Origin of the sequence: Rhodococcus sp. ARC_M12, from assembly GCF_022810385.1 — a bacterium.
In the GTDB taxonomy this organism is placed as follows: Bacteria; Actinomycetota; Actinomycetes; order Mycobacteriales; family Mycobacteriaceae; genus Rhodococcoides; species Rhodococcoides navarretei.
On sequence record NZ_JALGQI010000003.1, the window covers coordinates 56,952 to 172,294 of the forward strand.

Sequence of the window (115,343 nt, forward strand, 5' to 3'; positions counted from 1 at the left end):
GAGCTCACTGCACAGGAAGGGCCGGAATCGTTGGAGCTCAACGAGATCGGTCGAATCTCCGTGCGTGTGGCAGAACCCATCGTGGCAGACGACTACGCCGTCAACCGGCACACGGGCAGCTTCCTGCTGATCGATCCGGCCGGCGGCAACACGCTGGCTGCCGGGCTCGTGGGCAACGCCCTGGCTGCCGTCGAACTGGGGTCGGCAGTTCCGGCGTGAGCGCACTGATCGCGGTTGCTCACGGCAGCCGTGACCCGCGCTCGGGTGCGATGATCCACCGCGCCGTCGACGTCCTGCGTCGACGGCGTCCGGATCTGGAGGTGCGCGTCGCGTTTCTGGATCTCACCGAACCGGGCGTCGAGCAGGTCGTCGAACAATTGACCGCCGCCGGCCATGAACGCGTCGTCGCAGTCCCGATGTTGCTGGGCAAAGCTTTTCACGCGAAGGTCGATCTGCCCGCGCTGCTGGACTCAGCCCGAACGAGGCACCCACGGGTATCGATCGTGCAGGCCGACGTCCTCGGAGACGACACTCTCCTCATCGACGCAGTCCGTGACCGCATCACCGATACCGGTGCAGCGCTGAACGATCCGACGGTCGGAATCGCGCTTGCGGCGGTGGGCTCCTCGGTGGCACCGGCCAACCAGCGCACTCGTGTGATCGCGGAGAAGCTACAGGCCGGAACAGGCTGGGCCGGGGCGGTCACCTGCTTTGCGACATCGGTCTCCCCATCCCCCACCGATGCCGTCGCACAGCTGCGGTCGATGGGAGCCGACCGCATCGTCGTTGCACCTTGGTTCTTGGCCCCGGGATTGCTCACCGACAGGATCGAGGCGTCGGTGGCAGGCCTACCGAATGTGGTGCATGCCGAGGTCATCGGAGCACATCCGGCGCTGGCCGATCTGGTGTCGCGGCGCTACGACTCCGCAGTCTCAATGGGTCGTTCCGCAGGCTCCACTCCTGCGGCACGAGCCGTGGCGACGCAGGAGCCGAACGCGCTGCCGCACCGGTTCAACGAACCGGTGCGGCAGCAATCGCATCGGGATCGCTAGCGTCTGCAATTTTCGGCACCCGAGTCGCTCGCACGTAGACCGTCTCGCCCTCGCGAAGACCGAGTGCCTCACTGTCACCGCGGGTGATCTGCGCCGCGAACAATTCACCGGTGGCCGCGTTCTTCAATTCGACCTTCACCTCGAAGCCGAGGTGCACCACTCGCTCGACGACGGCACGCGTGACCCCGGCCGATTCGGCCGTCCCGCTGGCCTGAGCCTGCGCCAACGACGGGTCGCGTCCGACGCGAATGTCGTGCGGGCGCACGAGAAGTCCGTTCAGTTTCGCAACCTGGCCCAGGAACGACATCACGAAGTTGTTGGCCGGGCGATCGTAGAGATCTTCCGGGCTGCCGACCTGCTCGATACGGCCCTTGTTGAGGACCGCAATCCTGTCCGCGACGTCGAGCGCTTCCTCCTGATCGTGGGTCACCAGCACGGTCGTGACGTGCACCTCGTCGTGCAGTCGGCGGAGCCACGTCCGCAGATCGGCACGCACCTTGGCGTCGAGCGCACCGAAGGGCTCGTCGAGCAGCAGCACCTGCGGGTCGACGGCGAGGGCACGGGCCAACGCCATGCGCTGACGCTGTCCACCGGACAGCTGCGCCGGGTAGCGGCCCTGAAATCCGGCAAGCCCGACGATCTCGAGCAACTCGTCGACCTTCTTGGCGATCTCCGCCTTGGGACGCTTCCGAATCTGCAGGCCGAAGGCGACATTGTCGCGCACCGTCAGGTGTTTGAACGCGGCGTAGTGCTGGAAGACGAACCCGATCTCACGGCGCTGCGGGCTGACCCACGTCACGTCCTGGCCGGCGAGCACAACACGTCCGGAATCGAGTTGCTCCAGCCCGGCGATGGAGCGCAGCAGTGTCGACTTGCCCGAGCCACTCGGTCCCAACAGCGCCGTCAACGATCCCTTGGGAATGTCGATGCTGACATCGTCGAGGGCGGCGAAGTCGCCGTAGTGCTTGTTGGCACCGACGACGGAGATCTCGATCTCGGGGGGTGTCTCGGTCATTACTTCGTCCTCTTCTTGTCGAGGGCAGTCATCAACAGCAGCACGATGACGGCGATCCCCATCAGCAGTGTGGACGCGGCGTACGCGCCCTGTTGATTGAAGTCCTCGTACCGTGTGTTGACCAGCAGCGTGAGTGTCTGGGAGATGCCGGGCAGGTTGGTCGAGACCATGATCACGGCACCGAACTCGCCGAGCGATCGCGCGACGGTCAGTACCACCCCGTAGGTCAGACCCCATCGGATCGCCGGGAGGGTGATGCGCCAGAAGGTCTGCCACGACGACGCACCGAGCGTCGAGGCGGCCTCTTCCTGCTCTTCTCCGATTTCGTACAGCACCGGTTCGACCTCGCGTACGACGAACGGCAGGGTGACGAAAATCGTCGCGATGACCATACCGGGGAGCGCGAAGATGACCGTGAAACCGAGGCTTTCGACCCCGCCGAACCATCCGTCGGCTCCCCACAACAGGATCAGCGCGACGCCGGTGATGATGGGCGACACCGCGAAAGGCAGATCCACGATGGCTTCGAGCACACCCTTGCCACGGAACCGTCCGCGCACGAGCGCGAGGGCGGTGACCACACCGAACACGATGTTGATCGGAACCACGATCGCGACGATCAACAACGACAGCTGCAGTGCCGACTGCGCGGCCGGGGTGGTGATCTGTTCCCAGAACGTGACGATCCCGTCCTCGAACGTGCGGAACAGGATGGTGCCGAGCGGAAAGAGCACCAGAACGGCGAGGTACAGCAGAGCGACGGTACGCAGTGTCAGTTTGATCGGCAGTCCGATTTTCACGAGATCTGCTCCTCACGTCGGGCCAGTCGATTGCCCGCCACGCGAAGCACGAACAGCATCGCGAACGCGATCGCGAGCAGCACCACGGAGATCGCCGCGGCATCGGTGGTTCGGTCGTATTCGATGAGCTCACGGATGTACTGCGACGCGACCTGCGTGTCGTTGGGGATGTTGCCGCCGATGAGCACCACCGATCCGAATTCGCCGATGGCCCGAGCGAAGGCGAGGCCGCCACCGCTGAGAATCGCCGGCAGCAGCACGGGCAGGACGATGCGACGAAAGATGGTCCAGTTGTTCGCGCCGAGCGAAGCCGCGGCCTCCTCGACGTCCTTGTCGAGTTCGATCAGCACCGGCTGCACCGCGCGCACCACGAACGGCAGCGTGACGAACAGCAATGCGACTATCACCGCAGGCTTGGTTGCGTTGAACACCAACCCGATCGGACTCGCCGGACCGTAGAGCGACAGCAGCACCAGGCTGGCCACGATGGTCGGCAGTGCGAACGGTAGATCGATCAACGCATTGACGAAACGCTTGCCCGGAAACTCGTCACGCACCAGGACCCACGCGATCAGCGTGCCGAGAAAGAGGTTCACCACCGCTGCGGCGATGGACACCTGCAGTGTCACCTTGAACGTGGCCACTGCGCGTTCCTCGGTGACCGCGTTCCAGAAGCCGACGAAACCGTCGTCGAAGGACTGAACCGTCAATGCGGCCAACGGAAGCAGCACGATGACACTGAGCCACAACACGGCGACACCCAGGCCGAGTGGACCCACCGATCCCGGGCCGCGAAACTTCCGGCCTTCCCGCCCAGCACGAAATCGAGGCGTCGTGCTGGGCAGGGCACCCGACTGCGCCGGTGCCGGTTCACTGTTCGATACGGACATCTCTACCGAGTGCTCTCTTGGTAGATCGTGGCAATGGCACCGTTGTCTCCGAACAGGTCCGCGTCCACCTGGGTCCAACCGCCGAGATCGTCGATCGTGTACAGCTTTTCGGGGGTGAAGAACGTGTCGGAGTACTCCGACGCGATATCCGGGTTCGTCGGCCGGAAGCCGGACTCGGCCCAGATCCTCTGCCCCTCGTCGGAGTAGAGGAAATCGTTGAGAGCATTGGCGCGATCGAGATTGGCGCTGTCGTTGATCACTGCCACCGGATTGTCGATGCGGAACGTGACAGGAACGTCGATGTGCTCCACATCCTGTCCTTGTTCCTCGATCAGGAGCGCTTCGTTCTCGTAGCTGAGCAACGCGTCACCCTGCCCCTGCAGGAAGGCTTCGGTTGCAGCGCGGCCGGATTCGGGCTGCACCGGGAAGTGATCGGCGACGAGTGCGCGAACGAAGTCGAGACCGGCCTGCTTGTCTTGCCCGCCGTTGCTCTTCGCCGCGTAGGGCGCGAGCAGATTCCACTTGGCCGAACCGGAGCTGAGCGGGCTGGGGCTGATCACCTGAACGCCCGGCTCGAGCAAGTCGTCCCAGGTGCGAATGTTCTTGGGATTGCCCTCGCGCACGACGATGGTCACGACGGACCCGAACGGCACTCCGGCGTAGGCATTCCGGTTCCAGTCCTCGTCGACCTTGCCTGCGGTGACCAGTCTCGTGATATCCGGTTCGACCGAGAAGTTGACGATGTCTGCGGGTGCACCGTCGACGACCTTGCGCGACTGGTTGCCGGATGGGCCGTAGTCGGCGTTGATCGCCGTTCCGTCGCCGTCCTCGGTTGCCGCGAAGGCCGAACCGATTGCGTCCCAACCGTTCTTCGGGACGGCGTAGCTCACGAGGGTCAGCGCGGGCCCGCTCGCGGTGTCCGGCTCACCGCCGACGACGTCACTGGATCCACCGTTGCAAGCAGTGAGGACAAGGGCTCCCACAGCCGCGAACGTGGTCAGCAGGGAGCGAGAGCTGTGCCTCATCGAGAGAAGGCCTTTCATGACGGTATGCACTGTGTACGAGCCGGGCAGAGTCGAGACCCCCGAGTCGAACCGGGCCACTGCCGTGGCCGCGCGTCATCGCGGGACCATCGTGCGCGGCAAGAAGAACGTCGTGAACTGTCGCAGCGCGGTTGTGCGCGACGGCCACGATCGACGAACCGATTCGACGAAGGAAAGAATCAACAACAGTCGATGTCGGCGACTGCCAGCATGCCGACAGCAATCAACGCCAACTGGTGGCGGACGCAGTACTCGGCGGCAGAAGACACGGTCAGAAATCTAGCAGAGGATCCAGACGGACTCTAATTGGGCAGATGGGTGATCACGCGGTTGCTACCGAGTGAGCAACCAGGCGATGACAACCAGCACCAGCAGCGCGATGAGCGCCAACGTGACCCGAGACCGTGGCATTACTGTCCATCCTTCGTCGTAGTGGTGGCCGCACCCGTCGGCTCCGCGTCGCGGGCAGCTCGTGCATCACGCCCGAGCAGGTGCAGAACCACCGCGAGCACGCGATCGAACACCCGTGCCAGCAGGAATGCGGACGGCACGAGGACGAGCAGCACGACAACCGACTGCGGCACGAACGGCAAACCCGTCACCCACAGTTCGACGCCGTCCCACCAGCGTGCAATCGCATCCACTCTTGCAGCTTAAACCAGCCCGTGACGACCTCACGCCACGCCGAGCGAGGACCAGCCCGTGACGACCTCACGCCACGCCGAGCGAGGACCAGCAGTGGACGAGTGCCATCGATCGGTCGATGATTACGCCATGACGGCATACGAAGATGTTTCGCCAGTGCCCCCGGTGGCCGACGAGCCCGCCATGGGGTCGGGACACCCAGGTTTGGGCGGGGTCGAGGTTCAGGGAGCGTTGGGCAGCACCGACGCCCCGGTGTCCACCCTGACGTCCTACCGCAGCGCCTTTCCGCCGATCGACGACTACGCGTTCCTCTCGGACTGCGAAACGACCTGCCTGATCGCCCGCAACGGATCGGTCGAGTGGATGTGCGTGCCCCGACCGGACTCCCCCAGCATCTTCGGAGCGGTTCTCGATCGAAGCGCAGGGCACTTCCGCGTCGGCCCGTACGGTCAATCCGTACCCGCCGCGCGGCGATACCTGCCCGGCGGCCTGATCGTCGAGACGACCTGGCAGACCGAAACCGGCTGGCTGGTGGTTCGTGACGCACTCGTCATGGGCCCGTGGCACAACACCGATCAACGCTCCCGCACCCACAAGCGCGCACCGAGCGACTGGGATGCCGAGCACATCCTGCTGCGCACCATCAAGTGTGTCAGCGGCACAGTCGAACTGGAGATGAGCTGCGAGCCCGCCTTCGACTACCACCGCGCACCGGCGAAATGGGAGTACACCGGCAAGGTCTACGAGGAAACCACCGCCACCTGTGAGGCGAGTGCGGGCGGCGATCAGCCCACCCTGAAGCTGACCACCAACCTCCGGATCGGCATCGAGGGACGCGAAGCGCGTGCACGTACCCGAATGACGGAGGGCGACAACGTGTTCGTCGCTCTCTCGTGGTCGGACCTTCCTGCGCCCCAGACGTTCGACGAGGCTGCGGACAAGATGTGGCGGACGTCCGAATGCTGGCGGCAGTGGATCACGATCGGCCGGTTCCCCGATCACCCGTGGCGGGGCTACCTGCAGCGCAGCGCCCTGACACTCAAAGGCCTGACCTACGCGCCCACCGGAGCCCTACTGGCGGCGTCGACCACCTCCCTTCCGGAAACGCCGGGCGGAGAACGAAACTGGGACTACCGCTACACGTGGGTACGTGATTCGACGTTCGCACTGTGGGGCCTCTACACACTCGGACTGGACCGTGAGGCCAACGACTTCTTCGCATTCATGTCCGATGTGGCGACGACGGCGAACGGTGAAGTCAATCCGCTGCAGGTGATGTACGGAATCGGCGGCGAGAAGACCCTCGACGAAAGCGAGCTGCCGCACCTGTCCGGCTACGACGGCGCACGTCCGGTGCGTATCGGCAACGGAGCCTACGACCAAGAACAACACGACATCTGGGGCACGATGCTCGACTCGGTGTACCTGCACGTCAAGTCGCGGGAGCATGTTCCGGAATTCCTGTGGCCGCTGCTCAAGCGTCAGGTCGAGGAAGCGATCGCCAACTGGCGCAAACCGGACCGCGGCATCTGGGAAGTCCGCGGCGAACCGCAGCACTTCACATCCTCGAAGCTCATGTGTTGGGTTGCGCTCGATCGCGGTGCCAAGCTTGCCGACATCCATGGCGAGACGGAGTATTCGATCAAGTGGAACAAGATCGCGGACGAGATCAAGGCGGACATCCTCGAGAACGGCACCGACGAACGCGGAGTGCTCACCCAGCGCTACGGTGACCCGTCGCTCGACGCATCGCTGCTACTGGCACCTCTCCTGCGGTTCCTGCCTGCCGACGACGAACGCATCCGGGCGACGGTGCTCGCCATTGCCGACGAGTTGACCGAGGACGGATTGGTTCTGCGCTACCGAACCGACACCACGGACGACGGTTTGGCAGGCGAGGAGGGAACGTTCACGATCTGCTCGTTCTGGCTCGTCTCGGCGCTGGTGGAGATCGGCGAACTCCCGCGGGCCAAGCACCTGTGCGAACGACTTCTCGGCTATGCGAGCCCGCTCAAGCTCTACGCGGAGGAGATCGACCACCGCACCGGCCGTCACCTCGGCAACTTCCCGCAGGCGTTCACCCACCTCGCACTCATCAACGCCGTGGTGCACGTCATTCGCGCCGAGGAAGCTCAGGTGTCGGGGCACTTCCAGCCTGCGCACGCCAACCCCTGAGCGGGCAGGTTCAGCGGCCGAGTTGCCTCGCCCATGCGGCGATCAGCTCGGCCGCAGGCTTCGCCTGCACGCGGCGAAAGCCGGTGCCGGCCCACATCGACAGTCCCGAGGGGTCGCCTGCCGCCGCGGCCTTCGCACGCATCGGCGCGGTCAGATAGTGCAGATCGGGATACGCCAGCGGTGCCGCTTCGGAGTTCTCGCGCATGAATTCGTTCACCAGCCCGCGCGCAGGACGGCCGGAGAAGGCTTTGGTCACCGCAGTGTCGGAAGCGATGCCCAGTTGCTCCCGGTGCACGGGCTTGGTACCGGCCTCGGGAGTGTTCAGGAACGCTGTTCCGAGCTGCGCCGCATGCGCGAGACCCGAATCCAGCAGTGGCACGATGTCGCGTCCGTCCATCAGCCCGCCCGCGGCGATTCGGGGTAGATCGGAAACCTCTCGCACTGCGATCAGCAGTTCGGTCAGCGGCTCGTCGGGGGCCGAACCGTCGAAGGTGCCTCGATGCCCGCCCGCTTCGGGGCCCTGCACCACGAGCGCGTCCACACCGTTGGCGGTGGCCACCGATGCGTCCGACGCAGTGGCGACGGTAGCCCACACCTCGGTTCCCACGGCGTGCAACTGGGCGACCTCGTCCGCATCGAACGTCGCGAACGTACTCGACACCAGCGGTACCGGGTGCGCGAGCAGCCAGGCAAACTTCTCGGCGTAGAAGTCGTCCCGTCGCACCAACTCTCCCGGCTCCGCGTCGAAACGCTCGAACCAGGACGCCAGGTGCTCGGCATAGGCCTTCACGTCAGCCCCCGATGGTTCCTCGGGCAGGAAGAGATTGACGCCGAACAGCAGACCGCGCACCGAATCGATCTGCGTCGCAAAGGCTTCGGGAGTCGACAGCGCACCGGCGATCATGCCGAGCCCACCTGCCTCCGACACTGCGCGGGCGAGTTCGGGAGTACTCGGGCCACCTGCCATCGGCGCACCGACAACGGGAACACGCAGCTGCTTCAGAATCGGCGTCGTCACAGCTTCGAAATGTACTCGCCCGCCATGTGCGACAGGTTCCGGTGGGGACCGCGCCCCTACTGACAACTGCGCGCCCCTGCTCTGAGTCGGGCGGGGGCGCGCGGTCGACAGAAAGGGTGTGAGGTTGCTGCCGGCTCTGCTCTACTTCTTGGGCTTGTCCGACGAAGATTCCGACGACAACGCAGCGACGAAGGCTTCCTGCGGCACCTCGACGCGACCGATCGTCTTCATCCGCTTCTTGCCTTCCTTCTGCTTCTCGAGCAGCTTGCGCTTACGGCTGATGTCGCCGCCGTAGCACTTGGCCAGCACGTCCTTACGGATGGCGCGGATGTTCTCGCGGGCGATGATCCGAGATCCGATGGCGGCCTGAATCGGCACCTCGAACTGCTGACGCGGAATCAATTCCTTCAGCTTGGTCGTCATCTTGTTGCCGTAGGCCGCGGCATTGTCCTTGTGCACGATCGCCGAGAACGCATCGACGGCCTCACCTTGGAGCAAGATGTCGACTTTGACCAGCGCACCGGCCTGCTCGCCGATCTCCTCGTAATCGAGGCTGGCGTAGCCACGCGTCCGGGACTTCAGGATGTCGAAGAAGTCGAAGATGATCTCGGCCATCGGGATCGTGTAGCGCAGTTCCACGCGGGTCTCGGACAGGTAGTCCATGCCGCCGAGTTCGCCACGTCGTCCCTGGCACAGTTCCATGATGGAACCGATGAACTCGCTCGGCGAGATGATGGTGCACTTGACCATCGGCTCGAACACTTCCCGCGCTTTGCCCTCGGGCCAGTACGACGGGTTGGTGACGATGTGCTCGGCACCGTCTTCCATCTCGACGCGATAGACCACGTTGGGCGAGGTCGAGATCAGGTCCAGGTTGAACTCTCGCTCGAGCCGCTCGCGGGTGATCTCCATGTGCAGCAGCCCGAGGAAGCCGCAGCGGAAGCCGAATCCCAGCGCCACCGACGTTTCCGGCTCGTACGTCAGTGCCGCATCGTTGAGCTGCAGCTTCTCCAGGGCGTCACGCAGGTCGGGGTAATCCGAACCGTCGAGCGGGTAGAGGCCCGAGTACACCATCGGACGGGGTTCGCGGTAGCCGGTCAGCGGCTCGGTCGCGCCCTTCCGGAAGGTGGTGACGGTATCGCCGACCTTGGACTGGCGGACGTCCTTCACCCCGGTGATCAGGTATCCCACCTCGCCGACGCCGAGACCCTTGGTCGCCTTCGGATCGGGTGAGACGATGCCGACCTCGAGCAGCTCGTGCGTCGAGCCGGTCGACATCATCGTGACCTTCTCGCGCGGATTCAGCGCACCGTCGACGACTCGGACGTAGGTGACGACGCCGCGGTAGGTGTCGTAGACCGAGTCGAAGATCATCGCGCGGGCAGGGCCGTCCGGGTTGCCGACCGGGGCAGGCACCAGCTTGACGACCTCGTTGAGCAATTCCTCGACGCCCACTCCGGTCTTACCGGACACGCGCAGCACGTCGTCGGCCTCGCAGCCGATGATGTGGGCGATCTCGGCGGCGTAGCGGTCCGGGTCGGCGGCGGGCAAGTCGATCTTGTTGAGCACCGGGATGATGGTGAGCTCTTTGTCGAGAGCGAGGTACAGGTTCGCAAGGGTCTGCGCCTCGATGCCCTGGGCGGCGTCGACGAGCAGTACCGCTCCCTCGCAGGCCTCGAGGGCACGCGATACCTCGTAGGTGAAGTCGACGTGGCCGGGCGTGTCGATGAGGTGCAGGACGAATTCTTCACCGTCGACGACCCACGGGAGCCGCACGTTCTGTGCCTTGATGGTGATGCCGCGCTCGCGCTCGATGTCCATCCGATCCAGGTACTGAGCGCGCATCGACCGGTCGTCGACGACGCCCGTGAGCTGCAACATCCGGTCGGCCAGCGTCGACTTACCGTGGTCGATGTGGGCGATGATGCAGAAGTTCCTGATCCTGGACGGATCGGTGAACGTCGTGTCGGCGAAGCTGGGCACTCGTATCCTTCGGCTGGCGTGTTCGAAATGAGCGAACGGGTCTCCCTATCGTCCCACGCCGAGAACGGTGCGCCGTCCCCGGCTGTCCGACTCGGGTGTCATGTCGCCGCGGTTCGGGCGATGAGCAGCGGCGTCCGGATCGCTACACTCGCCGCATGGCTGGCAACTGGAGCAGATTCGGCAAAGAACTGGGCAAGATCGCGATGCGCGAGGGCCCTCGACTTCTGCGTCAGCTACAGAAGTCCGGTGCCCTGCAGAAGGGTAAGGACGCGATCAGCGGAACGGCCACTCGCACGTCCGCTCCGGCTCCTCGTCCCGGTCGTCCGGTGGCGTCGCAGACCAGGCCGACGGCCCAACGCGCCCGCACCATCGAGTACTCCCCCGACCTGGACGGCAAAGCCGATCCCGGCGAAATCGTCTGGACCTGGGTGACCTACGAAGAAGACGCCAGCCAGGGCAAGGATCGCCCGGTGTTGGTCATCGGGCGCGAGGGCAACGATTTGCTCGGCCTGATGCTCTCGAGCCAGAGCAGCCGCGACGGAGACCGCGACTGGCAGTCGATCGGGTCCGGATCCTGGGACGCCGAGGGTCGACCGAGCTGGATTCGTCTGGATCGAGTGCTCGACGTACCCGAGGACGGCATTCGCCGCGAGGGCGCAATTCTGAGCAAGCCCCAATTCGATTCCGTCGCAGACAGATTGCGCCGAGACTTCGGCTGGAACTGAGTCGTGCGCGTTGTGCGTGGCCACAGCTACGCACAACGCGCACGGCATCAGGCGAGGCGGGTGATCTCCACGACCACGTCGAGTGCCGTCGAACCGCCGCCGGAGAAGATGCCCTTGAGCGGTGGCACGTCGGCGTAGTCGCGGCCGAGTCCGACCGAAACGTGCTGCTCGTTGACGGCGATGGCGTTGGTCGGGTCGTAGCCCCACCACGCACCGGTCCAGGCCTCGATCCACGCGTGGCTCTGACCCTCGACCGTCGCACCGATCGCCGCTTGCTTCTTCGGGTGCAGGTAGCCCGAGACGTATCGGCTGGGGATGCCGACACTGCGCAGCATCAGCAGCGTCAGGTGGGCGTAGTCCTGGCAGACGCCCTTCTTCTCCGACCATGCTTCGACGGCCGAGGTGTGCACGCCGGTGGTTCCCGGCACGTAGGACATCTCCTGGTTGACCCAGTTGGCGATCTCCACCACCGATTCCTGCGGCGGTAGGCCCTTGGACAGCTTCTTCGCCACCGATGCGAGTTGCCTGTTCTTCGGCACGTATTCGGTGTTGTCGAGGACTTCGTTGAAGCGGTCGATGACCGGATCGCTCGCGAGTTCCTCCCAGGAGGCGTTCTCGTCCGGGTAGACGAAGGGATCGGTCTCGACCACCGACGATCCGGTGACCTCGAGCTCGGTGTGCGGTGCGTGCAGGTCGAACGCCGTCACTGCGGTGCCCCAGTAGTCGGTGTAGCGGTAGGAACGCGTCACCGGGTTGGTCTCGACTCGGTTCAGAATCACGTTCTGCCGATTGTCACTTCGCGGCGTCAACCGAGCCTCGTTGTACGACGACGTCACCGGTGCGTCGTACTGATAGCCCGTGGTGTGCACGACACGCATACGCCAGCTCACAGTTCACCTTCCAATTGATCTTCGAATGTTCCGGAACCGGCGTCGGTCCACGCCACCCACGGAGCGGCGTGGAAATACTGCTTGGAGATCGCATCACCGAGCTCACGGCAGGTTTCCTGCAGGGAGAGCAGGCGCTCCTGCAGATCGTCGAGAATTTCACCGGGACGGAGGAATTCGAGTTCGCTGCGAGCGCGACCGAGTAGACGCTGAGCCTCTGCGCGCGCACCGACTCGACTGTTGGGCTGATGGTCGAGCTGATCCAGCGAACGCTCCGCCTCGTTGAGCGCGTAGAACACCGATCGCGGAAAGAGCCTGTCCAACAACATGAATTCCAGAACTCGCTGTGCATCGAGCGCGCCGCGGTAGGTGCGCAGGTAGGTGTCGTGGGCACCGGCAGAGCGGAGCACGGTGACCCACGCCGGCGACGACGGCCGGTCACCGGCTCGCGAGAGCAACAACCGAACGATCATGTCGATGCGCTCGACCGACCGCCCGAGCAGGAGGAAGCGATAGCCGTCGTCGTGACTGAGGGTGGAGTCCGCGAGACCGGCGAACATCGCGGCCCGCTCCTCGATGTAGCTGAAGAACTCGGCCGGGCCGGTGCGCTTGGACGCCCTGATGCGCTCGTTCAGCCCGTTGTACGTGGTGTTCAAGCACTCCCACATCTCACTGGACGTGACTTCACGCGCACCGCGGGCGTTCTCGCGCGCGCTCGACAGTGAGTCCACGATCGAACCCAATCCGTCTCGGCTGAAGGCGACGACCTCGGTGAGCGACCACACGTCGAGCGAGACGTCCGGCTCGTGCTTGAATCCGAGCACTCGCAACAACACTCGCGAAGTGTGGTCGGGATCGACCGTGGCGTCTTCGAGAAGCTGGTGGACGGTGACGTCGAGAATGCGGGCCGTGTCGTCCGCCCTCTCGACGTACCGCCCGATCCAGTAGAGCGACTCTGCGTTGCGCGCGAGCATTTACTGTCCACCGCCGTTCGAGTCCGAGTTCGTTGCCTGCTGTTGTTGCTGCTGCTGCTGCTGATTCATCTGCTGGTCCATCGTCAGCTCCGGGCCCTGTTCGGCCATGGGCGACTCCGGCGGAACGCTGACGATCTCCTCACCCGCGAGTTCCTGCTCCTCCTGAGAGGTTCGGGTGGCCAGCACCCAGGTGTCCTTGCTGCCGCCGCCCTGGCTCGAGTTGACCACCAGGGATCCCTCCGGCAGCGCCACCCGGGTCAGGCCGCCGGGCAACACCCAGACGTCGTCACCGTCGTTGACGGCGAACGGCCGCAGGTCGACGTGGCGGGGTACCAATCGATCGCCGATCTTCGTGGGCACCGTCGAGAGCTGCACGACGGGTTGCGCGATCCAGCCGCGCGGATCTGCGCGGACCTTCTTGCTGATGGTCGCGAGTTCCTTCGGCGACGCGTCGGGGCCGAACACGATGCCGTAGCCGCCCGAGCCTTCCACCGGCTTGATGACCAGCTCGTCGATGCGGTCGAGCACCTCCTCGCACTCGTCCTCCAGCCAACAGCGGAACGTGTCGACGTTGGCCAGCAACGGCTTCTCACCCATGTAGTAGTCGATGATCGTCGGTACGTAGGTGTAGACGAGCTTGTCGTCGCCGACGCCGTTTCCTACGGCACTGGAGATGACGACGTTGCCTGCACGAGCGGCGTTGACCAGACCTGCTACTCCCAGCACCGAGTCGGGGCGGAACTGCATGGGGTCGAGATAGTCGTCATCGATGCGTCGGTAGATGACGTCGACCTGACGCTCGCCCTCGGTGGTGCGCATGTAGACGATGTTGTCTCGGCAGAACAGGTCTCGTCCTTCGACGAGCTCGACGCCCATCAGTCGCGCGAGCAACGAGTGCTCGAAGTACGCCGAGTTGGCCACGCCAGGAGTGAGAACCACCACAGTCGGGTCGGCCTCGTTCAGGGCTGCCGATGCGCGCAGTGCCCGGAGCAGGTGCGAGGCGTAATCGCCGACGGCGCGGACGCGGTGGCTCGCGAAGAGGTCGGGGAACACCCGGGCCATGGTGCGCCGGTTCTCCATAACGTAGGACACGCCCGACGGCGAGCGCAGGTTGTCCTCCAGCACTCGGAAGGTGCCCTGGGCGTCACGGACCAGGTCGATGCCGGCGACGTGGATGCGCACACCGTTGGGCGGCGTGATGCCGACCGCTTCGCGATGGAAATGCTCGCAGGAGGTCACCAGCCGCTTGGGAACCACGCCGTCGCGCAGGATCTCCTGATCGCCGTAGATGTCGGCGAGGAACATCTCGAGGGCCTTGACTCGCTGCTTGATGCCGCGCTCGAGCCGTGACCATTCGCCTGCCGCGATGACGCGGGGAACCTGGTCGAGCGGGAACGGGCGTTCCTGACCGGACAGGGAGAACGTGATGCCCTGGTCGATGAAGGCTCGTCCCAGCGCATCGGATCTCGCGTCCAGGTCCACTGCGTTCGCCGGGGCGAGCGCAGTGTGAATGCCCTTGTACGGACTTCGGGTGCGCCCGTCCGCGTCGAACATCTCGTCGAAGGCGAGACTGTACTTTCCGACGTCGGAATATCCTCCGAACACTCCGTCGACTTCGGGTTCGACACGATCCGCGGATTTGGTTTTGGTCGCTTTGGCCTTGGTGTTGGCAGGCGTTGCCGATCGCGGACTCATTCTGGCCATGTTGCTACAGAGACAGGAGTTAGGCGCGGTAGAAGCGTTAATTTCTTGAAACGCATCGTCGCCCCACTCCGGATTGGGTTCTGGCCGACCGTACTGGTATTCTCGATCTTCGGCGCAGGGCTCCATGCTCTGCAGCAGACTTCGGGCATTCCAGCATGGATCGCCCTGACCGGAATACCGACGAAGACAAGAAGGATTTTACGCGTGGCCAATATCAAGTCCCAGAAGAAGCGGATTCTCACCAACGAGCGTGCACGCCTGCGCAACCAGTCGGTGAAGTCCTCCCTTCGCACCGTCATCCGCTCGTTCCGCGAGGCACAGGCTGCGGGCGACAAGGACAAGGCTTCCGAGATTCTTCTCGATGCAGGCCGCAAGCTGGACAAGGCCGCCAGCAAGGGCGTCATCCACAAGAACCAGGCAGCCAACAAGAAGTCGGCACTGGCTCTCGCAGTCAACAAGCTCTGATACACCACTGAGCTCGATCGAGCCCGCTGCATCCGACAACGATGCAGCGGGCTTTTTCGTGCGCTCTGCACTCCGGCGACGCTACTTGCCGAGTGACGCGACCGCCGCCACCGCCTTTTCCACCGCGTAGTCGGCGTCCGCCGCTTGGCCTTTGACGTCGGCGTTCAGTTGCGCCACCACCCGCAGCGCCTGTGCGATGGATCGGCCGTTCCACCCACGTGCCTGACCCTGCGCCTTCTTGATCTTCCATGGCGGCACACCCAGCTCCCCCGCCATCCGGAACGGGTCGCCGCGACCGGCCGAACCCACGAGCGCAATGGTCCGGACGGCATCGGCCAACGCATCGGCGAGCAGCACGTGCGCCACGCCCCGGTGCATCGCCCAGCGCAGGGCCTCGAGAGCGCCTGCCCGGTCACCGATCACTGCTTTGTCTGCGACGTCGAACCCGGAGACCTCGGCCTTGCCCGAGTAGTACCGACGCACGGCCGGGAGGTCGACCTTGCCGCCGGTATCGGATACCAATTGTGAGCAGGCAGAGGCCAGTTCACGGAGCTCGTTGCCGACGGACTCGACCACGGCCTCGATCACCTCGGCGCTGACCCGCACGTCGGCCGCACGGAACTCACCGCGTACGAAGTCGATGCGCTCGGCAGGCTTGGTCAGCTTGGCGCACTCGTGCACCTGCGCACCACACTTCTGCAGGGCACCGACCATCGCCTTGGCCCGACCGCCGCCGGAGTGCATGACCACCACGACTGCTCCCTCGGGTGGATCGGTAGCAGCGTCGAGCACCAGTGCCGAGGCGTCCTTGCCCGCCTCTGCGGCGGCCTCGAGCACCACGACTCGGTCCTCGGCGAACAGCGACGGGCTGAGTAGTTCGGCGAGTTCCGGGGCGCTGGCGTCACCGGTGCGCAACCGCGTGACGGGCAGGTCCTCCCCCGGAATCGCGGCGTTCGCGCGGACCTGAGCCACGATCGCCGCAACCGCGCGATCCATCAGAAGTTCCTCGTCGCCGAGAACCAGATGCAGTGGAGCCACACTCGAAGTCACGACCATGATCGTGCCATGAGCGGCCGACAGTGCCGGCATCCGCTTCGTGCCGAGCGATCACCACAGCACGTGTGCCGTCCACGACGCGAGTGCCGCTATCGCCACCGCCGCGGCCAGCCACCTGAACACGGTGAAACGTAACGCCACCAACAGCGCGGCCGTTCCGAATGCTGCCAGTGCGGCGCCCCCGATGCCGTCGGGGACGACGACGCCCGCTACCGGCACCGACGCAGCCTCCTCTGCCACGGCGATCAACCACCACAGCGGCGCGGACGCCAGCTGTGCCGCCCATTCCGCGAGCGAACCGCTGACGCAGGCGATCACCGCCGTGACGATGCCCACCACCGTGATCGGTGCGACGACCGGTGCCACCAGCACGTTCGCTGCGATGCCCACCACGCTGAACGTTCCGGCCATGGCCGCGACCACCGGAGCGGTCACCGCGTGCGCCGCCGCGGCGACCGCCACCACCTCCGCGGCCGCCCTCGGCCAGCCGCGGGCCCGAAGCCAGTCGACCCAGACCGGAGCGACGAGCACGAGCGCGGCGGTGGCGAACACCGACAGCACGAATCCGACATCCACCGCCAGCCTCGGCCACCATGCAAGCAGACCCAACACCGCGCCGCACAGCGCTGGAACCGCCTGTCTGCGTCGGCCGGTGACCAACGCCAGCAAACCGATCGACCCCATCACTGCCGCCCGCACCACACTCGGCGACGGCCTGGCCACGATCACGAACGCCACGAGTACGACGAACGCCACCACGACCGTCGCGCGGGGGCCGAGTCCGATACCCCGCAACACCAACAGAACCGCGCCGATCACGATGGAAAAATTCGCACCCGATACAGCCGTCAGATGCGTCAGTCCGGCCGCCCGAAAGTTCTCGGCGACCGTCTCCTCCAACCGCGACACGTCCCCGACCACGAGACCGGGTAGCAGACCTGCGCGATCCGGTGGCATCGAATTCTGCGCCACCGCAGCCAGGTTCGACCGGAAGGTGCCGGCTGCAGCAGAGATCGCCCCTGGCTCGTCCACGGTGACGGGCGGACCCGAAGTACGGATCACAGCGACGCTCATGTCCGGCCGGATCGGCGTACCGAGCCTGCCCCGCACGGTGATCTCCTGGCCCGGTAGCAAGGCCGACCACTGTGCCTCCGGTGCCACGATCGACACTCGTCCGCCGACGTAGAGCGCCTCGCCGCCCACGTCGACTCGCGTCGTCTCGGCCTTCAGCATCACCATCGACGGACCTGGAGTCGGCAGTCGTCGCGGGTCCTCCTCCAATCGCACCGAGGCGGTGATCCACGCTCGGTTCTCGGCAGCGGCAGCCACGGGATGATCGGCCAGCGACCGCATCTGAAGCCAGATCGCTCCACCGAAACACAATGCCAGCACGATCACCGCGGCCGCACCGAACCGACTCGACCCCGACCAGGAGAGCCGAATCGACAACCGGTGCAGTGCAACTCCGACGAGCAGCACCACCGCAACGGCGGACGCAGTAGCAGCCAGGGCAGCACCGGGCCCACCGAGAATTCCGATCGCGGTGATCGACCAGCACACGGCGGCAGCCGGAACCAGCCGCACGTCGAACGGCAGACGATCCTCGGTCTGCGCCGCACCGGTCGACGCGGCAGCGGTGGTCATCCGACATGCACCAGGTCGCGGATCCTGGCCAGTCTGCCGGGCCCGATGCCGTCCACCTCGGACAGCTGTTCCACAGATGCGAAGCGGCCGTTGATCTCTCGCCAACTCACGATCGAGGCCGCGGTCACCGGACCTACTCCGGGCAACGCGTCCAGTTCTGCGACGGTCGCGGCGTTGAGGTCCACCGTCCCGCCCGACGTGGCACCTCCGACACCGGCCGGTGCACCGCCGCTACCGGCTATCGGTGTTCCGATCCCGGACGTCGTACTGCTGACCGGTGGAGCTGCCTCCGACGGAACGACGCCGACGACGATCTGATCACCGTCGGCCACACGCGCAGCCATGTTCAGCGCCAACAGATCGGCACCTTCGACTGCGCCGCCTGCCGCCGCCACCGCATCGGCGACGCGCGAACCCGGTTGCAGCCGAACCAATCCAGGGCGCGTCACGAGACCGACGACGCTGACCACGAGTTCGGTCTCGGCGCTCGACACAGGATCTAGCGCGTCCCCCGGATCTACCGTGCCATCGATACCCACCGTGTCGGTCGCGACGACAGCGAGCGGTGGTGCAGGTGCCGGTGTCGGTGCATCTCGAAACACCGCGAATGCCGCGACGAGCACGACGAAGACCCCGGCCGCCGCGAGTGCCAGTGCCCCCGGTTTTCCTGGGTCCACACGGGCAGCTCTCCACCGCTGTGGCAGCAAGGACGACCACGGCGTGCTGGTTCGCTGTGCTTCCGGCAACAGCCACCCCGGTTCCGTGGACCCGACGTCGGGTCGTCGGTCCTCGGGCACGACGCGAGCGCGGTCGGAATCATGTTGCCTGCGCACGGAGTTCAATCGCGCCACCGTGTGCGCCCGATCGTCGTTGCCGCCCATGCCGAAGGACGCTACTGCGCGCGCGAGGATCCGATCGGGAAGGACGCAGGCCAGGAATTGCCCTGTGCACAACCCGGATTCTGTGGATGAACCGTGCGATAGACGCGGCTATCGGCGTCCCGGAGCCACGACGACACCGACCGCGCCCGGACCCACGTGGGCACCGAGGACGGCACCGAAGGGATACACGTCGATGCTGGTCGACTGCGGAATTCGGGAGGCCAGCATCGCGGCGACGTCCTCCGCGCGGTCCGGGCACAGCATGTGGTGCACCGCGAGCACAACCCCCGAATCGTCACCAACCTCGGTGGCGGCCGCAACTGCCGCGTCGACCAGCTTGTTCAGCGCCTTGGACGAGGTCCGCGTCTTCTCCCGCAACACGAGCGTGCCGTCGCTGATGTGCAACACCGGCTTCATGGCCAGAGCCGTCCCGAGCAGCGCGGCGGCAGTACCGATTCGACCTCCGCGTCGTAGGTGGTCGAGTCGATCGACGACGATGAAGCATCTCGAGGTGGTCGACGCGGCGACGGCGTCGCCATAGACCTCGTTCAGTTCCGCTCCCCCGGCGGCCGTGGCGGCGGCAGCCAGCACCGCGAAGCCCAGTCCCATGCCTGCCGATGCGGAATCGACGACTCGGACGGCGGAGCCCACCTGCACGGCGGCCTGGCGCGCTGCCTCCCAGGTACTCGAGAGTCCACGAGAGATGTGCAGGGCCACCACGCCCGCGCCTCGACTACGTTCGAGAGCTGCGGCGTAGACCTCGGTGAGTTCTCCTGGAGAGGCCCCCGCAGTGGTCACCTGCTTGCCCGAGGCGGACTGATCGGGAATCTCGTCGACACCCTCGCGGTGGTCGACTCCGTCCACCAACACGTGCAGTGGCACCACCGCGATGCCTCGTTCGGCGGCGAGGGCGGCGGGCAAGCAGGACGAGGAGTCGGTGACGACGGTGACGGTCATGGCGTTCGAGTGACCGCCTCCGCGGCGACGGGTCGCAGCACCGCCAGCATCGCCTCCGCTACCGCGACATGGGCGTCCCAACCCCAATGGATACCGTCGGGATTCGCGTTCTCGGATTCGATGTTCGGCCGTACCGCGTCGGCCAGATCGACCATGGGAACGTTCGTCTCGGCGCTCCACGCGCGGAGCGCTCGCACAGCGGGTTCGCGACCCGAGTGCACCTTGCCGTAGGCGTCGCAGCGGTGCACCGACGGGTAGGTACCGATGACGGGGAGCTCCGGTCGCACGTAGGCCAGTGCGGCGCGGGTCTGTTCGAGATACTCGACGCTCAGCCGCGGCGGCAGGGCCACCGGCCAACCGAGATGAGACAGAACAGGTTGCACCACTTGATATCCCGCGCGAACCACGCGCCGGAGGGCAGGCGGTCTGATGTACCGGATCTGCTCCCGTAGGGCGGTGGGCAACGGAGACGGGAGTGAATCCATGCCGCCGATTCCGAGCACGACGGCACCGGCACGGGGAATCGCTGCCCACACTCGCGGATCCTGAGTCAGTGCCCACCACGCGTCGCGACTCGTCCAGCCGATGCGCGCAACCAACTCGACCGTCCAACCCAGCTCCGCTGCAACGAGATTGGGCCACAATCGCGGGTCGTCGACCGGTAGCCCACCCTCGGGTCCGTAGTAGCTCAACGAGTCCGCGAGCACGAGCAGCGCGGGGCGCGCCGTCGTCTCGTCAGAGGACGTCACTGGCCACCTGCGCCGAGGCGTTCCACACATCGAGTCGCCAGGACGGATTCTCGCCGGGTCCGTGCACACCGAGCTGCACCCAGCTGGTGTTGGCGAGGCCACCGAGCACCGGCCAGCGTTCGGTGGGCAGATCGAGCAGCGCGGCAGTCAGGGCCGCGATCAGACCACCGTGCGCGACGAGGACGAGTGGTCGCTGGTTGCCGTCGGCCCCCCACTCGGGAACGCCGGCCGCCAGTTCACGAACCAGCGGCACGCTGCGTCGGGCAACGTCGATGCGGCTCTCCCCACCGGGTGGGGCAATGGTGGCGTCGGCGCGCCAGGCCGGCCGTGCACCGGGCGCGATGTCGTCGACCTCGGTGTGGGTCAAGCCCTGCCACTGACCGAGATGGGTTTCGCGTAGGCGCTCGTCCACCGACACTTCAACACCCGACGCGTCTCCGAGTGCCGTTGCGGTGTCGAGGGCGCGCCGCAGATCCGACGAGACGATCTTGATCGGCTCACGCGTCGCCAGCTCGGCAGCGGCCGTCTTAGCCTGGCTGCGGCCGAGCTCGGACAGATCGGTGTCGAGCTGCCCCTGCATGCGGTCGGTGGCGTTGTACTCCGTCTGACCGTGCCGAAGCAGGATGAGGCGTCGGATCATTGCTCCGATTCCGGAGCCGGGTGCTGTCCGAGACCGGGAACCTCGATGGTCGGGCAGTCCTTCCACAGCCGCTCGAGTGCGTAGAAGTTGCGCTCCTCGTTGTGCTGGACGTGCACGACGATGTCGGAGTAGTCCAGCAGCGCCCAACGGCCTTCCCTTGTGCCCTCGCGACGGACCGGCTTGTGTCCGGCCTCACGCAGCTGATCCTCGATGTTCTCGACGATCGAGTTGACCTGACGCTCGTTGGGCGCGGAGGCGATCACGAAGCAATCGGTGATGTAGAGCTGATCGGAGACGTCGAGGATCACCACGTCGCTGGCCAGTTTGTCGTCGGCTGCGAGCGCGGCGATCCGCGCCATCTCGGCGGCTTCGGCTGTTGCAGTCACTTCGGTGTACTCCCACTCGTATGGCTCGGGTTTGCGGTCATTGCGCTGGTGACCGACCCTGCCGGTTGCTTCTTCTGGGGCGCTGGTTCCGACATGGTGACGGATCCGTCGAGACGCTGAGCGCCTCGTGGTCTGTAGAGATTTCTCTTCGAGATGTATTGCACGACGCCATCCGGTACGAGGTACCAGACCGGCCGATTCTCACCGGCTCGACGTCGACAGTCCGTCGACGATATCGCGAGTGCAGGTATTTCCATCAATGTGAGAGTGTCCGCGGGCAGCGACCGAAGGTGCTTGGCGAGATGTTCGACGCCGAGCTCGAACCCCGGACGCGAGACACCGACGAACTTGGCGAGCTCGAACAACTCCTCCCAGTTCTGCCACGTGAGGATCGATTCGAGTGCGTCCGCGCCGGTGATGAAGTACAGCTCGGCATTGGGATGCTGTGATCGCAGATCGCGCAGGGTGTCGACGGTATAGGTCGACTTCTCCCGGTCGACGTCCACTCGGCTGACCGAGAATCGGGGATTCGACGCCGTCGCGATCACGGTCATCAGGTAGCGGTCCTCGGCCGGGCTGACCGTTTTCCCTTCCTTCTGCCAGGGGTTTCCGGTGGGGACGAAGATGACCTCGTCCAGACCGAATTCGTTCGCCACTTCGCTGGCTGCGACGAGGTGCCCGTGGTGAATCGGGTCGAAGGTGCCGCCCATCACGCCCAAACGACGAACGGACTGCGCACCGGTGGTCTCGCCGGGATCGGATTCACGCTGCACAACCGCCGATTCTACGTCCGGGGCACCACCGGGCGTCACACCCCTCACACCGGCAGCAGACGCGAGACCACGGTGGCGAGTTGCTGAGCGGATCGGCACTCGTGCATGGCGATCACGTCGGCGTACACCTTGGCGGCCGAATCGCCGGAACCCCACTGCGATTTCGGTTCGGGATTGAGCCAGTACGCATGCTTGGCCACCGACACGATGTGCGCCAACGCAGGCAGCTTCGGATCGCGGTAGTTGGTGCGTGCGTCGCCGAGAATCAGCACCGAACTACGACTGGTGACCGCGTGCGCGTACTTCTCGTCGAACGTCGTGAGGGCATGGCCGTAGTCCGAGTGCCCGTCGTACGTCACGAGATCGGACTCGCGGACGATGCGGCTCATCGCGGCACCGAGATCGGACCCGGAATCGAAGAACCGCGTCACCTCGTCGGTGGAGTCGACGAACGCGAAGATCCGCACGCGCGAGAACTGCTCTCGCAGCGCGTGCACCAACAGCAACGTGAAGTTGCTGAAACCTGCCACCGAGCCCGAGACGTCGCACAGCACAACCAATTCGGGGCGGGCTCGACGCGGCTTGCGCTCGACCAGGTCGATCGGGATGCCGCCGGTGGACATCGACTTGCGCAGCGTGCGACGCAGATCGATGGAGCCGTGCCTGCTTCGACTGCGCCGCACTGCAAGTCGCGATGCCAACAGCCGGGCCAGCGGTGTGACGTTGCGTCGCAGCGCTGCCATCTCCGTGTCCGAGGCTCGCAGGAAATCGACCTCCTCCGCGAGCTTGGGGACCCCGTAGCTCGCTACCCGCTCCCGGCCCAGCTTTTCTGCCGACCGTCGCCTCGTCTCGCTCTCGACCATCGTGCGAAGGTCTGCGATACGTTGCGCTGCAGTCCGTTTGGCCACTTCCGATTCGTAGTCGTCGGTGGGACGATCGGGTGCATCGTCACTACGGCCGAGCAGGCCGTCGAGAATCTTGCGCAGCAACGTATCGGGCGCAACGTCGCGCAAGGCCTGGTATGCCGAGAACGAGGGCCCGTTGGAGGACTTGTACTGCCCGAGTTCCTCGACCATCTGCGCCGCCAGCATCTGGGTCAGCTCCGCGGCCTCGGCCGAGTCGTCCGAGAGCAGTTCCACCAACAACTCGCGAAGCGCATCGATGTCGACATCGCCCGCATCGGTGCGGGGCAGCGCAGTGTCGATCTGGCCCGAGTCCCTGGTGCCCGATGCCACCGGAAACCACAGGTCGAACAGGGCGTCGAACACTCCGCGATGCGTCGTACGGCGCAGCAGTGCGCAGGCCAGACCCTCGCGCACGGCCTCCCGATCGAGCAGATCGAGAACCGACAGGACGCGTCCGGCATCGACCGTCTCCGACGGCCCCACCGAAATTCCACGCCGACGCAGCGCCTCGACGAAACCGACGAGGTGACCGGGGATTCCGTGCGGGGCCTGCATGTCAGTTGAGCCGGAGTTCGGCTGCCGCGCGAACCTGGTCCGACTGATGCTTGAGGACCACACCGAGGGTGGAGCGAACCGCGTCGTCGTCGAGGGTGTCCATACCGAGAGCCAACAGGGTGCGTCCCCAGTCGATGGTCTCGGCCACCGAGGGCAACTTCTTGAGCTGCATCGCGCGCAGTACCCGCACGGTCTTGATCATCTGCTCGGCGATGGCCTCCGGCAGTTCGGGAACCCGGCTGGCGAGGATCCGGCGCTCGAGGTCGGCGTCGGGAAAATCGAGGTGCAGGAACAGGCAGCGACGCTTGAGGGCCTCGGACAGTTCACGAGTGGCGTTGGAGGTGAGCACCACGAACGGCGTCCGCTCGGCCACGATAGTGCCGAGCTCGGGAATGGTGATCGCGAAGTCGCTGAGTACCTCGAGCAGCAGTCCTTCGATCTCGACGTCGGCCTTGTCGGTCTCGTCGATGAGCAGAACCGTGGGATCGGTCCGGCGAATGGCCTGCAGTAGCGGGCGCGCCAGCAAGAACTCCTCGGAGAAGACATCCAGCTTGGTCGAGTCCCAATCGGCAGCGGTGCCGGACTGGATACGCAGGATCTGCTTGGCGTGGTTCCACTCGTACAGCGCACGGGCCTCGTCGACACCCTCGTAGCACTGCAGCCGCACCAGTTCTGCACCGGTCGTCTGTGCCACGGCCCGGGCCAGTTCGGTCTTGCCCACCCCCGCCGGACCTTCGATCAGCAGCGGCTTGCCGAGGCGATCGGCGAGAAATACCGAGGTGGCGGTGGCCTTGTCGGCCAGATAGCCCGTCTCGGCGAGACGCCTCTGGACGTCGTCCACGCTGGCGAACAGCGGGGGTGTCGTCGGTAGGGCACGATCCATGTCACAGCTCCTGGTGATCGGGTCTGGGCGATGCGGCGATGGGTGTCAGTCTCGGACGTGACCGTCGCCCCACACGGTCCATTTCGTCGAGGTCAATTCGGGCAATCCCATGGGTCCGCGCGCGTGCAGCTTCTGAGTCGAGATACCGATCTCGGCTCCGAAACCGAACTGCTCTCCGTCGGTGAACGCGGTGGAGGCGTTGACCATCACCGCGGCCGCGTCCACCCGCTGAGTGAACTCGCGCGCGGCACCGATGTCGGCGGCCACGATCGCCTCGGTGTGGCCGGTGCCGTACCGGTCGATGTGCTCGATCGCCTCGTCGATGCCGCCCACGACCTTCAGCGCGATGTCGAGCGAGAGGTACTCCTGCGACCAGTCCTCGTCATTTGCGGGAACGAGCCCGGGCAGGTCCCCGTGCACCGTGACGCTGTGCATCTGAAATGCCTGCAGCAGCCGCGGCACCAGGGTCTCGGCGATTGCGGCGTCGACCAGCACGGTTTCGGCGGCGTTGCAGACACTGACTCGACGAGTCTTGGCGTTGAGCACGATCTTCTCGGCCGTGTTCGGATCGGCTGAGGAGTGGATGTACACGTGGCAGTTTCCGACGCCGGTCTCGATGGTCGGGACCGTGGCATCGCGCACCACCGCGGCGATCAATCCTGCGCCACCCCGGGGAATCACGACATCGACCAACCCGCGTGCCTGGATCAGGTGGGTGACTGTTGCGCGGTCTGCACTGCCGAGCAACTGCACCGCGGCCTCGGGCAGGTCATGACTGCGCAACGCACCCTGCAGGGCATCGACGAGCGCGGTGTTGGACTGTGCGGCCGACGACGAACCGCGCAGCAGCACCGCGTTACCGGACTTGAACGCGAGACCGAACGCGTCGACGGTGACGTTGGGGCGTGCCTCGTAGACCATGCCCACCACGCCCAGTGGGACCCGCATCTGCCGGATCTCGAGCCCGTTGGGAAGCGTCGAACCGCGGATGATCTCGCCGATCGGATCGGGTAGCCCGGCCACCTGTCGCAGTCCCGCCGCGATGCCGTCGATCCGCGACGCCGTCAGTCGTAGCCGGTCCAGCAGCCCCTCGTCGGTACCCGCTGCCCGTGCGATCTCGATGTCGGCCGCATTCGCGGCCAGGACGGACTCGGCTGCGGCAACCACTGCGTCGGCAGCGGCGTGCAGCAGGGAGTCCTTCTGCGCGGTAGTCAGCAGCGCCAACGTACGCGAGGCGATCCGCGCCCGACGAGCGGCCGAGTGCACGTTCTCACGCTCGTCGACGGTCGTGGTCACCGATGCGGCCGAGACGGAAGCAGTCATGAACTACACACTAATGGGGGCCGGGAATGAGCCGCATCGCCGCGTCGTTGCAGCACAGCGTGGAGATCGCCGACGTCGCCGACGTCGATACCGACAGACCGGAGGAACGACCTGTGAGTGCCCTGTTCGAGCCACTGACATTGCGTGACGTCACCTTTCCCAACCGGGTGTGGATGGCACCGATGTGCCAGTACTCGGCCGACGACGCGGGCGACTATGTCGGTGTCGCGGGCGACTGGCATCGCACCCACCTGGTGAGCCGGGCGATCGGCGGTGCAGGCATGATCATCACCGAAGCGACTGCGGTCAGCCCCGAGGGCCGCATCAGCCCGTCCGACCTGGGCATCTGGAACGACCGTCAGGCCGATGCACTGGCGAAGATCGTCGCCGAGATCTCGTCTTTCGGTACCGTTCCCGGCATCCAGCTGGCACACGCGGGCCGCAAGGCCTCGACCGCGGCACCCTGGTTGGGTGGCAAATCTCTGCCGGCCGAGGATCCACGGAGCTGGGAGACCATCGGCCCGTCCGCAGTGGCATTCGGTGACTACTCGACCCCACGGGAGGCGACGGCCGAGGACATCGCGAAAATCGTCGACGACTTCCGAACCGCCGCGCAGCGCGCACTGAAGGCACGATTCCAGGTAGCCGAGATTCACGGTGCGCACGGTTACCTGTTGCACCAATTCCTCTCGCCCGCCAGCAACACTCGTACCGACGCGTACGGCGGAGACTTCGCGGGCCGCACGCGGCTGCTGCTCGAGGTGGTCGACGCGGTCCGTGAGGTGTGGCCGGAGAATCTTCCGGTGTTCGTTCGCCTGTCGGCAACCGATTGGCTCGACGAGCCCGAGAACAGTGCAAATGCGGCCGAATTGGAGGCCCCGAGCTGGACGTCGGATCAGACGGTGGCGTTGTCGCAGATCCTCACCGAACACGGAGTCGATCTGGTCGATACCTCCACCGGCGGCAACGTACACGCCAAAATTCCGGTCGGTCCCGGCTATCAGGTTCCGTTCGCGCGGCGCATCCAGAACGAGACGACGATGCCCGCCGCCGCGGTCGGCATGATCACCGAACCGAAGCAGGCCGAGGACATCGTCTCGCTCGGTGAGGCAACGGCTGTTCTACTGGCACGCGAATTGCTGCGTGACCCGTACTGGCCGCGACGCGCCGCGCGTGAACTCGGCGTCGAGATGCTCCCGGCCGTTGCGCCGCAGTACGAGCGGGCCTACTGAGAGTTCAGACCACGAACCCGAGCTTCTTGTCCACGACGTTGAGCAACGGTTCTCCCCGCGAGTACCGACGTGCGTTGTCGGCGAACACTTCTGCGAGTCGCTGCTTCCACCCGGAGGCATCGCCGCTCATGTGCGGGGTCACGATCACGTTCTCGGCCGTCCACAGCGGATGGTCGGCCGAGAGCGGCTCGGTCTCGAACACATCGAGCGCGGCACCTGCGATGTGCCCGCTGTCCAGGTGTGCCAGCAATGCGTCGGTTTCGAGCAACTCCCCCCGGCCCACGTTCACTATGCGCGAGCCGGGCTTCATCGCAGCCAGTACCGAATCGTCGACCATTCCCCTCGTCCGATCGGTCAGCGGGGCGACCAGCACCAGGTAGTCGGCCCGAGCTACCTCGGACACCAGATCGGCACTGGCATGGACGGTGCCGAAATCTCGGTCGCCCTCTCGTGCCGTGCGGCCCACTCCCGAGACCGACATTCCCACCGCTGTCAGCAAGCTCGCGATGGCGCGTCCGATCGCTCCGGTGCCCACGATCATTGCGTGGGAACCGTCGATACGCTCGGTCTCGCGGTGCTGCCAGACCTTCGAATGCTGCAGTGCGCGCGAACGTTCGGAGTCCTTGGCAAACGCCAGAATCTGCGCCAGCACGAACTCCGCGATCGGCCTGTCGAACACTCCCCGCGAATTGGTCACGATCACATCGGAATCGACCAGCTCGTCGAACATCAACGAGTCGACGCCTGCAGCCGCGATGTGAATCCATTTCAGCGAGCCGCAGCGCGGCCACGCTGATCGGACTGCGGGAGAAAAGAAGTCCCACAGCAGCAACGCATCGGCACCGTCGACAGCGTCATCGAGGGTCTCGGCGGTGGCGTACCGGATGTCGGCGACCTCCGCGACGGAGTCGAGTCCGTCGGGAAGGTCGCCGGCGTGCAGCACGACGAGGACCGGTGCCACTGCTACTTCTTGTATCCGACGAGCTCGACGCCCGACGCGGCCACCTCGTCGTCGTTGTCACCGGGGCACTGGGTTCCGCGAAGCGAGCGGCCTGCGGTTTCCGGCATCAACAGAATCGGAACGAAGGCGATGGCAGCCGCGATCATCATGTACCAACCCGGAATCAGATTGGACCCGGTTCGGTCGATCAGGAACGTCAGAATCAGTGGAGCCGTACCGCCGAAAAGCGCCGTCGAGACGTTGTATCCGATGGCGAACGCTCCGTAGCGCACCTGAGTGGGGAACAGCGCTGGCAGAGTCGACGACACACAGGAGCACATGATGACCAACAGCACTCCGAGACCGAGCAGGCCGATACTCTGGCCGATCAGTCCGGTGTTGATGATCAGCAGGAACAGCGGAACGCTGAACACGAAGTACCCGACGCAGGCCACCAGCAGCAACGGCTTTCGGCCCACCCGGTCGGACAGGGCACCGATCGGGTTGATGATCGCCATCATGACGATCATGATGGCCACGAGGGTGAAGTTGGACTGAGTCGTGCTGTGCCCCAACGTGTCGCTGAGGTACGAGGGCAAGAACGTCAGCACCGTGTAGTAGGCGATGTTCAGTAGCAGGACGAATCCCATCAGGATCAGGATGCGCTGCCAGTACGTCATGGTGGCCTTGAGCGAGGTGACGGCTCCGCCTGCACCCTCTTCCACCGTGCCGCCGTCTTCCTTCGCTTCGGCGAACACCGGAGAATCCTCCAGCCTGGTCCGCAGCCACAGCGCAACGATGCCCAACGGGAGAGTCACCAGGAACGGGATTCGCCAGCCCCAGGCCTCCATGGTCTCGTCACCGAGCCCGACGTTGAGCAGGGTGCACAGGGTGGCACCGCCCACGGTGCCGGCCAGGGTTCCGAATTCGAGGAACGATCCGAAGAATCCGCGGCGCTTGTCCGGCGCATATTCGGCCATGAACACTGCTGCGCCACCGTATTCACCACCGGTGGAGAAACCCTGAACCAATCGGCAGACGAGCAGTAGCAACGGTGCGGCGATGCCGATGGTGTCGAATGTCGGCAGCACACCGATCGTCGCCGTGGCCAACGTCATCATCGTGACGGTCAGTACGAGGACCTTCTGACGACCGATGCGGTCGCCGAGCGGGCCGAGCACGATGCCGCCGATGGGCCGAATGATGAACGACGCGGCCAACACGGCGAACGTGGAGAGCAGGTTCGCTCCCCCGTCGTCGGACGGGAAGAAATTCGCGGCGATATAGACGGCCAGGTAGCCGTACACCGCGTAGTCGAACCACTCGACGGCATTGCCGAGCGCGGACCCGCCGATGGCGCGGTGCAGGATCTTGGTCTCATCCGGGCTCAGAGTGTCGGTGCTCGGGGGATATCCGGTCGGCGATGCTGCCGACCCTGATTTTTCGGTCACGGTCGAAATACCTCTCGCTTTTGTGGACAAAGTGGAGCGTCGGTGTGGTACTTCGCAGCGTTCGACATTACGACGATAGGGAACATGTCTTTCGGCCAACCCCCTCCGGCAACGCTAAAGCCCTGGTAGCGCAGCAATTCTGGTAGCGATCAACGCGTACGCCCTTGCGCTGTCGGTCAATTGCTGCACGGCCACCGATTCGTCCGGCCGATGTGCCTGGTTTTCGATCTCCCCCGGACCGAGCACGACGGTGTCGATACCCATCTGCTGTGCCACGAAACCACCATCGCACGATGCGGTCCAAATGTCAGTGAAATTGGCAGGAGTGGAGCCCGCGGAACGACCATTCGGTACAAATCGGGCGTCGAGGACCGATTGCACTGCGGCGGTGACCAATCCGTGGTTCACGCTGGTCAGAAACCCCGGCATTTCCATCGAGATCGTGATGTCGACGTCGATTCCGGAGCCGGTCAGTTCCGCCGATTCGATGCGCGACCGCAGGTCGCCGACCACACCGGCAGCGCTCTCACCCGGCAGGAGCCGACGGTCGACGGCGAGCACACACCGGTCGGCAACCATCGAGGTGCCCGTGCCTCCCTCGATCGTCCCCACATTCCAGGTGGCCGGGCCCAGATCGGGGTCGGGGTTGGCATCCAACTCCGCCTGCGAGCCCTCGATGATCCCGATGATCCGCGCTGCGGCCGAGATGGCGTTGGCTCCGTTGCGCGGCTGCCCCGCATGCGCAGACCGGCCCCGAACTTCGATCTCGATATTCGCCGCACCTCGGCACCCGATGATCGTGACCAGGTCCGTCGGCTCTGCCACCACGCAGCAACTGTAATTTCGTTGCTCCGCCTCGGCGACGAACGCTCGGATACCGAGGCCGGTGTCCTCCTCGTCGACCAGACAGGCCAGAGTCATCGGATGCTCGTCCGCAAGCCCTGCACGATGCACTGCGGCCATCGCCGCCACCACCGCGGCCAGGCCGCCCTTCATATCGCAGGCCCCGCGACCGACGATGCGGCCATCCCTGACCACCGCGGAGAAGGGGTCCGTGGTCCAGCCCGTTCCTGCGGGAACCACGTCGGAATGACCGACGAACAGCACACCTGGTCGCTTGGCCGATCCGATCGACACGAAGACGTTGGGCCTGCCTGGAGCTACCTCGACAGTCCGAACGTCGAATCCCAGTGCCCGACAGTGTTCGGCAAGAACTTTCGCCGTCGCCTCTTCGGTGTCACCCGGATTCTCACCGCCCGCGTCGATCAATGACGCAGTCAGAGAAGCGATTTCCTGCGCGTCTATCGAATCGAGCAGGGTCCGTTCGGAACTCGTGACCGTCATCGAGTGGGGTCGGAGGCCAGCAGGTGCTTGGACTTCTCCACCGCCACAGCGAGCCTTCTGATTCCCTCGTCGATTCGTTCGGGAGTGGACGAGGCGAAACACAGCCGCAGCGAATCATGGAACTTACCGCCCACCGACAACGCCGGTCCGGGAATATAGGCCACTCCCTCGGCCAGCGCCGTCTCGAACAGGTCCTGCGTCGAGAAGTCGACATCGTTGCCGCGCAACGTCGCCCAGAGAAAGAACCCTCCCTCGGGATCCGTCGTCGACATCGACTCGCCGAAGTGCTTGTCGATGCTGTTCTGCATCGCGACCTTTCGGGGCAGGTACACCGACGCCAACGATCGAAGATGCTCGTCGAGCAGGCCGCGCCGGATGTACTCGGCCACCATTCGCTGACCGGGCAGATTGGTGCACGTGTCCATGGCCTGTTTGGCGTTGATGATCATGTGCCGAGCCTCGGGGGCGGCGTCCACCCAGCCCACTCGCAGGCCAGGAGCGATCATCTTGGAAAAGGTCCGTACCGAGAAGATCAACGGATCGTTCGGACTGAGCGCGCCGAAACTGGGAATCGGATCACCCGAGAATCGGAGCAGGCCGTACGGATCGTCGTCCAGAATCACCGAACCCCACTGGTGTGCAAGCTCGATGAGCAGCCGTCGACGTTCGAGCGACAGGGTGACCCCGGACGGGTTCTGGAAGTTGGGGATGACGTAGATCATCTTCGGTAGTCGACCTGCGCGCTCGACGAGCTCGGGCAACGCCTCGACGATGAGGCCGTCACTGTCCATCGGGGCTTCGAGAATGTCGCCTCCGTAGCTGAGCACGGTGGCGGTTCCGTTGGTGTACGTGGGACTTTCGACGATCACCAGGTCACCCGGATCGATGAACAACTTGCATGCGATGTCGAGCCCCTGCATTCCGCCGGAGGTGATCACCACGCGCTCCTCGGACGTGGGTTCGCCCACCGAATCGAGATAGGAGAGCAACGCATCGAGCAGGCCGGGGTCGCCTTCGGTGGCACCGTAGTCGAACGCGTCCGCGGTGAGCACACTGCCGGCGATCTCGGTGAACGCCGCAGCCGGAACCGTCTCGGCCGCAGGCGATCCCATTGCGAATCGAACGATGTCGTGTTTCTGTGCGGCGAGGAGCGATGTCGACGAGTCGATCACGGACCCCACCAGCTTGTCGGTTCGCAGGGCCCAGGGAATGGCAGGAGTGGAGCCTGCGGAACGACCCTTTGCGGCAGGAGTGGAGCCTGCGGAACGATTTTGGGTGGCAGGAGTGGAGCCTGCGGAACGACCGGTTGGGGCAGGAGTGGAGCCTGCGGAACGACCTTGGGTGGATGCGGTCATGCTCACTCCTTCGTCAGTAGTTCTCGGGGGTACGCGGTGAAGGTTTCGAGGCCGTTCTCGGTGACGCGAACGGCCTCGGATACCTCGTATCCGTAGTCGTCCATCCACATTCCGCCGATGATGTGGAAGGTCATGTTCTCGGCGAGTACCGTCTCGTCGTCGGTTCGCAGGCTCACGGTGCGCTCACCCCAGTCGGGTGCGTAGGCGATGCCGATCGAGTAGCCGATGCGCGACGGCTTGTGCAGTCCGTGCTTGGCCAAGCTCGTGTTCCATACCTGTGCCAGGTCGGTGGCGGTGACGCCGGCCCGCACGGTCGCGAGCACGTCGTTCAATGCTTCTCCGGTGGACTTGGCGAGGTAATCCAAACGCGGACTTGGCTTTCCGAGCACGATCGTGCGTGCCATCGGGATGTGGTAGCGCCGGAACACCCCGGCCAGTTCGACGACCGTGGTCTCGCCCCGCACGAAGGGTTGGTGCGACCAGGTCAGATGCGGGGTGTCGGCTCCGGCTCCGGTGGGCAGCATCGGCACGATGGCCGGATGGTCGCCGCCGAACTCCGCGGTGCCGCGCACCTGTGCGTTCATGATGGCGGCGGCCGCGTCGCACTGCCGTTCTCCGACCGAGATCGACTGGTACGCAGCCGACATCGCTGCTTCGCAGACCGTCGCGGCACCGCGCATCAGGGCGATCTCCGCGGGCGACTTGACCACACGTACCCAGTTGATGAGCTCGTAGGAGTCGGTGAAGCGGTATTCGGGCAGCGACTTCACCAAGGCCTCGAATGCCTTGGGACTGAAGTAGTACGAGTCCATCTCCAGACCCACCTGGCCGTGCTCGAAGTTGTTCACCAGTCCCAGTTCACGCAGCTTCGCGGCAACCCAGACGAAGGGGTGAGTGTCCTTGCGCTGCACGAAGGTTTCGGGGTAGCCGAACGTCCGATCCTGCGGCAGCCACGACGTGCGAAACGCTCCGTTGGCGTCCATCTCACGGGCGAAGAAGTACATCTCGCCGTCGAGAGGCACGTACAGCATCTGCGGGGTGTAGAACGAGAGCGCGTTGTACCCCAGCAGGTAGTAGAGATTGGCAGGATCGGTGACGATCAGCGCCGTGAGGTGCTGCGCTGCCATCCGCTCTCGGACGGCAGCGAGCCGGGCGGCGTACTCCTCGTCGGTGAACGTGATCGGCGTGCTGTTCGGAACATCGGGGTACCGAGCCAGGCCGGGAGCGGCCCGTCCTGTGGTCTCGTCGGGTCCGAGTGCGGTGACGTAGGCGGCGTCGGGTGAGTCGTTCACGGGCACCCCCTTCGATGGGGTCGATTTAGTAGATTGTTGACAATCAGGCTAAGCGCTGATGTGAGGGGTGCGCAAGACTTCGGATGTAAATGCTGTGTTGCGGGGCCGGTGACTATCCCGGCGTGGCCAAAGCCGAGTGTTCGGCCTGCTCCTCGACCATGGCACGGGTCAGGTCGTGGATAGCGGTGTCCATGTGCTCGTGCACGCCCTTTTCCAATGCGTCCCAATCCGAACCGAGCAACAGGTCGACGATCAGCTGGTGTTCCTCCACCAACGCCTCGGGCCGGTAGTACGCGGTTTCGAGGTTGGCCATGCAGATACGCGCCTCCGCAGCGAGCGTGGCGTACATTCGCGACATCCGGCTGTTACGCGTCGCCCCGACCAGGGCGGTGTGAAACGCCAGATCTCGTTCGGCAAGACCTCGCCAATCTGCGCGATCGATGAACGGCTGCATCTGCATCACGATGGCCGAGAGCTCGTCGGCCACCGACACCAAGTGGGCGCGATCCCCGTGCACCAGAGTCCATGCGGCACCGACCTCGATCGCCGCGCGGGATTCGTAGATCTCGGTGACATCCTCACTGCTCAGCTCGACGACGAACACGCCTCGATTCCGGTAGCTGACGAGCAGCCCCTCCTGATTGAGGCGCTGCAGCGCCTCCCGCACCGGTCCCCGCGAGATCTCGAGTTCCGCAGCGACGTTGGCCTCGTTGATCTGCTCCCCCGGAGCGTAGGACCCGTCGATGATGCGGTCGCGAATCTGGTCGGCAATGACCATCGACGTGTTGCGTGCGTCGATGGGCGTCAATCGTCTCGAACTGGGCATGATCGAAAACCTCTCTCAGCCTCGGGGAATGGCGAAGTATTTGTACTCCAGAAACTCGTCTATTCCGACTTTTCCGCCCTCGCGGCCGAGTCCGGACTGTTTGACGCCACCGAACGGCGCAGCCGGATTCGAGACCAACCCGGTGTTGAGACCGACCATGCCCACCTCCAGGCGCTCCCCCATCCGTAGAGCCCGGTCGATGTCCTGGGTGAACACATACCCGACGAGTCCCCACTCGGTGTCGTTCGCCAGGGCGATCACCTCGTCCTCGGTGTCGAACGGGACGATTGCGGCCACCGGTCCGAAGATCTCCTGCGACATCAGATCCGACGCCGCATCGACGTCGGTGAGGACGGTCGGCGGATAGAAGTAGCCGGGTCCGTCCGGAGCCGCTCCCCCGACGACGGCACGCGCGCCACGCCCGAGGGCGTCGTCGACGAGTGTCTGAACCTTGGTGCGGCCCGCGTCGTCGATCAGCGGACCCACCTCGGTACCGTGCGCACTACCGGCCCCCACCGTCAGCGCACCCATGCGCTCGGCGAGCTGCTCCGCGAACTGCGCTGTGACACTGCGGTGTACGAAGAACCGGTTGGCCGCGGTGCATGCCTCCCCCATGTTGCGCATCTTGGCGACCATGGCACCGTCGACAGCGCGTCCGACGTCCGCGTCGTCCATGACGATGAAGGGTGCGTTGCCGCCGAGTTCCATCGACGTGCGCATCACCGTCGACGCAGCTTGCTCGAGCAGGATCTTGCCCACGGCAGTCGATCCGGTGAAGCTGATCTTGCGGGCCGCACCGCCCCTCATCCACGAGCCCACCACGCCCGACGCGTCGGTGGTGGTCACAACGTTGACCACTCCTGTCGGAACACCCGCATCCTCGAGTATCCGGGCGAGCGCCAGCGCTGTCAGCGGCGTTTGTTCGGCGGGTTTGAACACGACGGTGCAGCCGGCCGCCAAGGCCGGGCCGATCTTGCGAGTTCCCATGGCCAGGGGGAAATTCCACGGAGTGACGAGGATGCACGGCCCCACCGGTGCGCGGGTGACCACGATGCGGTTCTTGCCATCACCGGTGAGGGTGTGATCGCCCGAGATGCGCACCGCTTCCTCGGAGAACCAGCGGAAGAACTCTGCACCGTACGCCACCTCACCGCGAGCGTCGGCCAGCGGCTTACCCATTTCTGCCGTGATGATGGCGGCGAGCTCCTCTTGCCGCGCCATGATCAATTCGTATGCGGTACGGAGGATTTCGCTACGTGCCCGCGGCGGCGTCGCGGCCCAGTCGGAGGCTGCGGCGACCGCCGCAGCCATGGCCTTCTCGGCATCGTCGATGCCGCCGTCGGCGACGCTGGCGATGACCTCACCACTGGCGGGGTCGATCACGTCGAACCGGGCATCCGATGCTGCGGCCGTCCACTCGCCGCCGATGAACAGTTCGGTCGGAGCAGAGATGGTGGGGCGAGTGAGGCTGGAGGTCGAACTGGCGGTCATGGCCGCGGTCCTTTCGTCGAACGTGGGTCGAGTATCTGCGCCAGGTGTACGGACGCATCGCTCGTCGGATCACCGGTGAGTTGACGCACCTGCATGTGGCAGCTGAATCCGTCGGTCAGAATCGGCGAGTCCGGCTCGGCATCGCGCAGTGCAGGCGCGAGGGCCTGTTCGGCAACCTCCATGCTGAGCTCGTAGTGACGCTTCTCGAAGCCGAAATTGCCTGCCACGCCGCAGCATCCGGTGGCTTCCCGTACCGCCTCGATACCGACGGCCGCCAACGCCGTGCGCTGGGTGGCGTTGCCGAACACCGCGTATTCGTGGCAGTGCGTCTGCACGGTGACCGAGGCGGGAACCTCACCCGACGGCGCCCACCCGGTCTCGGCCTGATCGATCACCGCTCCCGCGAAACTCTGCACCCGCGCCGCGACCCGTCTCGCGGCCGCAGTGGGAACCAGCTCCGGCATGTCCTTGCGGAACGCCGCCGCACAGCTCGGTTCGGTGACGACGATGGGTCGGTCGGTGCCGTCGTCTAGAGCGGCAACGGCTTTCGTGAGGTGCTTGCGGGCGGCCTTGAGCTGACCCGTCGAAATCCAGGTCAGCCCGCAGCACACGTCGGTCCGGCAGTCGGTGCTGCGACCCGAATCCTCGAGCACGCGCTGCGCCGCGCCCGCGACCTCGGGTCGAAAACCCTGGGTGAACGTGTCGACGATCAGCACGACATCGGCGTCGCGGCCACCTCCTACACGGACTTCGCGAGCCAGTTCCTTCACCGATGCGAATCGGGGCAGCGGCCGCTCGGTGGTGAGCCCACCGAGTCGAGCGGCCAACGCTGCGATGCGCGGGGTGAGCAGACGATTGAGCAGGGGTGCCGTTCGCTGCGTCACCTTGAGCCAGCGAGGCAACCAGCCCAGCGAATAGTGCGAGAGTGGTCGCACCCGACCCGCGTAGTGATGATCGAGAAACTCCGATTTGTACGTCGCCATGTCGACTCCGACCGGGCAGTCCGAGGAACAGGCCTTGCAGGACAGGCACAGGTCGAGCGATTCGGCCACGTCTTTCGAGGCCCACCCGTCGGCGACGGTCGGCGAGCTGCGCACCATCTCCTGCAGTACCCGGGCGCGGCCACGGGTGGAATCCTTTTCGTCGCCCGTCGCGCGGAAGCTCGGGCACATGACGCCTCCGGAGGTGGTGCGGCACTTACCGACACCGACACACGATTGGGTGGCGTGAACGAAAGGATCCAGATCCTCTCGCGTTCCGATCTGGTGCAGATCGAAGGTCGTCTTCCATTCCCGCTTCGGGATGCCCTGCAACATGAGGTTGTCCATCATCGGTTCGGGGTCGGTGATCGACCCCGGGTTGAGAATCCCGCGTGGATCCCAGATGCGCTTGAACCGCGCGAACGCGTCGAGCATGCGGGGTGAGTACATCACCGGCAACAGCTCCGAGCGGGCCCGGCCGTCACCGTGCTCACCGGACAGACTGCCGCCGTGCTTGACCACCACCCGCGCGGCGGCGCGCAGGAAGTCGTACATCACTCGACGCCCGGCATCGGTGCGCTGATCGAACGTGATGCGCACGTGCATGCACCCCGCACCGAAGTGCCCGTACATCACGCCCGTCAGATCATGCTCGGCCAGAAGCGAATTGAGATCGGCGAGATAAGCGGACAGGTTCTCGGGTGCGACGGCCGCGTCCTCCCAGCCACCCCAGGACTCGACCCCACTGGACAGGCGGGTCGCCAAACCGGCGCCGTCCTCGCGTACCCGCCACAGCGCTGTTCGATCGGCCGGGTCGGCGACGATGCGGCCTTCCTTGACGCGGCCGAGGCGGCCGAGCGCCTCGAGCAGACGAGCGGCCTTGTCCTCCACCTCGGCGGTGTCGGCTCCGTCGAGATCGACGTAGAGCCAGGCGTTTCCCGCCGGCAGACCGCGGATGGAATCCGGTCCGCGCCGGTACTCCATCGTCTGCGCGATGTTGTCGTCGATACCCTCCACCGCGGCAGGCGAGAACTCGAGAATGGCCGTCACGTCGGCTGCAGCAGCCACCACATCGTCGTATCCGAGGCAAAGCAACAACGCGGCCGAAGGAACGGGTACGACGGCGACGGTGACCGAGACGATCACCGCGCACGTGCCCTCGCTGCCGACGAGCGCACGGGCGACGTCGAATCCGTTCTCGGGCAGTAGATGCGACAGATGAAATCCGGAGACCTGTCGCGGTATGCGGCCCAACTCCACCCTGAAGAGAGCGAGGTTGTCCGCCGCCAGCGAGTGCAGCTCGCGCGAAATACGTTCGGCCGCATCGGTTGCTGCCGAATGCTCCGAATTCACTGCCTCCACACCGCTACGGGTCACGCGAAGAAGATGCCCGTCGGCGGTGACCACGTCCAAGGCCACCGTGTGGTCGGCCGTCCGGCCGTATCGCACCGAGTGATTGCCGCACGCGTCGTTACCGACAGCCCCGCCTACTGTCGCGCGTGTCTTGCTGGACGGGTCGGGGGCGAACGTGAACGACCCCGACGTACGCGCCACCAGCTCCCGCTGCAACTCCGAGATCACGATTCCCGGTTCCACCACCGCTGTCCGCGAGTCGGTGTCCACCGAGATCACGCGATTCATGTGGCGGGAGAAGTCGAGCACGATTCCGCGGCCTATCGCGTTGCCTGCCATGGACGTTCCGCCGCCGCGACCGATGACCGGCACTCCCGCGGCCTCGCACAGAACCACTACGGCAGCAACGTCGTCGGCGCTGCGCGGGAAGACGACGGCCGCAGGCGGAATTCGGTAGTTCGACGCGTCGTAGGAGTACTCGGCGAGCCGCCGCGACGAGTCGTCGATCTCGATGCCCAATTCCAGCACGCGCTGCACGAGTGCCGGAACTGGAGACCGAACGGAAGCAGCCGTCACAGCACGTTCTTCAGCGTGCGCGACAACGCGTCGAGGCCCTGCCGCATCTCGTCGTCGTTCACGATCAGCGCCGGGATGATCCGGACCACATTGCCGAGCGCACCACAGGTGAGCAACAACAGCCCCTCGTCGATCGCACCCTGTTGTACGCGCAGGGCGGCCGCAGCGTCCGGATTTCCTGCGCCGTCGACGAATTCGAGTGCCTGCATCAAGCCGAGTCCACGTGCATCGCCGATGGCAGCGTGCTCCGACTTGAGTGCGAGCAGGCCGTCGAGCAGAACGTCGCCCTGCGCTGCCGCGTTCGCGACCAGTCCCTCCTCGCGCACGACATCGAGCGTCGCGACACCCGCCGCAGCGGCGACGGCGTTGCCGCCGTAGGTTCCGCCCTGCGATCCGGGCCACGCCTTGCCCATCAACTCGGTCGATGCCGCGATAGCGGAGATGGGGAAGCCGCTGGCCAGGCCTTTTGCGGTGATGACGATGTCGGGTGTGATCGTCGAATGCTGGTGCCCCCAGAACTTGCCGGTGCGGCCGACTCCTGCTTGCACCTCGTCGACGATGAGGACGATGCCATGGGTGTCCGCGCGTTCGCGGAGTCCCTCGAGAAACTCGGGAGGCGTGGGCAGGTAGCCGCCGTCGCCGAGTACCGGTTCGATGATGAACGCAGCGGTATCGGCGGGACTGGACATCGTCATGAGCAGGTAGTCGAGTTCCTTCAGCGCGAACGCAACTGCGGTGTCCATGTCCCAGCCGTACCGGAAGGCGTACGGGAACGGCGCGATGTGCACGCCGCCCATGATCGGCGAGAATCCGGAACGGAACTTGGTGCCCGCGGTGGTCAGCGACGCCGCCGCCACCGTGCGTCCGTGGAATCCCCCGTGGAACGCAATGATGTTGGGCCGTCCGGTCGCCATGCGCGCCAACCGAATCGATGCCTCGACGGCCTCTGAGCCGGAGTTCGCATAGAAGACACTGTCCAGCCCGGCGGGCAACACCTCGCCCAGCTTGTCGGTCAACGCGAGCAGTGGTTGGTGCATGACGGTCGTGTATTGCGCGTGGATGATCTTGCCCACCTGCTCTCGGGCAGCCTCGACCACGCGCGGGTGGCAGTGACCGGTACTGGTGACGCCGATCCCGGTGGTGAAGTCGAGGTACTTGCGCCCGTCCGTACCGATGATCCAGCTGCCCTTTCCGTGATCGACGACGATCGGAGTCGCCTGCTTGAGTGCCGGGCTGAGGTGGGTGCGAGTCGACGCTGTCATGTCTGCCATCGTCACCGAACAGATTCGGATTGTCAACAATCTGCAATTGGCAGCTGTGGATCGGAGCAACCAGCGGAGCGCTACAGTTCGGCGATGCCCGCCTCGAACCCCCGCATCGTCGTGCTCGGCAGCGTCAACATGGATCTGATCACCCGGACGCCGTCCCTGCCCGATCCCGGCGAAACCGTGCTCGGAACATCGTTCACCACGTCACCCGGCGGCAAAGGCTCCAACCAGGCCATCGCCGCCGCGAAGGCAGGCGTTCCGGTGACGTTCATCGGAGCGGTCGGGGACGACGAATTCGGAGCGACACTGCGACACACCCTCTCGAGCGCGGGCGTCGACGACCGCGCACTACGTACGGCAGCGGGTTCGAGCGGCATCGCCGCCATCACCGTCGACGATCGGGCCGAGAACAGCATCGTCGTCGTTCCCGGGGCCAACCAACACGTGCGCGACCTCACCGAAGACGACCTCGCAGTCATCGCCGAGGCCGATATCCTCCTGTGTCAGTTGGAGATTCCCCTGGACACCGTGGTCGCCGCATTCGAGTACGCACGCTCTCGCGGCGTGGTGACGATGCTGAACCCGTCGCCGGTGCGGGATCTGCCCGACGCACTGGTGGCAGCCACCGAGGTACTGGTGGTCAACGAAGCCGAGGAAGCTCGTCTCGGACACCGGGTGAACGAGGTGCCCCACGTGATCACCACACTCGGTGCACGGGGCGCCCGATACCGCGGCACGGAATCGTTCGAGGTCTCCGCGCCACGCGTCGACGCCGTCGACACCACCGGTGCCGGCGACGCATTCGCCGGAGCCCTGGCCGCGTCCTGGTTCAGCGGACCGCGCGCATCGGTCGAATGGGCCTGCGCCGCGGGCTCTTTCGCTGCGACCAGACCGGGCGCGAGCGCATCCTCGGGCACTCGTGACGAGATCGACGCAGTGCGGGACGCGGCCACCCGACGATAGGCCCGAACGTCGACGAACCCCGACTGCCGAGACGGACGCGCCTACCGTGATGGCCTCGGAATCGAGGTGCAGGGTGCACGGGTCCCGTGTCGGCCGGCATCGATTCGGAATCCGGATCGACTCTCGCTGATTCGCTCGAGCTGCAGAGTACGACCGTTTCCCACCGGCCCGCGTTCCATGTCGGACGCTTACTGCACGATGGAGCCCATGACAACGACCACGGAGCCTACGACCGGGAACTTGCGCGAGAGCGCCGAGGAGTTGCTGCGCGAACTCGCCGGCCCCGACGCTGTGCTGCGGGAAGACCAGTGGACGGCCATCGAGGCTCTCGTCGTGCACCGGCGGCGAGCGCTGGTGGTGCAGCGGACCGGTTGGGGCAAATCGGCTGTCTACTTCATCGCGGCGAAGCTGTTGCGCGCACAGGGCTTGGGGCCGACGGTGATCGTGTCCCCACTGTTGGCGTTGATGCGCAACCAGGTTGCGTCCGCCGAGCGGGCAGGCGTCCGGGCGGCCACCATCAACTCCGGCAACATGACCGAATGGGACGACATCCATCAGCAGGTCGCGTCGGGCGACCTCGATGTCCTGTTGGTCAGTCCCGAACGACTGAACAATCCGGATTTTCGCGATCAAGTGCTGCCGTCCCTTGCCGGGGATGCGGGCCTCGTCGTGGTGGACGAAGCACATTGCGTCTCGGACTGGGGCCACGACTTCCGGCCCGACTATCGACGCATACGAACACTGATCGCCGAGTTGCGTGAGGGTATCCCCGTGCTCGCGACCACTGCGACGGCAAACGACCGCGTGGTGAACGACGTCGCCGCACAATTGGGCGTCGGCGGCGGCGACACGCTGGTCCTGCGCGGCGGGCTCGCACGAGACTCTCTGCGCATGGCTGTGGTGAAGATCGACAACGCCACCGAACGGGCGGCGTGGCTCGGCGACCACCTGAAGACGCTGCCGGGGTCGGGCATCATCTACACACTGACGGTATCGGCAGCCAAGGACCTCGCAGCGCTGCTGACCGATCAAGGCCACGTCGTGGCGTCGTACACCGGTCAAACGGACCCGACCGAACGCGAGTCGCTGGAGGGCGACCTGCTCGCCAACCGAGTCAAGGCCCTGGTCGCCACCTCCGCACTGGGCATGGGCTTCGACAAGCCCGATCTCGGATTCGTGGTGCACATGGGAGCACCATCGTCTCCGATTTCGTACTACCAGCAGGTCGGCCGTGCCGGGCGCGCGACGGAACGCGCCGACGTAGTGCTGCTTCCCGGCCACGAGGACAGGCAGATCTGGAGTTACTTCGCCTCCGTCGCATTCCCTCGCGAACATCTGGTGCGGCAGGTCATCGATGCTTTGAACACCGACAAGGCCCAGTCGACCCAGGCGCTGGAACCTCTCGTCGAGCTGGGTCGCAGCAGGCTCGAGATGGTGCTGAAGGTTCTCGACGTCGACGGCGCTGTCAGACGCGTTCGTGGCGGTTGGATGGCGACCGGGGAGCAGTGGACGTACGACGCGGCCCGGTACGAGCGTCTCGAAGAGGCCAGAGACCGCGAACAGCAGGCAATGATCGACTACCAGGGCACCGACGGCTGCCGGATGGAGTTCTTGCGGAGGCAACTCGACGACCCGGATCTGGGCGCACCCGGCAGCGAGTCCGACCGGTGCGGACGGTGCGACAACTGCACGGGTGAGCATTTGTCCGCATCGGTGGATGCGGCCTCGGTCGACTCGGCGAGGGCACGACTGGATCGGCCCGGCATCGACCTGCAGCCCAGAAAGCAGTGGCCCAGCGGGATGAAGAAGCTCGGCGTCTCGCTCTCGGGCAAGATCACCGACCCTCACGAACCCGGGCGCGTGCTGGGCCGACTCACCGACCTGGGTTGGGGCAGCCGGCTGCGCGCCCTGCTCGACGCTCCCGATGCTCCGGCCACCGAGGCATTGGAGAAGGCGTGCATCACTGTGCTCGCCAACTGGGATTGGAAGCAGCGGCCCACTGCCGTTCTGGCTCTCGACTCCCCTACTCATCCGCTCCTGGTGCGGTCGATCGCCGCGCGTTTGGCATCCGTCGGCAAATTGCAGGATCTCGGGGTGATGCAGGTCAGGGCGGGTCATCCGCCGGTCTCGGCTGCGAATTCGGCGTTTCGCGTCGCCGGGCTGGTGGACTCGTGGGACGTTCCGGACGTATCGTCCGTGACAGGGCCGATTCTGTTGATAGATCTGGTCACCGATACGGGATGGACGTTCACGTGCGCCAACTCGGCTCTGCGATCTGCCGGTGCACAGGCGGTGCTGCCGTTCGCTCTGGCATCACCGAAATAGGGTCTCGCGGGAAGCACGTGGTTTGAATTTCGTGAATGCGGGTACAGCCAGCCGGGCAACAACAATGTGACCATCATCACATTCGGCGGTTAACCTGGGGATGCATGTCCGATTCGGAGGTCGATTTCCGAGCACGCTCGATATGCCACGACGACCTTGTTACGTTTGTATTTCCCATGAAGCCCGCATTGCTGAGAAGTACCCCAGTCACTGCGCCGGACGCAGTGAAGTTTCGTAAGCCACAGATCTCCGACGGAGTCCGGCTTTGGGAGATCGCAAGAGATTCGCGAGTTCTGGACCTCAACTCCAGCTACTCGTACGTGTTGTGGTGCCGCGATTTCGCGGCCACCACCGTAGTATCCGACATCGACGGCCGCGCAGTCGGTTTCGTCACCGGATACGTCCGCCAGGACGCCCCCCGCACGCTGTTCGTGTGGCAGGTCGCCGTGGATGCGGACCAGCGTGGCAAGGGACTTGCCGGTCGCATGCTGATGGAGCTGCTCGACCGCCTCGAGCCACAGGGCATCACGCATCTGGAGACGACGATCAGCCCGGACAACGAAGCGTCCATCGCAACCTTCACGAGCCTCGCTCGCAAGCGAGGCACCGACATCGTCAGGTCGGATTTGTTCGCGCCCAACGATTTCCCTGATAGCCACGAAGCCGAGGAGCTCTACACAGTAGGCCCCGACGCGTCGCGGAATTACGAGAGGAACAAGCAGAACATGACCGAAAAGAACACCGTGACAACAGAGAAGCCCGATGTATTCGAGACCGTCGAGTCCGGCGTACGCAGCTACAGCCGCCAGTGGCCCGCCGTGTTCTCCACCGCGAAGAACTCGGTGATCACCGACGAGGACGGCAACGACTACCTCGACTTCTTCGGTGGCGCAGGCGCACTCAACTACGGCCACAACAACGACATGATCAAGAGCGCGTTGGTGGACTACATCACCAGCGACGGCATCACGCACGGTCTCGACATGTCGACCGTTGCCAAGCGTGAGTTCCTCGAGTCGTTCAAGAAGAACATCCTCGACCCCCGCGGCTTGGACTACAAGGTTCAGTTCCCGGGACCGACGGGCACCAACACCGTCGAGGCGGCACTGAAGTTGGCCCGCAAGGTCACCGGCCGCGAGGCAATCATCAACTTCACCAATGCATTCCACGGCATGACACTCGGCGCGCTGTCGGTCACCGGCAACTCGATGAAGCGAGCTGGCGCCGGAATCCCGTTGGTGCACACCACCCCGATGCCGTACGACAACTACTTCGGCGGCGTCACCGAGGATTTCCAGTGGTTCGAGCGAGTTCTCGACGACTCCGGCAGCGGCTTCAACCGCCCGGCTGCAGTGATCGTGGAGACCATCCAGGGCGAGGGCGGCATCAACGTCGCGCGTCCCGAGTGGCTGCGCGCGCTGGCCGAGCTCTGCTCGCGACGCGAGATCCTGCTGATCGTCGACGACGTCCAGATGGGCTGCGGCCGTACCGGGCAGTTCTTCTCGTTCGAGGAAGCCGGCATCACCCCGGACATCGTCACGCTGTCCAAGTCCATCGGCGGCTACGGCATGCCGTTGGCGCTGACTCTGTTCAAGCCCGAGCTCGACGTCTGGTCGCCCGGTGAGCACAACGGAACTTTCCGCGGGTTCAATCCGTCGTTCGTCACGGCCAAGGCAGCTATCGACCACTACTGGTCCGACGATGCCTTCGAGAAGGAAATTCTCACCAAGGGCGAGCACATCCAGGATCGATTCATCAAGCTCTGCGCCAAGTTCGACGGCATCTCGACCCGCGGTCGCGGCATGGTCCAGGCCCTGGTGTTCGACGACGCCGAGATGGCAGGCAAGGTGTCTCAGCTGTGCTACGACGAGCGACTGCTCGTCGAGACTGCAGGACCGAAGGACGAGGTCGTCAAGCTGCTCCCACCGTTGACCACGACGATGGACGAGCTCGACCGCGGTCTGGATGTCATCGAGAGCGCCGTCACCAAGGTGCTTTCCTGACGGCCCGTCCGCACCAACCGACATCGAAGGAGGACATCGTATGATCGTTCGCACCACACAGGAGATCACCGGTACCGATCGCGACATCGAGAGCGAAGACGGTAACTGGCGCAGCAAGAGAATCATTCTCGGCGGCGACAAGGTCGGCTTCTCGTTCCACGAGACGACGATCCAGGCCGGCACGGTGAACAACTTCCACTACGCCAACCACGTCGAGGCCGTCTGGCTGATCGAAGGCGAAGGAACGCTCACCGACCGCGAGACCGGCGAGACCTACGAGCTCGGTGCGGGATCGATGTACCTGCTCAACGGACACGAACGCCACACCGTCGAGCCGCGTACCAAAATGCGCATGCTCTGCGTGTTCAACCCTCCCGTCGTCGGCAACGAGACACACGACGAGAATGGCGTGTACCCCCTCGTAGAGGTACCCGCGTAACAGTCGCACTTCCCTCACGGCCCGTACCGATGCTTCCGCGTCGGTGCGGGCCGTGAGTCGTCGATACGGTGCTCGTTCCGTGTTCGATCGCTATCCTGGACGAAGTGAATACATCCACTGTGTCCGCGGCACTGTACGAGCAACTGACGTCTGTGCTCGACGGCAGAACGGTCACCGTCATCAGCGGTGCGGGGATGTCCACCGATTCGGGGATCCCCGATTACCGCGGGCCACAATCACCACCGCGGAACCCGATGACGTTCCAACAGTTCGTCGGTGACGCCGAATTTCGTCGGCACTACTGGGCCAGAAACCACGTCGGCTGGCGACACATGGACGCAGCGGTGCCCAACGACGGCCACCGGGCACTCGCCCGACTCGAACGGGCAGGCGTCGTCACCGGCATCATCACCCAGAACGTCGACATGCTGCACACCAAGGCGGGCAGCCGGAACGTCATCGACCTGCACGGCGTCTACGCCCGAGTTCGCTGCCTGAACTGCGAGCGATTGATCTCGCGCTTCGAGCTCGCCCGACGGCTCGACAGCGTCAACCCCGGTTTCCTCGAGTCGGTCGCACCGGCGGAGGGCGTCGAGATCGCACCCGACGCCGACGCGATCATCTCGTCGACCGCGCATTTCCGGATGGTCGACTGCGAACACTGTTCGGGCATGCTGAAACCCGACATCGTCTACTTCGGTGAGAGCGTTCCCAAGCCGCGTGTCGCCGAGGCCTACGATCTCGTCGACCGTAGCGACGCGCTGCTGGTGCTCGGATCCTCGCTGACCGTGATGTCGGGCCTACGGTTCGTCAGGCACGCGTCCAAGACTTCCAAGCCCATCGTCATCGTCAATCGCGGTACCACCCGCGGTGACGAATTCGCTTCTCTCACAATGCATGCCGGCTGCTCGGAGGTGGCAACCGCTCTGGCCGACGACGTCGATCAGGCAGGAACCAGATCGTCCGCGTGAACCACCGGGCGCTGTAGCTCCGCGGCCAACTCCCCCGTCGACCGCCCGAGCATCCCGGCCAGCTCACCCGAGTCGTACGCGACAACCCCGCGGGCCACCAGCGCGCCGACGTGGTCGACGAGCGAGACGACGTCGCCACCGTGGAAGGACCCCGTCACCGACGTGATACCAGCGGACAACAACGACCGGCGCCGCTCCACCACCGCACGCACGGCCCCCGCGTCGAGGTGCAGCTCCCCCGCAGCGTCGGCAGCGTGACGAACCCAGAACCTGCGAGCCGACAATCGCGTCGGGCGCGCGGCGAAAGCAGTGCCCACCTCGGAGGTCGTCAGTGCGTGTTCGGCGTCGGATGCCGCAGCCAGCAGCACAGGAACACCGGCATCGGCCGCGAGACGTGCAGCGGACAGCTTGGAGGCCATTCCGCCGGTGCCGAGCGCTCCCCCGGATCCCGCGACGACGCCGTCGAGATCCTCGGGGCTGGTCACCTCCGGGATCAGTGTCGCCTTGCCCTTGCGGGGATCACCGTCGTACAGCCCGTCCACGTCCGAGAGCAGGAACAGTGCGTCCGCGCCGACGAGGTGGGCGACCAGAGCAGCCAGGCGATCGTTGTCGCCGAACCGGATCTCCGCGGTGGCGACGGTGTCGTTCTCGTTGACGATGGCGACCGCACCGAGCGAGCGCAAACGGTCCAACGTGCGTTGGGCGTTGCGATGGTTGGTTCGGCGTGCGATGTCCTCGGCGGTCAGCAGTACCTGCCCCACAGTGCGCCCGTACCGGTCGAACGACGAACTCCACGCATGAACGAGGGCGAGTTGACCGACGCTCGCGGCGGCCTGCTTGGTCGCCAGGTCTCGTGGGCGCTTGGTCAGGCCGAGCGGCGCCATTCCGGCACCGATCGCACCGGAGGACACGACCACCACGTCGGTTCCGCTGCGCATCCGAGTCTCGATGGCGTCGGCGAGCAGCTCTAGTCGACCCAGATCCAGACCGGTGTCGAGGCTGGTGAGCGCCGAGGATCCGATCTTGACCACGATGCGCTTGGCATCGGCGATCGTACGACGGGTATCGGTGAGAGCCTTTGCGGGCGAATCGGATTCACGCACCGACACCTCGTCTACTCCTGTTCGGAATCGAGCCCGCGACGTACCTGGCGGGCATGCTTGCGTTCGGATGCGCCGATGCGCTCGACCTGATCGAGTCGAGCATCGGTGCCACGTCCTGTCATCGTGATCTCGACACCGGCCGGAGTCTGCGGCTCCCAATCGAACGACACGTCGCCGATGGTGACCGAAGCACCGGGCTGAGCGCCGGCCTTGATGAGTGCGTCCTCGACACCGAGCCGCGCGAGACGGTCGGCGAGGTAGCCCACGGCCTCGTCGTTGGTGAACTGCGTCTGGCGTACCCACCGCTCCGGTCGGGTACCGCGAACGATGAAGCCGTCCGGGATATCCGGATCCTTCACGACCTTGAAGCTGTCGTCGTTCTTGGCAACCGGACGCAGCACCTGACGCCGCGGCTCGGGGGCCGGATGCGCTGTGCGGTAGTCCTCCACGAGCTTCGCCAGTGCGAACGTCAGGGGCTTGAGACCGGCGCGCGTCACCGCGGAGATGGTGAACACGGGCCAGCCACGGGACTCGAATTCGGCGGTCACCATCTCGGCCAGCTCGGCACCCTCGGGAATGTCGGCCTTGTTCAACACCACGATGCGGGGGCGGTCGGCAAGATCGCCGAGGCTGGCATCACCGGACAGCGCCGGCTTGTATGCGGCCAGTTCTGCTTCCAGGGCGTCGACGTCGGAGATCGGATCGCGGCCGGGATCCAGTGTGGCGCAGTCGACGACGTGCGCGAGAACGGCACATCGTTCGAGGTGACGCAGGAAGTCGAGGCCCAGACCTCGGCCCTGACTCGCTCCGGGGATCAACCCGGGAACGTCGGCGACGGTGAAGGTGGTGTCGCCGCTCGAGACCACTCCGAGGTTGGGCACCAGTGTGGTGAAGGGGTAATCGGCGATCTTCGGCTTCGCTGCGGACAGCACCGAGACCAGCGACGACTTACCGGCCGACGGAAAACCGACGAGGCCCACATCGGCGACGGATTTGAGTTCGAGGACGAGTTCGCGTTCGATGCCCTCTTCGCCGAGCAGCGCGAATCCGGGCGCACGCCGAGCCTTCGATGCGAGAGCTGCGTTGCCGAGGCCACCGCGGCCGCCTGGAGCGGCGTCGAAACGTGTTCCCTCACCGATCATGTCGGCGAGCACGTTGCCCTTCTTGTCGAGCACGACGGTGCCGTCGGGGACCTTGAGGATCAGGTCCTCGCCGTTGGCACCCTCCCGGTTGCCACCCATGCCCTGAGTTCCGTTGCCCGCCTTGGCGTGGCTGGAGAAGTGGAAGTCGAGCAGAGTGTGGACGTTGCTGTCGACGACGAAGACGACTCCGCCGCCCTGGCCGCCGTTACCACCGTCCGGGCCACCGAGAGGCTTGAACTTTTCGCGGTGAACCGAAGAGCAGCCGTTGCCACCTTTGCCGGCGCTGACGTGCAGCACCACGCGGTCGATGAATCGTGACATAGCTGTCTTCGATCCTTTCTGGAGAAAAAGCGGGAGAAAAACGCGATAGGGGCGGACCGGTCTCGTGACCCTGGTCCGCCCCTATCGGGAGCTGTGAACGTACGCAGTCGATGGTGGGCTCGAGCAGATATCTGCCGTACCGACCATCGTGAGCGCGAGCTGCAGAAGGACTAGGCCTCTACAGCGACCGGAACGATGTTCACGGTCTTGCGTCCGCGCTTGGCACCGAATTCGACTGCGCCCGGGGCCAGTGCGAACAGGGTGTCGTCGCCGCCACGGCCGACGTTGACGCCGGGGTGGAAGTGCGTGCCACGCTGACGAACCAGGATCTCGCCTGCGCCTACGGTCTGGCCGCCGAAACGCTTGACGCCGAGGCGCTGAGCATTCGAGTCGCGACCGTTACGGGAGCTCGATGCGCCCTTCTTGTGTGCCATGTTGCATACCCTCCTCGGGGTGAATCAGCTTGAGAGAACGCGGGTCCGGTGAGACCTGGTTACTTGATTCCGGTGACCTTGAGGACAGTGAGCTTCTGCCTGTGTCCCTGACGCTTGTGGTATCCGGTCTTGTTCTTGAACTTGTGGATGCGGATCTTCGGGCCCTTGGTGTGCTCGACGATCTCACCGGCGACGGAGATCTTCGCCAGCTTGTCTGCATCTGTGGTCAGGTCGGATCCGTCTACGACGAGGACCGGAGCAAGCGAGACAGCAGTGCCGGGCGCTCCCTCGATCTTCTCGACCTTGACGAGGTCACCAACAGCGACCTTGTACTGCTTTCCGCCGGTCTTGACGATCGCGTACGTTGCCATCGGAGGGCTACCCCTTGCTTCTTCGAACTTGCTCGCGTTGCGCATGGCAACACGACTGGTCTGGTAAAACGTGTTTGCTTGCTCCCTATCGGCCGGCCGGGATGTCGAACATCTCGGCCCGCTCGAGAACCGTTGTTTCCTACAGGGCCACTACGGCACAGCAGAACGGTGTCACCGGGAGCGACTTATCAAGGTTACGGCAGGGAGACGGCCAGGGTCAAACTGCCCTGTTCTGCTAGGCATCGATGTCCACTGGAGGACCTGCAGGCCGCGCTGCTGCGCGCCGTCTGCGAGGACGTGCCGCAGGCAACTCCACCGGCTCCACGGGCTGCTCGGCCGCCGCGGTGATCGGTGCTGCCGCTTCGTCGGAGGCCGCCCCCGGCTGGTCGGGTGCGGTGTCCGCCGTGTCCTCCGTGGCAGGAACCACGATGACCATGCCCGCGTCGGGGGCCGTGCCGGTCGGTGCGGCAGCCTTGCGAGCCACCCGCCGTCCCCGTCGGGCCTTCGGTGCCACCGGTTCCACGACGGACGACTCGGCAGAAGCCTCGTCGGCCTGCGTCCCACTGGCCTCGTCGGCTGCCGTGACGTTCGTCTCTGCATCCGCTACCGCGGCAGCCGCCACGTTCACGTCGTCGGCGGAGACCACGGTCACCGCCGCATCGCCGTCGGCAGCGTCGGTCGGTGCCGATGTCTCGACATCGGCGGGGCTGACGTCGGCCACCACATCGTCATGATGCGCCGCCATGGCCAGAGCCACCGGGTGCGCCCGCTTGACGGAGGGATCGACCACGGGGTGCTCGGGACCGTCCGAGGTACCGCCCTGAGAATGCGTCGCCGCCCGATCGTTGCCTTCGGGCCGATCGTTGCCGTCGGACTTGTTGTCCTTGCCGCGTCGACGCCTGCTGCTCGTTCCCGAGTTGCTCGACTCCGAACGCGACGAGTTGGAGCGACCGCCGTCGTTGTCCGGCTTGGCGTCGATGGGGAACGGATGCACCATGATGCCGCGACCCTGGCAGTGCTCACACGTGGTGGAGAACGCCTCGACAAGCCCGGTGCCGAGCTTCTTGCGGGTCATCTGTACCAGTCCGAGCGAGGTCACCTCGGAGACCTGGTGGCGTGTCCGGTCGCGTCCGAGCGACTCGGTGAGTCGCCGCAGGACCAGATCGCGGTTGGACTCGAGCACCATGTCGATGAAGTCGACCACGATCATGCCGCCGATGTCTCGCAGACGCATCTGGCGAACGACTTCCTCGGCCGCCTCGATGTTGTTGCGGGTGACGGTCTCTTCCAGGTTGCCGCCGGAGCCGGTGAACTTCCCGGTGTTGACGTCCACGACGGTCATCGCCTCGGTGCGATCGATCACCAGCGTTCCACCGGAGGGCAACCAGACCTTGCGATCGAGGGCCTTGGCCAACTGCTCGTCGATGCGGTGCGCGGCGAAGACGTCGACCGAGCTGCCGTCGGCCTCGTAGCGGTGCAGTCGCTCCATCATGTCCGGGGCGACCGTTTCGACGTACGTGGACGTCGTCGTCCAGGCCTTGTCCCCCTCGATGACGAGCTTGGAGAAATCCTCGTTGAAGAGGTCACGGATGACCTTGACGAGCATGTCGGGCTCTTCGTACAGCGTTTGCGGTTGCACGCCCTTGCCGGTTTCGGCGTTGGCCGAGCGCTCCTCGATGCTGGCCCACTGCGCCTGCAGGCGAGTGACGTCGCGAGCGAGTTCCTCCTCGCTGACGCCCTCGGCCGCGGTGCGGATGATGACGCCCGCCTCGGCAGGCACGATGTCGCGGAGAATTTCCTTGAGCCGCTTGCGCTCGGTATCGGGCAGCTTGCGGCTGATGCCGGTGGAACTGCCACCGGGGACGTAGACGAGGAAGCGGCCCGCGAGCGACAACTGCGTGGTCAGGCGCGCACCCTTGTGTCCCACCGGGTCCTTGCTGACCTGGACGAGAACTTGGTCGCCGGGCTTGAGGGCCTGCTCGATCTTGCGCGAGTTTCCGCCCAACCCTGCAGCGTCCCAGTTGACCTCGCCCGCGTACAGCACACCGTTACGGCCGCGGCCGATGTCGATGAACGCTGCTTCCATGCTGGGCAGCACGTTCTGTACGCGGCCCAGGTAGACGTTGCCGACCATCGACGCGGTGGCACTGCTGGTGACGAAGTGCTCGACGAGCACACCGTCTTCGAGCACCGCAACCTGTGTGGTCAGTGGATGGTCCGGTGTCGCCTTCTCGCGGACGACCATGACGCGGTCGACGGATTCGCGGCGAGCCAGGAACTCGGACTCGGTGAGGATCGGCGGACGACGACGGCCGGCGTCGCGCCCGTCGCGGCGGCGCTGACGCTTGGCTTCGAGACGCGTGGAGCCGGTGATTCCCTGAACCTCGTCCCGGGGTGCCCGATTCTTGTTGCGCGGCTCCCGCTCGTGCACGACCGTGTTGGGCGGATCGTCCTCGGACGACGCGCCCTCGGCAGCAGCCTCGGCTCCGGTCTTGCGACGACGACGGCGACGACGACGACGGCTGGAGCCGTCCCCGTCCGAACCGCCGTTGTCGGAGTCGTCGTAGTTGTCCTGGGCACCCGAATCGGACTCGTCGTCGCCGTCCTCGGCAGAGGAGTCAGCGGTGCGGGTGTCGTCGGACGAATCTGCCGAGTCGGAGTTCTGCCGGTCCGAGGTACGGCTGCGAGTACGTGATCGACGTGAGCGTCGTCCCGAGTTCGACTGCTGCTCGTCGCCCGCCGAGGACTCGTCCGAGTCGGCGTCCGAGCTGTCGTTCGTGTCCGCGTCGGTCGATTCCGCGTCGGCCGAGCCGGCGGTGTCCGTATCGCCGTCGTCGTCGGAGTTCTCGTCGTTCGAATTCTCGTCCGAGGACTGCTCGCCGCGACCACGACCGCGACCACGACGGCCACGCCGACGACGCCGAGGCTGAGACTGGTCGTCGTCGCCGTCACCCGAGTTCTCGGAAGCAGCCGACTCGTCGGACTCCGACGGCGCGGACTCGACGACGGGGACGGCAGCGATCTCGGACGTACCGGACTCTGCAGGCGCGGAGGTCGATTCACCGGTGTCGGTATCGGTGGTGCTGTCGGTGTTCGCGACCTCGTCCTTGGGCGCTGCCTTCCGGCTACGGCGGCGGCGAGCGGGGGGCTCGGTCGGTGACTCCGCTGCCTCGGGTGCGGGGGCGTCGGCTGCGGCGGGCTGGAGAAACAGCGGAGTGGCGAACGTGGTCGCGGTGGGCTGGTCGGTCGTTGCCGCTGGTGGAGCGGCCTCCGACTCCGGTGCGGACGCGCTGGTGAACAGCTGCGGCTCGGACCACGGGGCCTCGACCGGCGGCACCTCTGCAGCCGGTGTGGCGGTCGGCTCCGGCTGCTCGGCAGGCGACGGATCGCCCGTCGGTGCCGCGGGAGCGTTGACCGAATCGCGCACGGACTCCGCGACGTCGCGGCTCAGACTCGACTGCGCACTGCGCGCTTCGATGCCGAGTTCACCGAGGGTGACGAGCAACTGTTTGCTGGTGACGCCGAGAATTTTGGCCAGTGCATGCACGCGCAGCCTGGTCGGCAGTTCGATGGTGTCGGGTTGCGCCGACGACACCGAGTCCGTGTCCGCGGACGACACGGTGCCGTCGGGCTCCGGACCTCCTGCGTTCGCGTTCTGTACATCTTCGGGCGGGCTTTGATCGGCCACGTAGTCTCCTCGGGCCCCCGGGCGCGTCCATCCGACTTCGGGTGTGACGCGGCCACGCGAGGGCAATCCTTGTGTACTCACGTCGGGTTGGACGTCAGCTGTTCGGTCTCGCTCCGCACCCGAGTCGACGACCGTTTCGTAGTTCTCGGTGGTCGACGACAACGTGTGCAGTGCCTGGCTGGATGGTGGTGTACCGGCGATCCGAGCGCCTGATCATCAAGCAAGAACCCGAACGAGCCTGTCTCTCGTTCGAGCATCTGCGATGACGGGCAGCGGATAGACGACAGTCATCCGATCGAATCCACGACACCGGCCTAGCGAACTTCGGTGAAGCCTGGGCTTCGGGTGGAGCGTGAACTGTTACCTACTGGTGCAGTGGAGTCGATCTCCGTCGAGTATCCCACACGCTGTGGTGCGTACTCGCCACGCCGCACCGATCGGGTTCCGAGCGGGTGCGGCGTGGCTGCGCGAACGTTTGTTTCGTGTCTGAGGCGGAGCAGTCAGGCCAGGCCGGGAAACCAGAGTGCGATCTCGCGCTCGGCCGATTCCACGGAATCCGATCCGTGCACCAGGTTCTGCTGACCGTCGAGGGCGAGGTCACCGCGAATGGTTCCGGGAACCGCCTTGGCCACGGGGTCGGTGCCGCCGGCGATCTGGCGGAAGGCCGCGATGGCGCGGGGGCCTTCCAGTACTGCGGCCACCACCGGTCCGGAGGTGATGAACTCGAGGAGATCGGGGAAGAACGGCTTGCTCTCGTGCTCTGCGTAGTGAGCCGAGCCCAATTCACGGGAGACGGTCTTGAGTTCGAGTGCGACGATGCTCAGACCTTTCTTCTCCACGCGGCCGAGGATCTCTCCTACGTATCGCCGGGCAACTCCGTCGGGCTTGATCAGTACAAGGGTGCGGTCGGTCACGTCGACGACAGTAATGGAACAACACGCAGCGGCGCGCGCCGCATCTCCGAAACCGACAGGTTGTCCTGTCAGTCGCGCTGCCCCGGCAGCATTCCGCGTCGGATCCGTTCGGTGATGTCACGCCGCAGGTACAGCAGATACAGCCAGACCGCAATGAAGATCAGGCCGACGATGCCGATGGACAGATGGAACACCGTTCCGAGCAGAACGAACACCTGCAGAATCAGATTGAACTTCATCGCCCAGGGCTCACCCTGCTTGCCCGCGCCTGCGATCATCGCAACCGCGAGCAGAACGATGTAGATGGTGGAAAACCACGTTGCCCCGCCGCCCACGACGGCGACCACAGGCAGCGAGAGCAGAACCACGATGGCTTCGAGCACCAACGTTCCTGCACAGACACCGCGGAACCCCTTCCACGGATCGTTGGTCGGAGGTCTGAACTCTGTCTCGCTCACGCGGGATCCTTTCCGAACAAGGTGCGCGCTGCGCCGACGGTCACCACGGATCCGGTGACCACGACTCCGGCACCGGACACGGCCTCGCCCGGCTCGGCGACTTCCTCGGCCAACCCGATCGCCGTTTCCAGTGCATCGGGCAGCGTCGACGCCACCACGACGCGTTCGTCACCGAACTTGGCCACCGCGATGTCGGCCAACGCATCCACGTCCATCGCCCGAGCCGACCCGTTGTGGGTGACGACGATGTCGTCGAACACCGGTTCCAGTGCCTCGAGAATGGCGCCGACGTCCTTGTCGGCCATCACGCTGACGACACCGACGAGTTTACGGAAGTCGAACTCGTCGGTGAGCGCGGCCGCAAGCGCCGCTGCGCCGTGCGGGTTGTGCGCGGCATCGAGGAACACGGTGGGAGCGTTGCGGACCCGCTCAAGCCGACCGGGGTTGACGATCGTGGCGAATGCACCGCGCACGGTGTCCTGATCGAGTTGACGATCCGGCCCGGCACCGAAGAACGCCTCGACCGCCGCCAATGCGAGCGAGGCGTTGCGCGCCTGATGCTCGCCGTGCAACGGAAGGAAGACGTCGGTGTAGACCCCACCGAGCCCCTGCAGTTCCAGTTGCTGACCGCCAACGGCGATCTGCCTGCCGAGCACGGCGAATTCCGATCCGGCCCGCGCCACAGCAGCATCCGCCTGTACTGCTGCCCGCAGCAGGACCTCCGACACCTCGGGCTTCTGCTCGGCCAGAATCGCGACGGTGTCGCGTGGCACGAGCGATTCCGGTGCCTTCTTGATGATCCCGGCCTTCTCCCCGGCGATTCCGGCGAGATCGTCGCCGAGGAACTCGACGTGATCGAGGCCGATCGGGGTGATGACGGCAACCTCGCCGTCGACGACGTTGGTGGCGTCCCAACGCCCGCCGAGTCCGACCTCGATGACGGCAACCTCGACCGGGGCCTCGGCGAACGCGGCGAACGCCATGGCCGTGACCACCTCGAACTTGCTCATTCGGGGTCCGCCCGCAGCCTCGGACTGCGCATCGATCATGTCCACGAACGGTGCGATCTCGTTGTAGGTGTCGACGTAGAGCCGCGGCGAGATGGGGTGCCCGTCGATGCTGATCCGCTCGGTCGCCATCTGCAAATGTGGGCTGGTGGTGCGGCCCGTGCGGCGATGGAAAGCGGTGAGGAGTGCGTCGATCATGCGGGTCACCGAGGTCTTGCCGTTGGTGCCGGCGACATGAATCGACGGGTACGCCTTCTGCGGCGAGCCGAGCAGATCCATCAGCGCCGAGATCCGAGCCGTCGACGGCTCGATCTTCGTTTCGGGCCAACGCTTGTCGAGCTCGGCCTCCACGAGTGCGAGCTCGGCCAGGTCGACCGGACTAGGCGGCGGTAGTGGCAGGGCGGCGTCCGGTTCTGTCACTTAGGTTCCCATCGATTCGAGCCGCGCCGAGATGCGTGCGATCTCTTCGGTCGCGATCGTCCGGCGTGTTCTGATCTTGTCCACCACTGCATCCGGTGCCTTCGCGAGAAACGCTTCGTTGCCGAGCTTGCCGTTGGTCTGCGCCAGTTCTTTCTCCGCAGCGGCCAGATCCTTCACCAGTCGTGCCCGTTCGGCGACGAGGTCGACGGTGCCCGAGGTGTCGAGTTCGACGACCACGGTGGCCTTGCTCAGGCGTACCTCCACCGAGGCGGTGGCAGCGAAGTCCTCGGCGGGCTCGGTCAGTCGAGCAAGCGAGGTCACCGCTGAGATCTGCCCGTCCAGATCGGCTTCGGAGACTCCCACGATGCGGGCCGCCACCTTCTGGGAAGGCTTGAGTCCTTGATCGCTGCGGAACCGGCGAACCTCGGTGATGAGCCGCTGCATGTCCTCGATACGTTGCGCCGCAACAGGATCCGAAGACTCCGAGGCAGGGGTGGGCCACTCCGCGATCACCAGGGACTCGCCACCGGTGAGTACCTTCCACAGCGTTTCGGTGACGAACGGAATCACCGGGTGCAGCAGGCGAAGCAAGGCGTCGAGGACGTTACCGAGAACTCCGCGCGTGGTGGCGGCGACGGCGTCGTCGGCGAACTGCACCTTGGCGATCTCGAGGTACCAGTCGCAGACCTCGTCCCAGGCGAAGTGGTAGAGCGCCTCGCACGCTTTGCTGAACTCGTAACGATCGAACGCTGCGTCCACCTCTGCCCGAACCTGGTCGAGCCGGTCGAGGATCCACCGGTCGGCGTCGGTCAGCTCGACGCGCGAGGGCAGATCTGCCGGTGCCGCTCCGTTCATCAGAGCGAACTTGGTGGCGTTGAACAATTTGTTGGCGAAGTTGCGCGAGGACTGTGCGTGATCCTCGCCGACGGACATGTCGGCACCCGGATTGGCACCGCGAGCGAGCGTGAAGCGCAGCGCATCGGCACCGAACCGATCGACCCAGTCGAGAGGATCGATTCCGTTGCCCCGCGACTTCGACATCTTCTTGCCGAACTGGTCGCGAATCAGGCCGTGCAGGAACACATCCCGGAACGGAACCTGCGGCCCCTGCTTGCCTGCGGTGATCGCGTCGTCGGCTCCGACGTAGGTGCCGAACATCATCATCCGGGCGACCCAGAAGAAGAGGATGTCGTATCCGGTGACGAGAACGCCGGTGGGATAGAACTTCTCGAGATCGGCGGTGGCGTCGGGCCACCCCATCGTCGAGAAGGGCCACAGCCCGGACGAGAACCAGGTGTCCAGGACGTCGGGGTCCTGCTCCCAGCCCTCGGGTGCTGTCTCCCCCGGTCCGAGGCAGACCGTCTCGCCGTCGGGCCCGTACCAGATCGGAATCCGATGGCCCCACCACAGCTGGCGCGAGATGCACCAGTCGTGCATGTTGTCCACCCAGGCGAACCAACGCGGTTCCTGACTCTTGGGGTGAATCACGGTGTCGCCGTTGCGGACTGCGTCGCCGGCTGCCTTCGCCAGCGTGTCGACCTTGACCCACCACTGCAGCGACAGGCGCGGCTCGATCGGCTCACCGCTGCGCTCGGAATGGCCGACACTGTGCAGGTAGGGGCGCTTCTCGGCAACGACGCGGCCCTGCTCGGCCAGTGCTTCACGCACCTTCACGCGCGCCTCGAAACGGTCCATGCCGTCGAATTGCGTTCCGGTATCGGCGATCCGCCCGGCCTTGTCCATGATCGAGGGCATCGGCAACGAGTGCCGCACGCCCATCTCGAAGTCGTTGGGATCGTGAGCCGGGGTGATCTTCACTGCGCCGGTACCGAATTCGGGGTCGACGTAGTCGTCGGCGATGATCGGGATCCGTCGTCCGGTGAACGGGTGCTCGAGGGTGGTACCGACGAGTGCCTTGTACCGCTCGTCGTCGGGGTGAACGGCAACAGCGGTGTCGCCGAGCATCGTTTCGACTCGGGTGGTGGCAACGATGACGTGTGGCTCGGAATCGTCGAGCGACCCGTAGCGCAAGGACACGAGTTCGCCCTCGACGTCCTCGAACTTGACCTCGATGTCGGAGATGGCGGTCTGCAGCACCGGCGACCAGTTGACGAGTCGCTCGGCGCGGTAGATCAAACCGTCGTCGAACATCCGCTTGAACATGGTCTGTACGGCCTCGGACAAGCCGTCGTCCATGGTGAAACGCTCGCGGCTCCAGTCGACACCGTCGCCGATGCGTCGCATCTGGCCACCGATGGTGCCACCGGATTCACGCTTCCAGTCCCAGACCTTGTCGATGAACAGCTCGCGACCGAACTCTTCCTTGGTCTTGCCGTCGGCGGCGAGCTGCTTCTCCACGACGGTCTGCGTGGCGATACCGGCATGGTCCATACCCGGCAACCACAGCACCTCGTACCCGAGCATCCGCTTGCGCCGGCTCAGCGCATCCATCAACGTGTGATCGAGAGCATGGCCCATGTGCAGGCTGCCTGTGACGTTGGGCGGTGGCAGCACGATGGAGTACGGCGGCTTGCCGCTGGTGGCGTCGGCTTCGAAGTATCCGGCGTCGACCCAGGACCGGTACAGCTCCGCCTCGACCGCACTGGGATCCCAGCTCTTGGGCAGGTCGATCGAATCGGCGGGGTTCTCTGAGTGCTCTGGCGCTGAACTGGTCACCGGTCGATTCTAGTGGCCGAGGATTCGTGGCATCGACACCCTCTCGCCCAGCACGTGCTCCGCCAGGAATGCCAGCACCACCTCGTACCAGACCTTGGCGTGCTGAGGACTCAGAATCCAGTGGTTCTCCGCCGGGAAGTAGAGGAAACGATGCTCGGTGTTTCCCTCGTCGTCGGCGGGCAGGCCGGACTCACTGAGCAGTTCGTACCACAGCCGTAGGCCCTCGCCGATCGGTACGCGATAGTCCTTGTCGCCGTGGATGACCAGCATCGGCGTCGCGATGTCCGCGACGAACAGGTGCGGGGAGTTCTCCACCGCCATTTCCGGGGACATCTCGCGAGCCCAGTAGTACGGCGCATCGGTCGTCGGTCCGAACTGGTCGAGCGCCCACAGGCTCGCATGGGTGACGATGGCGTCGAACCGGTCGGTGTGGCCGGCGATCCAGTTGGCCATGTAGCCGCCGAAGGATCCGCCCATCGCCGCAGTGCGGGTGTGGTCGATGTCCTCTCGCGCGGCCGCTACATCGGTCAACGCCATCAGATCGGTGAACGGTGCCTTACCCCACGCTCCCCAACCGCGCTGCACGAACTCTTGGCCGTAGCCGGTGGACAGAGCCGGATCGGGCAGCAGCACCGCGTACCCGCGGGCGACCATCAGCCACGGATTCCACCGCCAGGACCAGGTGTTCCACGAGCCGAGCGGACCACCGTGCACCCACAGCAGCAGCGGCGCGGGTGCCGCGTCGGGGGAAGCATCGGGTAGTGCCAGCCAGCCGCGTATGCGCGAGCCGTCGTCGACGACGGTGTCGATCTCGGTGAGAGTGCCGGGCAACGGGCAGTGTTCGATGGCGGTGTCGAGGTCGACGACGGTGCCGTCGGACAGGTCGATCGATACCGGATGCGGGGCGGCCAGATAGGACGCGGCGAGTGCCAGCACCCTGGTTCCGTCCGAGGACACGTGAACGTGGGTGTACGCATCGTTCGTGTTCGTCAGTCGACGCGGTTCCGCGCCCTCGCGGACGACGAAGATGGGAGACCGGCCGTCGTCGTCCGCGGTGACCAGCACCCCGGACCCGTCCGACAGCCACACCGGATCGATCGGCCAGCGATCCCAGCCCAGCGCCACATCGATCACCGAAGAAGTCCCGAAATCGAAGCGCTGCAGCGTCATTCGAGGCGCATCCTCGGGAGTGGAGAGCGACTCTCGCACGAACATCACGGACGCGCCGTCGGGCGAGATCGCCGGCGCACCCAGGTCGGCGTCGACGTCGTCGACGATCGTGGCACGCTCCCCCGTCTCGGTGTCGATGCGTACCAGCACCGTCCGCACGGTCGCGAGTGCACCGGGAACGGCCCAGGTGGACACGACGAACGAGCCGTCCCCGCTGACGTCGAACGACGCCTCGTGCAGGGCTCCGGCCGCATCCGGGGTGACATCACGCAGCCCCGTCGTGCCGTCGGTCGATCCGGCGAACAGATGTGGGGTGGCAGGACCGAGATCGTGATCCCAGAACCGCACCGGAACACCGGTGTGCAGAATCGCGTCCACCTTGTTTGCCTTGCGTTCCGTGCGCAGGGCGTCGTCTTCCTCATCGGTGCTCGACGATCCGAACACCGGCGAGAACCCGACGACTCCGTGACCGGAACGGGCGGTGCGGATCTCGCTCAGACCGGCGGACCGCGTCTCGAGCACTCGCGCCTCGCCGCCCGAGGCAGGCAGGATCCACAGCCGGGCCGGATCGTCCTTTCTCGATCGGCGGGAGAACAACAGATCGCCCGCCGGGGTGAACACCGGAGCGCTCTCCCCCAGTTCGCCGTATGTGAGGCGACGGGCAGGCGAACCACCGTCGACGTCGATCTCCCACAACGACGTTCGATACTCGGTCCGTGAATCGTCCAGTGCGGCAACCACGATCACCGCGCGAGAGAAATCGTGCGTGGCCGCCAGGCCGGTGACTCGGCGGGCTCCGATGTACTCGTCGACATCGTCGTACATACTCATCCACCGAGCCTAGCTTTGTCGGTCGCCTTCAGTCCTCGCCGAGGTCCTCACGCAACTGAGCGAGCGTGCGAGCCAGAATTCGCGAGACGTGCATCTGCGAAATCCCCACCTTCTCGGCAATCTGAGTCTGAGTCATCGACCCGAAGAATCGAAGGACGACGATTCGACGCTCCCGCTCCGGCAGCTTCTCGAGTGCGGGACGCACGGCGAGGTAGCTTTCCATCTTCTCGAGCTCCGGATCGTCGGCACCGAGGGTGTCCATCAGCGGCAACCGATCCTCGCTGACCACCGAGTCGACGGACACGGTCTGGTACGCGCTGCGAGCGAGCAGCGCCTGTGAGGCTTCTTTGACATCGATGCCGAGCTCGGCGGCGATCTCGCTGGCGGTCGGAGCACGACCGAGCTTCTGCGACAACGATCCCACCGCCTGAGAGATCATCGAGTTCAGTTCTTTCATGCGACGCGGTACCCGCACCGACCATCCGGCGTCGCGGAAGTAGCGGCGGGCCTCGCCCATGATCGTGGGCACGGCGAACGACACGAAGTCGGAGCCGCGTTCTATGTCGAACCTGTCGACGGCGTTCACCAGGCCGAGCCGGGAGACCTGCAGGAGGTCCTCGTGTGCTTCACCGCGACCGCCGAAGCGGCGCGCGATGTGTTCTGCGAGAGGGAGGCAGCGGGTGATGATGCGATCGCGCAGCACTCGACGCTGCGGTGAATTCTCGTCGAGCGCCTGCATCTGCTGGATCAGCGCGACAACGTCGCTGTAATCGTCGGACTCTCGCCGTGTGCTTCGTTCGTGCGGCACAGGCACTAGACCGTGCTCCTCCGCTTGACCACGTCGATCGCGACCGCGCGACCGGCCGCGCCCTCGACCGCGTCGTCGGCGCGCAGCTCGATGGTGTCGGTCAACGTCTGCAGCACGTGCCAGCCGAAGCTGTCCTTCTTCGGTACCGATGTCGGTGCCAACGTGGAGGTGACGACGATTCGGATTCCGGAGTCGCTCACCGAGAACGTGCACGACAGCTCTGCATCGGTGACCGAACCCTTGATCAGCTGCGAACAGACCTCGTCCACGACCAACTTCACATCGGCGATGTCGTCGAGCGTGAAGTCGCTCAGCACCGCGAGAGTTTCGGCGACGGCACGAACCACCGGAAGTTGGTCGGCCTCGGCCCGCACTCTCAGCTCGACCGGTGCACCGGAACCGCGCTCCAGTTCTTCGACCTTGCTGACCCCAGCCATCCGCACTTCCCATCGTCGCCGAGCAGTCGTCTTACCGTTCGCCGAGCCAGACTACCCAGCGACGCACGTTTCAATCCTGGCAGTCGGGTAACCGGGCCCGCCGATCGTTCGATTCGAACCGATGGCAGGTGAACGACGGCCCGGCCGGCATGACGCGGGCGCAGCGAACTGGCACGATCATCGATGTGGACTACTCGCAGGCACTTCGCTCTCTGGCCAGACGCCTCGGCACTTCGACCTCGTATCGAGGCTGGGACGACACCGAACACGACGTGAGCAACGACACCCTGCGTCAGGTGCTTGCCGCTCGCGGCTACGCAACCGAATCGACCGAGGACGTCGAGCGCGCTCTGGCCGACATCGAGAACGCACCGTGGCGGCGCCTGCTGCCACCGGTCGTGGTGGCCACCCAGGGCAGCGATGCCGTGGTGTGGGTGCATGTGCCACACGGCAATCCGGTCGAGGTGTCGATGGTGTCCGAGGACGGCGAGACCATCGACGTGACCCAGGCCGACGTCTGGGTCGATCCCCGCGAGGTCGACGGCCGCCTCATCGGTCGCGCCACGTTCGTCATTCCGGGCAGTGCACCGCTCGGTTGGCACAGCCTGACCGCGACGACCATCAGCGAGGACAATACGGTCCGAACGTCGGACACCGTCGTGGTGGTCACCCCGAAGACGTTGTCGCCCAACGCAGAACTGACAGATCGGCAACGGACGGGTCTGCTCACCCAGCTGTATTCGGTGCGCTCGAAGCGATCGTGGGGAATCGGCGATCTCGGCGACCTGGAGGACATGGCCGACATCGCCGGCCGTGAGCACGGGTTCGACTACCTCCTCGTCAATCCGCTGCACGCCGACCGACCCACCACACCGGTCGAGGCGTCGCCGTATCTGCCGACCACGCGGCGCTTCTTCAATTCGCTCTACATCCGAGTGGAGAACATTCGCGAAACCGCGTTGCTGTCGCCGGAACAGTTCGGCAAGGTCCAGAAAGCAGCGAAACGGTTCGACAAGGCCAACAAGCGCACCAGGAAGCTCGATCGAGACTCGACCTTCACGGCGAAACTGCGCGCCCTGGAACGTGTTCACAAGGTGGAACGGAGCCCTGCCCGCGAGTCGGCATTCCGTGCATTCGTCGAACGCGAGGGTTCCGGACTGCGCGATTTCGCGGTGTGGAGCGCCCTGGCGGAGAAATTCGGACCGGAGAATTCGGCGTGGACCGACAGAGCCGCACACCCGCGTACCGACTTCGTGCTCGAACAACGCGCAAAGCTGGCCCAACGCATCGATTTCCACATGTGGTTGCAGTGGATCTGCGACGAACAGCTGGCCGCCGCGCAACGCGCTGCACTCGACGCAGGGATGGACATCGGAATCATGCACGACCTCGCCGTTGGCGTGGCACGCGGTGGAGCCGACGCCTGGGCTCTCGGTGACGTGCTGGCGTCGGGAGTCACGGTGGGCGCGCCGCCGGACAACTTCAACCAGCAGGGCCAGAACTGGAACCAACCCCCGTGGGATCCCGACCGACTCCGCGAACTGGCGTACGTCCCCTACCGCGACATGCTGCGCACGATCCTTCGTCATGCCGGCGGTATCCGCGTCGACCACATCCTGGGCCTGTTCCGTCTGTGGTGGATCCCGCAGGAGGCCGAGAACGCCGGCGGCGGAACGTATGTCGAGTACGACCACGAGGCCCTGATCGGCATCCTGGCCCTCGAGGCCGAGCGCGCAGGCGCGGTGGTGGTCGGCGAGGATCTCGGCGTCTTCGAGCCGATGGTGCAGGAGTACCTCACCGAACGCGGCATCTTCGGCACCTCGATCCTGTGGTTCGAGGCCGACGAATCGGGGCCGATCCCGCCCGAGAACTACCGCAGCCTCTGCCTGACGTCGGTGACCACCCACGATCTGCCGCCCACGGCCGGATACCTCGACGGCGAACACATCGACCTTCGGTCACGTCTCGGCCTGCTCGAACGCGATATCGAGTCCGAGAAGGAGGTCGACGCACGTAAACGCGAGGCCGTCCTGGACTTGGCACGCGAGCGCGGATTGCTCGACGCCGACGCCGACAACCACGACACTGTGGAAGCTCTGCATCGCCTCGTCCAGCGCAGTCCATCCCTGCTGATCGGTGTCGCCCTCGTCGACGCCGTCGGAGAACACCGCATTCAGAACCAGCCCGGTACCGACGAAACCCAGTACGAGAACTGGAAGATCCCGTTGGCCGACGCGAAAGGCAAGCGAGTACTCGTCGACGATCTCGTCGATCACCCCCGGATGGTCTCGTTGGTGAGTGCAATGGCCGACCGAGTCGACGGCCCGAGAACGCCAGGGTCCACAATCGAAGAATGAGTCACCGAAGACACCGCGAATTCAGCCGGTACTGATGGGCCGCATCACTACCCGCAGGCCCGTCGTCCGACTCCGGGGCGAGCACCGCGTCGAGCGCCCGGACACCCTCGTGGTGGAGGAACCGATGGAGTTGCGGGTGAACGGCTCAGCACTTGCCGTCACCATGCGAACTCCCGGCCACGACGTCGAGCTCGCACACGGCTTCCTGCTGACCGAAGGTGTGATCGCCTCGGGAGCCGACATCGCGGCGGCTCGCTACTGCGACGGGGTCGACGACGAGGGCGCGAACACCTACAACGTCCTCGATGTCACCCTGGCCGAGGGTGTCGCCCCGCCGGAGACCGGCGTCGAGCGGAACTTCTACACGACGTCCTCGTGTGGGGTGTGCGGCAAGGGATCGTTGGACGCAATTCGATTGCGCACCAAGCATTCCCCCGTGGCCGATGCCGTCGTCGTGACGTCGGACACTCTCTCCGGGCTACCTGACACCTTGCGGGCTGCGCAGAAGGTTTTCGATGCCACCGGCGGCCTGCATGCCGCAGCCCTGTTCACCGCAGACGGCGAGATGCTCGTTCTGCGTGAGGATGTCGGACGCCACAACGCCGTCGACAAGGTCGTCGGCTGGGCGGTCACCAACGATCGAATTCCCTTGCAGGGGACGGTGCTGATGGTCAGCGGGCGCGCCTCGTTCGAATTGGCCCAGAAGGCGGTGATGTCCGGGATACCGATTCTCGCGGCGGTCTCGGCCCCGTCGTCGCTGGCGGTCGACCTCGCGACCGAATCCGGTCTGACGGTCATCGGCTTTCTCCGCGGTCGGTCGATGAACCTCTACTCCCACGCCGACCGCGTTCTGGTCTCAGACGGCAGCGTCGACCAGTAGTTCGGCTGCGGTCGCGTTCCTGACCTCGTCCACCGAGACACCGGGCGCGGTCTCGACGAGACGTAGGCCGTTCGCGGTGACGTCGAGCACGGCCATGTCGGAAATGATCCTGTGCACGCACCCCTTGCCGGTCAACGGCAGGGTGCACTGTTCGAGAATCTTCGGCTCGCCCGTGCGCGAGACGTGCTCCATCATCACGATGACGCGCCGCGCTCCGTGCACCAGATCCATCGCGCCGCCCATCCCCTTGACCATGTGCCCGGGGATCATCCAGTTCGCCAGATCACCGGTGGCACTGACCTGCATCGCACCCAGCACTGCGACGTCGACCTGGCCGCCGCGGATCATTCCGAACGACTGCGCGGAGTCGAAGTAGGAGGCACCGGGAAGGACGGTGATGGTTTCCTTGCCCGCGTTGATGATCTCGGCGTCGAGTTCGTCCTCGGTGGGATAGGGTCCGACGCCGAGCACTCCGTTCTCCGAATGCAGGATCACCGAGACATCGGTGGGAATGTAGTTGGGCACGAGGGTCGGCATTCCGATGCCCAGATTGACGTACTGGCCGTCGCCGAGTTCCTGCGCTACCCGAGCCGCCATCTGTTCGCGGGTCATCTTCTCGCTCATGCTCGTACCGTCCTCTGCTCGATGCCGACCTCGACCGGTCCGACGTGGACCACTCGCTGCACGTGGATACCCGGGGTGTGCACCTCGTCCGGTCCGATCTCGCCCGGCTCGACGAGGTGCTCGACCTGCGCGACGGTGATACGCCCCGACGCGGCGGCCGGTGGATTGAAGTTTCGCGCACTGGCGTGGAACACGAGGTTGCCGTGACGGTCACCCTTCCAGGCGTGCACGAGCGCGTAGTCGGCGATGATCCCGCGTTCCATCACGTAGGTGACACCGTCGAACTCGCGGGTCTCCTTCGGCGGACTGGCCAGAGCGATGCCACCGCTGCCGTCGTATCGCAACGGCAATCCGCCGTCCGCGACCTGGGTTCCGACGCCTGCGGGCGTGAAGAAGGCCGGTATTCCGGCACCGCCGGCTCGTAGTCGCTCGGCGAGGGTGCCCTGCGGGGTGAGTTCGACTTCGAGTTCGCCGGCGAGGTACTGCCGCGCGAACTCCTTATTCGAGCCGACGTACGAGCTGATGGTCCGACGAATGCGGTGCTGCGCCAGCAACACTCCCAAGCCGAAGCCGTCCGTTCCGCAGTTGTTGCTGATGGTTTCCAGATCGGTCGCACCCTGCGCGAGCACGGCATCGATCAGAATTTCCGGCACTCCGACCAACCCGAATCCCCCGACGGCGATCGACGAACCATCGGGCATGTCCGCTACGGCTTCGGTGGCGCTGGCCACGACTTTGTCCAACATGAGACGCACGCTACCCCATTCTGTGCGTTATGTGAACAGGTTGCCACCATACGAACGCTTCGCTACTGTGACTATTGCGTAGATCACCACAATCGTGAGGAACCGTCGATGCTTCGTCTCCCACCCGAGTACCGGGATCAGTCGGGGGTCCATGCCCCGCTCGACTTTCCCGACTACCGGACCACTGCCCTTCGTCATCCTGCGCAGCTGCTGACCCTGCTCCCCCAGCGACTCACCGAGATCACCGGACCGGTACTGGGCGAGGGACGTGTCACTGCAGCCGACGCCGATCTGACGCTGGCCAACAACGGTGAGGCACAGGGGCAGCGGATCGTCGTACACGGACGCGTGCTCGACAGTGACGGCAAGGCGATTCCGAACACCCTCGTCGAGGTGTGGCAGGCCAACGCGGGAGGTCGCTACCGGCACACCCGCGACCGGTGGCCCGCACCGCTGGACCCGCACTTCAACGGCACCGGTCGCGTACTCACCGATACCGAGGGCAGGTATCGCTTCACCACGGTCAAGCCGGGCGCATATCCCTGGGGCAACCACCACAACGCGTGGCGACCTGCCCATATTCACTTCTCCTTGTTCGGCCAGGCGTTCACCCAACGGCTGGTGACCCAGATGTACTTTCCCGACGATCCCATGTTCTTCCAGGATCCGATCTTCAACGCCGCCCCCGAGGACTCGCGCGCTCGGATGATCAGCACATTCGATTACGAAGCGACACAGGATAACTGGGCCCTCGGATTTCGATTCGACATCGTGCTGCGCGGCCGGAACGCCACCCCCTTCGAGGAGGACGATCACGATGACTGAATCAGAGTTCGCCCCGCGCTACCCGGTGGCAGCCGGTGCCGACTTCACCACCGCACCGTTCGGACAGACGCCGTCCCAGACCGTCGGCCCCTACGTCCACATCGGACTACTGTGGCCGGACGGTGAGAGCGTGGTACCGCAGGGCACCGACGGTGAGATCACCGTCTCGTTCACCCTGATCGACGGAGCCCGAAACCCCATGTCCGACGCCATGATCGAGACCTGGCAGGCCGACGGCGACGGCCGGTTCGATCACCCCGACGATCCGCGCGGTGCGGTGCCGTCGCGCACAGTCGGTTTCCGCGGCTTCGGGCGTGCGTTCGCGGACGAGACCGGAACGATGTCGATCACCACGATCAAGCCCGGACCGTTGCCGGCCGAGGACGATCGTGTCGAAGCACCGCACATCGACGTCAGTGTCTTTGCGCGCGGGATGCTCGACCGAGCCGTGACGCGGGTGTATTTTCCCGACGAAACCGAGGCCAACGCCGTCGATCCGGTGTTGTCCGCCCTGCCGGAACACAAGCGTGCCAGACTCGTCGCAGCACCGGTGCACGGTGGATATCACCTCGACATCGTGCTGCAGAACACCGATCCGGACGGCGACGAGACTCCGTTCTTCGCGCTGTGACACTCGATTGGCGAGAGGGGACGATGGAATCCGAACGAGGGGCACTGTTCGATCCGACGTTCGGTAGCGACGAGATTGCGCCGCTCGTGGGCGACCGAGCCTGGGTGACAGCGATGTTCGCCGTCGAGGCGGCGCTCTCCCGGGCCGCGGCTTCGGTCGGTCTCGTGGAGGCCGGTCACGCCGAGGTCGTTGCCGCTGCTGCGACCGAACTCGGAGCGCACCTGGACATCGCAAGGCTCGGAGTGGACGCGGCAGCCGGGGGCAATCCGGTGATCCCACTGGTGAAGATCCTTCGGAACGAAGTGGCCGAGGCCGAGGTTCCTGCCGCGGCAGTGCATCCCGGGGCCACCAGCCAGGACATCATGGACACTGCGCTGATGCTCGTCTCCCGCACTGCACTCGGTGTGATCGAGGCCTCGCTCGACGCTGCGAGTGCCGCTGCGCGAGGTCTCGCCCTGGCCCACCGGACCACCCCGATGGCGGCCCGCACTCTCGGCCAGCAGGCATTGCCCACCACCTTCGGCCTGGTGGCTGCGAACTGGTTCTCGGGGCTGCGCCGCGCGCAGACCAGGGTTGCTGCCGTTCGACGCGCGTGCACCATCCAGTACGGCGGGGCGGCAGGCACTCTCGCGGCCGTGCATCCGCACGGACCGGCCGTTGCCGCGGCGCTTGCCCTCGAACTGGGCTTGGATCGACAGACCGCGCCCTGGCACACCGACCGCACCGCGATCGCCGACATCGCGTGCTCCCTGGGCATCGCGGCGGGAACGATCGGCAAGATCGCCGCGGACATCGTGTCGATGTCCGCCACCGAGCTGGGCGAGGTCGCGGAGGACGCGCCGGGTGGATCGTCGGCGATGCCGCACAAGCGCAATCCCGTTGCCGCCGTCACGGCTCGCGCCGCGGCCCGGCGGGTCCCGGGTGCGGTGGCCACGGTGCTGTCGAACATGGACCACGAACACCAGCGCGCCGCGGGAGCCTGGCACGCCGAATGGGAGACGATCACCGATCTGCTGCGCCTCACCGGTGGTGCCGCCCATCGACTCTCGCAGAGCCTGAGCGGGTTACACGTTCATCCCGACGCGATGGCCCGGAATCTCGACGTAACGGGCGGCGCTCTGCTCGCCGAACGTGTCACCGCGGAATTGGCAGCGCACACCGAGCAGGCCCGCGAGATAGTCACTGCCCGATGCGCGGCGGGAGCACCGCTGGACAGCGACCCTGCCATCACAGCATTTCTTCCACCGTCGAGGGTGCGCGAACTACTCGACCCGGCCGCATATCTCGGCCACGCACCCGAACTGGTCGACGCGATCCTCGCGGAGCATGCCCTCGACACCGAACACACCACAGAATCGAAGGATTCACGATGACCGTCGCACTTGCTCACGAACGCACCGAAGGACCCCGTGCCGACGCGGAGACCGTCGTGCTGATCGGTTCGCTCGGCTCCGATCGATCGATGTGGAACCCGCAGATCGGCACACTCTCCGCCTCCGTTCACGTTCTCGCCGTCGACCTGCGCGGGCACGGACGATCGCCCGTGCCGTCAGGGCCTTATTCGGTGACCGAACTCGCCGAAGACGTTCTGGCGCTGCTGGATTCCCTCGACCTTCGGCGTGTTCACATCGTCGGTCTCTCGCTCGGCGGCGCAGTCTCGCAGTGGATCGCCATCCATCGCCCGGAGCGAGTGCGGACTCTGACATTGCTGTGCACCTCGGCCAAGTTCGGTGAGCCGGCGCAATGGCTCGATCGGGCCGCAGCGGTCCGATCGGCGGGAACCGCGTCGCTGGCCGACGCCGTACTCCAGCGCTGGTTCACCCCCGAACTGTCGGCACGCGACGCCGATCTCGTCGATCGGCATCGCCGGATGATTGTCGATACCTCGGACGAGGGCTACGCAGCATGTTGTGAGGCGTTGTCGGACTGGGATTCTCGTTCGGATCTGAACCGAATCACCGCTCCGACCCTGGTGATCGCGGGCAGGCAGGATCCCTCGACCACCCCCGAGGACCTGAGGATCATCGCCGACGGCGTCTCCGGATCGACGTTCCGGGTTCTGGACCCGGCCGCGCACCTGGCCAACGTCGAGCAAGCCGGGCCCGTCACCGCGGCGATCGCCGCACACGTCGGATCGGATGCGTATGCAGTCGGACGCGCAGCGGCCCACGATACCGGAATGGCGGTGCGGCGCAGCGTCCTCGGCGATGCGCATGTCGACCGCAGCATCGCCGCACGAACCGACTTCACCTCACCGTTCCAGGATTTCATCACCCGCACCGCATGGGGTGACGTCTGGAATCGGCCGGGACTCGATCACCACACCCGCAGATTGCTGACCCTGGCGATCCTGACGGCCGTGGGCAATCAGCACGAACTCGACATGCACATCCGAGCAGCGCTGCGAGCGGGCACCGACCCGGACATCCTGGCCGAGGTGTTCCTGCACACCGCCGTGTACGCGGGAGTTCCGAACAGCAACAGCGCATTCGGTCTCGCGAACGCGGCCATCGCCGAGGCCTCCACCGAAGCCGAATCGGGTACCTCGTGAACTCTGCGGAACCGCCACCGCCATCCTCGGACTACGTCCAGTCACTCGGCCGTGGTCTTGCGGTGATCCGGGCCTTCGACGCCGAGCATCCGCGTCGAACACTCTCCGACGTCGCCCGAGCGACCGAACTCACCCGAGCCACCGCCCGGCGGTTTCTGCTCACGCTCGTCGAACTCGGCTACGTCCGTACCGACGGCTCGATGTTCTGGCTCACCCCACGGGTGCTCGAGCTGGGCTACAGCTACCTGTCGAGCCTGTCGCTCCCGGAAGTCTCGGGGCCCCATCTGGAGGCTCTCGCCGAACGGGTGCGCGAGTCGTCCTCGGTTTCGATTCTCGACGGTGACGACGTGGTGTACGTGGCCCGAGTTCCGGTCAGCCGCATCATGACCGTCGGCATCAACATCGGCACCCGGTTCCCCGCGTTCGCAACATCGATGGGTCGCGTGCTGCTGGCCGGACTGCCTGCCGACGAACTCGCGGCCTACCTCGATCGGGTGCGCTTGACTCCTCTCACCGGTAAGACCATCACCACTGCCGACGCGCTCGGCCGCGAACTCGACCGAGTCCGGTCCGACGGCTTCTGCCTGGTGGACCAGGAACTCGAGGAGGGTTTGCGCTCCATCGCAGCTCCCATCCACGACGGACACGGAGCCGTGGTCGCAGCGGCGAACGTCTCGACCCAGGCCGCGCGGCATTCCGCCGATGCGGTGCGCACCGAACTGCTGCCGGCGCTGCTCGACGCCACCCGCGCCATCGAGATCGACCTGCTCCGGGTGAGCACCGGACCCAACGACAAGCGAGGAACCACCCATGCCTGATGCCGTGATCTGCGAACCACTTCGGACCCCGGTCGGACGCTTCGGCGGCCAGTTCCGAGATATTTCCGCCCAGGCTCTTGCCGCCACGGTGATCGCCGAACTCGTGGCCCGCACTGGCATTTCCGGTGCCGACATCGACGACGTGATCCTCGGTCAGGCGTCTCCGAACGGTGATGCGCCGGCCATCGGGCGCATTGCGGCGCTCGATGCGGATCTGGGTATCGACGTCCCCGGGATGCAGGTCGACCGTCGCTGCGGATCCGGTCTGCAAGCAATATTGCAGGCGTGCATGCAGGTTCAGTCCGGGGGCAACGATCTGGTTCTGGCGGGCGGTGTCGAGAGCATGAGTCAGACCGAGTTCTACGCCACCGGCATGCGCTGGGGCGTCAAGGCCGAGGCCGTAGCTCTGTCCGACCGTCTCGCCCGGGCGCGAGTGACTGCGGGCGGCAAGAACTTTCCGGTTCCCGGCGGCATGATCGAAACCGCAGAGAACCTGCGCGCGAAATTCTCCATCAGCCGCGCCGATCAGGACGCCCTCGCCGTCCAGTCCCACCGACGTGCAGTCGCCGCACAGAACAGCGGTGTGTTCGCCGAGGAGATCGTGGGAGTGTCGGTCCCCCAACGTAAATCGGATCCGTTGCTCGTCACCACCGACGAGCATCCGCGAGCCGACACCACCGTGGAGTCACTGGCGAAGCTGAAGGCGATCCGCGCGTCGATCGACCCCGAGTCGACGGTCACCGCAGGAAACGCCAGCGGACAGAACGACGGTGCCGCGATCGCGATCGTCACCACCCCGGAAAGAGCTGCTGCGCTCGGCCTTCGGCCGCTGGCGCGATTGGCCGGCTGGGGCGTGGCAGGCGTCGCCCCACGCACGATGGGGATCGGACCGGTCCCCGCGAGCGAGAAGGCACTGGGTCGGCTGGGACTGAGTCTCGACGACATGGGCATCATCGAACTCAACGAAGCGTTCGCCGCTCAGGCTCTCGCCGTGACCCGATCCTGGGGCATCGACCCCGAGGATCCGCGCCTCAACCCCCACGGCTCCGGCATCTCGCTCGGCCACCCGGTCGGAGCCACCGGAGCCCGCATTCTCGCAACGCTGTTGCGCGAAATGGACCGCCGAGAGGTCCGCTACGGACTCGAGACGATGTGCATCGGCGGCGGTCAGGGACTTGCTGCGGTGTTCGAGCGAATCGGCTGATCAGACGTCAGTACCGCAGCTGCGCCGCCAGTCGCACAGCCGAATTGGTCTCTCCATAACCCTCGTAGCCACCCACTCGCTGGACCACCTCGAAGAACAGGTCGTCGCCGACGGTTTCGGTGAAGAAGTGGAAGAACTCACCGCCGGACGCGTCCGCGTCGTACAGGATCCCCAGACGCTGCATCGCGTCCAGGGTCTCGGAGCCGAGTCCGAATCGCGCGTCGAGATCGTGATAGTAGTTGGGCGAGATCCGCAGCGGGGTGAGCCCGCGTTCGGTCGTTGCTCTCGCAGCGGCGTAGATGTCTTCGCACCCGAACGCCACATGTCCGACGCCTCCGCGCCGGGCGGCGGGCAGTGGGTCCGAATCGGACGGGCGGCCGGGCACCATGTTGAGCGAGAGTCGAATCGTGCCGTTGACGGTGGCGAGAGTGAGGGCTCGGCTACGAACCAGGCCGATGGCGTCGACGACATCCTGGCCCTCGTGTGGCACCATGCCGAACACCGAGCGCAGCAGCAGCATCACCGAATCCCAGCTCTCGGCAGGCACGGCGAGTGCGATGTGATCCACGTGGGAGACGCATGGCCGGTTCTGTTCCGGCGTTCGGGGCACCAGATCGAATGCCGATTGCCAGGCTCCCGCGCTGTCGCGGGTGCGTAGGTCCAGCGACGTCGCACCGGTCACGGCGAGGCGCACCACTGCATCGGTCGCGTCTGCCACACCGGGCATCGAGACGGTGGACGCGGTGACTCCCAGTGCGCGTGCCCGAGTCAGCCACAGATCCGGTCGTTCGCTGCGAATCCCGATCTGCGCCAACGCCGGTAGGTGAGCCGGGACGCCCGGTGCGGTCCACAGCGTGTCCACCGTGGTGTCGACGGCGACGGCCAGTGGACCCTGGGTGAACAGGCTCAGTCCGTGTTCACTGTGCGCTGCGGTCAGATCGAAGCCCAGGTGCCGCAGTGTTGTGCCCAGCTGCGCTGCCTTCGCCGGCCCTGCCGCGATCCGGAGGGAGACGACGTTCTCGATCGGGCCCGGCGGTGGCGGCGCGAACAGATCGTTGCCGGCAGAGGGTGTTTCGACGCTGCGCACCTGCTCCTGGAGGTACAGCAGCGACCGATGTGCGTCGGATGCCGTGCGGCCGGTGTCGGAGTGTCGGAAGACGTCGTTGAAGATTTCGAGCGACCACGGGCCGGAATACCCGGAGGCCGCGACATCGGCACCGAAGCGCGCCAGATCGAAGCTGCCCTGACCGGGGAAGCATCGGTGATGTCTGCTCCACTGCAGTACGTCCATCACCAGGTGCGGGGCATCGGCCAACTGGAGGAAGAAGATCTTCTCGCCGGGAATCTCGCGAATGCCTGCGGAATCGTCACCGCGGGAGAGGATGTGGAAGCTGTCCAGACACGTTCCCAGCGCGGGATGATCGACCTGCCGGACGATGTCCCAGGCGTGGCGGTAGGTGTTCACGTGGGAGCCCCAGGCCAACGCCTCGTATGCCAATCGCATACCGCGCCGATGCGCGTGCTCGGCGAGCGTCGCCATCTGTTCGACCAGCAGGTCGTCCTCACGCACGGCACCGGCCAGTGGCGAGGAGCAGACCAAGAGCAGATCGCACCCCAACTGTTCCATCACGTCGAATTTGCGTTCGGCGCGAACGAGATTGCGGGCGAACTGTTCCGGGTCCGCCGAGTCGGCATCGCGGAAGGGCTGACAGAGGTCGAGGGTCAAACCGAGATCCGCTGCCTTCTTCGCGATGTCCTCAGGAAGATCCGGTGAGCTGATCAAGTCCGGCTCGAACACCTCGAAACCGTCGAACCCGGCGTCTGCGATGGCGCGCATCTTCTCGTCGAGAGACCCACTGAGAGAGACGGTGGCCACCGACGTGGCAATGGTGCTCATGCGAGTGCACCTGCGGTGACGCGATCCTCCTGCGCGATCAACGAGCTCATGTGCGCGATCATGCGATCGGCGTCGGCGGTGCGTCCGGTGAATATCTCGAAGGCGTCGGCGGCCTGGAACACCGCCATTCCGGTTCCACTGAGCGTTCGGCACCCCGCTCGGGATGCGGCAGCGAGCAACTCGGTCTCGGCGGGTCGATAGACGACCTCGGCAACCCACATGTTCGGATGCAGGAGTGCCTCGGGCACTGCAGATCCGGGATGCTCCACCATTCCGATCGGGGTGGCGTGCACCAGACCGGTTGCGGTGTCGAGAACGGTGGCGAGCCGGTCGAGGCCTGCCGAGAGGATCTCGACGTCCGGGAACATCACCGACAGGGATTCACGGAGTTGTTGCGCCCGAAGCGGATCGGCGTCCACGAGAGTGAGCCTGCCTGCGCCGCGGCGGGCCATCGCGTAGGCGACGGCCGCCCCCGCTCCCCCGGCACCGAGTTGCACCACGTCACCGATGTCGGCACCGGGTAGGCCGCGGCCGAAGTTGCGATCGAATCCGGACCAGTCGGTGTTGTGGCCGACGGCTCGGCCGTCCGCGAACACCACGGTGTTGACGGCCCCGAGTCGGGCTGCGTCCTCGGAGAGCGCATCGAGAGTGGAGATGACGCGTTGTTTGCACGGGTGCGTGATGTTGAGTCCTCGAAATCCGAGGTCTGCGGCGGTCGAGACGAGACGGGGCAGGTCCAGGACGGTCAGTCCTCGGCTGTCCAGATCGATGATCCGGTATTGATAGGTGAGCCCGTGCTCGGCGCCCTCCCGTTCGTGCATCGCGGGCGTGAGCGACTTGCCGATACCCGTCCCGATCAGTCCGCAGAGCAGGGATTCCGGCATGTCGATCTCCTCGAGCCTTAATGTACGAATTAGTGAATTAGCTCGACGGTACTACGCGTACGCCCCGCGCCCAACCCTTTCGGCGCAATCGGCACCGATAGAGTCGATCCATGTCCCCGCGCGCAACCGACACGTCCGACGACACCAGCGGACCCACCGTCAAACGTCGACGCAACAGCGACCTGACCCGGCACAACATCCTCGAGGTGGCCACCGAGGAGTTCGCGGACAAAGGCTTCGCAGGGGCGCGCATCGACGAGATCGCCCAGCGCACGCACACGACCAAGCGGATGTTGTACTACTACTTCACCGACAAGGAAGGTCTGTACAAGGCCGTTCTCGAACGGTCGTACCTGCGCATTCGTGAGCGGGAACGAGACGTCGACGTCGAGGGCCTCGGACCGATCGAAGCCATTCGCGCCATCGCATCACTGACGTTCGACCACCACGAGGAGAATCCCGACTTCATCCGCCTGGTCTCCACCGAGAACATCCTGCGCGGCGAACACATCTCCACGTCCGAGGCATTGAGCAACCTCGGCAATCCCGCTGCGGAACTGCTGTCGAGAATCCTGACTCGAGGTCAGGCCGACGGGGTGTTCCGCACGGATGTCGATGCCCTCGACGTGCACATGACGATCAGCAGCTTCTGCGTGTTCCGGCTGTCGAACCGGTACACCTTCGAGGCCCTCTTCGGCCGCGACCTCACCGATCCCCAGCATCGCGAGCGTCTGCGCTCGATGCTCGGGGACATGATCGTCGCGTACCTGACCTCGCCTTCTCGCTGATATTCACGCTGTCTCGGTAGGTCTCGTCACTTCAGGGGTTGACACGTGGCATGGATCACGTTCACTATTCAGAGGCACCCGGTGTTAACCGTTTAGTACATTAGCGGTCCGATCGCCGTAGAACGCATCGTCGACCAGCGCCTACGCTCCCCCGCCTCACGAAGAGAGACACGAGAACGATGGATTCGCACACCCCTGGCACCCACCCGACGCCGCTTCGCCCCGGGGCGAACCCGCGCAAAGCGGCGACCGCCGCGTGGGTCGGAAGCGCCCTCGAGTACTACGACTTCTTCATCTACGGCACCGCCGCCGCCCTGGTGTTCGGCCGCGTGTTCTTCCCGGGCTCCAACCCGGCGACCGGAACCCTGCTGGCCCTGGCCACTTTCGGCGTCGGATACCTCGCACGTCCGCTCGGTGCCCTGGTTCTCGGCCACATTGGCGATCGCCACGGACGCAAGAAGGTCATGGTCGCCACCGTCCTGCTGATGGGTATCGCCACCCTGGGCGTCGGCGTTCTGCCGTCGTACGAATCCATCGGCATCGCCGCGCCCATCATCCTGGTGTTGCTTCGGCTGTGCCAGGGATTCTCCGCGGGCGGCGAGCAGGCCGGCGCGAACTCGATGACTCTCGAACACGCCCCGGACGACAGGCGCGCGTTCTTCACCAGTTTCACCCTCAGCGGCACCCAGGGCGGACAGATTCTCGCCACCGCGGTGTTCCTGCCGGTCGCCATGCTGCCCGAGGAAGCACTGCTCAGCTGGGGTTGGCGAATCCCGTTCTTCCTGAGCGCTTTCGTCGTCGTCGCTGCCTTCGTCATCCGCCGTTCGCTCGACGAGACCCCGGTCTTCGAGGAGGAAGTGGCCTCCACCGAACCCCAGCGCCTGCCCGTCGCCGAATTGCTCGGCAACCATCGCTCGGCCGTTCTCCGCGTCATGCTCGCCGCCGTCATCGCCTCGGTCAGCACGATCTTCACCGTCTACGCACTGTCGTACGCCGTGAACACGGTCGGTCTCGAACGCACCCCCATGCTGTGGGTCGGCGTTCTCGCCAACGTCGTCGCCCTCTTCGCACTGCCCTTCTTCGGTGCATTGTCGGATCGCATCGGACGCAAGCCCGTGTTCCTGTTCGGCTCGATCGGCTGCGCAATCCTGATGTTCGGCTACCTCTGGTCCATCTCCAGCGGCAACTACGTCCTCATCTTCGTCTTCGGCATCGTGATGTTCGGGTTCGTACACAGCGCCACCGGCGGCGTCTGGCCCTCCTTCTACGGTGAGATGTTCCCGGCCCGAGTCCGCCTGACCGGAACCGCATTGGGAACCCAGATCGGTTTCGCAATCGCCGGTTTCGCCCCCACCATTGCCGGCGCGATCGCCGGAGCCGAGGTCGGTGCGTGGCTGCCCGTCGCGATCGTCACCGCGGTCTTCTGCACCATCAACGTGGTCATCGTCGCGACCTCGAAGGAGACCTTCCGCACCCCCACCGACGAGCTCGGTCTTCCGACGCGCACCACCGACAGCGCGCGCGTCGCGTCGGTCTGACCGAGATCGTGATCGACACACTTCGACCTGCAGCGGCGGGCACCTGGACGGTGCTCGCCCTGCAGTATGCCCGTCGAACAGCATTGCGCGGCCACCTCTTTCACCAACGCGACGAGCGCAGTGCAGAAAGCCAGGAGGTTGCCTACTACGTGTGGCTCGCACTCTCGCAGACCCGCACCGTGCTGATCGACGCCGGAATCTCGCCGGCCACAGCGGAATCGATGGACGGACTCGACTACTTCGGGTCACCGCTCCAGCTGCTCGGCGAGCTGGGACCGACTCCGGGCGAGATCGACACCTGCATCCTGACCCACCTGCACTACGACCACACCGGCGTCGTCGCGGACCTTCCGGCGGCGCGATACGTGGTGCAACGCAGAGAACTCGAGTACTGGAACGGGCCGTGGGCCGCCCGCATCACCCGCGAGCAGTGGTTGCATTCACGAGCGGACACCGATCACATCAGCTCCGCAGATCGTGGCGGTCGACTCGACCTCGTCGACGGTGATCTGGAACTGTTCCCCGGGCTGTCCGTCCACGCCGTCGGCGGACATACCGCAGGCATGCAGGTGGTCAGAGTGAACACCCGCCGCGGCCCGGTGGTGGTGGCCTCCGACGCCAGTCATTTCTACGAGAACATCGAGGACGACAGCCCGTTCGCGATCCTGCATACTCTGCCGGACATGTACGGGGCCTTCGACCGAATCCGGGAGCTCGCCGCGGGCACCGGCATCGTCGTGCCAGGCCACGACCCACTGGTTCGACGCCGATTTCCCGCCGTGCCCGACGCACCGGGCGCGCACGCGGTGATCATCGGCTGAAAACAGCGAGAAACGATGAATCCCCGACCTCGCGATGAGGTCGGGGATTCGTCGTTCAGCTGACGGATCGACGCGTATCAGGCGGACTTGTCGCGACGCTCCGGACGCTCCGGCTTGCGCGGCACGATGGTCGGCAGCACGTTGTCGTTGACGGTCTCGGCCGTCACGACGACCTTCTCGACGTCGTCGCGGCTCGGGATGTCGTACATCACCGGAAGCAGAACTTCTTCCATGATGGCGCGCAGTCCACGAGCACCGGTGCCACGCAGAATCGCCTGATCGGCGATCGCTTCGAGTGCCTCGGAGGTGAATTCGAGCTCGACGCCGTCCATGTCGAACAGGCGACGGTATTGCTTGACGAGCGCATTCTTCGGCTCGGACAGAATCGTCACGAGCGATTCCTTGTCCAGGTTCGTCACCGACGCGATCATCGGCAGACGGCCGATGAACTCGGGAATCAGACCGAACTTGATCAGATCCTCCGGCATCACCTCGGCGAAGTGATCCTGCGTGTCGATCTCGGCCTTGGACCGAACCTCGGCTCCGAAACCGAGCCCGCGCTTGCCGACCCGATCGGACACGATCTTCTCGAGTCCGGCGAACGCACCGGCAACGATGAAGAGCACGTTGGTGGTGTCGATCTGGATGAACTCCTGATGCGGATGCTTGCGACCACCCTGCGGCGGCACGCTGGCCTGAGTTCCTTCCAGGATCTTGAGCAACGCCTGCTGCACGCCCTCGCCCGACACGTCACGCGTGATCGACGGGTTCTCGCTTTTGCGGGCGATCTTGTCGACCTCGTCGATGTAGATGATGCCGGTCTCGGCGCGCTTGACGTCGTAGTCCGCGGCCTGGATGAGCTTGAGCAGAATGTTCTCGACGTCCTCGCCCACGTAGCCGGCCTCGGTGAGGGCGGTGGCGTCGGCGATGGCGAAGGGCACGTTGAGCATCTTGGCCAGGGTCTGCGCGAGGTACGTCTTTCCGCACCCCGTCGGCCCGAGCATCAGAATGTTCGACTTCGCCAGTTCGACGGATTCGCCTCGCACGTCGCGCGCCTTGTCACCGGCCTGAATGCGCTTGTAGTGGTTGTAGACCGCAACGGCCAACGTGCGCTTGGCAGCGTCCTGACCGATCACGTAGTTCTCGAGAAAGTCCTTGATCTCGGAGGGCTTGGGCAGGTCGTCGAGCTTGACTTCGCTCGATTCGGCCAATTCCTCTTCGATGATCTCGTTGCACAGGTCGATGCACTCGTCGCAGATGTACACCCCTGGTCCCGCGATGAGCTTCTTGACCTGCTTCTGGCTCTTGCCGCAGAAGGAGCACTTCAGCAGATCGCCACCGTCACCGATGCGTGCCATTCGGAGGTTCCTACTTCCTTGTCCGCGTACGACCCACGCCGACCGGATGTGGCCGAAACCTTCGTGGGCTACTTCTCGGTCTGTCGTCATGCCGACTTCGGTCGACCGAGTTCTTGGATGCGACGGTACCCGTGTTCGCCGAACATGGGCGGGTTGTTTCCGGTGATTCGCCACCCGATTTCACCGAATGCAGCATTCGGGTCGTCGATCACGACCGCCGGGCGGAGTTTCACACTCGCACCCGGCGTTCGATCTTCTGCCGGACCGTTTCGTCCGACCGGTGGTACTCGCTCTGCTACTTCTGGGCAGAGAGCTTGCGGTACTCGAACACGGTGTCGATGATGCCGTAGTCCTTGGCCTGTTCCGCGGTGAGGATCTTGTCGCGATCGGTGTCCTTGCGGATGACGTCGGGATCCTTGCCGGTGTGGCGGCCGAGGGTGGTCTCCATGAGTCGACGCATACGCTCGATCTCGGCGGCCTGGATCTCGAGGTCCGAGACCTGGCCCTGGATGCCACCGCTGGACGGCTGGTGAATCAGCACACGCGCGTTGGGCAATGCCGCACGCTTGCCGGGAGTACCGGCGGCGAGCAGCACGGCCGCGGCCGACGCGGCCTGGCCGAGGCAGACGGTCGCAACATCGGCGCGGACGTACTGCATCGTGTCGTAGATCGCCATCAACGAGGTGAACGAGCCACCGGGTGAGTTGATGTACATGGTGATGTCCCGGTCGGGATCGAGACCCTCGAGCACCAGCAGCTGAGCCATGACGTCGTTGGCCGACGCGTCGTCGACCTGAACGCCGAGGAAGATGATGCGCTCCTCGAACAGCTTGTTGTACGGGTTGGATTCCTTGACGCCGTAGCTGGAGTGCTCGACGAAGGAAGGAAGGATGTACCGCGAGGACGGCAACTGGTTGGGATCGAACAGGTTTGTCATCGTTTCTCCAAGATGTGAGTGATCGAGGGTCGGGGTGCCGAGCGAGTTACTCGCCGACGCCGCCGGTCTGCCGCGCGCGGCTGACGACGTGATCCACGAACCCGTATTCCTTGGCTGCCTGCGCCGTGAACCACCGGTCACGGTCGGAGTCCTCGGTGATCTGCTCGACGGTCTGACCCGTGTGCTGGGCGATGAGTTCCGCCATCTCGCGCTTGGTGTGTGCGAACTGCTCGGCCATGATGGCGATGTCGGAGGCGCTGCCACCGATACCGGCCGAGGGCTGGTGCATCATGATCCGCGCGTGCGGCAGGGCGTAACGCTTGCCCTTGGCACCGGCGGAGAGCAGGAACTGGCCCATCGAGGCGGCCAGACCCATGCCGTAGGTCGCGATGTCGCACTCGGCGAATTCCATGGTGTCGAAAATGGCCATACCTGCGGTGACCGAGCCACCGGGCGAGTTGATGTACAGCGCGATGTCGCGGGTGGGGTCCTCGGCCGAGAGCAGCAGGATCTGAGCGCACAACTTGTTGGCGATGTCGTCGTCGACCTGGGTACCGAGGAAAATGATGCGGTTTTGAAGCAGACGCTCGTACACGGAGTCGCTGAGATTCAGCCCTGCTGCGGCCGAAGTCATGACGGGACTCTGCTCGTGCGAAGCCGCCGGATTCTGAACAGTCACGGTACCTGCCTTTTCCATAACAAATCGTTGGTTCCTGACACAGACACTAACGAAAGACGGCGGCTCCGGAGTCCCGGAACCGCCGTCGTTCGCTGTGAGCGTTACTTCTCTTGTTCGCCCTCGGAAGAATCTGCTGCTTCGACCTCGTCGGGAGCATCTGCCGGGCTGCCGAACAGCTCGGCGGTGTCGACGCTCGCGCCGGTGGTGTCGGTCACGGTGACGCGCTCGACGACGGAGGCCAACGCCTTACCGCGCTTGACATCGGCGAACACGGCACCGAGCTGGTTGGCCTGCTGGACCTGCTGAATGAACTGCTCGGGCGGCATGCCGTAGCGCTGCGCCTGGAAGATGATCCGCTCGGTGAGCTCTTCCTGCCCGACCTGCGTGTTCTCGGCCTCGGCGATGGCATCGAGAAGGAGCTGGGTACGCACCGACTTCTCGGCGCCTTCCTTGACGTCCTTGTCGAACTCCTCGCGGCTCGAACCCTGCGACTCGAGCAGCTCGGCGAGTGCCTCCTCGTTGTGGTCGAGGCCGTGGATCGCCTCGTGCACCTGAGAATCGACCTCGGCCTTGACGACGGCCTCGGGAGCCGGAATCTCGAGGGTCTCGAGCAGCGTCTCGAGCACCTTGTCGCGGATCTGACCGGCCTGCTCGACCTTCGCGACCCGCTCGACGCGCGTCCTCAGATCGGCGAGCAACTCGTCGAACGTGTCGAACTCACTGGCCAGCTGGGCGAACTCGTCGTCGGCCTCGGGCAGCTCGCGCTCCTTGACGGAGACGACCTTGACCGTGACGACGGCTTCCTTGCCTGCGTACTCGCCGGCGACCAGAGTCGAGGTGAACTCCTTCGACTCGTCTGCCGAGACGCCGATGATCGCGTCGTCGAGTCCCTCGATGAGCTGGCCGGAGCCGACCTCGTGGGACAGTCCGCTCGCGGTTGCCTCCTCCACGTTCTCGCCGTCGACAGTGGCTGAGAGATCGATCGAGACGAAGTCTCCCGACTGGACCGGACGGTCGACACCGGTCAGGGTGCCGAAACGCTGGCGCAGCGACTGCAGCTGCTCGTCGACGGCCTCGTCTTTGATCTCGAGGGGATCGACGACGACGCTGATGGTCGAGTAGTCGGGCAGCTCGATCTCGGGGCGAACGTCGACCTCGGCGGTGAACGTGAGCTCGGTGCCGTCCTCGATCTTGGTGATCTCGATCTCGGGCTGACCGATGACCTTGACCTTCTCGTTGGTCACGGCCTCGGAGTAGCGGGAGGGAAGAGCGTCGTTGACGACCTGCTCGAGTACGGCACCACGGCCGACACGTGCCTCGAGCAGCTTGGCCGGAGCCTTGCCGGGACGGAATCCGGGGAGGCGGATCTGCTGAGCCAAAGCCTTGTACGCGCGGTCGAAATCAGGCTTGAGCTCCTCGAAGGGCACCTCAACGTTGATACGGACTCGCGTCGGGCTCAGCTGCTCGACGGTGCTCTTCACGGGACATGCTCCTTCTGGTGATTCTTGATTGCTGGTGGTTCCGGCGTGCGGTCTTGCCTCGCTCGCCACGAGCACGGTGAGCCGTGCCCGCGGCCCTCATCTGTCGGGGTGACAGGAATTGAACCTGCGACCCTCCGCTCCCAAAGCGGATGCGCTACCAAGCTGCGCCACACCCCGTCGTACGGACACCATTGAACAGCAACCGATAGTAGCCCCTCATGGGCGCCCCACCCATGACGTCGGGCCGGACCGGTCGCAACAGGCCGGTTTGGAATCCGGCGACGGCTTTGGGTACAGTCTTGAAACGCAGGCGACGGAACTGGCGATCCCACGACTGTTGTTTGCATGCCGATGTAGCTCAATGGTAGAGCCCCTGTCTTCCAAACAGGCTACGCGAGTTCGATTCTCGTCATCGGCTCCACCGAATAGCCCCGCACTCGTGGTGCGGGGCTTTTTCGTGTCCGCGTACCCTGGATGGTGTCCGAATTGTCCGTACCAACCGGACATGCATCGTCGGCGAAAGGCCTGCAGTGGAAATAATCCTGATCGTTCTCGTCGTAGCCGCAGTGGCCCTGCTGGTGCTGCGCAGCAAGAAGAACTCGGCTGCGGCGGCCGAAACCGCGCTGGCCGACGCCAAGGCCGATGCCCGTCAATCGATCGAACGCCTCGGTGGGCAGGTCTACAACCTGATCGGCACCGACACACCGTCCAAGCAGGCCCTGGCCGACGCGTCCGAACGCAACATCGCTGCCGGTTCGCAGATCGACCAGGCCACTACTCCCGAACAGGCTCGACTGGCCAAGCAGACCGCCCTCGAGGGGCTCTACTACATTCGCGCTGCTCGACTCGCCATGGGAATGGATCCAGGGCCGGAGATCGCCGGCATCGACGGGCAGCAGCAGGCGGGTCGCGTCACCGAGGATCGCAAGGTCGACTTCGAGGGCCGCGAGATCGCGGCGTCACCGGATCCCTCCGATCGCACTCCGAACTACTACCCGGGCGGCCGCGTCGCGGGCCGTCCGGTGCCCGCGGGCTGGTACTCCGAGCCGTGGTGGCGTCCGGCCCTCGTGGCCGGTGCCTGGGGAATGGGTTCGATGTTCCTGTTCTCGGCGATGTTCTCCGGCATGCCGGGGGTACCTGACGAAACCGCAGCCGGAGGCGACATGGGAGCCGACGGTTCAGACGGGGGTTCGGGCGAGGACATGGGCGGCGACACGGACTTCGGTGCCATGGACGACGGTGGCGGCATGGACTTCGGCGGCGGCGACTTCGGCGGTTTCTAGGTCGCCTGACAGACCGGGCACCAGAAAAGGTTTCGAGCCTGCATCACCGAGTGCAGGATGTCGGCACCGCACACGCGGCAGGGATAACCCTGCCTGCGGTAGACGTAGGAGCGAGGCCTGCGTGCACCGTAGGTGTCGCCGTGATCGTCCTCGGGCCGGATGGTGATGATGCGACCGCGTCGGACACCGATCTTCATCAGTTCGACGAGGTCGAACCAGATGGCGTCCCACTCGGATCGGTCGAGGTCCTTGCCCGGCCGCATCGGGTTGATCTCGTGGCGAAACAGAATCTCGGCGCGGTAGACGTTTCCGACGCCGGCGAGCACCTTCTGATCCATCAGCAAGGTGCCGATTGCGGTGCGCGACTTGGAGATTCGCGCCCACGCACGGTCCGGGTCGGCGTCCTTACGCAGTGGATCCGGACCCAGGCGCGCCACCAGGGCATCGACCTGCTGTTCGGTGTAGATCTCGCAGGCCGTCGGGCCGCGCAGGTCGACGCCGTACTTCTCCCCCACCATGCGCAGCCGCACGGCACCCACCGGATCGTCCAGCGGTACAGCCTGTTCGGTGAACTTCCCGTAGAGACCGAGATGGATGTGCACGATCAGATCGGACTCGTATCGGTGCAGCAGGTGTTTGCCCCAGGCCTCGGCCTTCTCCAGCACGAGGCCGTCGATCAGCGCGGCACCGGAGGTGAACCGCCCCTGTGGGCTGCTCGCCTCGACCGGTGCCCCACCGAACCGACGTTGATGCAACCGAGCGAGTCGGTGCAGGGTGTGGCCTTCGGGCACCTACGCGGGCCTTCCGGGCACCTCGGGCGCCTCGCCGCTGCGCTCGTACTCGGACAGGATGTCGACGCGGCGCTGGTGGCGCTCCTCACCCGAGAACGGGGTGCCGAGGAAGGCGTCGACGATGGCGAGGGCCTCGGGCAGAGTGTGCATGCGGCCACCGATGCCGATGAGCTGTGCGTCGTTGTGCTCACGGGCCAACTTGGCGGTCTCGACGCTCCACGCCAGCGCGCAGCGAGCGCCCGGCACCTTGTTGGCCGCGATCTGCTCGCCGTTTCCCGAACCGCCGAGCACCAGCCCGCGGCTACCCGGGTCGGCGACGACGCGGCGTGCTGCGTCGATGCAGAACGCGGGGTAGTCGTCGACGGGGTCGTAGTCGAAGGCACCGCAGTCGACGGGCTCGTGCCCGGTCGCCGTCAGGTGTTCGATGATCTGATTCTTGAACTCGAGGCCGGCGTGGTCGGCACCCAGGTATACGCGCATGCCTAGAGTCTGACAGGTGAACTCCGAAGCCGAGAAATTCGCCGGTGTGGACGGCGCCAAAGGTGCGTGGGTGGTCGCGTCCATCGACGGCACGACGCTCACGTGGACCGGGTGTTCCTCCGTGGCAGAGGTGTTGGAACACACGAGGGACCACGCGCGAGTGGGCGTCGACATGCCGCTGTCGTTACCCGAGAGCGGCTACCGCGTCAGCGAACTGGAGGCGAAGCAATTTCTGGGTACCGCGCGCAGCTCCATCTTTCACACGCCGGTCGTCGACGTGCTCGCTGCCGAGTCGTATCCCGAGGCATGCGCCGTGTCTCGGCAGCTCACCGGCAAGGCGATCAGCAAGCAGACGTGGCACATCCTGCCGTCCGTGAAAGCGTGGCGCGATGCAGACTTCGATCGAAACAGATACGTCGAGGTACATCCCGAATGCTCGTTCCGGGCGATGTCGCCGACAACGGAGTTCTCGTCGAAGAAGACCGGCCGCGGTGTCGGACAGCGGTTGGCGGCGCTGCAGCGGTGGAGCCGGCAGATCGAGCTGGCAGACCTGCCGAGCGGGCCGGCCGTCGACGACTTCCTCGACGCGGCCGCGGCGGCGTGGTCGGCGCGACGCCTTCACCTCGGCGAGCACCGAGTGTTCGGCACCGCCGACCCGTCGGACCGCATCGTGGCCTGACGCCCCGTGCATGAAAGCCGCACTCCTGCTACGAATTCCATGCACGAGGGGTGGGGCGATCAGTCGAACTGCGGATCTTCGTTGCGGGTGCGCTTGAGCTCGAAGAAGTGCGGGTACGACGCGAAGATCACCGACGCGTCCCAGAGCTTGCCTGCCTCCTCGCCACGCGGGATCCGGGAGAGCACAGGTCCGAAGAAGGCCACCCCGTTCACGTGAATGGTCGGGGTGCCGACGTCGGGTCCGACCTTGTCCATACCTGCGTGATGGCTGGTCCGCAGGTCCTCGTCGTAGTCGGTGCTCTCGGCGGCCTTCGCGAGGTCACCGGGCAGGTCCAGTTCCGCCAGCGACTCCGCGATGACGACGTCGAAATCCTTGTTGCCCTCGTTGTGAATTCGCGTTCCCATGGCCGCGTACAGCGGGGCGAGGATGTCGTCACCCTTCAGCTTTGCTGCGGCGATCGCCACGCGCACCGGGCCCCACGCCTTCTTCATCATCGCTGCGTACTCCTCGGGCAGGTCTCGGCCCTCGTTGAGTACTGCCAGGCTCATGACGTGGAAGTTCACGTCGATGTCTCGCACCTGCTGCACCTCGAGAATCCACCGCGAGGTGATCCAACACCACGGGCACAGTGGGTCGAACCAAAAATCCGCAGTGTCTTTCTGTCCTGAACCGGCCACTGTTCTACTCCTTGGAATTCGAGGTCAACGTCTCATCGTTGCGTAACAACCGCCCACCGCGCAGACATTCCGCAGGGCACGTCGGCCAGCGCGGGAGACGCGTGACGTGATGGGATGGAAGGCACTACCCATAACTACACGAAGAGGTGTCGACTGAAGTGGTTGCTCCCAACCTGACGCGTGACCAAGCCTCCGAGCGATCGGCGATCATCGGGGACACGAAGTACGCGATCGTTCTCGATCTCACCGACGGCGAGGGCAATCCGGGCGAGAAGACGTTCCGTTCGCTCACCACCATCACGTTCACGGCCACCGCCGGAGCGTCGAGTTTCGTGGACATCATCGCGGCCACGATCCGCTCCGCGACGCTCAACGGCACCGATCTCGATATCGCGAACTACGACGAGTCGACGGGCATCGCGCTCGAAAATCTGACCGAGCACAACGAACTCGTCGTCGATGCGGACTGCATCTACTCCCACACCGGCGAGGGACTGCACCGCTTCGTCGACCCGTCGGACGGCTCGGTTTACCTGTACTCGCAGTTCGAGACCGCCGATGCCAAGCGCATGTTCGCCTGCTTCGATCAGCCCGATCTCAAGGCCACCTTCGACCTGAAGGTCACCGCTCCCGAGAGCTGGACAATCATCTCCAATGCCGCGCATGCCGCGGAGCCTGCCGCCGGCGAGCACGTGTTCGACACGACACCGTTGATGAGCACGTACCTCGTGGCGCTGATCGCCGGTCCGTACGCGGAGTGGACCGACTCGTACACCGATGATCACGGCACCATCCCGCTCGGACTCTATTGCCGTGCATCGCTTGCCGATCACATGGACGCCGAGCGCCTGTTCACCGAGACCAAGCAGGGCTTCGGTTTCTACCACGAGAACTTCGGCACTCCGTACGCCTTCGGCAAGTACGACCAGCTCTTCGTGCCCGAGTTCAATGCCGGTGCGATGGAAAACGCCGGTGCCGTCACGTATCTGGAGGACTACGTCTTCCGGTCCAAGGTGACACGCGCCTCGTACGAGCGTCGCGCCGAGACCGTGTTGCACGAGATGGCGCACATGTGGTTCGGCGACCTGGTCACCATGACGTGGTGGGACGACCTGTGGCTGAACGAGTCGTTCGCCACGTTCGCATCGGTGCTGTGCCAGTCCGAGGCCACCGAGTACACCAACGCGTGGACCACCTTCGCCAACGTCGAGAAGGCCTGGGCCTACCGCCAGGACCAGTTGCCGTCGACGCACCCCATCGCCGCCGACATTCCCGACCTGGCCGCAGTGGAGGTCAACTTCGACGGCATCACCTACGCCAAGGGCGCGAGTGTGCTCAAGCAGCTGGTGGCGTACGTGGGCAAGGAGGATTTCCTGGCGGGGTTGCGGGCCTACTTCGTCGACCACGCCTTCGGCAACGCGACCTTCTCCGATCTGCTTGCCGCCCTGGAGAAGTCGTCGGGTCGAGACCTCTCGGACTGGGGTACCCAGTGGCTGCGCACCACCGGCCTGAACACCCTGAGCCCGGACTTCGACGTCGATGCCGACAATAAGTTCACCCGCTTCGCGGTCCGTCAGACCGGCGCGGCACCGGGTGCAGGCGAGCACCGAGTCCACCGCATCGCGGTCGGCATCTACGACGATGTCGACGGCAAGCTGGTCCGCACCGATCGCGTGGAACTCGATCTCGACGCAGCCGAATCGACGAATGTCGATGCGCTGGTGGGCGTCTCACGAGGAAAGCTCGTGTTGGTCAACGACGACGACCTGACGTACTGCGCGGTGCGACTCGACCCCGATTCGCTCGACACTCTCCTGAGTCGTATCGGCGACATCGCCGAGCCCCTCCCCCGCACCCTTGCGTGGTCGGCGGCCTGGGAGATGACCCGATCCGCCGAGATGAAGGCGCGCGATTTCGTGGCGCTCGTTCAGCGCGGAATCGGCGGCGAGACCGAAGTGGGTGTGGTGCAACGACTTCTGCTCCAAGCCCAGACCGGCATCACCAGCTACGCCGACCCGGCGTGGGCGGCCGAACACGGTACCCCCGAGTTCGCCGACGCATTGCTCGAGCTGGCCCGCGGGGCCGAGGCAGGCTCGGATCACCAGCTCGCGTTCGTCAATGCTCTCACCGGCATCGAAATCGGCGATCGCCATATCGAGGTATTGCGCGCCCTGCTCGACGGTGATGCCGACGGCCAGGGCCTGTCCGGCCTCGGTGTCGACACCGATCTGCGGTGGCGCGTCGTCACAGCACTGGCCGCAGCAGGGGCCATCGACTCGGACGGGCTCGAGTCTCCGGTCATCGACGCCGAAGCGGACAAGGACAACACCGCTGCCGGGGCACGGTCGGCTGCGGCGGCACGGGCTGCACGTCCGAGCGCCGAGGTCAAGGAACAGGCGTGGACCACGGTGGTCGACGACGACTCGGTACCGAACATCACAGCGCGCTCGATCATCGGTGGATTCGCCGGACCCGGCCAGGGCGAGCTGCTCGAACCGTACGTCGCCCGCTACTTCGAAGCCATCGAGGGCGTCTGGGCGCGTCGTTCCAGCGAGGTCGCGCAGACCGTCGTGATCGGGCTGTACCCCTCCTGGTCGATCAGTGAAGAGTCGCTTGCGGCCGCGGACGGGTTCCTGGACGGCGAACTGCCGCCTGCACTCCGTCGCCTGGTGATCGAGGGACGGGCCGGCATCGTGCGAGCTCTCGCTGCGCGGGAGTTCGACGCGAGCTGATCGGCACCGCCCTACGACAAGGGCCGGTTGCTCACCGAGAAGGTGGGCAACCGGCCCTCGTCGTGATACCGGGTCCGGTGGGGGCTAGGGACTGAGGATGGATGCTGCCATCACCCGCACGGCGGCCACCAGGCCGTCGATGAGGTTTCCGTCTCGGAACGGTCCGAGTGCAGCGGTGACACCCAGCTGTGCGACCCGGTCGGTGGCCCGGTTGGACACTCGCTTGCCACTGCGGATCTCGAGAGCGTGCCGATTGGGATCGACCGCGATCAGGACCGAGCGCACGGCATCGGGCGTTCCGGGGAACACCGAGTCCGCTCCCGCAGCCGGATCGGCTCCGAGGTCACCGATGTAGATGTTGAACCGGATCTTGGTCTGCCGAATCGCCTGGGTCAGAGCGTCGTCGAGAGCAACCAGATCCTGAGTCGCGAACGGAAGATGCTCGGGATTGACGGTTCCGAACTCGTGAGCGGCCGAAACACGGCCGCTCCCGGTCAGGGCAGCCCCGAACGGCAGGTCCTCTTCCCGTATGTCACTGCGGACGAGTTCACCACTTGCCACTTGCAGCACCTCCGATCGAGTCGGCTGTGTCGGCGTCGTGCGATCCGTGGCCCCCGAATGGAGTCACCTCGTCCGTAGCGCTCCACAGCAATGGCTCGCGCGTCCACTCGTCCGTCAGTCGGTAGGGAGGTACGTCCATACCGGGCTGCTTGTCGGTCAAGTAGGACAACGCGCCGATGAGTCCGATCACCGCAACCGGAATCACCCCGAATATCAGCGTGGTCTCCAAAATGCTCACAGGGTGTGACGTTAGTCGACAATTGCGCGTCGGACCACGTCGGGGCCGGTGTTGTGACCGAAATGTGCGAACACGATTCGGTCAGGCAGCGCCTTCACCGAGATACGCCAGCCAACTCGGGTCCAGCTCTTTCGTGGTTGCCAACAGACGCCAGTGCGGACCCTTCGGCGGCACCAACTGGGCGCGCAACGTCCAGCCGATCTCGCTGAGCAGTTTGTCTGCCTTGCGATGATTGCACGAGGCGCAGCACGCGACGCAGTTCTCCCACGAGTGGCCACCGCCCCGGCTACGCGGCACCACGTGGTCGACCGTCTCGGCCTTGCTTCCGCAGTACGCGCACCGGAACCGGTCGCGGTGCATCAGCGCGGCTCGCGTCATCGGCACTCGTGCCCGATACGGAACGCGAACGAACGTCCGCAATCTGATCACCGACGGCACCTGCACCGAAAAGTCCGCGGACCGGATGAACGGACCCACCGGGTCGTCGTGCACCACGTCGGCCTTCCCACAAACGAGAAGAACCACCGCCCGGCGCATCGGAAGCGCGGTCAGTGGCTCGAATGTGGCGTTGAGGAGCAGCACACGGCGCTTGACCCACGCCGGCACGGCGTCGTCGACCGTGGCAGCGTTGGCCGTCGGCACCACACGCAGCGGAGAAGCCCCCGAGGCCGTCTCACGCTGGTCATGCGTGGTGCGGCCCACAGTGGGCGGGAGTTGTCGATGACGGTGTTGCGAGTTCTTCATGCGTTGCTCCAGAAACAGTCGGCGCCCGCGCATGGCTTGCGTGGAACACGAGTCACAGTGGAACACGAATGCACCGCCCGCGCACAGCCTTTTTCGTCGCATTTTCTGTTGCCGATCGGTGAACATTTCGCTTCCTCGTTCTCACCGACAGAGGAACGGCGGCCCCATGCGCTGCGTGACTGGCGAGATCTTCACGTCTCCGTAGACTCTTCGGGTGTCTGTCTCAACCTTTCTGTCCGCATCGTCCCTTCCGCAACCGTCGCTGCTACGAGAGCTCGACACCCGAGCCTTCGAGCTCACGGACACCGGGCGCGACTGGCTGGTCGATCGGCCGCTGCAGATTCTCGGCTATCTGGCCCTAGCCATCGTGTTACGCCTCGTTCTGCACAGAATGATCGCCCGCTTCACCCGCAACGAGGTCGGCAAGTCTCCGATGCTGCTACGACCGCTCCGCGACCGATCGTCGAGCACCGTCCAAGGCGCGATTCTCAACGAACGTCGGAAACAACGGGCCAACACGATCGGCTCGGTGCTCAAATCGGCAGTGTCGGTCATGATCCTGACCTGGTTCCTGCTCTCGGTTCTCGATGTCATCGGCATCAACGTCGCACCGTTCATCGCGTCCGCGGGGATCGTCGGCGTGGCCCTCGGCTTCGGTGCCCAGAACCTGGTACGAGACTTCCTGTCCGGCATCTTCATGCTGCTGGAGGATCAGTACGGAGTGGGCGATGTCGTCGACCTCGGCGAGGCCACCGGGACCGTCGAGAGCGTGGGTCTACGTGTGACGACGATCAGAGATATCAACGGCACGGTGTGGTACTGCCGTAACGGCGAAGTACTGCGTGTGGGGAACATGAGCCAGGGCTTCGCGGTGGCGGTTCTGGATCTGCCCGTCTCGCACACCGCGAACATCGAAGAAGCCTGCGAGGTGGCCGAACGCACAACTCTGGCGTCGGTGAAGTCCGGCGACTTCGAGAACGACATTCTCGAACCACCCGAAATGCTCGGAGTCAACGGTGTCAGCGCCGACACCGTCACCATCCGCATCACGATCAAGACGCGGCCAGGACGCCAATGGGCCGTCCAGCGCCGCATTCACAAGGACATCCTCGAGGCCTTCGTCGACGCCGGCATCAAGGCACCCTATGCACTGGGACGCCCGGGTGGGGTCGCAGCCGAGCCCGGCGCCTGAGGGACAATGGTCGGTAGCGACGCCGACCGGAGCCCGCCGACGACCCCAGAAGAGAGAGTGTGATGACCGAACCGCAGCAGACGTTCTACGACGCGGTAGGCGGTGCCGAGACGTTCCGGTCACTCACGGCGAAGTTCTACGAGGAAGTCGCCAAGGACGAGATAGTGCGGCCGCTGTATCCCGAAGAGGACCTCGCACCAGCCGAACGGCGGATGCGGATGTTTCTCGAGCAGTACTGGGGCGGTCCGAGGACCTACTCCGATGAACGCGGACATCCGCGACTGCGCATGCGCCACAACCCGTTTCGGATCGGTCCGATGGAACGAGACGCGTGGCTTCGATGCATGCACATCGCGATCGCATCGATCGACCCGCAGGTCATGGACTCCGCGCATCGAGCTCAGTTGACCGACTACATGGAGATGGCCGCGAATTCGATGGTGAATTCGGCGATCTGACTACCGCGAACGGCAGTGGCTACAGAGATCCGACGCGTTGCGGGCTCTGTCCACCGACGGCGGCTCTGAGCTTGCCCACGCGAACTCGCACGGAGCCGGCGACCTTCAGCGCAAAGCTGACGGGTCCGGGCAGATGCTGGCGCAGGATGGCGTGCTTGCGCACGTAGTCCTGCACGTGCCACTCCGACCATGTGCCCGCACGGAACAACGCGGCATCGCCTGCGACAAGGGTGCGCGGCGCATGGTCGTCACTCGAGACGGTCACCGAACCGTCCATGATGTGCACGATCTCGTCGACGGCGAAGAACCAGCGGAAACGCCCGGCGGTGCAGTCCCACACGTTGGTGGTGGTGGTGCCGTCGATGCTCCTTGACCACTCGGCCATCCGAGCGTGTGGGGTGCCTTCGAGGATCCAGGACGGCTCGATGGGGCTGTCGTCGAGTGCGATATCGCCGAGCCGTACGGCTTCGATGGCCGATGTGGTCATGGTGTCCGTCGCGTCCTCACAGTCGGGCGCGGCATCCGCCGCTGCTGGCTTCCGAAGCCGAACATACAACACTTTCCCAATGAACCGGCACGTGTCGGTCATGTGAATGAGCACAAAGCTTTACTCACCCTTGACCGACAAGTCCGGCTTTCGGCAGACCCCAGCGCCCCTGAATCGTTCCGCGGCCGATCGTTTGGCACTATTGCCCCTTGTGACCGATCCGATCGAACGCTCCGAACTGCTGTGGTGGCAGGACGCCGTCTTCTACCAGATCTACCCCAGGTCGTTCGCGGACTCCAACGGTGACGGCATCGGTGACCTCGACGGCATTCGAGACAAGCTCGGCTACCTCGAACTGTTGGGTATCGATGCGATCTGGATCGGGCCCATCACGCGCTCGCCCATGGCCGATCACGGGTACGACGTCTCCGATCCCCGCGACATCGACCCACTGTTCGGGAGCCTGGAGATCTTCGACGCACTGGTCGACGAAGCTCATGCGCGCGACATCAAGGTCACGATGGATCTGGTCCCCAATCACACCAGCATCGAGCACCCGTGGTTCAGGTCTGCCCTGACAGCGCCGCGCGGTGGTGCCGAGCGTGCCCGCTACATCTTTCGAGACGGGCGTGGGCACGACGGTTCGCAGCCGCCGAACAACTGGCCGAGCATCTTCGGCGGTCCGGCCTGGACCCGTGTCACCGAGCCCGACGGCTCACCGGGCCAGTGGTATCTGCACATCTTTGCGCCCGAGCAGCCGGATCTGAACTGGAACAATCCCGAGGTGTTCGACGACTTCGCCCGCACACTGCGATTCTGGCTCTCCCGCGGTATCGACGGCTTCCGACTCGACGTGGCGCACGGAATGGCCAAGCCGGCAGAGCTGGACGACATGAGCCTCGAACTGAACGCGTTGATGAAGAACGACGACGACGATCCTCGGTTCAACAACCCGCGGGTGCACAACCTCCATCGACGCATCAGAGCGGTGATGGACGAGTTCCCCGGAACGGTGACCGTCGGCGAGATCTGGGTGCAGGACAATGTTCGGTTCTCCGAGTACATCAGGCCCGACGAGCTGCACCTGGGCTTCAACTTCCGGCTGGCCAGTGTTGATTTCGATGCCGAGACCATCCGCGATGCCATCGCCAATTCACTCGCCGCGGTCGAACTCGTCGACGGGACGCCGACGTGGACGCTGTCGAACCACGACGTCGAACGTGAGGTCACCCGCTACGGCGGTGGGGACCTCGGGCGGGCGCGCTCCCGCGCGATGATCCTCGTCGAATTGGCGCTTCCTGGAACGATATTCGTGTACAACGGTGCCGAACTCGGGCTGCCCAACGTGCAGCTGCCCGAGAGCGCGTTGCAGGATCCGGTGTGGGAACGATCCGGGCACGCCGAGCGAGGCCGCGACGGCTGCCGCGTGCCGATGCCGTGGGAGGGCCACACCCCACCGTTCGGATTCTCGACCACCGATCGAACCTGGCTGCCGATGCCGCCGGAATGGGACGGCTGCACTGCCGAGGCGCAGCTGGAGGACGTCGATTCGATGCTGAGCCTGTACCGCACCGCCTTCGAGTTGCGGGCCCTGCGACCGGAATTCACCGGATCCGGGATCGATTGGTACGGAGCGCCTCCCGGCTGCCTGGCGTTTCGTCGACGCGGCGGCCTGATCTGCGCGTTGAACGCGTCGGACGAGGCGATCCCGCTACCTCCCGGCGAGCTACTGCTGGCCAGTGCTCCCCTGGTGGACGGCAGGCTTCCGGCACACGCGGCCGCCTGGCTGGTCTAACGCTCCACTGTCAGCGACAACTGCTGCCCCGCACGGCGAGCGAACACGGAGCCGTAGCGGGCGTCGAGGCGTAACCACACCTTCGAGGCCCGCACCCGCACCACCTCGTCGGCTGCGATCCGATCGGGGTCGACATCGATCGTCAACGGGTCGTTCCCGCTGTGTGGCACGAAACCCATTGCGGTCAGGGCGAACACTGTCCGCATGGAAATCGAGACGTCGTCGGCCTCACCCGTGACGTGCAGAACTTCCTGTTCGAGCAGCGAACTCGGCGGACCGTGACTGCTGCCGTGTTCCTTCGCCAGTGCCGCGCCGCGTTGCGCGAGACCCACGAGCACCCTGGCGGGCACATCGTCGATGTGGCCGAATCCTCCGTCGGGCGGTAGCGCGCCGCGCCAAGCGGAGTCCATCGAGAATCCCGGGTCGATCACACCGTCGGTTGCCTGCTCCACAGCTGCAGCCAGTACGTCGGCACCGGCGCTCGTGTCGTCCGGAACCACGGTGCCGGTGATGACTCGCGCAGCCAGAGCATCGAAACCGGTGATGGCCCAACAGGAGACACCGCCACCCGCTCGGGTCCGCATGCGGATCACCGCGGCCTCGTCCAAACGCAGCGCTCTGGCACAGAACGTCGCCAGGTTCTCTCGCTCGACCGCGTCGGGGACGGTCAATACGCGCTCATACACGCTGCCAGCTCACGAGAAATTCGCGCTCCTCAGGGGTGAGGCGGCGCAACCGCTGCGCATCGATATCGAACGCTGCAATCTGCGTCGACGCCACCACGGCCGCAGGCGTGTCCAGCGACGCACCTCGGGCCCGGACCTCGTATCCGACAACGAAGTCCACCGCCCGTACCGAGTCGATCCACATGAAGACGTCGAGGGGGCCGTCCTCGTGCCGCAGTTGGCCTCGATACTTGACGTGCAGATCCGCGATCACCGCTCCGTGGCGCAGGTTCGCCGTCGGCCTGCCGTCCACCAGCAGCCACGGGATGCGGGCCTCTTCGAGCAGGGTGACCATCCGGGCATGGTTGATGTGTTGATACACGTCCATGTCCGACCACCGCACATCCACGGTGGCGTGGAAGCCCACTCGCTCGGTTTCGGGTCGTTTGTCGGACAGATGGGCGTCGGGCACACTCACGCGGTCGTTCCCTCTTCTCTATCGAACGTCGTCGGTTTCGGCTCTTGCGATGTGGTGCCTGCAGTCAGGGCACCATGTTGCGGACCTGCCGAGCAGCGACCGACAGGGTCGCCAGGTCGAGGGTTCCCGACTCGGCGATCTCGGTCAACGCCGCCCGGGACCTCGCCAGCCGAGACGAGTTGGTCGACTCCCATTCCGCGATCTTCTCCGCCACCGACTCGTCCGGCTCACCGCCGGCCAGTACGGCCTGCGTGATTCCCCGCAACGACGAATACAGATCGTCACGAAGAGCCAAGCGCGCCAACGAATGCCAGCGGTCTCCGCGGGCCAGCTTGGACACCGCGGTGAGCAACCAGTCGATGCCGATGTGTGCGTCCAGGGCGAAGTAGAGCTCCGCGACCTCGGCCCCGTCCCGGTCGACGATGTCCGCGATATCGATGATGTCGAGCAGGCAGTACACATCGAGCAATCCGTAGATCCGACGAGCCAGCTCGGCCGGCGCGCCGCGTTCGATCGCCGCGGCCGACCGCGAGTCCAGGTCGCTGGCCTGATGCCCGGAGATCCACGTCGACACCGACGGCTGCAATGCACGCACCTGCCCGGCGTACCGACTGATCTCCGCGCCGACGGCCAGCGGCTGGGGACGGTTGGCGAGCAGCCAACGCGAGACGCGGTCGAGCATGCGGCGCGATTCGAGCAACAGTTCGGCCGAGACCGCAGTCGGCACGTCCGCGGCCCTGATCGAGTTCCACACCTCGTCGAGTCCGAAGATCTCGGTAGCGGCGGCGAACGCGCGGATGGCATCGGTGCCTGCTGCACCCGAATCCTCGGTCAATCGGTACGGGAACGTGATTCCGCCGCAGTCGATCGCCTCGTTGGCCAGGGTGGTGGCGACCAGTTGCCGCCGTAGTGGATGCGCGGTGATCGCATCGGCAAACGGCTCTCGCAGCGGCTCGGGGAAGTACTTGGGCAAACGTGGGGCGAAGACGTCACTGTCGGGCAGCTCACTGCCCAGCAGCTCGGCTTCCAACGCGAGCTTGACGTGCGCCATCATCGTGGCGAGTTCCGGCGAGGTCAGTCCTCGACCGTCCTGCTTCCGCCGTCGTAGATCCGCCTCGGTCGGCAGTGCTTCGAGCTCGCGGTCGAGGCCTCGGCGCACTTCCAGATCCTCGATCACCCGACTGTGCACGGTGACGAGGTTCGGAGCGTCGAACCTGGAGGTGCCCAGCAGCTCGTTCTGCATGATGTTGTCCCACAACACCAGTCGGCCCACCTCGTCGGTCATGGACGCGAGCAGCTCGTCCCGATCCTCGCGCGCCAGGTTGCCGTTGGTGATGGCCGTTTCCAACAGGATCTTGATGTTGACTTCGTGGTCGGAGCAATCGACACCCGCGGAGTTGTCGATGGCGTCGGTGTTGATCTTGCCCCCGGCCGCGGCGTATTCGATGCGGCCCAGTGCAGTGGCACCGAGGTTGCCGCCCTCCCCCACCACCGCAGCACGAACGTCGATCCCGTCGACCCGAACCGCGTCGTTCGCCTTGTCACCGACCTCGGCATTGGTCTCGGTGGACGCCTTGATGTAGGTACCGATTCCGCCGTTCCACAGCAGATCGGCCGGTGCCCTGAGGATCGCGTTCACCAGCTCCGGCGGGGACAGGGACTGGACCGAGTCGTCGAGACCGAGCGCGGCTCGTGCATTGGCACTGATCGGGACCGACTTGCGGGTTCGCTCCCACACTCCGCCGCCCGCACTGATGAGCGAGGTGTCGTAGTCCGCCCACGACGACCGCGGCAGTGCGAACAACCGTTCCCGCTCGGCGAACGAGGACTCACGCTCGGGGTCGGGATCGAGAAAGATGTGCCGGTGATCGAATGCGGCGAGCAGGCGAATGTGCCGGCTGAGCAACATGCCGTTGCCGAACACGTCACCGCTCATGTCGCCGACGCCGACGACGGTGAAATCCTGGCTCTGCGTGTCGATTCCGAGCTCACGGAAGTGGCGCTTGACGCTCTCCCACGCACCCTTGGCGGTGATGCCCATGGCTTTGTGGTCGTAGCCGGCCGACCCACCCGAGGCGAAGGCGTCGCCCAGCCAGAAGCCGTACTGCGCAGCCACGTCGTTGGCCATGTCGGAGAACGTCGCGGTGCCCTTGTCCGCAGCCACGACGAGATAGGTGTCGTCTCCGTCGCGGCGGACGACGCCGGCGGGCACCGTCACCGTTCCGGTGGCACGGTCGAGGTTGTCGGTGATGTCGAGCAGCCCGGCGATGAACAGTCGGTAGCAGGCCTTGCCTTCCTCGGCATGGGCCTGCCGATCTCGGTCGGCGTCACCGGTCACGACAGGTGGCCGCTTGACGACGAATCCACCCTTGGCTCCGACCGGCACGATGACGGCATTCTTGACCATCTGGGCTTTGGCGAGTCCGAAAATCTCGGTGCGGAAGTCCTCACGACGATCGGACCAGCGCAGTCCGCCGCGGGCCACGTCCCCGAACCGAAGGTGCACACCTTCGACGCGGGGCGAGTACACGAAGATCTCGAATTTCGGCTTCGGCTTGGGCAATTCGGCGATCGACTGCGGATCGAATTTGAGCGAGAGGTACTCACGATGTTCGCCGTCGACACCCACCACGAAGTAGTTGGTTCGCAGGGTTGCACGGATCAGCTCGAACATGCTGCGCAGGATTCGGTCGGCGTCGAGGCTGACGACTTCGTCGATCAAGTCCCCCAACTGGGTGCCGATCGACTGCGCGTTCTCCTCCGAGCTGGCAGCGGGATCGAACTGCGCCTCGAAGAGGCCGACGAGCAGTCGCGCGGTGCGCGGATGCGTCAGCAGAACACCTTCGATGTTGAACTGACTGTAGGGAAAACCGGCCTGGCGCAGATACTTCGCGTAGGCGCGCAACACCACTGCCTGCCGCCAGTGCAGGCCGGAGCGCATGACCAGCTCGTTGAACCGGTCCGCCTCGGCCTCGCCGCTCCAGACGGCCGCGAACGCGTCGGTGAACCGGTGCTGCACGCGGCTCTCGCGATCGGCGGTGCCTGCCTCGGACAGCTCCGCGTCGATGTCACCGTCGATTGCCGAGCGCAGCATCTCACGGGAGGCAGAGAGCCCGAAATCGTATATCCAGCAAGACATTCCGTCCGGCCGCACCACCGGGTACGGCCGTTCGTCGTCGACCTCGACGCCGAGGCTCTGCAGGATCGGCAGCACCTGCGACAGCGAGACACCCGCGCCGCCGATGTACAGCGAGAACCGCCAGCTGCCCACGGCGGACTGCTCGTTGCGGTAGAGCTGCATGTCGATCGACTCGTCGCCGAGCCCTTCGAGGCGAGCGATGTCGGTGACGGCCCGAGCCGGACTGAAGTCCTGCTTGTAGGCCTCGGGGAACGCCTCGGTGTAGCGCTGAATACGCAGCGGGTCGACGGTGCGGTCGAGCGAGACGGCGTCGCCGAGGGAGTCCTCCCAGGTTCGCGTGGTCTCGGTCAGAGCCGCCTCGATCCGAGTGATGTCCTCTGCCGTCAGTTCCGTCGAGGCTGTTCCCGGCGTGCGTCGGACGGTCACGTGCAGCAACGCCAGATCCGATTCCGTGACCCGCGCCGTGTAATCGAGTGAGGTACCGCCGAGTTCGCGGAGCAGCCGATCCTGAATGGCGAGGCGAACGCGGGTGGTGTAGCGATCTCGCGGCAGGTACACCAGTGCGGAGACGAACGAGCCGCTCGCATCGGGACGGACGAACAGCTTGACCTTGCGCCGACGGCCCAGTGCCAGAACAGCACTCGCGGTCTCGAACAGCCAGGCCGCCGAGGTGGCGAACAGTTCCGAGCGCGGCATCGACTGCAGCACTTCGAGCATGGCCTGACCCGAGAAGGATCCGAGATCGTGGCCGGCCCGGGCGATCACCGATCGCACTCGACGCTCGATCACCGGAATGTCGAGCACGTTCTCGTGCAGCGCCGTCACGGTGAACACCCCGACGAAGCGGTGTTCGGCGGAATTCTCGGCGTCGAGCACACTCACGAAGTACGGGTAGACGGCGCGGTGCACCGTGGCCGGACTCGCTCCCTGTGTCAGGGCGACCAGATCTCGCCGACCGATCGGTTCCGAGCCGTGCACGTCGTGCGCCGCGTCCCGCAAGACACCGAGGCTGCTCGACTCCTCGCCGGTGGCCGTCCGTGCGGCGTCGACGCCGTCGATCCGGTACCGGCGGTACCCCAGCAGCGTGTAGTGACCATCGCCGAGCCAGCGCAGCAGGGCGGCCGCATCGCGATGCTCGACGGCGATGTCGGATTCCGCATCACCCGCCCGCTGAGCCGCACCGTCGAGGAGATCGGCCACTTCTGCCTGAACTCGGCGCATGCGATCGGTGTCGCCGACCACCTGCCGCACGTCGGCCAGTACCCGGCTCGTCTCCGTCTGCAGGCGTGCGACGGCGTCCTCGGATGTGGAGGAATGAAGCTGAACGTGAATCCAGGACTCGCGTGCTCCATCGGCGATCAGGCCGGTCAGTTCGCCGTCGGCGTCGCGAGCAACCGACAGGATGGGATGCACCACGTCGGTGTATTCGATGCCGAGTCGGGAGAGCAGCGAGATGATCGACTCGACGAGGAGCGGCATGTCGTCGGTGACGATCTGCAGGTAGCTGCCGGCCGCCCGATCGGCCGTCGAACCGGATTCGCTCGGTCGGTGAACCTCTACGTTCGCAGTCCCCGGCCGGCGCTGCGCGGCCAACAGCACGTGCCGGCGAAAGGATGTGGTGCCGGGAGAGTGTGCGGACGCCCCGACGGCGGCGGTGTCCACGTGCTCGAAGTACTCGGCTTGCAGGGATGTCAGCTCGGCCAGGAGTCGGTCGTCGAGCCCGTCGGCCCAATCGTTGTCGGGCAGGTCCAGCGAGCGTGACATGGTGTTCGAGTACTCCCTCGTGAGGATTTTCCCGACGGCCGTCGATCGCCGGTCGTCGATGACTACTCGACCTTAGTGTCGAACGCCCTGTTACCGCAGTGACCTCGCGGACCCAGCGCGTCAGATTCGGTCGAATGCGTCATTCGACGTGGAGGTACTCGCCGAGGAGGCCGCGCTCGTGCTCGTCCAGTGGACGAGACGTCGAGGTAGCGAGATCGAACGCGACCATCAGTGCCTCGGCCTCGGCGCAGACCGTCCCGTCCCGGTCCGTCACCACGTGCCGGACGCCGTACGAGGTGGTCCCGACACGGGTGATCCACAGCTCGATCGACAGTGGACCCGAGTCGTCGAGGATCGGATGCAGGAAATCCGTGGTCAACTTGCGCACCACTGTTGCACCACGCACACCGGCTCCGCCGGAGCCAGATGGTCGTTCCGCAGGCTCCACTCCCGGCCCCCCGAAGACCGCGTTCAGGAACTGAACGCGGCCTTCCTGGAGGTACTCGACGAAGCGAGTGTTGTTGACGTGGCCGAGACGGTCGGAATCTCCCCACCGCACCTGGAGTGTGCAGGTGAAGGTTTTCGTCGACACGTCAGTCCCTGGTCAGCTTTCGGTGCGTGACGCGATGCGGACGGGCCGCGTCGGGTCCGAGGCGTTCGACCTTGTTGGCCTCGTAGCCCTCGAAGTTGCCCTCGTACCAGTACCACGCGGCCTCGTTGTCGCCGAAGCCACCTTCCCACGCGAGAATGTGCGTGCAGGTGCGGTCCAGGAACCAGCGATCGTGCGAGATGACCACGGCGCAACCGGGGAATTCCTCCAGCGCGTTCTCCAGCGATCCGAGCGTTTCGACGTCGAGGTCGTTGGTCGGTTCGTCGAGCAGGATCAGGTTGCCGCCCTGCTTGAGTGTCATCGCCAGGTTCAGGCGGTTCCGCTCACCACCGGAGAGGACCCCGGCAGGCTTCTGCTGATCGTGGCCCTTGAACCCGAACGAGCTGATGTACGCGCGGGACGGGAACTCGGAGCTGCCGACGGTGATGAAGTCGAGCCCGTCGGAGACCGTTTCCCACACCGTCTTCTTCGAGTCGATGCCCGAGCGGTTCTGGTCGACGTAGCTGAGCTTGACCGTCTGACCGATCTTGACCTCGCCGCCGTCCGGCTCCTCGAGGCCGACGATGGTCTTGAACAGCGTCGTCTTACCGACGCCGTTGGGACCGATGACGCCGACGATGCCGTTGCGGGGCAACGTGAACGAGAGATCCTTGATCAGCACGCGGCCGTCGAAGCCCTTGTCCAGGCTCTTGACCTCCACCACGACGTCGCCGAGCCGCGGTGGGTTCGGGATCTGGATCTCGTCGAAATCGAGCTTCCTGGTCTTCTCCGCCTCGGCCACCATCTCGTCGTAGCGAGCCAGACGAGACTTGCTCTTGGCCTGACGCGCCTTGGCACCGGAACGAACCCAGGCGAGCTCGTCCTTGAGGCGCTTCTGCAGCTTCTGGTCCTTCTTGCCCGAGACCTCGAGACGCTCGGCCTTCTTCTCCAAGTACGTGGAGTAGTTGCCCTCGTACGGGTACAGGTGTCCGCGGTCGACCTCGGCGATCCACTGTGCGACATGGTCGAGGAAGTACCGGTCGTGAGTGACGGCGAGAATCGCGCCCGCGTATGCGGCCAGGTGCTGCTCGAGCCAGAGCACACTCTCGGCGTCGAGGTGGTTGGTCGGCTCGTCGAGGAGCAGCAGGTCCGGCTTGCTCAGCAGCAGTTTGCACAGCGCCACACGACGCTTCTCACCACCGGAGAGGTTGGTGACGGGCGACTCGGGCGGCGGGCAGCGCAATGCGTCCATCGCCTGTTCGAGTTGGGAGTCGATCTCCCAGGCATCGGCGTGGTCGAGCTTTTCCTGCAGCTCGCCCATTTCTTCCATCAGCTCGTCGGAGTAGTCGGTGGCCATCAACTCGGCGATCTCGTTGTACCGCTTGAGCTGGACCATCGTCTCGCCGAGGCCGTCCTCGACGTTCTCACGAACGGTCTTGGTGTCGTCGAGGACCGGTTCCTGCATGAGGATGCCGACCGAGGCACCGGGAGCGAGGAACGCCTCACCGTTTCCGGGCTGATCGATTCCCGCCATGATCTTGAGGATGCTGGACTTACCGGCGCCGTTGGGGCCGACGACGCCGATCTTCGCTCCCGGATAGAAGCTCATCGTCACGTCGTCGAGGATGACTTTGTCGCCGTGCGCCTTGCGCACCTTCTTCATGGTGTAAATGAATTCAGCCATGATGCCCAGCTTATCGGTGCGAGCGGGTCGCCGGCACCACCGCCCGCGCGCGCAGCCGCCGTCCACACCCGATCGCAGGTTCCGATGCAGCGCGGACGGCGGCTACCGGCAGCGCGTCAGGCCGGGACGCTCTCGCGCACGTCGTCGTCGATGCGCTCGTGGTCCTGATCCCCGTCGACAGGTTCGGTCGCTCCCGGGTCGCCGTCCGTCACGGCGTCGACGGCCACCGTTTTCGTCCGATGGATCGAGACGTTGCACCGCGCGAGATCCGGTCCGACGGCGCTGGCCCGCATCTCGAGATCGGCGCGTTCGATTCCGTCACGGTTGGTGTACTCGTTGGTCCGCAGCTGTCCGTAGGCGATGATCGGGTCGCCCTTCATCAGCGACGCTCCGACACCGCGCACCAGGCGACGCCAGCACGTGACCGTGAGGTAGAGAGTTCCGCCGTCGGTCCACTCGCCGGTATTGCGATCCTGCCGTCGGGCGTTGCTGGCCATCCGGAAGCTGAGGACCTCGTCGCCGGTGGGTGTGGAGCGCTTGACGGGATTGGTGATGACCGTTCCGACAACTGCGCACTGTGCTTCGTACATGGTGACTTCCCCTCGTTCGGTGTCGCGTGATTGCGATCGAGATCGACACTGCTACGGAGAGGACGTCCGTGGTGAACGAGTTCGCAAAATGTGGACAAGCGTCCGGCCTGTGGATGAACGGCCCGAACATGGGCCCGTGCGACCCGAGAATGTCGGGAAGGTGTGCTAGTCGGGATTCTCGGCGTACATGTGGCCGTCGAGCACGGGTATCACGCGACCCGAGGTGAGCGAAGCGACCAGCGCTGCAGTCGAATCGGCGTCGGTCACCGCGACCGTCAGTACCGCGCACGCCCCGTACGAGGTGCCCACCACGAGAACTCCGTGCCCGCGCAATTCCGATTCCACCCGACCGACCTCCGCGTGGTCGAGTTCGAGCGTCATGATCTCGCGTCGCTCACGGGTCAGGAACGTCGCTCCGGACACTGCCTCGGTCACCGCGCCGCTGTAGGCACGGGCCAGTCCCCCGGTGCCCAGCTTGGTTCCACCGAAGTACCTGCTGACGACCGCAACGACGTTGGTCAGGTGATGCCCGCGCAGCACGTCGAGCATCGGTGTGCCTGCCGTGCCACTCGGTTCACCGTCGTCGTTGGAGCGTTCGATGCGCTGCTCTTTCGGGTCGGCCGCCGCAGAATCCACTATGAACGCCGAACAGTGATGTCCGGCAGCAGGATCGGCCTTGCGGGCTGCGGCGATCACAGCCCGCGCCTCCGCCTCGGTGGCCGCGCGATCGACGACGGCGACGAACCTGGACTTCTTGACGTCGGTCTCGCACTCGACGCGGCCGGCGATGGTGCGCAGTGGGGTCACCCGGTCACTCTCATACGGCCACACTGTCCACGATATCGTCTGCGGCCCGGACCAATTGGGCGTACATGCCGTCGCTCTCCAGCAGAGACTCGTGGCTCCCGACCTCGCGAACGACGCCGTGGTCGAGTACTGCGATGCGGTCCGCGGAGCGCACCGTGGACAGTCGATGCGCGATCAGGATCGTCGTCCGCCCTGCCATCAGTCCGTCGAGCGCGGTCTGCACTGCGCGTTCGGTGCGATTGTCGAGGGCGCTGGTCGCTTCGTCGAGCACCAGAATCGGCGGGTTGCGCAGCACGGTTCGGGCGATGGCGATGCGCTGCTTCTCACCGCCCGAGAAGCGGTACCCGCGTTCGCCGACCATGGTGTCGTAGCCGTCGTCGAGTCCGTCGATGAAGTCGTGGATCTGTGCCGTGCGGGCTGCCGCGACAATCTCCTCGTCGGTGGCGTCGGGTTTGGCGAATCGCAGGTTCTCTCGAATGGTGGCGTGGAACAGGTACGTCTCCTGGGAGACGACGCCGACCAGGTCGGCGACGGTATCCGACGCCATCTCTCGCAGGTCGATTCCGTCGATGGTGACCGATCCGGCCGTCGGATCATGCAGCCGCGCAACGAGATAGCCCAGCGTCGTCTTACCTGAGCCGGTTGCGCCGACGAGAGCCAGCGTGCTCCCCGCCGGGACTTCGAGGTCGATGCCGCACAGCGTCGGGACCGTTGCTGCGGTGTAGGTGAAATCCACGGCACGGAAGGCGACGTCTCCACGGACGGACTCGCGGGGCAGCGCCACCGGGTGAGTGGGCTCGGCCACGTCGATCGGCAGATCGAGGTACTCGAACACTCGGCCGAACAGGGCGAGCGAGGCCTGCACCTCGACGCCGGTGTTGAGCAATTGCATCGTGGGCCGGAACAATTGGGTCTGCAGAGCGGTGAACGCGACGAGAGTTCCGATCGTCAGCGCGCTCCCCTGCCCGATGGTGATACCGGCGAACCAGTACACCAGGGCAGGCATGACGGCGAAGCTGATCTGGATCGTGGCCATGCGCCACTTTCCGGCCATCATCGCCGCGAGTTCGACGCCGGCGACCTCGTGGGATCGGTCGGCGAACTTGTCGGTCAGTGCCTGGGCGGAACCGGTGGTCTTGCCCAGCAGAATGCCACTGACCGAGAGCGATTCCTCGATCTGCACCGACAGGTCGCTGAGCAACTTCTGTCGCTTGATGGAGATCTTGCGGCGCTCGTCGCCGATGCGGCGGGCGACACGTACGAAGACCGGCAGGATGATCAACGAGAACGTGGCGAGCTTCCAGTCGAGCAGGAAGAGAGCGACCACCGTTGCGGCGACGGTCGTCGCGTTCTGCGCGATGGACGTCGCGGTGTTGGTGACCACCGATTGCATGCCGCCGATGTCGTTGGCGATGCGTGATTGAACCTCACCGGTGCGGGTGCGTGCGAAGAATCCGAGGGATTGGCGTTGCAGGTGCGAGTAGACCTGGACGCGTAGACCGTGCATGAGTCGTTGACCGACGCCATTGGACATCCAGGTCTGTACGACGCCGAGAGTGTTGGTGGCGACTGCGACTGCGATCATGCCGAGTGCGATGAGGCTGACGAGTGTGACGTCGCGGTCGGGTATCGCATGATCGAGGAGTTCGCGGAGAAGCAAGGGGGACGCGAGCGCGATGATCGCGCTGGCCACAATGATCGCGCTGACAATGGCGATCCTGCGCCGATACGGCGTGAACAGAGCCAGGACTCGGGGCACGGGTGCCGGATCGGCCGCGAGGAGAGAACGTTCGGGTCGGCTTTCCAAGTAGACCTCCGGTGATTGCTGACGTTATATGCAGAGGCTACCTCACTATGAGGTAACGAGCAAGCGTGGCTATGATCCCTTGCATGGAAACCGGACACTCGCCGAACCTGAGCGAGCAGTTCATGGCCGTCGCCCGGCAGATCCGGCGCAGCCACATGACTGCGTTGGAACCGTTCGGCCTCAATCCGTCGCAGAGCCGAGCCCTGCACGTGTTGGCGCGCGAGCCCGAGTCCGTACGACTACGCGATCTCGCCGAGCATCTGCGCATCGTCGCGCGATCTGCCACCGACATCGTCGACTCCCTCGAGGCGGCACACCTGGTGACGCGGCAGCAGGACCCGAGCGATCGGCGCGCCGTCCTGGTGGAGCTGACCGACACCGGCCGTGCACTGTTGGACAGAATCGACGACGCGCGCCGTCAGGTGTCCTCGGAGATGTTCGACGGCCTCGAGCCGGCGGAACGCGTCGAGCTCAACCGACTGCTGAGCAAGATCGTCGAGACCGACTGAACCGAAAGCCGATTACTGCTCGCCGGTCCGATCGCGTCGAGCCAGCTCGGCGAACATCGCATTGTGCGCGGCCAAGTCGGCGTCGTGATCACGCTCGGCGGCGCGGTCACCACGCCTGGCATCCCGATCGTCGCTGCGAGACCACTGGATCAGCAGCGCCAGCATGACGAGCACCAACGGAATCTCGCCGGTGGCCCAGGCGATACCGCCGCCGAGTTTCTGGTCTCCGAGCAGATCGGAGTTCCAGTCCAGCCCGAGCGTCCGGTAGAACCAGGCACCCATGACGGTGTTCATGCTCATCAGGGCCACGCCGAAGAAGGCATGGAACGGCAGCGAACCGAATACGACGGCGAGCTTGGTGACGGGAGCGATCTTGCGCGGGGACGGATCGACGCCGATGACGGTCCAGTAGAACAGGTAGCCGCTGAGCACGAAGTGCAGGTTCATCAGCAGGTGCGCGCCGTGACTGTCCAGAACCGCTCCGAAGATCCCGCCGAGGTACAGCACATAGAATCCGCCGACGAAGATCAGCGAGGCCACGAGGGGATGTGTCAGGAACTGCGAGATTCGGCTGTGCAGTCCGATCAACAGCCATTCGCGCATTCCGGGCACGCCGTCCTTACCCGCGGCGGGCAGTACCCGCAGTGCCAGCGTCAGCGCCCCACCGAGAGCGAGAAGGACGGGTGCCAGCATCGACAGCATCATGTGCCCGGTCATGTGCACGCTGAACACGGCGGTGGAGTAACGCCCGATTCCCGAGGATGTGCTGATCAGCAGGGTGAGGCAGCCGAGGACCCAGGCGACGGTGCGGCCCACCGGCCACGCGTCGCCACGGAGCCGCAGGCGGCGGACGCCGATCAGATACACCACGGCCAAGACGATCGCGGCGGTACCGAAGATCAGATCGAAGCGCCAGTCCAATGCCATCCGCGCAAACGTCGGCGGGCCGCTCAGGTTGTACCCGAGTGCCGCCTCCGTGGTCGTGAGGTTGGGGTCGATCTCGGCCGGCGGAGGTGTGCGGCCGAGCCCGACGGCCAGGCCGATGGTCGCCGCCAGGACCAGTACTTCGGCACCGGCGAACCGGAGCAGCGGCCCGCGGGCCGAAGGATCGGCGATCAGGGCAGGGAGTGCGCGGCGACGCTGCATCCAGCCGAAACCGCCAAGCACGATCAACGCAACGATCTTCGCGACTACGAGCAGGCCGTAGGTGGTGGAGAACAGGTCGGCGAGCGAAACCCGGACCAGGGCGTTGATGACGCCGCTGATGCCCATCACCACGAAACAGATGCCGGCGATGGTGGAGAATCGGCGAGCCGCGACATCCGCGTGCGCGCCGTGCCTACGAACGTGTGCCAGCAGTGCGAACAGTCCGCCCGCCCACAGTGACGCGGCCCCGAGGTGCAGGATCAAGCTGTTGGTGGCGACGTCGTGCGATCCGCCCGCCGAGGAGTGTCCGCTCAGTGCGATCGGCAGCAGCGTCGCCAGGGAGAGGCCGAGCAGTGCGGGCGTCCACGCCCACCGCAACACCGTGCGCGACGCGATGGCGAGCACAACGGCCATGATGGCCGTCCACCGCCATGCGCTGGCGATCTCCACCTGGTCGAGCGCGATCCAGAGATTCGCGGGCTTGATGGCTTCCGCGAACGGCTGCCCCGAGGTGTCGGACAGCGTCAGCGGTACGAGGAGCAGCGCGCAGACGGCCCAGACGATCGAGGCGACCGAGCCGGTTCGCACGGCGCGGTAGCCGTCGACGTCGAGCACGCCGTTCTTCTGCGGCGGCACGAGGAACGCAGCGAGCAGAAACGATCCGATGGCGATGACGGCAGCGATCTCGCCGATCGCCCGCAGAGCAGGCAGACCGTAGGTGGTGGCCGGGCCCGGATCCGGAATCCCCAACAACACCAGCGCGTCGGAGGCCGAGAGCATCACGATGAGGGCGGCGACCACGCCGGCGATAACGCCTGCGGTGACGAATACCGTCGTCGTGGCCGAACGCGGATCCCCGTCTGTCGAACCATCGTCCGTCCGGACATCGTCCGCCCGGAGTTCGGCGGTCGAGGGTTGGGTCTTCTCGAGATCCGGTGTTGCCATACCACCAGAGTAAGAGGTTCTCGGCGGTACTCGAAACGCGAGTCCTACACAGCGTCGTACTTGCCCGCACGTTCGGCCTCGGCGGCGTCGTGGTGGATACGACCGTGGCGAGCACGCAGCGGTTCGCCGGTACCGCCCCAGCGGTGGGCGATGATCTCCGCTGCGATCGATACCGCCGTCTCCTGAGGCGTCCGAGCACCGAGGTCGAGCCCGATCGGACTCGCCAGCCGAGTGAGTTCGCTCTCCGTCAGCCCCGCCGCTCGCAATCGAGCTGTGCGGTCGTCGTGGGTGCGGCGTGATCCCATCGCCCCGACGAACGCCAGGTTCGGAATGCGCAACGCCACCTCGAGCAGTGGCACGTCGAATTTCGGGTCGTGCGTCAGTACACACACGACGGTGCGTTCGTCCACCTCCCCCGCCTCGAACTGCTCGGACAGATAGTCGTGCGGCCACGCGACCACGACCTCCTCGGCGGCGGGAAAACGCTGCGGGGTGGCGAAGACGGCACGCGCATCGCAGACGGTGACGCGGTAGCCGAGAAAGGCACCCTGCTGCGCGACCGCGGCAGCGAAATCGATGGCTCCGAACACGAGCATCCGCGGCGGCGGAGCGTGGCTCGAGACGAACACGTCCATCCCCTCGCCCCGACGCTGCCCGTCCGGTCCGTAGGTCAGCACGGCCGAACGACCTGATGCAAGAAGCCCTTTCGCGTCGTCGGCGACGGCATCGTCGGCACGCGCGCTGCCGAGCGAGCCCCGGACACCCGTTTCTCCGACGAGAATTCTTCGGCCGAGCCGTTCCGGATCGGCGTGCGCGACCACCGTCGCCACCGCCACGGGCACGTTGCCGCGAACGTCCGCGACGAGAGCACCCAATTCGGGAAACGTGCGCCGAGAGATCCCCTGCACGAATACGTCCAGGGTTCCGCCGCAGGTGAGCCCGACGGCAAAGGCATCGTCGTCGGATATCCCGTATCGAGTGAGTACCGGCGCACCGGACACCAGCACGTCCTGCGCGAGTTCGTAGACCGCACCCTCCACACAGCCGCCCGAGACCGAGCCGGACACGGCACCGTCCGAACCGACGACCATCGACGCGCCGACGGGACGCGGCGCGGAGTCGAACGTGCGGATCACCGTGGCAACCGCAGCCACGTCGCCGGACTGCCAGACGTGCAGTACGTCGTCCAGGATGTCGTGCATCGAACCTCCTTCGGCCCAGGTCGCAGCGATTCCGAGAACGCGGGCTCTTCTCAGAATGCCAGCTCAACCCATGCCTGCATCGACGGCACCGGCGTAAAGGTACACTCGTCAACCGTGCTCGAGCGGGTCCGCCCGCACGCGCCAGCCTCCGTAGCTCAGGGGATAGAGCAAGGGCCTTCTAATCCCTTGGTCGCAGGTTCGAATCCTGCCGGGGGCACCCTTTGACCAGCACAAACGCAAGACGCTTCGGCCCACTGTGGTTGACTTCGGGTAACGAAGGGTCATACGTGCAACAGCTCACTCTCGGAGTCCTCTCACGTTCACGCAAGCCGAATGAGCGTCGACTTCCGATTCATCCACTTCATCTCGATCGCATCGACGCCGACATCCGAGCCCGCATGTTTCTCGAATCCGGCTACGGAGAGCCGTTCGGCATCTCCGACGAGCATTTGGCCGCGCAGGTGGCAGGAATTCGCACCCGTTCCGAACTCATCGCCCGATGCGATGTGATTCTGCTGCCGAAACCGCAGGCCGAGGATCTCGCCGCACTGCGTCCCGGGCAGACACTGTGGGGTTGGCCGCACTGCGTCCAGGACCGGGCTCTCACCCAGATCGCCGTCGAACGCAAGCTGACACTGATCGCCTTCGAGGCCATGAATCACTGGACGCCCGACGGCTGGTTCAATCTCCATGTGTTCCACAAGAACAACGAACTGGCCGGCTACTGCTCGGTGCTGCACGCCCTGCAATTGATCGGATCCACCGGCGACTACGGTCGCAGATTGCGTGCGGCGGTCATCGGCTTCGGGGCCACGGCCCGCGGCGCGGTCACGGCACTGAACGCGCACGGAATCCACGACGTCGATGTCTTGACGCAACGTGGCGTGACGGCCGTGAGTTCGCCCATTCACTCGGCCAACATCGTGAATTTCGATCTCGACGACGCCGATCCCAGGCAGAGCCGAGCTCTGACGCCCGAGGGACGCGTACCTCTGTCACAGTTCCTCGCTGATCACGACGTGATCGTCAATTGTGTTCTGCAGGACACCAATGCGCCGCTGACATTCCTGACGAATCAGGATCTGCCCACTCTCGCACCGGGCACACTCGTGGTCGACGTCTCCTGCGACGAGGGAATGGGCTTCGAATGGGCCAGGCCCACCTCGTTCACCGATCCCATGTTCACCGTCGGTGACAACATCAAGTACTACGCCGTCGACCACAGCCCGTCCTATCTGTGGAACTCGGCCACCTGGGAGATCAGCGAATCGTTGCTGCCGTATCTGCGAACGGTCCTCGACGGACCGACGGCCTGGAGCAGTGACGCCACCATCGAGCGATCGATCGAGATCAGGAACGGCGTCATCGTGAACCCCAATATCCTTGCGTTCCAACACCGCAGTGCGGAGTACCCGCACACAGCAGCATGACCGAGAACGCAGCATCGAGCATCGCATGGACCGAGGACGGTAGCGACCGAACATCGCGCTGGCAGTCGGAGAACGGCGCTCCCCCGCCCCGTGTGGTGCGGATCGTGAACGATTCGACGACGGCGGATGTGGCGTACAAGATGGCCACGATCGGTGAGGCCCTGCTCTGGCGTGGTGATTACAACAATGCGCGCCAACTGTTGTCGGCGATGACCCGACGGGTACCGGCCGCCAAACACATCCCGGACGCGACGCCGGCCGAGCGGTTCCATCTGCACCGCCAGCACCAAGCGCGACGCGCGCGAGTGCTGGGAATGCTTCTGGTGGAACTCGATTCGGACGTCCGCCTCGGCCTGGGCCGGGCACCGGACGTCAAGGCGGCCGTCACCGAGGCGCTCGGACCGGACGCCGCGCCGTGCGTGCTTTCGCTTCGCGAGCTGCTCGGCATGGTCGGTGCACACGAATGGCGACGCACGGGCGTCATCGTGCCGGCGCTCGACGCCTCGATCCACCCGCACTACGGAGTCTTCTCCCCCGTCCGGGGCGAATATGTTCGACTCGTCGCCGACGCACCACTACCGGTCACGGACCGAGCGTTCGACATCGGCACCGGCTCGGGCGTGCTGGCTGCAGTACTCGCCCGCCGCGGTGTGGCCTCGGTGGTCGCCACCGACAAGGATCCACGGTCGGTCGCGTGCGCACGTGCCAACATCGAGGCCCTCGGGTATGCCGATCGGGTCGAGGTGGTGCAGGCCGACATCTTCCCGCCCGGACGCGCGGGACTGATCGTGTGCAATCCGCCGTGGATCCCCACGAAACCGACGTCGGGCATCGAGCACGCGGTCTACGACCCCGGCTCACGAATGCTCAAGTCCTTCCTCAGCCGACTCCGCGGGCATCTGGCACCGAACGGTGAGGCATGGCTGGTGGTCTCCGACCTCGCCGAGCTGCTCGAATTGGTCACTCGCGCAGATCTTCTCACTGCCATCGACGCTGCGGGCCTGGCCGTCGTCGGCCGCACCGACACCACACCGACGCATTCGCGCGTCACCGACAGCACCGATGTGCTGCACGAGGCACGCTCACGCGAAACCACGTCGTTGTGGCGGCTACGCGCGCGCTGACCGCGGGTAACACACACGACAGCGCCGCCCGAGCGATGCTCGGGCGGCGCTGTGTGGATCCGATGCTGCAGGTCGATCGGGTACTGCTCTACCGTTCGCGGGTCTCGAACTCTCCGTTGATCACGGTTCCCAGCGGTGCGTCACGCTCCGCCTTCTTCGCCGCCTCACGCATCTCGATGCCGTCGGTGATCAGGTCACCGATCTCACGAGTGACATCGCGAACGGCTCCGGCGATGATCACCACTATCCGGCCGACGTGCTCCGCGGCAGATTCGGTGAATTCCTGCACCGTGTCCTTGTTGCGCTCGAACTTTCCTACCAACAGGACCGCCCCCTTCGAAGTCGTCACGCTGCGCTGGTCTTCTTACGCTCGACGATAACACCGGCCGGAGCCGCCGATCCCGTGAGCGAGTTGGGCAGCGCGAGCTTGAAGATCTTGCCCCACACGGTGCCGATCTGGTGGAAGAAGCCGCCCGTGTTGTAGGGCAGGTCGTACTTCTCGCACAGGGCCTTGACCTCGGGCGCGATCTGCGGGTAACGATGCGCAGGCAGATCGGGGAACAGGTGGTGCTCGATCTGGTGCGAGAGGTTGCCCGACATGATGTGGAAAAGCGGGGTGCCCTCGATGTTGGCCGATCCCAGCATCTGACGCACGTACCACTCGCCGCGGGTCTCCTCGGCGGTCTCTTCTTGGCTGAAGGTCTGGACTCCGGTCGGGAAGTGGCCACAGAAGATGATCGAGTAGGTCCACACGTTGCGGATGAGGTTCGCCGCAACGTTGCCGACCACGGTGGAGACGAAGAACGGGCCGGTCAGCGCCGGGAAGATCACGTAGTCCTTGAGCGCCTGCTTGCCCGCCTTGCGCCACATACCCTGCAGCAGCGGCTTGACGTCGTGCCACTTGCGCTTACCTTGAACTATGTTCTCGGTCTCGAGGTCGTGCAGCATGACGCCCCACTCGAAGAACGTCATCAGCAGGAAGGCGTAGACCGGGTTGCCGAGGTAGTACGGGTTCCACTTCTGGTCCTGGTCCATGCGCAGAATGCCGTAGCCGATGTCGCGGTCCATGCCGACGATGTTGGTGAAGGTGTGGTGCATGTAGTTGTGCGAGTGCTTCCACTGATCTGCCGGGCAGACGGTGTCCCACTCGAACACCTCGGAGTTGAGGCCTGGCTCACGCATCCAGTCGTACTGGCCGTGCATGACGTTGTGGCCGATCTCCATGTTGTCGAGGATCTTCGCCACGCCGAGAGCACCGACACCGGCCAGCCACGCCGGCGGGAGGAACGGCAGGTACATCAACGCGCGTCCGGTGATCTCGAGGCCGCGCTGGGCCTTGATGATCTTGTAGATGTACTCGCGGTCCTCGTCGCCGAGCTTGGCGACGGTGCGGGCACGCAGGTCGTCGAGTTCGCGGCCGAGTTCTTCGACCTGCTCGAAGGTCAGCACTGTCGGCTCGTCCGGCACGGTCTCGTTGCGACGGAAGGGCAGGACGGTGGTGGGCAGGATCGAGAGAATCGTTCCGAGCATCTGATCATCTCCAATTCGATCGGGTCGAGATGGGTCTGGGGCTATCGGTGTTCGCGGAAGGATCTAGATGTCGATGTCGAC

General features: G+C 65.3%; 103 protein-coding genes, 3 tRNA genes and 1 pseudogene (2 of these 107 cut by a window edge). 34 read left to right on the top strand and 73 right to left on the bottom strand.

What is annotated here, in order from left to right; all coding sequences use genetic code 11:
• Both MTX35_RS05565 and MTX35_RS05570 read left to right on the top strand, forming a co-directional pair.
• Positions 1-219, top strand: partial view of a sulfate adenylyltransferase subunit 1 gene (locus tag MTX35_RS05565; RefSeq protein ID WP_243594024.1) — the 3' portion only. It extends 1,086 nt beyond the left edge of the window; only the last 219 of its 1,305 coding nucleotides appear in the window; its start codon lies off the left edge, out of view; the stop codon is at positions 217-219.
• On the top strand, positions 216-1,052 hold the full coding sequence (locus tag MTX35_RS05570; protein WP_243594025.1) for a sirohydrochlorin chelatase: 837 nt from the start codon (positions 216-218) through the stop codon (positions 1,050-1,052). Before MTX35_RS05565 ends, MTX35_RS05570 begins: the two co-directional genes overlap by 4 nt.
• Here MTX35_RS05570 and MTX35_RS05575 read toward each other — a convergent pair.
• The 6 genes from MTX35_RS05575 to MTX35_RS05595 form a co-directional block, all read right to left on the bottom strand.
• Positions 1,012-2,067, bottom strand: a complete 1,056-nt coding sequence (locus tag MTX35_RS05575) for a sulfate/molybdate ABC transporter ATP-binding protein (protein ID WP_243594026.1) — start codon at positions 2,065-2,067, stop codon at positions 1,012-1,014. The genes MTX35_RS05570 and MTX35_RS05575 overlap by 41 nt on opposite strands.
• The gene (gene cysW / locus MTX35_RS05580) at positions 2,067-2,867 is read right to left on the bottom strand and encodes a sulfate ABC transporter permease subunit CysW (RefSeq protein WP_243594027.1); all 801 of its coding nucleotides are present in this window, start codon (positions 2,865-2,867) and stop codon (positions 2,067-2,069) included. The genes MTX35_RS05575 and cysW overlap by 1 nt, the downstream gene beginning before the upstream one ends.
• A complete protein-coding gene (gene cysT / locus MTX35_RS05585; RefSeq protein ID WP_243594028.1) occupies positions 2,864-3,757 on the bottom strand; it encodes a sulfate ABC transporter permease subunit CysT in 894 nt (297 codons plus the stop codon). Before cysT ends, cysW begins: the two co-directional genes overlap by 4 nt.
• A gap of 2 nt (positions 3,758-3,759) precedes the next feature.
• Complete coding sequence (locus MTX35_RS05590; protein ID WP_243594199.1) at positions 3,760-4,782, bottom strand: sulfate ABC transporter substrate-binding protein; 1,023 nt, start codon at positions 4,780-4,782, stop codon at positions 3,760-3,762.
• 197 nt (positions 4,783-4,979) lie between these two features.
• Positions 4,980-5,069 (bottom strand): Ms4533A family Cys-rich leader peptide, encoded by a 90-nt coding sequence (locus tag MTX35_RS26245; RefSeq protein WP_335741815.1) that lies wholly within the window; start codon positions 5,067-5,069, stop codon positions 4,980-4,982.
• A gap of 141 nt (positions 5,070-5,210) precedes the next feature.
• Entirely contained in the window at positions 5,211-5,444 is a 234-nt protein-coding gene (locus MTX35_RS05595; RefSeq protein ID WP_243594029.1) for a hypothetical protein, read from the bottom strand.
• A 130-nt stretch (positions 5,445-5,574) separates the two neighbouring features.
• On the opposite strand from MTX35_RS05595, the gene MTX35_RS05600 reads away from it, so the two are divergent.
• Positions 5,575-7,620, top strand: coding sequence for a glycoside hydrolase family 15 protein (locus tag MTX35_RS05600; protein ID WP_243594030.1), 2,046 nt, complete (start codon positions 5,575-5,577; stop codon positions 7,618-7,620).
• Between the two features lie 10 nt (positions 7,621-7,630).
• On the opposite strand, the gene MTX35_RS05605 is transcribed toward MTX35_RS05600, so the two are convergent.
• Positions 7,631-8,638, bottom strand: coding sequence for a nitronate monooxygenase (locus tag MTX35_RS05605; RefSeq protein ID WP_243594031.1), 1,008 nt, complete (start codon positions 8,636-8,638; stop codon positions 7,631-7,633).
• A gap of 141 nt (positions 8,639-8,779) precedes the next feature.
• Entirely contained in the window at positions 8,780-10,627 is a 1,848-nt protein-coding gene (gene lepA, locus MTX35_RS05610) for a translation elongation factor 4 (RefSeq protein WP_371829190.1), read from the bottom strand.
• Positions 10,628-10,776: 149 nt separating this feature from the next.
• Here lepA and MTX35_RS05615 point away from each other — a divergent pair, with 149 nt between their 5' ends.
• Complete coding sequence (locus MTX35_RS05615) at positions 10,777-11,346, top strand: type II toxin-antitoxin system PemK/MazF family toxin (protein WP_243594032.1); 570 nt, start codon at positions 10,777-10,779, stop codon at positions 11,344-11,346.
• Between the two features lie 47 nt (positions 11,347-11,393).
• Here MTX35_RS05615 and MTX35_RS05620 read toward each other — a convergent pair whose 3' ends face one another.
• The 3 genes from MTX35_RS05620 to MTX35_RS05630 are packed head-to-tail and all read right to left on the bottom strand — an operon-like array spanning position 11,394 to position 14,902.
• The gene (locus tag MTX35_RS05620; protein ID WP_094635545.1) at positions 11,394-12,224 is read right to left on the bottom strand and encodes a transglutaminase family protein; all 831 of its coding nucleotides are present in this window, start codon (positions 12,222-12,224) and stop codon (positions 11,394-11,396) included.
• A gap of 8 nt (positions 12,225-12,232) precedes the next feature.
• Complete coding sequence (locus tag MTX35_RS05625) at positions 12,233-13,207, bottom strand: alpha-E domain-containing protein (protein WP_032394562.1); 975 nt, start codon at positions 13,205-13,207, stop codon at positions 12,233-12,235.
• Complete coding sequence (locus MTX35_RS05630) at positions 13,208-14,902, bottom strand: circularly permuted type 2 ATP-grasp protein (protein WP_374230242.1); 1,695 nt, start codon at positions 14,900-14,902, stop codon at positions 13,208-13,210.
• Positions 14,903-15,115: 213 nt separating this feature from the next.
• Between MTX35_RS05630 and rpsT the strand changes: the two genes are divergently transcribed.
• Positions 15,116-15,376, top strand: a complete 261-nt coding sequence (gene rpsT, locus MTX35_RS05635; protein ID WP_027497522.1) for a 30S ribosomal protein S20 — start codon at positions 15,116-15,118, stop codon at positions 15,374-15,376.
• Between the two features lie 81 nt (positions 15,377-15,457).
• Here rpsT and holA read toward each other — a convergent pair whose 3' ends face one another.
• The 11 genes from holA to MTX35_RS05690 all read right to left on the bottom strand — a co-directional run bounded on the left by holA (position 15,458) and on the right by MTX35_RS05690 (position 26,128).
• Entirely contained in the window at positions 15,458-16,426 is a 969-nt protein-coding gene (gene holA / locus MTX35_RS05640) for a DNA polymerase III subunit delta (protein ID WP_374230243.1), read from the bottom strand.
• Between the two features lie 57 nt (positions 16,427-16,483).
• Positions 16,484-18,076 carry a ComEC/Rec2 family competence protein gene (locus MTX35_RS05645; protein ID WP_243594034.1) on the bottom strand — a complete coding sequence of 531 codons (1,593 nt, stop codon included), beginning with the start codon at positions 18,074-18,076 and terminating at the stop codon, positions 16,484-16,486.
• Positions 18,073-18,957 carry a ComEA family DNA-binding protein gene (locus tag MTX35_RS05650; protein ID WP_243594035.1) on the bottom strand — a complete coding sequence of 295 codons (885 nt, stop codon included), beginning with the start codon at positions 18,955-18,957 and terminating at the stop codon, positions 18,073-18,075. Before MTX35_RS05650 ends, MTX35_RS05645 begins: the two co-directional genes overlap by 4 nt.
• A gap of 108 nt (positions 18,958-19,065) precedes the next feature.
• Positions 19,066-19,914: a DegV family protein gene (locus tag MTX35_RS05655; RefSeq protein WP_243594036.1), complete on the bottom strand. Its 849-nt coding sequence runs from the start codon at positions 19,912-19,914 to the stop codon at positions 19,066-19,068.
• A complete protein-coding gene (octT, locus tag MTX35_RS05660; protein ID WP_243594037.1) occupies positions 19,911-20,663 on the bottom strand; it encodes a diglucosylglycerate octanoyltransferase in 753 nt (250 codons plus the stop codon). Before octT ends, MTX35_RS05655 begins: the two co-directional genes overlap by 4 nt.
• Entirely contained in the window at positions 20,650-21,303 is a 654-nt protein-coding gene (locus MTX35_RS05665) for a histidine phosphatase family protein (RefSeq protein WP_243594038.1), read from the bottom strand. Before MTX35_RS05665 ends, octT begins: the two co-directional genes overlap by 14 nt.
• Entirely contained in the window at positions 21,300-21,689 is a 390-nt protein-coding gene (gene rsfS / locus MTX35_RS05670) for a ribosome silencing factor (RefSeq protein ID WP_008715432.1), read from the bottom strand. The genes MTX35_RS05665 and rsfS overlap by 4 nt, the downstream gene beginning before the upstream one ends.
• Positions 21,686-22,399 (bottom strand): nicotinate-nucleotide adenylyltransferase, encoded by a 714-nt coding sequence (gene nadD / locus MTX35_RS05675; protein WP_243594201.1) that lies wholly within the window; start codon positions 22,397-22,399, stop codon positions 21,686-21,688. Before nadD ends, rsfS begins: the two co-directional genes overlap by 4 nt.
• Before the next feature lie 107 nt (positions 22,400-22,506).
• Entirely contained in the window at positions 22,507-23,922 is a 1,416-nt protein-coding gene (locus MTX35_RS05680; RefSeq protein WP_243594039.1) for a VWA domain-containing protein, read from the bottom strand.
• A 1-nt stretch (position 23,923) separates the two neighbouring features.
• On the bottom strand, positions 23,924-24,805 hold the full coding sequence (locus MTX35_RS05685; protein WP_037193103.1) for a MoxR family ATPase: 882 nt from the start codon (positions 24,803-24,805) through the stop codon (positions 23,924-23,926).
• A 45-nt stretch (positions 24,806-24,850) separates the two neighbouring features.
• Positions 24,851-26,128, bottom strand: a complete 1,278-nt coding sequence (locus MTX35_RS05690; protein WP_243594040.1) for a glutamate-5-semialdehyde dehydrogenase — start codon at positions 26,126-26,128, stop codon at positions 24,851-24,853.
• Positions 26,129-26,241: 113 nt separating this feature from the next.
• Between MTX35_RS05690 and MTX35_RS05695 the strand changes: the two genes are divergently transcribed.
• Positions 26,242-27,360, top strand: a complete 1,119-nt coding sequence (locus MTX35_RS05695) for an NADH:flavin oxidoreductase/NADH oxidase (protein ID WP_243594202.1) — start codon at positions 26,242-26,244, stop codon at positions 27,358-27,360.
• A 4-nt stretch (positions 27,361-27,364) separates the two neighbouring features.
• Here MTX35_RS05695 and MTX35_RS05700 read toward each other — a convergent pair whose 3' ends face one another.
• The 9 genes from MTX35_RS05700 to MTX35_RS05740 all read right to left on the bottom strand — a co-directional run bounded on the left by MTX35_RS05700 (position 27,365) and on the right by MTX35_RS05740 (position 40,230).
• On the bottom strand, positions 27,365-28,321 hold the full coding sequence (locus MTX35_RS05700; protein ID WP_243594041.1) for a D-2-hydroxyacid dehydrogenase: 957 nt from the start codon (positions 28,319-28,321) through the stop codon (positions 27,365-27,367).
• A 2-nt stretch (positions 28,322-28,323) separates the two neighbouring features.
• Positions 28,324-29,751 carry an MFS transporter gene (locus MTX35_RS05705; protein ID WP_243594042.1) on the bottom strand — a complete coding sequence of 476 codons (1,428 nt, stop codon included), beginning with the start codon at positions 29,749-29,751 and terminating at the stop codon, positions 28,324-28,326.
• Positions 29,752-29,865: 114 nt separating this feature from the next.
• Positions 29,866-31,095 (bottom strand): M20 family metallopeptidase, encoded by a 1,230-nt coding sequence (locus MTX35_RS05710; protein WP_243594043.1) that lies wholly within the window; start codon positions 31,093-31,095, stop codon positions 29,866-29,868.
• Positions 31,092-32,450 (bottom strand): PLP-dependent aminotransferase family protein, encoded by a 1,359-nt coding sequence (locus tag MTX35_RS05715; protein ID WP_279395702.1) that lies wholly within the window; start codon positions 32,448-32,450, stop codon positions 31,092-31,094. Before MTX35_RS05715 ends, MTX35_RS05710 begins: the two co-directional genes overlap by 4 nt.
• A 2-nt stretch (positions 32,451-32,452) precedes the next feature.
• Positions 32,453-33,631 carry a M24 family metallopeptidase gene (locus MTX35_RS05720; protein WP_374230247.1) on the bottom strand — a complete coding sequence of 393 codons (1,179 nt, stop codon included), beginning with the start codon at positions 33,629-33,631 and terminating at the stop codon, positions 32,453-32,455.
• Between the two features lie 223 nt (positions 33,632-33,854).
• Positions 33,855-34,568, bottom strand: coding sequence for a GntR family transcriptional regulator (locus MTX35_RS05725; protein WP_243594045.1), 714 nt, complete (start codon positions 34,566-34,568; stop codon positions 33,855-33,857).
• A 15-nt stretch (positions 34,569-34,583) separates the two neighbouring features.
• A complete protein-coding gene (locus MTX35_RS05730; protein ID WP_243594046.1) occupies positions 34,584-36,059 on the bottom strand; it encodes an NAD-dependent succinate-semialdehyde dehydrogenase in 1,476 nt (491 codons plus the stop codon).
• Positions 36,056-38,968, bottom strand: coding sequence for an FAD-binding and (Fe-S)-binding domain-containing protein (locus tag MTX35_RS05735; protein WP_243594047.1), 2,913 nt, complete (start codon positions 38,966-38,968; stop codon positions 36,056-36,058). Before MTX35_RS05735 ends, MTX35_RS05730 begins: the two co-directional genes overlap by 4 nt.
• Complete coding sequence (locus MTX35_RS05740; protein WP_243594048.1) at positions 38,965-40,230, bottom strand: aspartate aminotransferase family protein; 1,266 nt, start codon at positions 40,228-40,230, stop codon at positions 38,965-38,967. The genes MTX35_RS05735 and MTX35_RS05740 overlap by 4 nt, the downstream gene beginning before the upstream one ends.
• 93 nt (positions 40,231-40,323) lie before the next feature.
• Between MTX35_RS05740 and MTX35_RS05745 the strand changes: the two genes are divergently transcribed.
• The 6 genes and pseudogenes from MTX35_RS05745 to MTX35_RS05770 all read left to right on the top strand — a co-directional run bounded on the left by MTX35_RS05745 (position 40,324) and on the right by MTX35_RS05770 (position 46,937).
• Positions 40,324-41,199, top strand: a complete 876-nt coding sequence (locus MTX35_RS05745; RefSeq protein ID WP_243594049.1) for a ribokinase — start codon at positions 40,324-40,326, stop codon at positions 41,197-41,199.
• Between the two features lie 207 nt (positions 41,200-41,406).
• Positions 41,407-43,524, top strand: a complete 2,118-nt coding sequence (locus tag MTX35_RS05750) for an ATP-dependent DNA helicase RecQ (protein ID WP_243594050.1) — start codon at positions 41,407-41,409, stop codon at positions 43,522-43,524.
• Between the two features lie 176 nt (positions 43,525-43,700).
• Positions 43,701-44,201: pseudogene (ectA, locus tag MTX35_RS05755) on the top strand (diaminobutyrate acetyltransferase); the annotation flags it as partial.
• A gap of 66 nt (positions 44,202-44,267) precedes the next feature.
• Complete coding sequence (ectB, locus tag MTX35_RS05760; protein ID WP_374230248.1) at positions 44,268-45,527, top strand: diaminobutyrate--2-oxoglutarate transaminase; 1,260 nt, start codon at positions 44,268-44,270, stop codon at positions 45,525-45,527.
• Positions 45,528-45,567: 40 nt separating this feature from the next.
• Positions 45,568-45,966: an ectoine synthase gene (locus MTX35_RS05765; RefSeq protein WP_243594051.1), complete on the top strand. Its 399-nt coding sequence runs from the start codon at positions 45,568-45,570 to the stop codon at positions 45,964-45,966.
• Positions 45,967-46,070: 104 nt separating this feature from the next.
• Positions 46,071-46,937: a Sir2 family NAD-dependent protein deacetylase gene (locus MTX35_RS05770; protein WP_374230244.1), complete on the top strand. Its 867-nt coding sequence runs from the start codon at positions 46,071-46,073 to the stop codon at positions 46,935-46,937.
• Here the strand turns inward: MTX35_RS05770 and proB are convergent.
• From proB to MTX35_RS05830, 12 genes are all read right to left on the bottom strand, one after another.
• On the bottom strand, positions 46,910-47,989 hold the full coding sequence (gene proB / locus MTX35_RS05775; RefSeq protein WP_374230249.1) for a glutamate 5-kinase: 1,080 nt from the start codon (positions 47,987-47,989) through the stop codon (positions 46,910-46,912). The two genes, MTX35_RS05770 and proB, sit on opposite strands and share 28 nt — an antisense overlap.
• Positions 47,990-48,051: 62 nt before the next feature.
• On the bottom strand, positions 48,052-49,503 hold the full coding sequence (gene obgE, locus MTX35_RS05780) for a GTPase ObgE (RefSeq protein WP_243594053.1): 1,452 nt from the start codon (positions 49,501-49,503) through the stop codon (positions 48,052-48,054).
• 170 nt (positions 49,504-49,673) lie between these two features.
• On the bottom strand, positions 49,674-49,937 hold the full coding sequence (gene rpmA, locus MTX35_RS05785; RefSeq protein ID WP_032379202.1) for a 50S ribosomal protein L27: 264 nt from the start codon (positions 49,935-49,937) through the stop codon (positions 49,674-49,676).
• A gap of 59 nt (positions 49,938-49,996) precedes the next feature.
• Positions 49,997-50,308 carry a 50S ribosomal protein L21 gene (gene rplU, locus MTX35_RS05790; RefSeq protein ID WP_032394581.1) on the bottom strand — a complete coding sequence of 104 codons (312 nt, stop codon included), beginning with the start codon at positions 50,306-50,308 and terminating at the stop codon, positions 49,997-49,999.
• Positions 50,309-50,543: 235 nt separating this feature from the next.
• Positions 50,544-53,996, bottom strand: a complete 3,453-nt coding sequence (locus MTX35_RS05795) for a translation initiation factor IF-2 N-terminal domain-containing protein (protein ID WP_243594054.1) — start codon at positions 53,994-53,996, stop codon at positions 50,544-50,546.
• A gap of 500 nt (positions 53,997-54,496) precedes the next feature.
• Positions 54,497-54,910: a nucleoside-diphosphate kinase gene (gene ndk / locus MTX35_RS05800; RefSeq protein WP_243594055.1), complete on the bottom strand. Its 414-nt coding sequence runs from the start codon at positions 54,908-54,910 to the stop codon at positions 54,497-54,499.
• Between the two features lie 68 nt (positions 54,911-54,978).
• Entirely contained in the window at positions 54,979-55,368 is a 390-nt protein-coding gene (locus MTX35_RS05805) for a DUF4233 domain-containing protein (protein WP_243594056.1), read from the bottom strand.
• Positions 55,365-56,795, bottom strand: coding sequence for a folylpolyglutamate synthase/dihydrofolate synthase family protein (locus MTX35_RS05810; RefSeq protein WP_243594057.1), 1,431 nt, complete (start codon positions 56,793-56,795; stop codon positions 55,365-55,367). The genes MTX35_RS05805 and MTX35_RS05810 overlap by 4 nt, the downstream gene beginning before the upstream one ends.
• Positions 56,796-59,471 carry a valine--tRNA ligase gene (locus tag MTX35_RS05815; protein WP_243594058.1) on the bottom strand — a complete coding sequence of 892 codons (2,676 nt, stop codon included), beginning with the start codon at positions 59,469-59,471 and terminating at the stop codon, positions 56,796-56,798.
• 9 nt (positions 59,472-59,480) lie between these two features.
• Positions 59,481-61,472: an alpha/beta fold hydrolase gene (locus MTX35_RS05820; RefSeq protein ID WP_243594059.1), complete on the bottom strand. Its 1,992-nt coding sequence runs from the start codon at positions 61,470-61,472 to the stop codon at positions 59,481-59,483.
• 28 nt (positions 61,473-61,500) lie between these two features.
• The gene (locus tag MTX35_RS05825; RefSeq protein ID WP_037193137.1) at positions 61,501-62,286 is read right to left on the bottom strand and encodes a SigB/SigF/SigG family RNA polymerase sigma factor; all 786 of its coding nucleotides are present in this window, start codon (positions 62,284-62,286) and stop codon (positions 61,501-61,503) included.
• Positions 62,286-62,717, bottom strand: a complete 432-nt coding sequence (locus MTX35_RS05830) for an ATP-binding protein (protein ID WP_243594060.1) — start codon at positions 62,715-62,717, stop codon at positions 62,286-62,288. The genes MTX35_RS05825 and MTX35_RS05830 overlap by 1 nt, the downstream gene beginning before the upstream one ends.
• A 149-nt stretch (positions 62,718-62,866) precedes the next feature.
• Between MTX35_RS05830 and malQ the strand changes: the two genes are divergently transcribed.
• Both malQ and fdhD read left to right on the top strand, forming a co-directional pair.
• Positions 62,867-65,074 carry a 4-alpha-glucanotransferase gene (gene malQ / locus MTX35_RS05835; RefSeq protein WP_243594206.1) on the top strand — a complete coding sequence of 736 codons (2,208 nt, stop codon included), beginning with the start codon at positions 62,867-62,869 and terminating at the stop codon, positions 65,072-65,074.
• A gap of 34 nt (positions 65,075-65,108) precedes the next feature.
• Positions 65,109-65,954 carry a formate dehydrogenase accessory sulfurtransferase FdhD gene (gene fdhD, locus MTX35_RS05840; protein ID WP_243594061.1) on the top strand — a complete coding sequence of 282 codons (846 nt, stop codon included), beginning with the start codon at positions 65,109-65,111 and terminating at the stop codon, positions 65,952-65,954.
• On the opposite strand, the gene MTX35_RS05845 is transcribed toward fdhD, so the two are convergent.
• The gene (locus tag MTX35_RS05845) at positions 65,931-66,578 is read right to left on the bottom strand and encodes a CoA transferase subunit B (protein ID WP_243594062.1); all 648 of its coding nucleotides are present in this window, start codon (positions 66,576-66,578) and stop codon (positions 65,931-65,933) included. The genes fdhD and MTX35_RS05845 overlap by 24 nt on opposite strands.
• Positions 66,575-67,324 carry a CoA transferase subunit A gene (locus tag MTX35_RS05850; protein ID WP_243594063.1) on the bottom strand — a complete coding sequence of 250 codons (750 nt, stop codon included), beginning with the start codon at positions 67,322-67,324 and terminating at the stop codon, positions 66,575-66,577. Before MTX35_RS05850 ends, MTX35_RS05845 begins: the two co-directional genes overlap by 4 nt.
• Before the next feature lie 108 nt (positions 67,325-67,432).
• Between MTX35_RS05850 and pcaH the strand changes: the two genes are divergently transcribed.
• The 6 genes from pcaH to MTX35_RS05880 are packed head-to-tail and all read left to right on the top strand — an operon-like array spanning position 67,433 to position 73,353.
• Complete coding sequence (gene pcaH / locus MTX35_RS05855; protein WP_243594064.1) at positions 67,433-68,149, top strand: protocatechuate 3,4-dioxygenase subunit beta; 717 nt, start codon at positions 67,433-67,435, stop codon at positions 68,147-68,149.
• Positions 68,142-68,780 (top strand): protocatechuate 3,4-dioxygenase subunit alpha, encoded by a 639-nt coding sequence (gene pcaG / locus MTX35_RS05860; protein ID WP_243594065.1) that lies wholly within the window; start codon positions 68,142-68,144, stop codon positions 68,778-68,780. Before pcaH ends, pcaG begins: the two co-directional genes overlap by 8 nt.
• Before the next feature lie 23 nt (positions 68,781-68,803).
• Entirely contained in the window at positions 68,804-70,153 is a 1,350-nt protein-coding gene (gene pcaB, locus MTX35_RS05865; RefSeq protein ID WP_243594066.1) for a 3-carboxy-cis,cis-muconate cycloisomerase, read from the top strand.
• Positions 70,150-71,331, top strand: coding sequence for a 3-oxoadipate enol-lactonase (gene pcaD / locus MTX35_RS05870; protein WP_243594067.1), 1,182 nt, complete (start codon positions 70,150-70,152; stop codon positions 71,329-71,331). The genes pcaB and pcaD overlap by 4 nt, the downstream gene beginning before the upstream one ends.
• A complete protein-coding gene (locus MTX35_RS05875) occupies positions 71,328-72,149 on the top strand; it encodes an IclR family transcriptional regulator (RefSeq protein ID WP_243594068.1) in 822 nt (273 codons plus the stop codon). The genes pcaD and MTX35_RS05875 overlap by 4 nt, the downstream gene beginning before the upstream one ends.
• Positions 72,142-73,353 (top strand): acetyl-CoA C-acetyltransferase, encoded by a 1,212-nt coding sequence (locus MTX35_RS05880; protein ID WP_243594069.1) that lies wholly within the window; start codon positions 72,142-72,144, stop codon positions 73,351-73,353. The genes MTX35_RS05875 and MTX35_RS05880 overlap by 8 nt, the downstream gene beginning before the upstream one ends.
• A gap of 7 nt (positions 73,354-73,360) precedes the next feature.
• Here MTX35_RS05880 and MTX35_RS05885 read toward each other — a convergent pair whose 3' ends face one another.
• Both MTX35_RS05885 and MTX35_RS05890 read right to left on the bottom strand, forming a co-directional pair.
• Positions 73,361-75,250: a sugar phosphate isomerase/epimerase and 4-hydroxyphenylpyruvate domain-containing protein gene (locus tag MTX35_RS05885; RefSeq protein ID WP_243594070.1), complete on the bottom strand. Its 1,890-nt coding sequence runs from the start codon at positions 75,248-75,250 to the stop codon at positions 73,361-73,363.
• Positions 75,247-76,134 (bottom strand): shikimate dehydrogenase, encoded by an 888-nt coding sequence (locus tag MTX35_RS05890; protein WP_243594071.1) that lies wholly within the window; start codon positions 76,132-76,134, stop codon positions 75,247-75,249. The genes MTX35_RS05885 and MTX35_RS05890 overlap by 4 nt, the downstream gene beginning before the upstream one ends.
• Positions 76,135-76,244: 110 nt before the next feature.
• Between MTX35_RS05890 and MTX35_RS05895 the strand changes: the two genes are divergently transcribed.
• The 3 genes from MTX35_RS05895 (at position 76,245) to MTX35_RS05905 (ending at position 79,281) form a co-directional block, all read left to right on the top strand.
• Positions 76,245-76,922: a TetR/AcrR family transcriptional regulator gene (locus MTX35_RS05895; protein WP_243594072.1), complete on the top strand. Its 678-nt coding sequence runs from the start codon at positions 76,245-76,247 to the stop codon at positions 76,920-76,922.
• A gap of 179 nt (positions 76,923-77,101) precedes the next feature.
• Positions 77,102-78,460 (top strand): MFS transporter, encoded by a 1,359-nt coding sequence (locus MTX35_RS05900; protein WP_243594073.1) that lies wholly within the window; start codon positions 77,102-77,104, stop codon positions 78,458-78,460.
• An 8-nt stretch (positions 78,461-78,468) separates the two neighbouring features.
• On the top strand, positions 78,469-79,281 hold the full coding sequence (locus MTX35_RS05905; RefSeq protein ID WP_243594074.1) for an N-acyl homoserine lactonase family protein: 813 nt from the start codon (positions 78,469-78,471) through the stop codon (positions 79,279-79,281).
• A 77-nt stretch (positions 79,282-79,358) separates the two neighbouring features.
• Here MTX35_RS05905 and clpX read toward each other — a convergent pair whose 3' ends face one another.
• From clpX to MTX35_RS05935, 6 genes are all read right to left on the bottom strand, one after another.
• Entirely contained in the window at positions 79,359-80,639 is a 1,281-nt protein-coding gene (gene clpX / locus MTX35_RS05910) for an ATP-dependent Clp protease ATP-binding subunit ClpX (RefSeq protein WP_027497577.1), read from the bottom strand.
• A gap of 86 nt (positions 80,640-80,725) precedes the next feature.
• Positions 80,726-80,872, bottom strand: a complete 147-nt coding sequence (locus tag MTX35_RS05915; protein ID WP_243594075.1) for a hypothetical protein — start codon at positions 80,870-80,872, stop codon at positions 80,726-80,728.
• Between the two features lie 62 nt (positions 80,873-80,934).
• The gene (locus MTX35_RS05920; protein WP_008715342.1) at positions 80,935-81,576 is read right to left on the bottom strand and encodes an ATP-dependent Clp protease proteolytic subunit; all 642 of its coding nucleotides are present in this window, start codon (positions 81,574-81,576) and stop codon (positions 80,935-80,937) included.
• Positions 81,577-81,622: 46 nt separating this feature from the next.
• Positions 81,623-82,273, bottom strand: coding sequence for an ATP-dependent Clp protease proteolytic subunit (locus MTX35_RS05925; protein ID WP_279393219.1), 651 nt, complete (start codon positions 82,271-82,273; stop codon positions 81,623-81,625).
• 83 nt (positions 82,274-82,356) lie between these two features.
• On the bottom strand, positions 82,357-83,736 hold the full coding sequence (gene tig / locus MTX35_RS05930; protein WP_243594077.1) for a trigger factor: 1,380 nt from the start codon (positions 83,734-83,736) through the stop codon (positions 82,357-82,359).
• A gap of 103 nt (positions 83,737-83,839) precedes the next feature.
• A tRNA-Pro gene (locus MTX35_RS05935) sits at positions 83,840-83,913 on the bottom strand.
• A 170-nt stretch (positions 83,914-84,083) separates the two neighbouring features.
• Here MTX35_RS05935 and MTX35_RS05940 point away from each other — a divergent pair.
• A tRNA-Gly gene (locus MTX35_RS05940) sits at positions 84,084-84,157 on the top strand.
• Positions 84,158-84,266: 109 nt separating this feature from the next.
• Entirely contained in the window at positions 84,267-85,019 is a 753-nt protein-coding gene (locus MTX35_RS05945) for a DUF1542 domain-containing protein (protein ID WP_243594078.1), read from the top strand.
• Here MTX35_RS05945 and MTX35_RS05950 read toward each other — a convergent pair.
• Together MTX35_RS05950 and MTX35_RS05955 are read right to left on the bottom strand one after the other, a co-directional pair.
• Positions 85,016-85,810, bottom strand: coding sequence for an Fpg/Nei family DNA glycosylase (locus tag MTX35_RS05950; protein WP_243594079.1), 795 nt, complete (start codon positions 85,808-85,810; stop codon positions 85,016-85,018). The genes MTX35_RS05945 and MTX35_RS05950 overlap by 4 nt on opposite strands.
• The gene (locus tag MTX35_RS05955) at positions 85,811-86,290 is read right to left on the bottom strand and encodes a ribose-5-phosphate isomerase (protein WP_243594080.1); all 480 of its coding nucleotides are present in this window, start codon (positions 86,288-86,290) and stop codon (positions 85,811-85,813) included.
• A gap of 16 nt (positions 86,291-86,306) precedes the next feature.
• On the opposite strand from MTX35_RS05955, the gene MTX35_RS05960 reads away from it, so the two are divergent.
• Positions 86,307-86,969, top strand: a complete 663-nt coding sequence (locus MTX35_RS05960) for a DUF429 domain-containing protein (RefSeq protein WP_243594081.1) — start codon at positions 86,307-86,309, stop codon at positions 86,967-86,969.
• A 59-nt stretch (positions 86,970-87,028) separates the two neighbouring features.
• Here MTX35_RS05960 and MTX35_RS05965 read toward each other — a convergent pair whose 3' ends face one another.
• Positions 87,029-87,646, bottom strand: a complete 618-nt coding sequence (locus MTX35_RS05965; RefSeq protein ID WP_243594082.1) for a DsbA family protein — start codon at positions 87,644-87,646, stop codon at positions 87,029-87,031.
• 158 nt (positions 87,647-87,804) lie between these two features.
• On the opposite strand from MTX35_RS05965, the gene pepN reads away from it, so the two are divergent.
• The gene (gene pepN, locus MTX35_RS05970; RefSeq protein ID WP_243594083.1) at positions 87,805-90,378 is read left to right on the top strand and encodes an aminopeptidase N; all 2,574 of its coding nucleotides are present in this window, start codon (positions 87,805-87,807) and stop codon (positions 90,376-90,378) included.
• Between the two features lie 84 nt (positions 90,379-90,462).
• On the opposite strand, the gene MTX35_RS05975 is transcribed toward pepN, so the two are convergent.
• The 3 genes from MTX35_RS05975 to MTX35_RS05985 all read right to left on the bottom strand — a co-directional run bounded on the left by MTX35_RS05975 (position 90,463) and on the right by MTX35_RS05985 (position 91,921).
• Complete coding sequence (locus tag MTX35_RS05975) at positions 90,463-90,939, bottom strand: DUF5130 family protein (RefSeq protein ID WP_243594084.1); 477 nt, start codon at positions 90,937-90,939, stop codon at positions 90,463-90,465.
• Positions 90,926-91,177 carry a hypothetical protein gene (locus tag MTX35_RS05980; protein ID WP_243594085.1) on the bottom strand — a complete coding sequence of 84 codons (252 nt, stop codon included), beginning with the start codon at positions 91,175-91,177 and terminating at the stop codon, positions 90,926-90,928. Before MTX35_RS05980 ends, MTX35_RS05975 begins: the two co-directional genes overlap by 14 nt.
• A gap of 81 nt (positions 91,178-91,258) precedes the next feature.
• Positions 91,259-91,921: an HNH endonuclease gene (locus MTX35_RS05985; protein WP_243594086.1), complete on the bottom strand. Its 663-nt coding sequence runs from the start codon at positions 91,919-91,921 to the stop codon at positions 91,259-91,261.
• Positions 91,922-92,153: 232 nt separating this feature from the next.
• On the opposite strand from MTX35_RS05985, the gene MTX35_RS05990 reads away from it, so the two are divergent.
• Both MTX35_RS05990 and MTX35_RS05995 read left to right on the top strand, forming a co-directional pair.
• The gene (locus MTX35_RS05990; protein WP_374230250.1) at positions 92,154-93,113 is read left to right on the top strand and encodes a mechanosensitive ion channel family protein; all 960 of its coding nucleotides are present in this window, start codon (positions 92,154-92,156) and stop codon (positions 93,111-93,113) included.
• Between the two features lie 62 nt (positions 93,114-93,175).
• Entirely contained in the window at positions 93,176-93,571 is a 396-nt protein-coding gene (locus tag MTX35_RS05995) for a globin (RefSeq protein WP_243594087.1), read from the top strand.
• 19 nt (positions 93,572-93,590) lie between these two features.
• Here MTX35_RS05995 and MTX35_RS06000 read toward each other — a convergent pair whose 3' ends face one another.
• Complete coding sequence (locus MTX35_RS06000; protein WP_243594088.1) at positions 93,591-94,058, bottom strand: cupin domain-containing protein; 468 nt, start codon at positions 94,056-94,058, stop codon at positions 93,591-93,593.
• A 106-nt stretch (positions 94,059-94,164) separates the two neighbouring features.
• Between MTX35_RS06000 and MTX35_RS06005 the strand changes: the two genes are divergently transcribed.
• Positions 94,165-95,853 (top strand): glycoside hydrolase family 13 protein, encoded by a 1,689-nt coding sequence (locus MTX35_RS06005; protein WP_374230245.1) that lies wholly within the window; start codon positions 94,165-94,167, stop codon positions 95,851-95,853.
• Here MTX35_RS06005 and MTX35_RS06010 read toward each other — a convergent pair.
• From MTX35_RS06010 to MTX35_RS06045, 8 genes are all read right to left on the bottom strand, one after another.
• The gene (locus MTX35_RS06010) at positions 95,850-96,539 is read right to left on the bottom strand and encodes a hypothetical protein (RefSeq protein ID WP_243594090.1); all 690 of its coding nucleotides are present in this window, start codon (positions 96,537-96,539) and stop codon (positions 95,850-95,852) included. The two genes, MTX35_RS06005 and MTX35_RS06010, sit on opposite strands and share 4 nt — an antisense overlap.
• Positions 96,532-96,996: a thioesterase family protein gene (locus tag MTX35_RS06015; protein WP_308198106.1), complete on the bottom strand. Its 465-nt coding sequence runs from the start codon at positions 96,994-96,996 to the stop codon at positions 96,532-96,534. The genes MTX35_RS06010 and MTX35_RS06015 overlap by 8 nt, the downstream gene beginning before the upstream one ends.
• Positions 96,997-97,060: 64 nt before the next feature.
• Positions 97,061-101,899: an NAD-glutamate dehydrogenase gene (locus MTX35_RS06020; protein WP_243594091.1), complete on the bottom strand. Its 4,839-nt coding sequence runs from the start codon at positions 101,897-101,899 to the stop codon at positions 97,061-97,063.
• Positions 101,900-102,038: 139 nt separating this feature from the next.
• On the bottom strand, positions 102,039-102,491 hold the full coding sequence (locus tag MTX35_RS06025; protein WP_243594092.1) for a thioesterase family protein: 453 nt from the start codon (positions 102,489-102,491) through the stop codon (positions 102,039-102,041).
• A gap of 1 nt (position 102,492) precedes the next feature.
• Positions 102,493-104,172: an energy-dependent translational throttle protein EttA gene (ettA, locus tag MTX35_RS06030; RefSeq protein ID WP_032402531.1), complete on the bottom strand. Its 1,680-nt coding sequence runs from the start codon at positions 104,170-104,172 to the stop codon at positions 102,493-102,495.
• 116 nt (positions 104,173-104,288) lie between these two features.
• Entirely contained in the window at positions 104,289-104,762 is a 474-nt protein-coding gene (locus tag MTX35_RS06035) for a single-stranded DNA-binding protein (RefSeq protein ID WP_243594093.1), read from the bottom strand.
• A gap of 165 nt (positions 104,763-104,927) precedes the next feature.
• Complete coding sequence (locus MTX35_RS06040) at positions 104,928-105,569, bottom strand: YigZ family protein (RefSeq protein WP_243594094.1); 642 nt, start codon at positions 105,567-105,569, stop codon at positions 104,928-104,930.
• Between the two features lie 10 nt (positions 105,570-105,579).
• Positions 105,580-107,376, bottom strand: a complete 1,797-nt coding sequence (locus MTX35_RS06045; RefSeq protein WP_243594095.1) for an ABC transporter ATP-binding protein — start codon at positions 107,374-107,376, stop codon at positions 105,580-105,582.
• An 83-nt stretch (positions 107,377-107,459) separates the two neighbouring features.
• Here MTX35_RS06045 and MTX35_RS06050 point away from each other — a divergent pair, with 83 nt between their 5' ends.
• The gene (locus MTX35_RS06050; RefSeq protein ID WP_243594096.1) at positions 107,460-107,885 is read left to right on the top strand and encodes a MarR family winged helix-turn-helix transcriptional regulator; all 426 of its coding nucleotides are present in this window, start codon (positions 107,460-107,462) and stop codon (positions 107,883-107,885) included.
• A 12-nt stretch (positions 107,886-107,897) separates the two neighbouring features.
• Here the strand turns inward: MTX35_RS06050 and MTX35_RS06055 are convergent, their stop codons facing one another.
• Positions 107,898-109,976, bottom strand: a complete 2,079-nt coding sequence (locus tag MTX35_RS06055) for a cytochrome c oxidase assembly protein (protein ID WP_243594097.1) — start codon at positions 109,974-109,976, stop codon at positions 107,898-107,900.
• Positions 109,977-110,020: 44 nt separating this feature from the next.
• On the bottom strand, positions 110,021-111,178 hold the full coding sequence (locus tag MTX35_RS06060) for an XdhC family protein (protein WP_243594098.1): 1,158 nt from the start codon (positions 111,176-111,178) through the stop codon (positions 110,021-110,023).
• Between the two features lie 144 nt (positions 111,179-111,322).
• On the opposite strand from MTX35_RS06060, the gene MTX35_RS06065 reads away from it, so the two are divergent.
• The 3 genes from MTX35_RS06065 (at position 111,323) to MTX35_RS06075 (ending at position 113,732) form a co-directional block, all read left to right on the top strand.
• A tRNA-Arg gene (locus tag MTX35_RS06065) sits at positions 111,323-111,395 on the top strand.
• A 70-nt stretch (positions 111,396-111,465) separates the two neighbouring features.
• A complete protein-coding gene (locus tag MTX35_RS06070; protein ID WP_243594099.1) occupies positions 111,466-112,608 on the top strand; it encodes a N(5)-(carboxyethyl)ornithine synthase in 1,143 nt (380 codons plus the stop codon).
• A complete protein-coding gene (locus MTX35_RS06075) occupies positions 112,605-113,732 on the top strand; it encodes a class I SAM-dependent methyltransferase (RefSeq protein WP_243594100.1) in 1,128 nt (375 codons plus the stop codon). The genes MTX35_RS06070 and MTX35_RS06075 overlap by 4 nt, the downstream gene beginning before the upstream one ends.
• Positions 113,733-113,820: 88 nt before the next feature.
• Here the strand turns inward: MTX35_RS06075 and MTX35_RS06080 are convergent, their stop codons facing one another.
• The 3 genes from MTX35_RS06080 to MTX35_RS06090 form a co-directional block, all read right to left on the bottom strand.
• Positions 113,821-114,054: a hypothetical protein gene (locus MTX35_RS06080; RefSeq protein ID WP_094612967.1), complete on the bottom strand. Its 234-nt coding sequence runs from the start codon at positions 114,052-114,054 to the stop codon at positions 113,821-113,823.
• Between the two features lie 23 nt (positions 114,055-114,077).
• Complete coding sequence (locus MTX35_RS06085; RefSeq protein ID WP_243594101.1) at positions 114,078-115,262, bottom strand: acyl-CoA desaturase; 1,185 nt, start codon at positions 115,260-115,262, stop codon at positions 114,078-114,080.
• Positions 115,263-115,325: 63 nt separating this feature from the next.
• Positions 115,326-115,343, bottom strand: the end of a protein-coding gene (locus MTX35_RS06090; RefSeq protein WP_243594102.1) for a ferredoxin reductase. Its footprint extends 1,095 nt past the window's final position; only the last 18 of its 1,113 coding nucleotides appear in the window; its start codon lies off the right edge, out of view; its stop codon occupies positions 115,326-115,328.

Bases quoted from the DNA above. Each gene is read 5' to 3' on its own strand.
- MTX35_RS05575 (WP_243594026.1), bottom strand. From the start codon at position 2,067: ATGACCGAGACACCCCCCGAGATCGAGATCTCCGTCGTCGGTGCCAAC.
- cysT (WP_243594028.1), bottom strand. From the start codon at position 3,757: ATGTCCGTATCGAACAGTGAACCGGCACCGGCGCAGTCGGGTGCCCTG.
- MTX35_RS05590 (WP_243594199.1), bottom strand. From the start codon at position 4,782: ATGAGGCACAGCTCTCGCTCCCTGCTGACCACGTTCGCGGCTGTGGGA.
- MTX35_RS05600 (WP_243594030.1), top strand. From the start codon at position 5,575: ATGACGGCATACGAAGATGTTTCGCCAGTGCCCCCGGTGGCCGACGAG.
- MTX35_RS05615 (WP_243594032.1), top strand. From the start codon at position 10,777: ATGGCTGGCAACTGGAGCAGATTCGGCAAAGAACTGGGCAAGATCGCG.
- MTX35_RS05620 (WP_094635545.1), bottom strand. From the start codon at position 12,224: ATGCGTGTCGTGCACACCACGGGCTATCAGTACGACGCACCGGTGACG.
- MTX35_RS05625 (WP_032394562.1), bottom strand. From the start codon at position 13,207: ATGCTCGCGCGCAACGCAGAGTCGCTCTACTGGATCGGGCGGTACGTC.
- MTX35_RS05630 (WP_374230242.1), bottom strand. From the start codon at position 14,902: ATGAGTCCGCGATCGGCAACGCCTGCCAACACCAAGGCCAAAGCGACC.
- MTX35_RS05645 (WP_243594034.1), bottom strand. From the start codon at position 18,076: ATGACCACCGCTGCCGCGTCGACCGGTGCGGCGCAGACCGAGGATCGT.
- MTX35_RS05650 (WP_243594035.1), bottom strand. From the start codon at position 18,957: ATGGGCGGCAACGACGATCGGGCGCACACGGTGGCGCGATTGAACTCC.
- MTX35_RS05655 (WP_243594036.1), bottom strand. From the start codon at position 19,914: ATGACCGTCACCGTCGTCACCGACTCCTCGTCCTGCTTGCCCGCCGCC.
- MTX35_RS05665 (WP_243594038.1), bottom strand. From the start codon at position 21,303: ATGATCCGACGCCTCATCCTGCTTCGGCACGGTCAGACGGAGTACAAC.
- nadD (WP_243594201.1), bottom strand. From the start codon at position 22,399: ATGGGCGGCACCTTCGACCCGATTCACCACGGGCACCTCGTCGCAGCC.
- MTX35_RS05680 (WP_243594039.1), bottom strand. From the start codon at position 23,922: ATGCAGGCCCCGCACGGAATCCCCGGTCACCTCGTCGGTTTCGTCGAG.
- MTX35_RS05685 (WP_037193103.1), bottom strand. From the start codon at position 24,805: ATGGATCGTGCCCTACCGACGACACCCCCGCTGTTCGCCAGCGTGGAC.
- MTX35_RS05690 (WP_243594040.1), bottom strand. From the start codon at position 26,128: ATGACTGCTTCCGTCTCGGCCGCATCGGTGACCACGACCGTCGACGAG.
- MTX35_RS05710 (WP_243594043.1), bottom strand. From the start codon at position 31,095: ATGACGGTCACGAGTTCCGAACGGACCCTGCTCGATTCGATAGACGCG.
- MTX35_RS05715 (WP_279395702.1), bottom strand. From the start codon at position 32,450: ATGACCGCATCCACCCAAGGTCGTTCCGCAGGCTCCACTCCTGCCCCA.
- MTX35_RS05725 (WP_243594045.1), bottom strand. From the start codon at position 34,568: ATGCCCAGTTCGAGACGATTGACGCCCATCGACGCACGCAACACGTCG.
- MTX35_RS05730 (WP_243594046.1), bottom strand. From the start codon at position 36,059: ATGACCGCCAGTTCGACCTCCAGCCTCACTCGCCCCACCATCTCTGCT.
- MTX35_RS05740 (WP_243594048.1), bottom strand. From the start codon at position 40,230: ATGACAGCGTCGACTCGCACCCACCTCAGCCCGGCACTCAAGCAGGCG.
- MTX35_RS05745 (WP_243594049.1), top strand. From the start codon at position 40,324: ATGCCCGCCTCGAACCCCCGCATCGTCGTGCTCGGCAGCGTCAACATG.
- MTX35_RS05750 (WP_243594050.1), top strand. From the start codon at position 41,407: ATGACAACGACCACGGAGCCTACGACCGGGAACTTGCGCGAGAGCGCC.
- MTX35_RS05765 (WP_243594051.1), top strand. From the start codon at position 45,568: ATGATCGTTCGCACCACACAGGAGATCACCGGTACCGATCGCGACATC.
- obgE (WP_243594053.1), bottom strand. From the start codon at position 49,503: ATGTCACGATTCATCGACCGCGTGGTGCTGCACGTCAGCGCCGGCAAA.
- rpmA (WP_032379202.1), bottom strand. From the start codon at position 49,937: ATGGCACACAAGAAGGGCGCATCGAGCTCCCGTAACGGTCGCGACTCG.
- rplU (WP_032394581.1), bottom strand. From the start codon at position 50,308: ATGGCAACGTACGCGATCGTCAAGACCGGCGGAAAGCAGTACAAGGTC.
- MTX35_RS05820 (WP_243594059.1), bottom strand. From the start codon at position 61,472: ATGAGTATGTACGACGATGTCGACGAGTACATCGGAGCCCGCCGAGTC.
- MTX35_RS05830 (WP_243594060.1), bottom strand. From the start codon at position 62,717: ATGGCTGGGGTCAGCAAGGTCGAAGAACTGGAGCGCGGTTCCGGTGCA.
- malQ (WP_243594206.1), top strand. From the start codon at position 62,867: ATGACGCGGGCGCAGCGAACTGGCACGATCATCGATGTGGACTACTCG.
- fdhD (WP_243594061.1), top strand. From the start codon at position 65,109: ATGGGCCGCATCACTACCCGCAGGCCCGTCGTCCGACTCCGGGGCGAG.
- MTX35_RS05845 (WP_243594062.1), bottom strand. From the start codon at position 66,578: ATGAGCGAGAAGATGACCCGCGAACAGATGGCGGCTCGGGTAGCGCAG.
- MTX35_RS05850 (WP_243594063.1), bottom strand. From the start codon at position 67,324: ATGTTGGACAAAGTCGTGGCCAGCGCCACCGAAGCCGTAGCGGACATG.
- pcaH (WP_243594064.1), top strand. From the start codon at position 67,433: ATGCTTCGTCTCCCACCCGAGTACCGGGATCAGTCGGGGGTCCATGCC.
- pcaG (WP_243594065.1), top strand. From the start codon at position 68,142: ATGACTGAATCAGAGTTCGCCCCGCGCTACCCGGTGGCAGCCGGTGCC.
- pcaB (WP_243594066.1), top strand. From the start codon at position 68,804: ATGGAATCCGAACGAGGGGCACTGTTCGATCCGACGTTCGGTAGCGAC.
- pcaD (WP_243594067.1), top strand. From the start codon at position 70,150: ATGACCGTCGCACTTGCTCACGAACGCACCGAAGGACCCCGTGCCGAC.
- MTX35_RS05880 (WP_243594069.1), top strand. From the start codon at position 72,142: ATGCCTGATGCCGTGATCTGCGAACCACTTCGGACCCCGGTCGGACGC.
- MTX35_RS05885 (WP_243594070.1), bottom strand. From the start codon at position 75,250: ATGAGCACCATTGCCACGTCGGTGGCCACCGTCTCTCTCAGTGGGTCT.
- MTX35_RS05890 (WP_243594071.1), bottom strand. From the start codon at position 76,134: ATGCCGGAATCCCTGCTCTGCGGACTGATCGGGACGGGTATCGGCAAG.
- MTX35_RS05895 (WP_243594072.1), top strand. From the start codon at position 76,245: ATGTCCCCGCGCGCAACCGACACGTCCGACGACACCAGCGGACCCACC.
- MTX35_RS05900 (WP_243594073.1), top strand. From the start codon at position 77,102: ATGGATTCGCACACCCCTGGCACCCACCCGACGCCGCTTCGCCCCGGG.
- clpX (WP_027497577.1), bottom strand. From the start codon at position 80,639: ATGGCACGCATCGGTGACGGTGGCGATCTGCTGAAGTGCTCCTTCTGC.
- MTX35_RS05920 (WP_008715342.1), bottom strand. From the start codon at position 81,576: ATGACAAACCTGTTCGATCCCAACCAGTTGCCGTCCTCGCGGTACATC.
- MTX35_RS05925 (WP_279393219.1), bottom strand. From the start codon at position 82,273: ATGGAAAAGGCAGGTACCGTGACTGTTCAGAATCCGGCGGCTTCGCAC.
- MTX35_RS05955 (WP_243594080.1), bottom strand. From the start codon at position 86,290: ATGCGCGTATACCTGGGTGCCGACCACGCCGGCCTCGAGTTCAAGAAT.
- MTX35_RS05985 (WP_243594086.1), bottom strand. From the start codon at position 91,921: ATGAAGAACTCGCAACACCGTCATCGACAACTCCCGCCCACTGTGGGC.
- MTX35_RS05995 (WP_243594087.1), top strand. From the start codon at position 93,176: ATGACCGAACCGCAGCAGACGTTCTACGACGCGGTAGGCGGTGCCGAG.
- MTX35_RS06000 (WP_243594088.1), bottom strand. From the start codon at position 94,058: ATGACCACATCGGCCATCGAAGCCGTACGGCTCGGCGATATCGCACTC.
- MTX35_RS06005 (WP_374230245.1), top strand. From the start codon at position 94,165: ATGAGCACAAAGCTTTACTCACCCTTGACCGACAAGTCCGGCTTTCGG.
- MTX35_RS06020 (WP_243594091.1), bottom strand. From the start codon at position 101,899: ATGTCACGCTCGCTGGACCTGCCCGACAACGATTGGGCCGACGGGCTC.
- ettA (WP_032402531.1), bottom strand. From the start codon at position 104,172: ATGGCTGAATTCATTTACACCATGAAGAAGGTGCGCAAGGCGCACGGC.
- MTX35_RS06035 (WP_243594093.1), bottom strand. From the start codon at position 104,762: ATGTACGAAGCACAGTGCGCAGTTGTCGGAACGGTCATCACCAATCCC.
- MTX35_RS06050 (WP_243594096.1), top strand. From the start codon at position 107,460: ATGGAAACCGGACACTCGCCGAACCTGAGCGAGCAGTTCATGGCCGTC.
- MTX35_RS06055 (WP_243594097.1), bottom strand. From the start codon at position 109,976: ATGGCAACACCGGATCTCGAGAAGACCCAACCCTCGACCGCCGAACTC.
- MTX35_RS06060 (WP_243594098.1), bottom strand. From the start codon at position 111,178: ATGCACGACATCCTGGACGACGTACTGCACGTCTGGCAGTCCGGCGAC.
- MTX35_RS06075 (WP_243594100.1), top strand. From the start codon at position 112,605: ATGACCGAGAACGCAGCATCGAGCATCGCATGGACCGAGGACGGTAGC.
- MTX35_RS06085 (WP_243594101.1), bottom strand. From the start codon at position 115,262: ATGCTCGGAACGATTCTCTCGATCCTGCCCACCACCGTCCTGCCCTTC.